This is a genomic window from Tabrizicola sp. (genome assembly GCF_030373185.1).
Classification (GTDB): domain Bacteria; phylum Pseudomonadota; class Alphaproteobacteria; order Rhodobacterales; family Rhodobacteraceae; genus Tabrizicola.
On record NZ_JAUCZH010000008.1, the window covers coordinates 1 to 111,875 of the forward strand.

The 111,875-nt window shown below is 63.7% G+C and carries 106 protein-coding genes and 1 other RNA gene (1 of these 107 running past the window's edge); 47 read left to right on the forward strand and 60 right to left on the reverse strand.

Translation table 11 applies throughout. The features are described from left to right. Positions 1 to 213: 213 nt before the first annotated feature. Positions 214 to 909 carry a nitroreductase family protein gene (locus tag QUV21_RS15165; protein WP_300856088.1) on the reverse strand — a complete coding sequence of 232 codons (696 nt, stop codon included), beginning with the start codon at positions 907 to 909 and terminating at the stop codon, positions 214 to 216. Continuing rightward, positions 909 to 1,886, reverse strand: a complete 978-nt coding sequence (mbfA, locus tag QUV21_RS15170) for an iron exporter MbfA (protein ID WP_300856089.1) — start codon at positions 1,884 to 1,886, stop codon at positions 909 to 911. The genes QUV21_RS15165 and mbfA overlap by 1 nt, the downstream gene beginning before the upstream one ends. 155 nt (positions 1,887 to 2,041) lie before the next feature. Here mbfA and QUV21_RS15175 point away from each other — a divergent pair, with 155 nt between their 5' ends. Further along, positions 2,042 to 2,218 (forward strand): hypothetical protein, encoded by a 177-nt coding sequence (locus tag QUV21_RS15175; RefSeq protein ID WP_300856090.1) that lies wholly within the window; start codon positions 2,042 to 2,044, stop codon positions 2,216 to 2,218. Between the two features lie 65 nt (positions 2,219 to 2,283). Then, on the forward strand, positions 2,284 to 2,910 hold the full coding sequence (locus tag QUV21_RS15180; protein WP_300856091.1) for a TetR/AcrR family transcriptional regulator: 627 nt from the start codon (positions 2,284 to 2,286) through the stop codon (positions 2,908 to 2,910). Here QUV21_RS15180 and QUV21_RS15185 read toward each other — a convergent pair. The 7 genes from QUV21_RS15185 to ffs all read right to left on the reverse strand — a co-directional run bounded on the left by QUV21_RS15185 (position 2,907) and on the right by ffs (position 8,766). Then, a complete protein-coding gene (locus QUV21_RS15185; protein ID WP_300856387.1) occupies positions 2,907 to 4,145 on the reverse strand; it encodes a folylpolyglutamate synthase/dihydrofolate synthase family protein in 1,239 nt (412 codons plus the stop codon). The two genes, QUV21_RS15180 and QUV21_RS15185, sit on opposite strands and share 4 nt — an antisense overlap. 29 nt (positions 4,146 to 4,174) lie before the next feature. Then, complete coding sequence (accD, locus tag QUV21_RS15190) at positions 4,175 to 5,095, reverse strand: acetyl-CoA carboxylase, carboxyltransferase subunit beta (protein ID WP_300856092.1); 921 nt, start codon at positions 5,093 to 5,095, stop codon at positions 4,175 to 4,177. 269 nt (positions 5,096 to 5,364) lie between these two features. After that, the gene (recR, locus tag QUV21_RS15195; RefSeq protein ID WP_300856093.1) at positions 5,365 to 5,961 is read right to left on the reverse strand and encodes a recombination mediator RecR; all 597 of its coding nucleotides are present in this window, start codon (positions 5,959 to 5,961) and stop codon (positions 5,365 to 5,367) included. Between the two features lie 12 nt (positions 5,962 to 5,973). Further along, a complete protein-coding gene (locus QUV21_RS15200) occupies positions 5,974 to 6,327 on the reverse strand; it encodes a YbaB/EbfC family nucleoid-associated protein (RefSeq protein WP_300856094.1) in 354 nt (117 codons plus the stop codon). Between the two features lie 54 nt (positions 6,328 to 6,381). Then, the gene (locus QUV21_RS15205) at positions 6,382 to 6,849 is read right to left on the reverse strand and encodes a GNAT family N-acetyltransferase (protein ID WP_300856095.1); all 468 of its coding nucleotides are present in this window, start codon (positions 6,847 to 6,849) and stop codon (positions 6,382 to 6,384) included. Beyond that, positions 6,846 to 8,606: a DNA polymerase III subunit gamma/tau gene (locus QUV21_RS15210; RefSeq protein WP_300856097.1), complete on the reverse strand. Its 1,761-nt coding sequence runs from the start codon at positions 8,604 to 8,606 to the stop codon at positions 6,846 to 6,848. Before QUV21_RS15210 ends, QUV21_RS15205 begins: the two co-directional genes overlap by 4 nt. 61 nt (positions 8,607 to 8,667) lie before the next feature. Next, positions 8,668 to 8,766, reverse strand: an RNA gene (ffs, locus tag QUV21_RS15215) — signal recognition particle sRNA small type. Between the two features lie 133 nt (positions 8,767 to 8,899). On the opposite strand from ffs, the gene QUV21_RS15220 reads away from it, so the two are divergent. Next, positions 8,900 to 10,267 (forward strand): hypothetical protein, encoded by a 1,368-nt coding sequence (locus QUV21_RS15220; RefSeq protein ID WP_300856098.1) that lies wholly within the window; start codon positions 8,900 to 8,902, stop codon positions 10,265 to 10,267. Here the strand turns inward: QUV21_RS15220 and QUV21_RS15225 are convergent. Next, on the reverse strand, positions 10,264 to 10,890 hold the full coding sequence (locus QUV21_RS15225; protein ID WP_300856099.1) for an HAD family phosphatase: 627 nt from the start codon (positions 10,888 to 10,890) through the stop codon (positions 10,264 to 10,266). The genes QUV21_RS15220 and QUV21_RS15225 overlap by 4 nt on opposite strands. A gap of 33 nt (positions 10,891 to 10,923) precedes the next feature. Beyond that, the gene (locus QUV21_RS15230) at positions 10,924 to 12,813 is read right to left on the reverse strand and encodes a bifunctional 2',3'-cyclic-nucleotide 2'-phosphodiesterase/3'-nucleotidase (protein ID WP_300856100.1); all 1,890 of its coding nucleotides are present in this window, start codon (positions 12,811 to 12,813) and stop codon (positions 10,924 to 10,926) included. 426 nt (positions 12,814 to 13,239) lie between these two features. Between QUV21_RS15230 and nudC the strand changes: the two genes are divergently transcribed. Then, positions 13,240 to 14,190: an NAD(+) diphosphatase gene (gene nudC, locus QUV21_RS15235; protein ID WP_300856101.1), complete on the forward strand. Its 951-nt coding sequence runs from the start codon at positions 13,240 to 13,242 to the stop codon at positions 14,188 to 14,190. A 63-nt stretch (positions 14,191 to 14,253) separates the two neighbouring features. Beyond that, positions 14,254 to 14,739, forward strand: coding sequence for an SRPBCC family protein (locus QUV21_RS15240; protein ID WP_300856102.1), 486 nt, complete (start codon positions 14,254 to 14,256; stop codon positions 14,737 to 14,739). 6 nt (positions 14,740 to 14,745) lie between these two features. On the opposite strand, the gene QUV21_RS15245 is transcribed toward QUV21_RS15240, so the two are convergent. Further along, positions 14,746 to 15,579 carry a prephenate dehydratase gene (locus QUV21_RS15245; protein ID WP_300856103.1) on the reverse strand — a complete coding sequence of 278 codons (834 nt, stop codon included), beginning with the start codon at positions 15,577 to 15,579 and terminating at the stop codon, positions 14,746 to 14,748. Between the two features lie 119 nt (positions 15,580 to 15,698). On the opposite strand from QUV21_RS15245, the gene QUV21_RS15250 reads away from it, so the two are divergent. The 6 genes from QUV21_RS15250 (at position 15,699) to QUV21_RS15275 (ending at position 23,413) form a co-directional block, all read left to right on the forward strand. Next, a complete protein-coding gene (locus QUV21_RS15250) occupies positions 15,699 to 16,223 on the forward strand; it encodes a cytochrome c family protein (protein ID WP_300856104.1) in 525 nt (174 codons plus the stop codon). A gap of 159 nt (positions 16,224 to 16,382) precedes the next feature. After that, a complete protein-coding gene (locus tag QUV21_RS15255; protein WP_300856105.1) occupies positions 16,383 to 18,332 on the forward strand; it encodes an extracellular solute-binding protein in 1,950 nt (649 codons plus the stop codon). Between the two features lie 21 nt (positions 18,333 to 18,353). Continuing rightward, the gene (locus QUV21_RS15260; RefSeq protein ID WP_300856106.1) at positions 18,354 to 19,499 is read left to right on the forward strand and encodes an ABC transporter permease subunit; all 1,146 of its coding nucleotides are present in this window, start codon (positions 18,354 to 18,356) and stop codon (positions 19,497 to 19,499) included. Then, positions 19,499 to 20,608 carry an ABC transporter permease gene (locus QUV21_RS15265; RefSeq protein ID WP_300856108.1) on the forward strand — a complete coding sequence of 370 codons (1,110 nt, stop codon included), beginning with the start codon at positions 19,499 to 19,501 and terminating at the stop codon, positions 20,606 to 20,608. Before QUV21_RS15260 ends, QUV21_RS15265 begins: the two co-directional genes overlap by 1 nt. Next, positions 20,605 to 22,188: an ABC transporter ATP-binding protein gene (locus QUV21_RS15270; RefSeq protein WP_300856109.1), complete on the forward strand. Its 1,584-nt coding sequence runs from the start codon at positions 20,605 to 20,607 to the stop codon at positions 22,186 to 22,188. The genes QUV21_RS15265 and QUV21_RS15270 overlap by 4 nt, the downstream gene beginning before the upstream one ends. A 1-nt stretch (position 22,189) precedes the next feature. Then, positions 22,190 to 23,413 carry a glycosyltransferase gene (locus QUV21_RS15275; RefSeq protein WP_300856110.1) on the forward strand — a complete coding sequence of 408 codons (1,224 nt, stop codon included), beginning with the start codon at positions 22,190 to 22,192 and terminating at the stop codon, positions 23,411 to 23,413. A gap of 40 nt (positions 23,414 to 23,453) precedes the next feature. Here QUV21_RS15275 and hemN read toward each other — a convergent pair whose 3' ends face one another. Further along, positions 23,454 to 24,809: an oxygen-independent coproporphyrinogen III oxidase gene (hemN, locus tag QUV21_RS15280; RefSeq protein ID WP_300856112.1), complete on the reverse strand. Its 1,356-nt coding sequence runs from the start codon at positions 24,807 to 24,809 to the stop codon at positions 23,454 to 23,456. Positions 24,810 to 24,872: 63 nt separating this feature from the next. Here hemN and fnrL point away from each other — a divergent pair, with 63 nt between their 5' ends. After that, on the forward strand, positions 24,873 to 25,610 hold the full coding sequence (gene fnrL / locus QUV21_RS15285; protein WP_300856113.1) for a transcriptional regulator FnrL: 738 nt from the start codon (positions 24,873 to 24,875) through the stop codon (positions 25,608 to 25,610). A 49-nt stretch (positions 25,611 to 25,659) separates the two neighbouring features. Here the strand turns inward: fnrL and QUV21_RS15290 are convergent, their stop codons facing one another. Further along, positions 25,660 to 26,505, reverse strand: a complete 846-nt coding sequence (locus QUV21_RS15290; protein WP_300856114.1) for a universal stress protein — start codon at positions 26,503 to 26,505, stop codon at positions 25,660 to 25,662. 205 nt (positions 26,506 to 26,710) lie between these two features. On the opposite strand from QUV21_RS15290, the gene ccoN reads away from it, so the two are divergent. The 8 genes from ccoN to ccoS all read left to right on the forward strand — a co-directional run bounded on the left by ccoN (position 26,711) and on the right by ccoS (position 34,473). Beyond that, the gene (ccoN, locus tag QUV21_RS15295; RefSeq protein WP_300856115.1) at positions 26,711 to 28,309 is read left to right on the forward strand and encodes a cytochrome-c oxidase, cbb3-type subunit I; all 1,599 of its coding nucleotides are present in this window, start codon (positions 26,711 to 26,713) and stop codon (positions 28,307 to 28,309) included. Between the two features lie 12 nt (positions 28,310 to 28,321). Continuing rightward, entirely contained in the window at positions 28,322 to 29,065 is a 744-nt protein-coding gene (ccoO, locus tag QUV21_RS15300) for a cytochrome-c oxidase, cbb3-type subunit II (RefSeq protein ID WP_300856116.1), read from the forward strand. A 10-nt stretch (positions 29,066 to 29,075) separates the two neighbouring features. Continuing rightward, positions 29,076 to 29,267 carry a cbb3-type cytochrome c oxidase subunit 3 gene (locus QUV21_RS15305; RefSeq protein WP_300856117.1) on the forward strand — a complete coding sequence of 64 codons (192 nt, stop codon included), beginning with the start codon at positions 29,076 to 29,078 and terminating at the stop codon, positions 29,265 to 29,267. Positions 29,268 to 29,270: 3 nt separating this feature from the next. After that, positions 29,271 to 30,149: a cytochrome-c oxidase, cbb3-type subunit III gene (ccoP, locus tag QUV21_RS15310; protein WP_300856118.1), complete on the forward strand. Its 879-nt coding sequence runs from the start codon at positions 29,271 to 29,273 to the stop codon at positions 30,147 to 30,149. A gap of 80 nt (positions 30,150 to 30,229) precedes the next feature. Next, positions 30,230 to 31,648 (forward strand): cytochrome c oxidase accessory protein CcoG, encoded by a 1,419-nt coding sequence (gene ccoG, locus QUV21_RS15315; protein WP_300856120.1) that lies wholly within the window; start codon positions 30,230 to 30,232, stop codon positions 31,646 to 31,648. Position 31,649: 1 nt separating this feature from the next. Then, complete coding sequence (locus tag QUV21_RS15320) at positions 31,650 to 32,102, forward strand: FixH family protein (RefSeq protein WP_300856122.1); 453 nt, start codon at positions 31,650 to 31,652, stop codon at positions 32,100 to 32,102. Positions 32,103 to 32,106: 4 nt separating this feature from the next. Continuing rightward, on the forward strand, positions 32,107 to 34,314 hold the full coding sequence (locus tag QUV21_RS15325) for a heavy metal translocating P-type ATPase (protein WP_300856123.1): 2,208 nt from the start codon (positions 32,107 to 32,109) through the stop codon (positions 34,312 to 34,314). Continuing rightward, positions 34,315 to 34,473, forward strand: coding sequence for a cbb3-type cytochrome oxidase assembly protein CcoS (gene ccoS, locus QUV21_RS15330; protein ID WP_300856124.1), 159 nt, complete (start codon positions 34,315 to 34,317; stop codon positions 34,471 to 34,473). Between the two features lie 119 nt (positions 34,474 to 34,592). On the opposite strand, the gene QUV21_RS15335 is transcribed toward ccoS, so the two are convergent. From QUV21_RS15335 to QUV21_RS15345, 3 genes are all read right to left on the reverse strand, one after another. After that, the gene (locus QUV21_RS15335; protein WP_300856125.1) at positions 34,593 to 35,270 is read right to left on the reverse strand and encodes a fumarylacetoacetate hydrolase family protein; all 678 of its coding nucleotides are present in this window, start codon (positions 35,268 to 35,270) and stop codon (positions 34,593 to 34,595) included. A 1-nt stretch (position 35,271) separates the two neighbouring features. Further along, positions 35,272 to 37,134 carry a serine hydrolase gene (locus QUV21_RS15340; RefSeq protein ID WP_366908229.1) on the reverse strand — a complete coding sequence of 621 codons (1,863 nt, stop codon included), beginning with the start codon at positions 37,132 to 37,134 and terminating at the stop codon, positions 35,272 to 35,274. Positions 37,135 to 37,438: 304 nt separating this feature from the next. Next, a complete protein-coding gene (locus tag QUV21_RS15345) occupies positions 37,439 to 38,146 on the reverse strand; it encodes an HAD family hydrolase (RefSeq protein WP_300856128.1) in 708 nt (235 codons plus the stop codon). Between the two features lie 153 nt (positions 38,147 to 38,299). On the opposite strand from QUV21_RS15345, the gene clpS reads away from it, so the two are divergent. The 3 genes from clpS to QUV21_RS15360 are packed head-to-tail and all read left to right on the forward strand — an operon-like array spanning position 38,300 to position 40,484. Continuing rightward, positions 38,300 to 38,620: an ATP-dependent Clp protease adapter ClpS gene (clpS, locus tag QUV21_RS15350; protein ID WP_300856388.1), complete on the forward strand. Its 321-nt coding sequence runs from the start codon at positions 38,300 to 38,302 to the stop codon at positions 38,618 to 38,620. Positions 38,621 to 38,668: 48 nt separating this feature from the next. Then, a complete protein-coding gene (locus tag QUV21_RS15355) occupies positions 38,669 to 39,652 on the forward strand; it encodes a class I SAM-dependent methyltransferase (protein WP_300856129.1) in 984 nt (327 codons plus the stop codon). Positions 39,653 to 39,671: 19 nt separating this feature from the next. Continuing rightward, positions 39,672 to 40,484, forward strand: a complete 813-nt coding sequence (locus tag QUV21_RS15360) for an SDR family oxidoreductase (protein ID WP_300856130.1) — start codon at positions 39,672 to 39,674, stop codon at positions 40,482 to 40,484. On the opposite strand, the gene QUV21_RS15365 is transcribed toward QUV21_RS15360, so the two are convergent. Beyond that, on the reverse strand, positions 40,485 to 40,877 hold the full coding sequence (locus QUV21_RS15365) for a hypothetical protein (protein ID WP_300856132.1): 393 nt from the start codon (positions 40,875 to 40,877) through the stop codon (positions 40,485 to 40,487). It abuts the gene before it with no gap. A 74-nt stretch (positions 40,878 to 40,951) separates the two neighbouring features. Here QUV21_RS15365 and hemF point away from each other — a divergent pair, with 74 nt between their 5' ends. The 9 genes from hemF to iolG all read left to right on the forward strand — a co-directional run bounded on the left by hemF (position 40,952) and on the right by iolG (position 50,154). After that, positions 40,952 to 41,812, forward strand: a complete 861-nt coding sequence (gene hemF, locus QUV21_RS15370) for an oxygen-dependent coproporphyrinogen oxidase (RefSeq protein ID WP_300856133.1) — start codon at positions 40,952 to 40,954, stop codon at positions 41,810 to 41,812. A 26-nt stretch (positions 41,813 to 41,838) separates the two neighbouring features. Then, entirely contained in the window at positions 41,839 to 42,192 is a 354-nt protein-coding gene (locus tag QUV21_RS15375) for a hypothetical protein (RefSeq protein WP_300856134.1), read from the forward strand. Between the two features lie 180 nt (positions 42,193 to 42,372). Then, positions 42,373 to 43,437, forward strand: coding sequence for an ABC transporter substrate-binding protein (locus QUV21_RS15380; protein ID WP_300856389.1), 1,065 nt, complete (start codon positions 42,373 to 42,375; stop codon positions 43,435 to 43,437). 83 nt (positions 43,438 to 43,520) lie between these two features. After that, a complete protein-coding gene (locus tag QUV21_RS15385; protein WP_300856135.1) occupies positions 43,521 to 44,396 on the forward strand; it encodes an ABC transporter permease subunit in 876 nt (291 codons plus the stop codon). Continuing rightward, positions 44,393 to 45,175 carry an ABC transporter permease gene (locus QUV21_RS15390; protein WP_300856136.1) on the forward strand — a complete coding sequence of 261 codons (783 nt, stop codon included), beginning with the start codon at positions 44,393 to 44,395 and terminating at the stop codon, positions 45,173 to 45,175. The genes QUV21_RS15385 and QUV21_RS15390 overlap by 4 nt, the downstream gene beginning before the upstream one ends. Further along, on the forward strand, positions 45,175 to 46,233 hold the full coding sequence (locus tag QUV21_RS15395) for an ABC transporter ATP-binding protein (protein ID WP_300856137.1): 1,059 nt from the start codon (positions 45,175 to 45,177) through the stop codon (positions 46,231 to 46,233). The genes QUV21_RS15390 and QUV21_RS15395 overlap by 1 nt, the downstream gene beginning before the upstream one ends. Before the next feature lie 104 nt (positions 46,234 to 46,337). Continuing rightward, the gene (locus QUV21_RS15400; RefSeq protein ID WP_300856138.1) at positions 46,338 to 47,744 is read left to right on the forward strand and encodes an FAD-binding oxidoreductase; all 1,407 of its coding nucleotides are present in this window, start codon (positions 46,338 to 46,340) and stop codon (positions 47,742 to 47,744) included. Positions 47,745 to 47,795: 51 nt separating this feature from the next. After that, complete coding sequence (locus QUV21_RS15405; protein WP_300856139.1) at positions 47,796 to 48,989, forward strand: MFS transporter; 1,194 nt, start codon at positions 47,796 to 47,798, stop codon at positions 48,987 to 48,989. 163 nt (positions 48,990 to 49,152) lie between these two features. Beyond that, entirely contained in the window at positions 49,153 to 50,154 is a 1,002-nt protein-coding gene (gene iolG, locus QUV21_RS15410) for an inositol 2-dehydrogenase (protein WP_300856140.1), read from the forward strand. A gap of 314 nt (positions 50,155 to 50,468) precedes the next feature. On the opposite strand, the gene QUV21_RS15415 is transcribed toward iolG, so the two are convergent. Then, positions 50,469 to 51,305 (reverse strand): hypothetical protein, encoded by an 837-nt coding sequence (locus tag QUV21_RS15415; RefSeq protein WP_300856141.1) that lies wholly within the window; start codon positions 51,303 to 51,305, stop codon positions 50,469 to 50,471. Positions 51,306 to 51,409: 104 nt separating this feature from the next. Then, on the reverse strand, positions 51,410 to 52,090 hold the full coding sequence (locus tag QUV21_RS15420; RefSeq protein WP_300856142.1) for a hypothetical protein: 681 nt from the start codon (positions 52,088 to 52,090) through the stop codon (positions 51,410 to 51,412). A gap of 103 nt (positions 52,091 to 52,193) precedes the next feature. On the opposite strand from QUV21_RS15420, the gene argE reads away from it, so the two are divergent. Beyond that, positions 52,194 to 53,354 carry an acetylornithine deacetylase gene (gene argE, locus QUV21_RS15425; RefSeq protein ID WP_300856144.1) on the forward strand — a complete coding sequence of 387 codons (1,161 nt, stop codon included), beginning with the start codon at positions 52,194 to 52,196 and terminating at the stop codon, positions 53,352 to 53,354. 50 nt (positions 53,355 to 53,404) lie between these two features. Here the strand turns inward: argE and QUV21_RS15430 are convergent, their stop codons facing one another. Continuing rightward, positions 53,405 to 54,010 (reverse strand): DUF1287 domain-containing protein, encoded by a 606-nt coding sequence (locus QUV21_RS15430; RefSeq protein WP_300856145.1) that lies wholly within the window; start codon positions 54,008 to 54,010, stop codon positions 53,405 to 53,407. Positions 54,011 to 54,110: 100 nt separating this feature from the next. On the opposite strand from QUV21_RS15430, the gene mnmH reads away from it, so the two are divergent. Further along, positions 54,111 to 55,166 (forward strand): tRNA 2-selenouridine(34) synthase MnmH, encoded by a 1,056-nt coding sequence (gene mnmH, locus QUV21_RS15435; protein WP_300856146.1) that lies wholly within the window; start codon positions 54,111 to 54,113, stop codon positions 55,164 to 55,166. Positions 55,167 to 55,236: 70 nt separating this feature from the next. Here mnmH and selD read toward each other — a convergent pair whose 3' ends face one another. From selD to dapD, 8 genes are all read right to left on the reverse strand, one after another. Further along, positions 55,237 to 57,429: a selenide, water dikinase SelD gene (gene selD, locus QUV21_RS15440; protein WP_300856147.1), complete on the reverse strand. Its 2,193-nt coding sequence runs from the start codon at positions 57,427 to 57,429 to the stop codon at positions 55,237 to 55,239. Positions 57,430 to 57,610: 181 nt separating this feature from the next. Beyond that, positions 57,611 to 60,469 carry an error-prone DNA polymerase gene (locus QUV21_RS15445; RefSeq protein WP_300856148.1) on the reverse strand — a complete coding sequence of 953 codons (2,859 nt, stop codon included), beginning with the start codon at positions 60,467 to 60,469 and terminating at the stop codon, positions 57,611 to 57,613. Positions 60,470 to 60,709: 240 nt separating this feature from the next. Then, positions 60,710 to 61,942, reverse strand: coding sequence for a lytic murein transglycosylase (locus tag QUV21_RS15450; protein ID WP_300856149.1), 1,233 nt, complete (start codon positions 61,940 to 61,942; stop codon positions 60,710 to 60,712). Positions 61,943 to 62,047: 105 nt separating this feature from the next. After that, the gene (rnr, locus tag QUV21_RS15455) at positions 62,048 to 64,279 is read right to left on the reverse strand and encodes a ribonuclease R (RefSeq protein ID WP_300856150.1); all 2,232 of its coding nucleotides are present in this window, start codon (positions 64,277 to 64,279) and stop codon (positions 62,048 to 62,050) included. A 154-nt stretch (positions 64,280 to 64,433) separates the two neighbouring features. Then, positions 64,434 to 64,853, reverse strand: a complete 420-nt coding sequence (locus QUV21_RS15460) for a GNAT family N-acetyltransferase (RefSeq protein ID WP_300856151.1) — start codon at positions 64,851 to 64,853, stop codon at positions 64,434 to 64,436. Further along, a complete protein-coding gene (gene dapE, locus QUV21_RS15465; protein ID WP_300856390.1) occupies positions 64,850 to 65,992 on the reverse strand; it encodes a succinyl-diaminopimelate desuccinylase in 1,143 nt (380 codons plus the stop codon). The genes QUV21_RS15460 and dapE overlap by 4 nt, the downstream gene beginning before the upstream one ends. A gap of 162 nt (positions 65,993 to 66,154) precedes the next feature. Continuing rightward, a complete protein-coding gene (locus QUV21_RS15470) occupies positions 66,155 to 66,505 on the reverse strand; it encodes a hypothetical protein (RefSeq protein ID WP_300856152.1) in 351 nt (116 codons plus the stop codon). Position 66,506: 1 nt separating this feature from the next. Continuing rightward, the gene (gene dapD, locus QUV21_RS15475; protein WP_300856153.1) at positions 66,507 to 67,343 is read right to left on the reverse strand and encodes a 2,3,4,5-tetrahydropyridine-2,6-dicarboxylate N-succinyltransferase; all 837 of its coding nucleotides are present in this window, start codon (positions 67,341 to 67,343) and stop codon (positions 66,507 to 66,509) included. Positions 67,344 to 67,423: 80 nt separating this feature from the next. On the opposite strand from dapD, the gene QUV21_RS15480 reads away from it, so the two are divergent. Next, the gene (locus tag QUV21_RS15480) at positions 67,424 to 68,245 is read left to right on the forward strand and encodes a TIGR00730 family Rossman fold protein (RefSeq protein ID WP_300856154.1); all 822 of its coding nucleotides are present in this window, start codon (positions 67,424 to 67,426) and stop codon (positions 68,243 to 68,245) included. Positions 68,246 to 68,283: 38 nt separating this feature from the next. Here the strand turns inward: QUV21_RS15480 and QUV21_RS15485 are convergent, their stop codons facing one another. Next, positions 68,284 to 69,489: a crosslink repair DNA glycosylase YcaQ family protein gene (locus tag QUV21_RS15485; RefSeq protein ID WP_300856155.1), complete on the reverse strand. Its 1,206-nt coding sequence runs from the start codon at positions 69,487 to 69,489 to the stop codon at positions 68,284 to 68,286. A gap of 181 nt (positions 69,490 to 69,670) precedes the next feature. On the opposite strand from QUV21_RS15485, the gene QUV21_RS15490 reads away from it, so the two are divergent. Further along, a complete protein-coding gene (locus tag QUV21_RS15490) occupies positions 69,671 to 70,987 on the forward strand; it encodes a cation:proton antiporter (protein ID WP_300856156.1) in 1,317 nt (438 codons plus the stop codon). Between the two features lie 3 nt (positions 70,988 to 70,990). On the opposite strand, the gene rlmN is transcribed toward QUV21_RS15490, so the two are convergent. Then, entirely contained in the window at positions 70,991 to 72,163 is a 1,173-nt protein-coding gene (gene rlmN, locus QUV21_RS15495) for a 23S rRNA (adenine(2503)-C(2))-methyltransferase RlmN (RefSeq protein ID WP_300856157.1), read from the reverse strand. Between the two features lie 124 nt (positions 72,164 to 72,287). Then, the gene (locus tag QUV21_RS15500; RefSeq protein ID WP_300856158.1) at positions 72,288 to 72,806 is read right to left on the reverse strand and encodes an invasion associated locus B family protein; all 519 of its coding nucleotides are present in this window, start codon (positions 72,804 to 72,806) and stop codon (positions 72,288 to 72,290) included. A 172-nt stretch (positions 72,807 to 72,978) separates the two neighbouring features. Here QUV21_RS15500 and QUV21_RS15505 point away from each other — a divergent pair, with 172 nt between their 5' ends. Together QUV21_RS15505 and QUV21_RS15510 are read left to right on the forward strand one after the other, a co-directional pair. Beyond that, positions 72,979 to 73,974, forward strand: a complete 996-nt coding sequence (locus QUV21_RS15505) for an asparaginase (protein WP_300856159.1) — start codon at positions 72,979 to 72,981, stop codon at positions 73,972 to 73,974. A gap of 56 nt (positions 73,975 to 74,030) precedes the next feature. Continuing rightward, complete coding sequence (locus tag QUV21_RS15510; protein WP_300856391.1) at positions 74,031 to 74,375, forward strand: DUF2794 domain-containing protein; 345 nt, start codon at positions 74,031 to 74,033, stop codon at positions 74,373 to 74,375. Positions 74,376 to 74,413: 38 nt separating this feature from the next. Here QUV21_RS15510 and QUV21_RS15515 read toward each other — a convergent pair whose 3' ends face one another. The 3 genes from QUV21_RS15515 to QUV21_RS15525 form a co-directional block, all read right to left on the reverse strand. Further along, positions 74,414 to 75,235, reverse strand: coding sequence for a C40 family peptidase (locus tag QUV21_RS15515; protein ID WP_366908170.1), 822 nt, complete (start codon positions 75,233 to 75,235; stop codon positions 74,414 to 74,416). Next, complete coding sequence (locus QUV21_RS15520) at positions 75,232 to 76,659, reverse strand: M17 family metallopeptidase (protein WP_300856160.1); 1,428 nt, start codon at positions 76,657 to 76,659, stop codon at positions 75,232 to 75,234. The genes QUV21_RS15515 and QUV21_RS15520 overlap by 4 nt, the downstream gene beginning before the upstream one ends. Before the next feature lie 253 nt (positions 76,660 to 76,912). Next, a complete protein-coding gene (locus QUV21_RS15525) occupies positions 76,913 to 77,293 on the reverse strand; it encodes a hypothetical protein (protein WP_300856161.1) in 381 nt (126 codons plus the stop codon). A gap of 153 nt (positions 77,294 to 77,446) precedes the next feature. Between QUV21_RS15525 and QUV21_RS15530 the strand changes: the two genes are divergently transcribed. The 3 genes from QUV21_RS15530 (at position 77,447) to QUV21_RS15540 (ending at position 80,654) form a co-directional block, all read left to right on the forward strand. Next, the gene (locus QUV21_RS15530; RefSeq protein WP_300856162.1) at positions 77,447 to 78,094 is read left to right on the forward strand and encodes a carbonic anhydrase; all 648 of its coding nucleotides are present in this window, start codon (positions 77,447 to 77,449) and stop codon (positions 78,092 to 78,094) included. A 278-nt stretch (positions 78,095 to 78,372) separates the two neighbouring features. Then, positions 78,373 to 79,542, forward strand: a complete 1,170-nt coding sequence (locus tag QUV21_RS15535) for an MFS transporter (RefSeq protein ID WP_300856163.1) — start codon at positions 78,373 to 78,375, stop codon at positions 79,540 to 79,542. Positions 79,543 to 79,631: 89 nt separating this feature from the next. Continuing rightward, entirely contained in the window at positions 79,632 to 80,654 is a 1,023-nt protein-coding gene (locus tag QUV21_RS15540) for an aspartate-semialdehyde dehydrogenase (protein WP_300856164.1), read from the forward strand. Positions 80,655 to 80,673: 19 nt separating this feature from the next. Here the strand turns inward: QUV21_RS15540 and QUV21_RS15545 are convergent, their stop codons facing one another. Then, complete coding sequence (locus tag QUV21_RS15545) at positions 80,674 to 81,912, reverse strand: MFS transporter (protein WP_300856165.1); 1,239 nt, start codon at positions 81,910 to 81,912, stop codon at positions 80,674 to 80,676. A 231-nt stretch (positions 81,913 to 82,143) separates the two neighbouring features. Between QUV21_RS15545 and QUV21_RS15550 the strand changes: the two genes are divergently transcribed. Continuing rightward, a complete protein-coding gene (locus QUV21_RS15550) occupies positions 82,144 to 83,751 on the forward strand; it encodes an alpha-amylase family glycosyl hydrolase (protein ID WP_300856166.1) in 1,608 nt (535 codons plus the stop codon). Between the two features lie 49 nt (positions 83,752 to 83,800). Here QUV21_RS15550 and QUV21_RS15555 read toward each other — a convergent pair whose 3' ends face one another. The 9 genes from QUV21_RS15555 to QUV21_RS15595 all read right to left on the reverse strand — a co-directional run bounded on the left by QUV21_RS15555 (position 83,801) and on the right by QUV21_RS15595 (position 94,027). Further along, on the reverse strand, positions 83,801 to 85,702 hold the full coding sequence (locus QUV21_RS15555) for a beta-galactosidase (RefSeq protein WP_300856167.1): 1,902 nt from the start codon (positions 85,700 to 85,702) through the stop codon (positions 83,801 to 83,803). Continuing rightward, the gene (locus QUV21_RS15560) at positions 85,699 to 86,550 is read right to left on the reverse strand and encodes an SMP-30/gluconolactonase/LRE family protein (protein ID WP_300856168.1); all 852 of its coding nucleotides are present in this window, start codon (positions 86,548 to 86,550) and stop codon (positions 85,699 to 85,701) included. Before QUV21_RS15560 ends, QUV21_RS15555 begins: the two co-directional genes overlap by 4 nt. After that, complete coding sequence (locus QUV21_RS15565) at positions 86,547 to 87,167, reverse strand: 2-dehydro-3-deoxy-6-phosphogalactonate aldolase (protein WP_300856169.1); 621 nt, start codon at positions 87,165 to 87,167, stop codon at positions 86,547 to 86,549. Before QUV21_RS15565 ends, QUV21_RS15560 begins: the two co-directional genes overlap by 4 nt. Then, a complete protein-coding gene (locus QUV21_RS15570) occupies positions 87,164 to 88,081 on the reverse strand; it encodes a 2-dehydro-3-deoxygalactonokinase (RefSeq protein WP_300856170.1) in 918 nt (305 codons plus the stop codon). The genes QUV21_RS15565 and QUV21_RS15570 overlap by 4 nt, the downstream gene beginning before the upstream one ends. Continuing rightward, the gene (locus tag QUV21_RS15575) at positions 88,078 to 88,842 is read right to left on the reverse strand and encodes an SDR family oxidoreductase (protein ID WP_300856171.1); all 765 of its coding nucleotides are present in this window, start codon (positions 88,840 to 88,842) and stop codon (positions 88,078 to 88,080) included. The genes QUV21_RS15570 and QUV21_RS15575 overlap by 4 nt, the downstream gene beginning before the upstream one ends. Beyond that, the gene (locus tag QUV21_RS15580) at positions 88,839 to 90,902 is read right to left on the reverse strand and encodes an alpha-galactosidase (protein ID WP_300856173.1); all 2,064 of its coding nucleotides are present in this window, start codon (positions 90,900 to 90,902) and stop codon (positions 88,839 to 88,841) included. The genes QUV21_RS15575 and QUV21_RS15580 overlap by 4 nt, the downstream gene beginning before the upstream one ends. 1 nt (position 90,903) lies before the next feature. Next, positions 90,904 to 91,749 carry a carbohydrate ABC transporter permease gene (locus QUV21_RS15585; RefSeq protein WP_300856174.1) on the reverse strand — a complete coding sequence of 282 codons (846 nt, stop codon included), beginning with the start codon at positions 91,747 to 91,749 and terminating at the stop codon, positions 90,904 to 90,906. A gap of 16 nt (positions 91,750 to 91,765) precedes the next feature. After that, the gene (locus QUV21_RS15590) at positions 91,766 to 92,665 is read right to left on the reverse strand and encodes a sugar ABC transporter permease (RefSeq protein ID WP_300856176.1); all 900 of its coding nucleotides are present in this window, start codon (positions 92,663 to 92,665) and stop codon (positions 91,766 to 91,768) included. A 114-nt stretch (positions 92,666 to 92,779) separates the two neighbouring features. After that, positions 92,780 to 94,027: an extracellular solute-binding protein gene (locus tag QUV21_RS15595; RefSeq protein WP_300856177.1), complete on the reverse strand. Its 1,248-nt coding sequence runs from the start codon at positions 94,025 to 94,027 to the stop codon at positions 92,780 to 92,782. 105 nt (positions 94,028 to 94,132) lie between these two features. On the opposite strand from QUV21_RS15595, the gene QUV21_RS15600 reads away from it, so the two are divergent. Together QUV21_RS15600 and ugpC are read left to right on the forward strand one after the other, a co-directional pair. After that, positions 94,133 to 94,918: an IclR family transcriptional regulator gene (locus QUV21_RS15600; RefSeq protein WP_300856178.1), complete on the forward strand. Its 786-nt coding sequence runs from the start codon at positions 94,133 to 94,135 to the stop codon at positions 94,916 to 94,918. 16 nt (positions 94,919 to 94,934) lie between these two features. Next, positions 94,935 to 95,993 carry a sn-glycerol-3-phosphate ABC transporter ATP-binding protein UgpC gene (ugpC, locus tag QUV21_RS15605; protein ID WP_300856179.1) on the forward strand — a complete coding sequence of 353 codons (1,059 nt, stop codon included), beginning with the start codon at positions 94,935 to 94,937 and terminating at the stop codon, positions 95,991 to 95,993. Positions 95,994 to 96,275: 282 nt separating this feature from the next. On the opposite strand, the gene trxB is transcribed toward ugpC, so the two are convergent. After that, positions 96,276 to 97,214 carry a thioredoxin-disulfide reductase gene (trxB, locus tag QUV21_RS15610; protein WP_300856180.1) on the reverse strand — a complete coding sequence of 313 codons (939 nt, stop codon included), beginning with the start codon at positions 97,212 to 97,214 and terminating at the stop codon, positions 96,276 to 96,278. Between the two features lie 178 nt (positions 97,215 to 97,392). On the opposite strand from trxB, the gene QUV21_RS15615 reads away from it, so the two are divergent. Then, positions 97,393 to 97,893, forward strand: a complete 501-nt coding sequence (locus QUV21_RS15615; protein WP_300856181.1) for an Lrp/AsnC family transcriptional regulator — start codon at positions 97,393 to 97,395, stop codon at positions 97,891 to 97,893. 6 nt (positions 97,894 to 97,899) lie between these two features. On the opposite strand, the gene QUV21_RS15620 is transcribed toward QUV21_RS15615, so the two are convergent. The 4 genes from QUV21_RS15620 to lgt form a co-directional block, all read right to left on the reverse strand. Next, positions 97,900 to 98,097, reverse strand: coding sequence for a hypothetical protein (locus QUV21_RS15620; protein ID WP_300856182.1), 198 nt, complete (start codon positions 98,095 to 98,097; stop codon positions 97,900 to 97,902). A gap of 113 nt (positions 98,098 to 98,210) precedes the next feature. Further along, complete coding sequence (pgeF, locus tag QUV21_RS15625) at positions 98,211 to 98,960, reverse strand: peptidoglycan editing factor PgeF (protein ID WP_300856394.1); 750 nt, start codon at positions 98,958 to 98,960, stop codon at positions 98,211 to 98,213. An 8-nt stretch (positions 98,961 to 98,968) separates the two neighbouring features. After that, positions 98,969 to 100,030: an SAM-dependent methyltransferase gene (locus tag QUV21_RS15630; RefSeq protein ID WP_300856183.1), complete on the reverse strand. Its 1,062-nt coding sequence runs from the start codon at positions 100,028 to 100,030 to the stop codon at positions 98,969 to 98,971. Positions 100,031 to 100,041: 11 nt separating this feature from the next. Beyond that, the gene (gene lgt, locus QUV21_RS15635) at positions 100,042 to 100,911 is read right to left on the reverse strand and encodes a prolipoprotein diacylglyceryl transferase (RefSeq protein ID WP_300856184.1); all 870 of its coding nucleotides are present in this window, start codon (positions 100,909 to 100,911) and stop codon (positions 100,042 to 100,044) included. Between the two features lie 139 nt (positions 100,912 to 101,050). On the opposite strand from lgt, the gene QUV21_RS15640 reads away from it, so the two are divergent. Then, positions 101,051 to 101,308 carry an accessory factor UbiK family protein gene (locus tag QUV21_RS15640; protein ID WP_300856186.1) on the forward strand — a complete coding sequence of 86 codons (258 nt, stop codon included), beginning with the start codon at positions 101,051 to 101,053 and terminating at the stop codon, positions 101,306 to 101,308. 43 nt (positions 101,309 to 101,351) lie between these two features. On the opposite strand, the gene QUV21_RS15645 is transcribed toward QUV21_RS15640, so the two are convergent. The 10 genes from QUV21_RS15645 to QUV21_RS15690 all read right to left on the reverse strand — a co-directional run bounded on the left by QUV21_RS15645 (position 101,352) and on the right by QUV21_RS15690 (position 110,640). After that, entirely contained in the window at positions 101,352 to 102,110 is a 759-nt protein-coding gene (locus QUV21_RS15645; RefSeq protein ID WP_300856396.1) for a TIGR02186 family protein, read from the reverse strand. After that, positions 102,110 to 103,030 carry a sulfite exporter TauE/SafE family protein gene (locus QUV21_RS15650; protein ID WP_300856187.1) on the reverse strand — a complete coding sequence of 307 codons (921 nt, stop codon included), beginning with the start codon at positions 103,028 to 103,030 and terminating at the stop codon, positions 102,110 to 102,112. Before QUV21_RS15650 ends, QUV21_RS15645 begins: the two co-directional genes overlap by 1 nt. An 84-nt stretch (positions 103,031 to 103,114) precedes the next feature. Next, on the reverse strand, positions 103,115 to 103,918 hold the full coding sequence (locus QUV21_RS15655) for a purine-nucleoside phosphorylase (RefSeq protein ID WP_300856189.1): 804 nt from the start codon (positions 103,916 to 103,918) through the stop codon (positions 103,115 to 103,117). A gap of 92 nt (positions 103,919 to 104,010) precedes the next feature. Next, a complete protein-coding gene (locus QUV21_RS15660) occupies positions 104,011 to 104,979 on the reverse strand; it encodes an ABC transporter permease (protein WP_300856190.1) in 969 nt (322 codons plus the stop codon). Next, entirely contained in the window at positions 104,979 to 106,079 is a 1,101-nt protein-coding gene (locus QUV21_RS15665; RefSeq protein WP_300856397.1) for an ABC transporter permease, read from the reverse strand. The genes QUV21_RS15660 and QUV21_RS15665 overlap by 1 nt, the downstream gene beginning before the upstream one ends. Next, on the reverse strand, positions 106,079 to 107,623 hold the full coding sequence (locus tag QUV21_RS15670) for an ABC transporter ATP-binding protein (RefSeq protein ID WP_300856191.1): 1,545 nt from the start codon (positions 107,621 to 107,623) through the stop codon (positions 106,079 to 106,081). Before QUV21_RS15670 ends, QUV21_RS15665 begins: the two co-directional genes overlap by 1 nt. A gap of 123 nt (positions 107,624 to 107,746) precedes the next feature. Then, positions 107,747 to 108,739: a BMP family ABC transporter substrate-binding protein gene (locus tag QUV21_RS15675; RefSeq protein WP_300856192.1), complete on the reverse strand. Its 993-nt coding sequence runs from the start codon at positions 108,737 to 108,739 to the stop codon at positions 107,747 to 107,749. Positions 108,740 to 108,905: 166 nt separating this feature from the next. After that, positions 108,906 to 109,346: a ribosomal protein S18-alanine N-acetyltransferase gene (gene rimI / locus QUV21_RS15680; protein WP_300856193.1), complete on the reverse strand. Its 441-nt coding sequence runs from the start codon at positions 109,344 to 109,346 to the stop codon at positions 108,906 to 108,908. A 101-nt stretch (positions 109,347 to 109,447) separates the two neighbouring features. Continuing rightward, entirely contained in the window at positions 109,448 to 110,059 is a 612-nt protein-coding gene (tsaB, locus tag QUV21_RS15685) for a tRNA (adenosine(37)-N6)-threonylcarbamoyltransferase complex dimerization subunit type 1 TsaB (RefSeq protein WP_300856195.1), read from the reverse strand. A gap of 17 nt (positions 110,060 to 110,076) precedes the next feature. After that, positions 110,077 to 110,640, reverse strand: a complete 564-nt coding sequence (locus QUV21_RS15690) for a NifU family protein (protein ID WP_300856196.1) — start codon at positions 110,638 to 110,640, stop codon at positions 110,077 to 110,079. A 172-nt stretch (positions 110,641 to 110,812) separates the two neighbouring features. On the opposite strand from QUV21_RS15690, the gene QUV21_RS15695 reads away from it, so the two are divergent. Next, on the forward strand, positions 110,813 to 111,875 hold the 5' portion of the coding sequence (locus QUV21_RS15695) for a hypothetical protein (protein WP_300856197.1). Its footprint extends 59 nt past the window's final position; the window shows 1,063 of its 1,122 coding nt (coding positions 1-1,063); the start codon lies at positions 110,813 to 110,815; its stop codon lies beyond the right edge, outside the window.

The window sequence follows — 111,875 nt, forward strand, 5'->3', positions numbered from 1 at the left end:
CGCAATGACCGTCACAAGACCCAGACGCTTGACGAGCGTCGTCACAGAGCCGATGGGCGTGGTGATCTTCCCGACCGCGGCGACGGTGCAAGACGCTGCCGGCTATGAGGCGGAAGAAGATGCAGGCGATCAGGCCGTCGTCGCCCCCCGTCGCATTGCGGCGTTGCGCTGACATCGCAAAGGGTGTGCCGCCTGAAGAAGGCGACCTGACTGTCAGCCGCGAAAGACGCTCATGATCTCGGCCAGCGGTTTCTTCCGCTTGGCCACCGCCGGAACCGTGGCCGTTTCGGCAGGATAGCCAACGGGCAGGATCATCACCGGCTTTTCGTGATCCGGCCTGCCGCAGAGCGGTCCAAGGAATTTCATCGGGTTCGGTGTGTGTTCAAGGCAGACCAGCCCTGCATGATGGATTGCGGTGATCAGAACACCTGTCGCGATGCCAACGCTTTCAGGGACGTAGTAATTCTTGTAGCGCGCTCCGTCCTTTGTCAGCCCGTAGCGTTGGGCGAAGACCACGATCAGCCATGGCGCATCGGTCAGATGGGGCTTGGAGACTCCGGTACCGATCGGCTCCAGCGCGGCCAGCCATTCATCGCCCGCACCGCCCTGGTAGAAGCTGCGCTCCTCCTCCTCGGCGCCGTCACGGATGCGGGCCTTCATCACAGGGTCGGAGATGGCGACAAAATGCCAAGGCTGGTGGTTCGCGCCTGAAGGGGCGGTGCCAGCGGCGGCAATGCAGGCGGCTATCACCGCTTCGGCCACCGGGCGGGGGGAATAGTCCCGCACGGAATGGCGCTTTTTCATGTAGGCCAGAAAGCGTTCCGCTTCGGCCAGGGATGCAGCTTCGTCCGGTTGGACCCGGTCTGGCAGGGGCAACGCCTGATAGCTGACCTCGCCTTTCGTGTACATTACCCGCCCCCGATCAATACCCCTGCGGCAAAGACCAAAGCACCGCCCAGCACAACCTGCAAGGCGGCACGCAGGAATGGCGTTTCCATGTAACGGTTCTGGATCCAGGCAATCGCCCAAAGCTCGACGAAGACCACGGCAATCGCAATGGTGGTCGCTGTCCAGAAATCAGGGATCAGGTAGGGCAGCGCATGGCCCATGCCCCCAACCGTGGTCATCACGCCCGAGGCGATGCCGCGCTTCAGGGGTGACCCGCGCCCGGACAGCACGCCATCGTCATGCGCGGCTTCGGTAAAGCCCATCGAGATGCCAGCCCCGACCGATGCCGCGCTGCCAACCAGAAAGGTCGTCCAGGTGTCTTGCGTGGCGAAGGCCACCGCAAAGATCGGCGCGAGGGTGGAGACGGACCCGTCCATCAGCCCGGCAAGACCCGGCTGCACCCATGTCAGGATGAACCTCCGCTTGGCGGTCTGATCTTCGGCCGCGCGGGCGTCGGGGGCAAGGTGGGTTTCGGAAAGGGCATCGGCGTGGCGTTCGTGGCTGGCTTCGGCTGCGGCCAGATCACCCAGCAGGCGCCGCGTTGCGGCGTCCTGCGTGCGCGCGGCGGCGCGGGTGTAGAAATCCTGAGCGGCCTGTTCCATCGCCCGGGCTTCGCCCCGGATGGTATCCAGCGACAGGGTCTTGGCCAGCCAGACCGGGCGGCGGGCATAGAAGCCCGCCACATGCTCCCGGCGGATCAGCGGGATCACCTCGCCAAAGCGGCTGCGATGCAGGTCAATCAGCCGCTGGCGATGGCGGTCTTCTTCCGCCGCCATCCCGTCAAACACGGCGGCAGATGCCGGATAGTCGGCCCGCAGCCGTTCACCGTAGCTGCGATATATCTGGGCATCGTCTTCTTCGGACGAAATGGCGAGAGCAAGGATTTCCTGTTCGGTCAGGTCGGCGAACCGACGGCGGGAAGCAAGGGAGGACAGCATCGGGACCACGTTATCTGGAATCATTCTAATCTACGGGCGATTTTGCCGAGTGCAATGCCATAAAGTGAACCAAAGAGTTCATTTTCGCTTGAAAATTTGAACCGAAAAGTTCAGAAATGATTCTGAACCGGAGAGTTCAAAAAATGGAGATCGGGATGAAACGCCTTGCCTTTGCCCTCGCCGCTATTGCCAGCTTTTCCACCCCTGCTGCGGCCCAGACCCTGACCGTTCTTCTGCCGGTGATCCGCTTTCCCGACACGGTAGTCGTGTCCCCCTCGACGAAAGGCTGCGCCCCTGCACCGGCAACAGCGGTCTGCAAATTGCACGAATGATGCCCCGCACCGGGCCGCTTGCCGCGCCAAAGGGCGATGGTCTATGGTTGCCCCGTGGGGGACAGATGACCATTGTTGCGGATCAGGTTGTCCGGCGCGGCCGGAAGTTCGACCAGGTGCTGGATGGTGCCAGCAAGATCTTCATGCGAGACGGGTTCGAGCGCGCCTCGGTTGACGACATCGCGCGTGAGGCGGCGGTGTCCAAGGCCACGATCTACGCCTATTTCCCCGACAAGCAGTTGCTGTTTCTGGAGGTTGCCCGCCGCGAATGTCACCGCCAGACCGAAGCGGCAGAGGCCTCGATTGATAACAATGTGCCAGTGCGGGTGGCGCTGACCATTGCGGCGGAACGGATCATCCGGTTCCTGATGTCCGATTTCGGCCAGCGGATGTTTCGCATCGTGGTGGGAGAAGGCGAACGGTTCCCGGGCCTCGGGCGCGACTTCTACGAATACGGCCCCGGCCTGATCCATGGGCGGCTGGTGCATCACCTTGGTTGCTTCGTCGAAAGCGGCGCGTTGGCGATCGAGGATCTGGATCTTGCCGCAAACCAGTTCGCGCAGCTTTGCAAGACAGAGGTCCATGAGAACCTGATCTTCAACCTTGGCCAGACGATCCCGCCAGACCGGGTGCAACGCATCGTTCAGGGCGCGGTTGACATGTTCATGGCCCGCTACGGGGTAACGGGCTAACCGTTTTCGCGAAGGACTGCACCGGCCAGATACAATGAGCCGCAGATCAACACCCGTGCGTCGGGTGAGGTCGTGGCAATGGCTGCCAGTGCTTCGGCAACAGAGGGTGCCGTTACCGCATTGATCCCGGCAGACCGGGCTGCGTCCCGGGTGGCCTCGGCGGGAAGCGTGTTCTTTTCGCCCGGGATCGAGACGGCATGCAACTGCGTCACATGGGGCGCCAGTGGGGTCATGTAACCCGTCACGTCCTTTGTGTTGAGCATGCCGCAGATCAAGTGGGTTTCGCGGGCGGGCATCCGGGCCAGCGTCGCGGCCACGGCTTCGCCGCCTGCGGGATTGTGGCCACCGTCCAGCCAAAGCTCTGCCTTCGGCGCGGCTTCGGTAAGCGGGCCATGCCGGAGGCGCTGCATCCTTGCGGGCCAGACCGCGCGGATAACGGAAGCCTCACAGGCTGATTCGCCTCGGCCAAGGGCGCGCAAGGCCGCGATGGCGGCACCGGCGTTCTGAATCTGGTGCGGGCCGGGAAGGTTGGGCAAGGGCAGGTCGAGCAGGCCATCCTCGTCTTGATAGACCAACCGTCCCCGGTCTTCAAAGGCATGCCAATGCTGGCCATGCACCAAAAGCGGCGCCCCCATCCGGGCGGCCTTTGCCTCGATGACGGCAAGCCCTTCATCGGTCTGGGGGCCGACGATCACCGGCACCCCACGCTTGATGATCCCGGCTTTTTCGCCAGCGATGGCAGTCACGGTGTCGCCAAGGAAGGCCTGATGGTCAAGGCTGACGGGCGTGATGATCGTCAGGCGAGGGTGGTCAACCACATTGGTCGCATCCAGACGCCCGCCAAGACCAACCTCCAGCAAGGTCCAGTCTGCCGGGCTACGGGCAAAGGCAAGGAAGGCGGCGCAGGTGGTGATCTCGAAAAACGTGATCTCATCCGGCCCGTTCGCGGTGACGCATTCATCCAGAAGCGCTGTCAGCGCCGGTTCGGAGATCAGCTCACCAGCCAGACGGATGCGTTCGTGAAACCGGGCAAGATGCGGCGAGGTATAGGCATGAACCTTGTCACCCCCCGCTTCCAGTCCGGCGCGGATCATGGCCTGGGTGCTGCCCTTGCCGTTGGTCCCGGCAAGATGGATCACGGGTGGAATGCTGCGTTCGGGGTTGCCCAGCACGGCCAGCAGGCGTTCGACGCGCGCCAGGGTCAGGTCGATGACCTTGGGATGCAGCGTCATCATCCGTTCAAGGATGACGTCGGATGTCGCGGTCACGCCTTTGCTTCCCCGGCTTCGCTGGATGCAGCTTCGACCGGTGCCGGCAGGTCGCCCTTGATCGCCGGAGGAAGCGCCATCAAGAGGCGGATCAGGGTGACAAGCTCATCCTTCATCGCCTTGCGATGCACCACGCGGTCCAGCATCCCGTGATCCAGCAGGTATTCGGCCCGCTGGAACCCTTCGGGCAGCTTTTCGCGGATCGTCTGTTCGATCACCCGCGCCCCGGCAAAGCCGATCTGCGCGTTCGGCTCGGCAATCTGGACATCGCCCAGCATGGCATAGCTTGCGGTCACGCCGCCGGTCGTGGGGTGGGTCAGAACCACGATATAGGGCAGCCCCGCCTCTTTCAGCATCTGCACCGCAACCGTCGATCGCGGCATCTGCATCAGGGACAGCATCCCCTCCTGCATCCGTGCGCCGCCGCTTGCGGAAAACAGCACCAGGGGCCGCTTGAGCTTTACCGCCCGTTCAGCGGCGGCAATGATCGCATTGCCGACATACATGCCCATCGACCCGGCCATGAAGGCAAAATCCTGCGCGGCAGCAACGATTGGCGTGCGGTTGATCTCGCCTTCCGCCACCAGCATCGCATCACGTTCGCCGCTGGCCTTCTGCGCCGCTTTCACCCGGTCGGGGTATTTCTTCTGATCGCGGAAATGCAGCGGGTCGATCACCGGGTCCGGCACCTTCACCTCGGTAAAGATCCCGCCATCAAACAAGGCCTCGAACCGTTCGCGCGGACTGATCGCCATATGGTGATCGCAGTTCGAACAGACGTTCAGGTTTCCTGACAATTCGCGGTGAAACAGCATGGTCCCGCATTCCGGGCATTTCGTCCACAGGTTCTCCGGCACCTCGCGGCGGGAAAACAGCGAGTTGATCTTGGGGCGGACGTAGTTGGTGATCCAGTTCATGCGGCGTTGGCCCTGCCTTTTCGGTCAGCCTCCGAGATAAGCCGACGGGGGGGGAAATGCAATCAGCGCGGTGTCGCTGGCAGCAGGGATGCGTTCAGCCCGGTCAAGCCGACATCCTGTCAGCCCGCTGGCCGTATCCGCGCCGCTTCGGCCACAATGGTGTTCCCCCGATCTTGCTCTTTTCAGAAATACTCCACGGGGGTGCGGGGGTGTGAAACCCCCGCTGCTTCGGCTTGGGTGCGGGGGTGTGAAACCCCCGATTGCAACAGCTACAGCTTGCGCCGCGCCCGCAAGGCGGCGCCGATGGTGCCATCGTCCAGATAGTCCAACTCGCCCCCGATCGGAACGCCTTGCGCCAGTGTGGTAATCTGCACCCCGGTGGGGGCAAGGGCGTCGGCGATGTAATGTGCGGTGGTCTGGCCATCGACGGTCGCATTCAGCGCAAGGATCACCTCCCGCGTGGCTTCGTCTGCGACGCGGGCCACCAGCCGGGGGATGCCAAGCTCATCCGGCCCCACCGCGTCCAGCGCCGACAGGGTGCCGCCCAGTACATGATAGCGCCCCTTGAAGACCTGCCCCCGTTCCATGGCCCAAAGGTCGGCCACATCTTCAACCACGCAGATCTCGCCCGTGGCGCGGCGCGGGTCGGCACAGATCGCGCAGATGTCAGAGGTGCCGATATTGCCGCAGGTCTGGCAGTCCTTGGCGGTCAGGGCCACCTCGGCCAATGCCTGCGCCAAGGGTGCCATCAGTTGCCCGCGCTTTTTCAGCAGCACCAGGACCGCGCGGCGCGCAGATCTTGGCCCAAGGCCGGGCAGCCGGGCCATCAGGTCGATCAGCCCTTCGATGCCGGTGTCATCAGCCATGAAGACGCGCCATCAGAACGGGAGCTTCATGCCAGCCGGGACACCCATGGCTTCGGCGAGCCGGGTCATTTCCTGATCGCTGCGCGCCCGCGCCTTCAACTGCGCATCATTGATCGCGGCAAGGATCAGATCCTCGACCACTTCCTTTTCCGACGCGACCAGGATTGACGGGTCGATGTCCAGGCCCGTCACCTCGCCCTTGGCAGTTGCCCGTGCCTTGACCAGCCCGGCGCCCGCCTCGCCGACGACGACGGTGCGCGCCAGTTCTTCCTGCAATTCGGCGATCTTGCCCTGCATTTCGGTCGCGGCCTTCATCATCTTGGCCATATCGCCAAGCCCGCCCAATCCGCCCAAACCCTTCAGCATGTCGCTCTCCATCCGTTTTCGTTGAGATACGGGGCCAAGTGGCCTCGCGCAAGGTCAGGGCGTTCCGCGAAACAGCATTCGGCGCATGGCAAAGCCCTCGGCGCGAAAGAAAGCGTGGGCGTCGTGGTTGGCTTCCCATGTGTCCAGCAGGATTTCGTCAACCTTCAGCTCACGCGCCAAGTCGCGCGCCGCCTGCAAGAGCGCCCGACCATGGCCCTGACGCCGCGCCTCGGGGGCAATGGCGATATGGTCAACCAGCAGACGGCGGATGGCCGGAGAAAAGACCGAGGCTTCGCGGGCCTGCACCATGCAAAGCGCATAGCCAAAAGGCGGATCACCGGTCAGGAAGGCCGTGCAATCGGGGTCGGCAAGCCGGTCAGTGAAATAGGCGACAAGCGCGTCCGGGTCGGGGCGGGGATGGAAGGTGTCGGGGTAGTGCGCGGCGTGCCAGCCCTGCACATGGGCGTTCAGCCGGGCAAGACTGGCCGCATCTTCAACCGTGGCGCGGCGCAGCGGTGTCATTCCTCGAACGGGTTCCAGTCCTCATCCGCCTCGGGTTCGGCCACGGGCAGTGCGGCTTCGGCGGCTTGGGCGACCAAAGCCTCGGGGTTGCGGACCTCGGTGATGCGGGCCTTGGGAAAGGCCGTCAGAATCGCCTGAACCAGCGGGTTTTCCGCCGCTTCGGCGTGGAGTTCGGCCAGTTCGGCCGTCCTTTGCTCGGAAATCGTGGCACCGCCACCAGACGAGACAACCGAGACCCCCCAGCGTGCGCCCGTCCAGCCCTGCAACCGCTGGCCAAGCCGCGAGGCAAGGTCGGCCCGAGCGCCCGGTGCTGGTTCAAACTCGATCCGCCCGGGCGCATAGCGGACAAGGCGAAGGTCGGTCTCCACCTCGTTCAAGAGCAGCATGTCGCGCTTTTGCCGGATCAGGTCCACGACCGATGCGAAGCTGGCGTAAACCTGCAACTGGCCTTCGGCCAATGCCGGGGCAGCGGCGGTCATCGTTGGCCCGCGCATCGGCGCGGCTGGCGCGCGCAAGGCGGCGTGAGTGGTGCCATGCAGGGGCGCCCCACCTGCCGGCGCCCCGCCAGGAACCCTGCCGCCGCCGGCAGGCGGGCGCGGGCTGTCGGACAGTTTGCGGACCAGCGTTTCCGGGTCTGGCAGATCCGCGACATGGGTCAGGCGGATCACCGCCATTTCGGCGGCCATCATTGCGTTCGGGGCCAAAGCCACCTCTTCCACGGCCTTTAGCAGCATCTGCCACATCCGCGTCATGGCCCGCATCGGCAACCGGCTGGCCATATCAAGCCCCCGGGTCTGTTCGTCGGGCGGTGTGGTCGGGTCTTCCGCCGCGGCCGGGTTGATCTTGATGACGGAAATCCAATGCGTAATTTCCGCCAGATCGCGCAGAACGGCCATCGGGTCGGCACCGTCAGCATATTGCGACGAAAGCTCCGAAAGGGCGGTGGCGGCGTCGCCCTTCATGATCAGATCGAACAGATCCAGCGTCCGGCCCCGGTCGGCCAGCCCCAGCATGGCGCGGACCTGTTCGCCCGTCGTCTCGCCAGCGCCATGGGCGATGGCCTGATCCATCAGGCTCATCGCGTCGCGGACCGACCCTTCGGCGGCGCGCGTGATCAGCGCCAATGCGTCTTGAGCAAGCGTGGCCCCTTCCAGCCCGGCCACCCGGTCAAGGTGGGCCATCATCACCTCGGGTTCGATCCGTTTCAGGTCGAACCGCTGGCAACGGCTAAGGACAGTGACCGGAACCTTGCGAATCTCGGTGGTGGCAAAGATGAACTTCACATGCGCGGGCGGTTCTTCCAGCGTCTTCAACAGCGCGTTGAAAGCGGCGGTAGACAGCATGTGGACTTCGTCGATGATATAGACCTTGAACCGCGCGCTTGCCGCCCGATAGTGAACGGAATCAATGATTTCACGGATGTCGCCCACGCCGGTCCGGCTGGCTGCGTCCATTTCCAGCACATCGACATGGCGACCTTCGGCAATGGCGATGCATGGCTCACACACCCCGCAAGGTTCGGTTGTCGGCCCGCTGCTGCCGTCCGGGCCGACACAGTTCAACCCCTTGGCGATGATCCGCGCCGTGGTGGTCTTGCCCACCCCGCGCACCCCGGTCATCACGAAGGCATGGGCAATCCGGTCCGCCGCGAAGGCGTTCTTCAAAGTGCGCACCATCGCCTCTTGCCCGATCAGATCGGCAAAGGTCTGGGGGCGGTATTTGCGGGCGAGAACCTGATAGGCGGGCTGATCGGACATGCTGCTCCCCTGTTGGGGCAACCTTAGACCGCAGTGCAAATGGGGACAAGAGAAGCGTAAAAGGTGAGAGGCTGGACAACGACCCAAGCGGGGCTCGTTACGGCTGCTTCCTTCCGGACCTGACCGGGTTGGCGAGGCGCCTGCCCGCGCCAACCTCTCATCCGTGGATATAGGCGAAAGGGTTGGTGCCTGCAAGTCTTGGCGCGGCTGCGTCAATGCGGCAAGGCGGATGCGCGAAACCCTTGGTCTGGCAGGCCTTTGTGGATTACGCTACCGCAAAAGGGGAGGGGGGCATGTCACGACTCATCCGTATCGACTGGCCGGACCACGGCACGCCGGACCTGCCGCCAGCCTTGAGCCTGACAGAATGTGAAACGCGGCTGCGCGCCTTGCGCGGCGTGGCGGCCGCGCAGGGCTACGACGTGATTGTCGTCTATGGGGATCGGGAACATGCCGCCAACCTGCATTGGCTGACCGGGTTCGATCCCCGCTTTGAAGAGGCCGTGCTGGTGGTGACGCCGGGCGACGCCTTGCTTCTGGCCGGGAACGAATGCCTGGCCTACACCGCCGTGTCGCCCTTGGTGCAGGCGGGGGTGGTGCGGGTGGGCCATTGTGCCAGCCTTTCGCTGCCAAGCCAGCCGCGCGGCGGGCGGCGGTTGTCGGAATGGCTTGCAGACATGCTGGCGCTGGATGACCGGGTGGGGACCATCGGCTGGAAATGGTTCGAGGCCGATGAGGTGGACGACCCGGCCACCGCGCTCGATATCCCGGTTTTCCTTGCCGATCCCCTGCGCAAGCTGGCGGCACGGGTGGAAAACGCGACCGATCTGATGATGCATCCCGCCCATGGCCTGCGGTCCCGGGTCGACGCGGCCGAGATCGCGCGGCTGGAGTTTGCCAACCACATGGCGGCGGCGGCGCTGAAACGGATGCTGTTTGGCCTGCGCGAAGGGATCACGGATTTTCAGGCCTATGAGGCCGCGCGGGTGGGGGGCTTGCCGCTGGGGTGCCACCCGACCTTTGCCATTGGTGCTGCTCCGGGCCTGTGCGGGCCGTCGGGGCGGCATCTGGCGCTGGGCCACCCTGCGGGCTTCAACATCTGCCATTGGGGCGCGAATACCTGCCGGGCCGGGTGGCTGGCGCGGTCGGCGGCCGATCTGCCGATTGCCGCGCGCGACTATGTCGAGGCTTTCGTCGAACCCTATGTGACCGCGATGTCCGAATGGTGTTCGATGATGCGGCCCGGCGTGGCTGGCGGCTATGTCTGGCGGCACATGATGACGGCGCTGCCAGCGGATACCTTCGGCGTGACGCTGAACCCGGGGCATCTGGTCGGGCTGGATGAGTGGGTCTCATCCCCGATCCGCGAGGGGTCGACCGATGCGCTGGCCAGCGGCATGGCGATGCAGATGGACGTGATTCCGGCGCATCCGGTTTATGGGTCCACCCGGATGGAAGACGGCTATGTCATCGCCGACGAAACCTTACGTGCGGCTTTGGCGCGGGAATTTCCAAATGTCGCCCGCCGCTGCGAGGCCCGCGCGCATTTCATGCGCGAGGTGATCGGCATGGACCTTCCGGACAGCCTGCTGCCCTTGGCCGATACCTGCGGGATCGTGGCACCGTTCCTGTTCGATCCGGCGCAAGTCGTGGTCTGCTAGATCAGCCCCGCCATCCGCGCCCCGGTCAAAAGATCGGGGGCCAGATGATGCGCCCAACGGCCCTGGCTTGGCACCACGTCCGGCACCTGCACCACGGTGCAACCAGCGCGATGCGCCGCCTCGGCCCCGGTTTCGCTGTCTTCGAACACAAGGCAGCGTTCGGGCGCAAAGCCGAAAAGTGAGGCGGCAAGCAGATAGGGGTCGGGCGCAGGCTTCGGCGCGGTCACGTCGTCCAGCGTGACGACATGGGTGAATGCCTCGGCGATCCCGGCGATGGCCAGCTTGCGATGCGCGCCAACCCGGCCTGTCGAAGTCACGATGGCGAGCGGTTGGCGCAGGGCGGCCAGCAGGTCCGCCGCACCGGGCTTCAGGTCCAGCCCGCGGTCGACCCCGGCGGCAAAGCCTTCGCGCCAGTGGCGGTGAACGCCGTCAAGGTCGGCATCGGGCAGGGCGGCGCGGATCAGTCGGCCCGCAGTCGGTTCGTCCTTGCCGACAAGGCCATGCATGAACGCCTCGTCCACCGGATGCCCATGCGCGGCAAAGGCCGCCATGCCGGTGGCCAGCGCGATGGTTTCCGTGTCGATCAGGGTTCCGTCAAGATCGAAGAATAGGGCGTCGTACATCCGGGCCTCCACTTGCTGGGGCGATATAGCCCATCACAGGTGTAGCCGGTAGTGGGAGAAGCCGTCCCCGCCCTCGGCAAGGAGGGTCGGGCGAAGCGGGGCGATATCGGCCAGATGCGCGGCAGAACCGCTGCCAGCCGCAATACGCACCGATGTGCCGGGCATCGGCAGGAAGTGCCAGTGCCGCCGTGGGGGGCAGCCAACAACGCGCCGGCTCTTGATGTGTTCGGCAACAACGGTCTGGATCCGGGCTCCGTCGGAAAGGACGATCCGGGGCGCCGGCCCCGCGACACCGGCGCAGGCTCGGCTGGCGCGATGATTGTTCGACACCAGCAACAGCGTTTGCCCCGGGTCAAGCGGTTGTCCATCAAGTCGAAGCCCCACAATCCGGTGGGCATTGGGATTTGCCAGCCGGCCATCCGGGCTGAACCGCGCCGGCTGACTGAGGTCGATGGCATAGGACAGGCGCGGAATGACGTCGAAAGTAAATGATGGAACCGACAGATCATGCAGGATGGCATCCGTCTCTCCGGGCATGATCTGCCGGAACAGGGCAGCGGATTGTTCCAGCCAGTCGGCAAGGTCTGCCCCGGTCAGGGCCAGGGTGACCAGCGTGTTCGGGAAGACGTAGATATCCGACAGGTTGCGCATCCGGACCGGTCCGGCTGGGATATCGGTAAAGTTCGACGGCCCGCCCCGTCCACCCGCCTTGAACGGCGCAGCCGAGGCCAGAAGCGGCAGATCGGCCCATTCTGATCCCCTCAGCGCTTGCCGGGCGTATTCAGCCTTTGCCTCAGCGACAAGGGCGATGGCGGCGCTGGGCGCAGAGGTTGCGAAATGGGTGGTCAGGGGAACCCTGCTTTCCCCCAGCACCTGCCGTGACCATGCCAGCGCCGCGCGGTGATCCGAGGCGATGACGTGACGCAGCGCACGCGCCGTCGCAAGTCCTGCGACGGCCTGCGTGCCAAGCCGGGCTTCGCCTGCGGCAACCGTCCAGCGGCGCTTTCCATGCAGCGTCCGCACGAGGCGCAGGTCGATGATTCCGATATGGCTGCCTGAATGGCCCGGCATTACCGCGGGCTTGCCAGCCAGTAGCCCATTCACCGGATCGACGCCGGGCCGGGCTTCGATACCCGGGCCGGGAAAGGCCAAATGGCAGTGACCGGCAATCACCGCGTCAATCTCGGGCAAGGCGGCAAGTGCGGTGGCCGCATTTTCCATCCCGTCTTCGGCTTCTGCCGCGCCGATTCCGGAATGCGCCAGCGCCACGATCACGTCAGCCCCCCGGGCGCGCAGCCGGGGCAGCCATGCCTTTGCCGCGTCGATGATGTCACGCATGCGGATCTGGCCGTCCAGGTGGTCACGGTCCCAGACCTCGATCTGGGGCGGGGCAAAGCCGATAACACCGATACGCAACACATGGCTGCGCCCGTCCCTGTCAAGAACCGTGCGTTTCAGAACGGCAAACGGAGGGACAAAGGTCTTGTCGCGAGAGGGGCTTTTGCCAAGTCGGGTAGCAATATTTGCCGACACGACCGGAAAGCGTGCTTGCGACAGGGCGGTGGTCAGAAACTTGAGCCCGTAATTGAATTCGTGGTTTCCAAGGGTGACTGCATCATAGCCAAGTGTATTGAATGCGGTAATGACCGGATGCGCCCGACGGCGCCGATTTGCACTTGCAACATAATCCGCAAGAGGATTTCCTTGGAGGAAATCGCCATTGTCGAACAGAAGGCTGTTCGGCACTTCGGCACGCGCTTGGGCTATCTGGCATGATATGTCGCTGAGGCTGCGGCCGGAAACCGGCCGGTTCGCGCAATAGTCATATGGCAACAGGCAGGCATGCAGATCACTGGTCGCAATAAGCCGCAGACGAATTTCCGGCGCGGCGGCACGTTCTGGCGAATTGTCTGCAGGCGGCACTGAAATGGATTCCCGGGCTACCTCCAAAGAGGACAAGGGCAAGCCATATGCGGCGGACTGAACTGACACTTCCTACACGGGCCTTTCCAACGACCGGACTTAAGTTGATTGACCGGTCGCCAACAAAAAACGGATCAATGAAGTAACAAGGCAATGACAATGGGAATATACCGCATAAGTTGTGTCAACGTTAGGGCAAATTGAAGAAATTCAAGCCATGGTTGCGTGAATGTCCCATTCGGGCAACGACAGGTCTGGTAGATTTCGGATCATTTTCTTCAGCCATGGGAAATACTTGTTGCGCCATCAGGACTGGCATTGCGCAGTCGGAAATGGCATGCGCAGTCAGGGTGGCGCAGTCAGGCTGGCGCAGTCAGGCTGGCGCAGTCAGGCTGGCACGACTCAAGCGGGAGAAGGGGCGCGCGAATGCGGATCGCCGAAACGGTAACTTTTGGCGGATCGGGCATGGATCGGGGGGCCGGTCTTCGCAAGGATCCCGTGGCGCTGCAAGCGGCCCTTCGCGATGGCCTGGTGCTGCCGGTCTGGCGGGGCAAGCCGTTGGTGACCGGGGATCGACCGGGCTGGCTTGTGTCGGGCCATCCGGCCTTGGCCCATGCCACGGCCCCGGTCTTTCTGGGCCTCGATGACGGACAACCCCGCTTTGCGGCCGATATCTCGGACTGGGCGCCGGAAGCCGGGGCCGAGGCGGTTCAGGCAGGGTTCCTTGATCCCTCGGTGCAGCACCATCCCGCTCTGGGCGATTCCTACAGCTTTGTCGAACTGCGCGGGGTCATGACAGCGCTTACGCCGAGAGACGCCGAACTGGTGGCGACGGCCAAGGCGCTTTTGCAATGGCACCGTAGCCATCGGTTCTGTGCGGCGTGCGGTGCGGCCTCTGACATGGTGCAAGGCGGCTGGCAACGCAGTTGCCCGGCTTGTGGAGCGCAGCATTTCCCTCGCACGGACCCGGTTGTCATCATGTTGGTGACGTATGGCAATTCGGTGCTGCTTGGCCGGAGCCCCGGCTGGCCCGAAGGCATGTTTTCGTTGCTGGCGGGGTTTGTCGAGCCGGGCGAGTCGATGGAAGCCGCGGTGCGCCGCGAGGTTCAGGAAGAAACCGGCGTGCGCTGCGGGCCGGTCAGCTATCTGGCAAGCCAACCCTGGCCGTTTCCGGCCTCGCTGATGATCGGCGCGCGGACCGAGGCACTGGGGACAGCGCTGACCATCGACCCTGAAGAAATCGAACAGGCGCGCTGGGTGACCCGGGAAGAACTGATTTCGGCCTTCGCCGGGTTGCATCCTGAAATCAAGCCTGCCCGGAACGGGGCAATTGCACATTTCATCTTGCGAAACTGGCTTGCCGACCGGCTTGATTGACACGAACTTGGATTTCCCTGACGGCCTACCCCCTGAACCCGAACGCAACCCTACGGAGCAGCGATGAAACTGACGGCAAAGACCGATGTCGAGGCACCACTGGGGTTTGTCTACGCCAGCCTGACCGACCATCCCGCATGGGAACGTGAGGCCGTGCAGCGCGGGGCGGTAATCGAGCGCCCGTCAGACATGCCGCTCTCCGGAGTCGGAGCAGGCTGGCGCGTCCAGATGCCGTTTCGGGGAAAGGTCCGCAAGTTCCTTGTTCGGATCGACGATGTGGCCCCTGATCAACGGATCGTCTTCGGGCTTCAGGGGCAGGCAGTCGATGGCAGCTCGTTGCTTGAGGTGTCGGCGCTGTCACCGCGCCGCACCCGATTGCGCATTGTGCTGGAGATCAAGCCCAAAACACTTGCAGCGCGACTGTTCCTGAACACCCTGCGGCTGGCCCGGGGGCGGGTGCAGGCGCGGTTTGATCTGCGCGCGGGCCAGTTGGGCGCGCGTCTTCAGGACAGCTATCAGCGCAGCAAGGCCCAGTCGGCGCCCGCCTGATGGGGCTCAGCCACGTTCGCGGTCCGCCGGATAGACGCCAAGGATGCGCACTTCCGAGGTGAAGTAGCGCAGTTCTTCCAGCGCCAGGGCGACGTTCGCGTCTTCCGGGTGGCCCTCGATATCAGCATAGAACTCGGTCGCGGTGAAGGATCCGCCCACCATGTAGCTTTCCAGCTTGGTCATGTTGACGCTGTTGGTGGCAAACCCGCCCATCGCCTTGTAAAGCGCCGCCGGAATGTTGCGGACCCGGAAGGTGAAGGTGGTGATCATCTTGCCGGTTCCACGGCGGCTATGATCCGGGGTGCGCGACATCACCAGAAAGCGGGTCGTGTTGTTGGCGTGATCCTCGATGTGCCGTGCCAGCACTTCCAGCCCGTAGATCGATGCCGCAAGCTCGCTGGCCAGCGCTGCCCTGGTCCTGTCGCCAGCTTCCGCCACCTCTCGCGCGGCGCGGGCATTGTCGGATGACACCTTGCCACGAATCCCGTGCGCTTTCAGGAAGCCGGCGCATTGCGGCAGGATCACCACATGGCCATGGGCTTCCTTGACATCGCCAACGGTTGCGCCCGGGACGCCCAGAAGGTTGACATGCACGCGCACGAAAGCCTCGTCCACGATGTGCAGCCCGGATTTCGGCAACAGCGAATGCACGTCGGCCACCCGGCCATAGGTGGAGTTTTCCACCGCCAGCATGCCAAGATCGACCTCGCCGCGCGCCACCTTGTCCACGACTTCCTCGAAAGTCGTGCTGGGAACGGCTTCCATTTCGGGGCGCGACTGTTGGCAAGCCTGATGCGAATAGGCCCCGAGTTCCCCTTGAAAAGCGATGCGTCCGGTCATTTCTGGCGTCTCCATCCCGAAAACCCGCAATGAGGGGCGTTTCGTCGCGCGTCTACACCTTGAAACCGGATGGTGGAAGCGGATACATACCGCGCGGAACCTGACGGCGGGAGTGGACCATGTTCGACACGATGACGATGACCAAGGCAGTAGGCGCGGTATGCGGTTCGCTGCTGGTGTTCCTGCTGGCGGGGTGGGCTGCAAGCTCGCTCTACACGGTCGGCCATGGTGGCCACGGTGGCGAAGAGCTGGCGCAGGCCTACACGATTGACACTGGTGAGGCTGAAGGCGCGACCGAGGTGGCCGAGGAAGGCCCGGACTTCGCAACGCTTCTGGCATCTGCCGATGCATCAGCCGGCGAAGGCGTTTTCCGCAAGTGCAGCGCTTGTCACAAGATGGATGGCACCGATGGCGTCGGGCCGCACCTGAACGGCATTGTTGACCGCGCCAAGGCATCGGTTGCGGGTTACAGCTACTCGGAAGTGCTGGCGGGCATGGCTTCGGACGCCTGGACGGCCGAGAACATCGCTGCATTCGTCGAAAACCCGAAGAAATACGCGCCGGGAACCAAGATGGCCTTTGCCGGCCTGCCCAAGGCAGAAGACCGCGCGAACCTTGTGGCCTATCTGGCCTCGGTTCCCTGAGCCTGCCCATACGGGATGTTTGCAAAGCCGCCCATTCGGGCGGCTTTGTCATTTCAGCGGCATTCACGGAAATGCGCAGGCCAATCGCAGCTTGTTGCCTCGACAAAGCGTGATTTAGCATAAATGTATGTAGGAACGTGATGTCAGGGAGGTCTGTCGATGCGGATGGAACAGCGCGGCTTGTCGGGCAAAGCGGTGGATGCTGGCAAAGCGGTGGTATCGGGCAAAGCGGTCGCAAGGCGCATTGGTCTTGGCCCGGCCCTTGCAACCGGAACGCTGATCCTGGCGCTGGCCGCGCAAACCCTTGCCGTCCGGGCCGAGACGGTCATCGTCTCGCACGGGATATCTACCTTCGGTGATCTTCAGCTTCCGGCCGACTTTGCACATCTGCCCTATGTGAACCCGGAGGCCCCCAAGGGCGGCGAACTAAGCCAGTGGGCCGGCGGCACCTTTGATTCGCTGAACCCTTTTTCCGCCAAGGGGCTGGCGGCCACCGGGGCCAGCATCATGCTGGAATCGATCCTGACCGGGACGGCGGATGAAATCGGGGCTAGTTACTGCCTTTTGTGTTCCTCGATGGAATATCCCGAAGATCGGTCCTGGGTGATCTTCAATCTGCGGCCTGAAGTGACGTTTTCAGACGGCACCCCCCTGACGGCGGAAGATGTGCTGTTTTCCTTCGACACCTTCCGCACCAAGGGTTTGACCGACTTCCGCACCGTCTTCAACGAACAGATCGAAGATGCCGAAGTGCTGGACCCGCACCGCATCAGGTTCACCTTCAAGCCCGGCGTGCCGACGCGCGACCTGCCCGACAGCGTCGGCGGCCTGCCGATCTTCTCGAAAGCCCATTACGAGGCGAACAATCTGGACATGGAGGAAACCTCGACCATCCCCTACCTCGGGTCGGGCCCCTACAAGTTCGACCGGATGGATATCGGCCGCAGCATCGTCTACCGCCGCAATCCTGACTATTGGGGGGCGAACCTGCCGATCAACATCGGACAGAACAACTTCGACACGTTGCGGTTTGAATATTTCGCCGATGGCAACGCCGCGTTTGAAGGTTTCAAGGCCGGAGTTTACCGCTTTCGGATCGAGAATTCCTCGAAATCCTGGGCCGAGCAATATACCTTCCCTTCAGTTGCAGCCGGGCATGTTGTGAAGAAATCCCTGCCCAGCGGTGCAAAGGCCAGCGGTCAGGGGTTTGTCTTCAACCTGCGGCGACCGAACTGGCAGGATCCAAGGGTGCGGCAGGCGATCGGCCTGATGTTCAACTATGAATGGTCGAACCAGACGCTGTTTTACGGGCTTTATGCCCGGATCAACTCGGTCTGGGAAAACACTTGGATGGCGGCGGAAGGCGTGCCTTCGCCGGAAGAAGTGGCGATCCTGCAACCGGTCGTCGATGCTGGTCTGCTGCCTGCCGAACTTCTGACCGAACCCGCCGTGATGGCCCCCACCAGCGGCGAGCGCCAGCTTGACCGTGCCAACCTGCGCAAGGCAAGCGCCCTGTTGGACGAGGCCGGCTGGGAGGTCGGCAGCGATGGCAAACGCCGCAATGCCGCCGGCCAGCTTCTGACGCTGGAGTTTCTGAACGCCAACCCGCAGTTTGACCGGATCATCACGCCCTTCGTGGAAAACCTGATCGCGCTGGGCATTGACGCCAAGCTGGAAAACATCGATCCCGCGCAATACGAGGCCCGGACCCGCAACCCGCAGTATGATTTCGACATCGTGACCGACGGCTTGAGTTCGACCTATTTCTCAGGGTCCGAGTTGAAGCAGTATTACGGGTCCGCCACGGCGGATGTGTCGGTGTTCAACGTGGCGGGGCTGAAGAACCAGGGCGTGGACAAGCTGATCGAGGTGGTGATGGCCGCCACCACGAAGGACGAGCTGACCGTTGCCACCAAGGCGCTGGACCGTGCCTTGCGGGCAGAAGGCTTCTGGATTCCGCAGTGGTTCAAGGATGAACATTGGGTGGCCTACTATGACCTATATGAACACCCCGAAACCATCCCGCCCTATACGCTTGGCCAGACTTCGCTCTGGTGGTACAACGCCGACAAGGCCGAGGCTCTGCGGGCCGCTGGCGTCCTGAAATAACAAGAAAATCGGGCAGGAACCTTGGGCGCCTATATCCTCCGCCGGCTGCTACTGGTGATCCCCACGCTGTTCGGCGTGATGCTGATCAACTTTGCGCTGACCCAGTTCGTGCCAGGCGGACCGATCGACCAGATTCAGGCCCGGCTGGAAGGCGAGGGTGACGCGATTCAGGCGCTGGGCGGCACTGGCGATGCCGTCACCGGTGGCCAGCAGGATCAGGGCTATGTCGGCGCGCGCGGTCTGCCGCCGGAATTTCTGGCCAAGCTGGAAGTGCAGTTCGGCTTTTCCCGCTTTGTCTGCGAAGACGGCTTTACCGGCACCCCGTCGCTTGACGCCCCCGAATGCGTGAAAGAGCCGATCCCGGCCACGGAACGCTTCCTGATCATGATGGGCAACTACCTGACCCTGGACTTCGGAGAGAGCTATTTCCGGTCGATCTCGGTCGTTGATCTGGTGCTGGAAAAGATGCCGGTGTCGATCACGCTGGGCCTGTGGTCGACGGTGATCGCCTATCTCATCTCGATCCCCCTGGGCATCCGCAAGGCAGTGCGCGACGGGTCGGGGTTTGACACCTGGACCAGCGGCATCATCATCGCGGCCTATGCCATTCCGGGGTTTCTGTTTGCCATCCTGTTGATGGTGGTCTTTGCCGGCGGCAGCTATTTCCAGTGGTTCCCCTTGCGCGGACTGACCAGCGAGGGGTGGGAAAACTTCCCCTGGTATCAGAAGATCACCGACTACCTTTGGCACATCGTGTTGCCGGTCACGGCGCAGCTGATTTCCGCCTTTGCCACCCTGACGCTGCTGACCAAGAACAGCTTTCTCGACGAGATCAAGAAGCAGTATGTCATGACCGCGCGGGCCAAGGGTCTGTCAGAGGCGCGGGTTCTTTATGGCCATGTCTTCCGCAACGCGATGCTTATCGTGATCGCGGGCTTTCCGGGGCTGTTTCTGGGCGTCTTCTTCGGGTCAAGCCTGATCATCGAATTCATCTTCTCGCTCGACGGGCTTGGCCAGCTTGGCTACCGGTCTGCGGTGGAACGCGATTATCCGGTGATCTTCGGCACGCTTTTCGCCTTTGGCCTGATCGGGCTGATCGTCGGCATCCTGTCGGACATGATGTATGTGCTGGTTGACCCGCGCATCGATTTCGAAAGGCGCGGCTGATGGCGCTTTCGCCCCTGAACCAGCGCCGCTGGCGGAACTTCAAGGCGAACCGGCGGGCCTATTGGTCCTTGTGGATCTTCATCGTCCTTTACGGCCTGTCGCTTTGCGCCGAGTTCATTGCCAATGACCGGCCGGTGCTTGTGCGGCACAACGGCGAATACTTCACCCCCGTCTTCAGTTTCTATCCCGAGATCGCCTTTGGCGGCGACCTGCGGACCGAGGCGAACTATTCCACGGTCGAGGTGCAATGCCTGATCGTGGCCGCAGGGTCGGAAGCCTGCTGGGATGATCCCGAAGGCATCCTGGTCGAAGCGACGGCGACAGGAACGGTCGTGGGTCAGCCGGTCGAGGCGGGTTGGATCCTCTGGCCGCCGATCCGCTACAGCTACAATACCATCGTTAACACTGGCGGCGTGGCCCCCGGCAAACCTTCGGCGCAGAACTGGCTTGGCACCGATGATACGTCACGCGATGTGGCGGCGCGGGTGATCTACGGGTTCCGCCTTTCAATCACCTTTGCGCTGATCGTCACGGTGGCAACTTCGATCATCGGCATCATCGCCGGGGCAATTCAGGGGTATTTCGGCGGGCTGACCGACCTGATCTTCCAGCGCGTGATCGAGCTTTGGACATCTGTCCCGACGCTCTATGTCATCATCATCGTCACAGCGGTCTGGTCGAAAAGTTTCTGGCTGATGGTCAGCCTGATGGTTCTATTCGGCTGGACCGGGCTTGTCGGCGTGGTCAGGGCCGAATTCCTGCGGGCGCGGAATTTTGAATATGTCCGGGCGGCGCGGGCCTTGGGCGTTCCGGACTGGCAGATCATGTTCCGCCATGTGCTGCCGAACGCGATGGTCGCCACGCTGACCATGCTGCCCTTCATCATCACTGGCACCATCGGCGCGCTGGCCACGCTGGATTACCTTGGCTTCGGTCTGCCGTCCTCGGCGCCGTCGCTTGGCCAGTTGTCGCGGCAGGCGCAGCAGAACCTTCAGGCCCCGTGGCTTGGCTTCACCGCCTTCTTCACCTTTGCCGTCATGTTAAGCCTTCTGGTCTTCATCTTCGAAGGCGTGCGCGATGCCTTTGACCCCAGAAAGACCTTCCGATGAGCGTGTTGGAGGTCAAGGATCTGAAGGTCAGCTTCCGGCAGGACGGGCGGCTGATCGAGGCGGTCAGGGGCGTGTCGTTCAGTGTCTCGAAGGGTGAAACGGTCGCCCTGGTCGGCGAAAGCGGGTCGGGGAAATCGGTGACGGCGCTGTCCACCGTAGGCCTTCTGGGCGACACGGCCGAGGTTTCGGGGTCGGTCACCTATGCCGGACGGCAGATGGTCGGCGTATCGGAACGCGAATTGCGCCGCGTGCGCGGCAACGACATCAGTTTCATCTTTCAGGAACCGATGACCAGTCTGAACCCCCTGCACACCATCGAAAAGCAGATGGCGGAAAGTCTGGCGCTGCATCAGGCGCTGACCGGGGCGGCGGCGCGGGCGCGGGTGCTGGAACTGTTGAACAAGGTCGGCATCCGTGACGCCGAAAGCCGCCTTGGCGCTTATCCGCATCAGCTTTCGGGCGGGCAGCGCCAGCGGGTGATGATCGCGATGGCCCTTGCGAACGGACCGGAACTTCTGGTGGCGGATGAACCGACCACCGCGCTGGATGTCACGATCCAGGCACAGATCCTTGACCTTCTGGCCGATCTGAAACGGTCCGAGGGGCTGAGCCTTTTGTTCATCACCCATGACCTTGGTATCGTGCGGCGGATCGCTGACCGGGTCTGTGTGATGCAGGGCGGCGAGATCGTCGAACAGGGGCCGACCGCCGAAATCTTTGCCAACCCGCGCCACCCCTACACCCAAAAGCTGCTGGCGGCGGAACAGAAGGGCGGCCCGGACCCGGTTCCCGCCAGCGCGCCTGAAATCGTGCGGACGGAAAACCTGCGGATCTGGTTTCCGATCCAGAAGGGGTTTCTGCGCAAGACCGTGGGCCATGTGAAAGCGGTCAATGACGCGAACCTGACGGTCCGGGCGGGTGAGACGCTGGGTATCGTGGGCGAAAGCGGGTCCGGCAAGACAACGCTGGCGCTGGCGATCCTGCGTCTGATCCCCAGCACCGGGACGGTCGCCTTTCTGGGCCGCGATGTCCGGGGTGGCAACGGTGCCGCCTTGCGCGGCCTGCGGCGCGAAATGCAGGTGGTGTTTCAAGACCCCTACGGCAGCCTGTCGCCACGCCTGACCGTTGAACAGATCATCGCCGAAGGGCTGGGCGTCCACGGTGTAGACCCCGGGCGCAACCGGGCCGACATGGTGGCCGAGATCATGCGCGAGGTCGGGCTGGACCCCGCGATGATGGGCCGCTATCCGCACGAATTCTCGGGGGGCCAGCGCCAGCGTATCGCGATTGCCCGCGCCATGATCCTGCGGCCGAAACTTGTGGTTCTGGATGAGCCGACCAGTGCGCTCGACATGACCGTGCAGGTCCAGATCGTGGAACTGCTGCGCGACCTTCAGCGCAAATCGGGGCTGGCTTATATCTTCATCAGCCACGATCTGCGGGTGATCCGCGCCATGGCTCACAAGGTCATGGTGATGCAGGCCGGCGAAGTCGTTGAATCCGGCGATTGCGCCGCGGTGTTTACCAACCCTCAATCCGACTATACCAAGGCCCTGATGGCGGCGGCCTTCGGACCTTGATGTGAAACTTCTATTCGTCCACCAGAACTTTCCCGGCCAGTTCCTGCACCTCGCGCCCGAGATGCAGCGCCTTGGCCATGATGTTCGCGCCATTACCGATGCGGCGAACAAGCACGAAAGCCCGGTCCCGACGCTGCGCTACAGCTTCAAGGCCGAACCGGTGGATCCCAAGGCCACCCGTCTGGGCCGCAACTATACAACGACAAGTGACCGTGGGGTGGTCGTTGCCCGTTTTGCCCAGAGAATGCGGGCTGCCGGCTATGTGCCGGATGTGATCGTCGGCCATTCCGGCTGGGGTGAGACGTTGTTTCTCAAAGAGGTATGGCCGGAAGCGAAACTTCTGGTCTACGCCGAGTTCTACTATCGCGGCACCGGCGCAGACGCGGGCTTTGACGCCGAGTTTCAGGCGTCGGGTCTTGATCAGGTGATGATTGCCCAAGGGCGGGCGGCCTTCATGGCTCAGGCGCTGGCGCACGCGGACCGGGGTATTTCGCCAACCGAATGGCAGGCCAGCACGCACCCGCCGGCCTTGCGCAAACAGATCGAGGTGATCTTTGACGGGGTGAACTGCGACCGGCTGGCCCCGAACCCTGCCGCGCGCTTTGCCTTGCCGAATGGCCGGGTGCTGGCCGTGGGCGATGAGGTTCTGACCTTCGTCAACCGCAATCTGGAGCCCTATCGCGGCTATCACATCTTCATGCGCGCCCTGCCGCAGGTGCTTGCGGAGCGACCCGATGCACAGGTGGTAATCGTTGGTGGCAACGAGGTCAGCTATGGCCGCGCCCCCGCACAGGGCGGTAGCTGGAAAGACCTTGTCCTGGATGAGGTAAAGGACCGGCTGGATCTGTCACGCGTCCATTTCCTTGGCAGGATACCCTATGACGATCTGGTCAACCTGATCCATGTCAGCCGGGTGCATGCCTATCTGACCTATCCCTTTGTCCTGAGTTGGTCGATGGTTGAAACCCTTGCCGCAGGCACTTTGGTCGTGGGGTCGCGCACGGCGCCCGTTGCCGAGGTGATCCAAGATGGCATTACCGGGCGGCTGGTGGATTTCTTCGATGTCCCGGGCTGGTCGGCTGCACTGACCGACGCGCTTGCCCGGCCCGAGGTCTATCTGGGCATGCGCAAGGCCGCGCGCGAAATGGTGCGGGCGCGCTACGATCTGCGATCAGTGTGCCTGCCAAGGCAGATCGACCTGTTGACCCGTCTGGCGCGGAACTGACCGGAACGGGTCAGGCACGGGTTCCCGCAAGAATTCGCTCTCACACCGCCGAGGAGTGTCGCGCCTGTGCGCTGTCATGGGCATCAAAGGCCCGCGCGATCATCCGCGTCAGGGGCCGGGCGCGTTCCGGGATGAACAGGCCCTCGCTTGTCCCCTTCAACATGTCGCCAAATTCGGCCACGGCTTTTTGAAACAACGCCTCGACGCGCTGCGGGCTGGCGTCGAAACTGGCCAGAAGTTCGGCCCGCGATACGGCAAAATCACACATCAGCGCCTCGATTATCCGGGCGCGCAGGGTATCTTCGCCCGTGAACCGATGGCCGCGGTGGGTAGAGAAACGCCCCGCCCGGATCGCCTTGGCATGGTCTGCGGTGCCGGACACGTTTTGCGCATATCCTTGCGGAAAGCGCGAGATCGAAGACGCGCCCAGCCCGATCAGCACGGGCGAGGTGTCATCGGTATATCCCTGAAAATTCCGTTTCAACCGACCTTCGCGGCGGGCGCGGGCAAGGCCGTCTTCGGGCTTGGCGAAGTGGTCGATCCCGATATCCTCATACCCGTCCCAGATGAAGAGTTGCCGGGCGGTTTCAAACAGCCCCAGCCGTTCCTCGGGCGTGGGCATGGCGTCTGACGGGATCATCTGCTGGCGGCGGCTCATCCACGGGACATGCGCGTAGCCGTAAAGCGCCACCCGGTCAGGCGACAGGGTCAGAAGCTTCTGCACCGAATCCGCGATGCGCGGCCCGGTCTGATGCGGCAAGCCGTAAAGGATGTCGGCGTTCAGGCTGGCCACTCCGCGCGCGCGGATGCGTTCGGCGACATCGCGCGTCAGGGCATAGCTTTGTTCTCGGCCTATGGTCTTCTGGATCAGCGGGTCAAAGTCCTGCACCCCGATAGAGGCCCGGTTCATACCAATACTTGCCAATGCGTCAAGCCGGGGGTCGTCAATCTCGTTCGGGTCGATCTCGACCGAAAATTCGCCGTTCCTGGCCATCGGGGCGACATCGAAGACAGCCTGTGCCAGGGCAAGCATCTGGTCGGGGGACAAGAGTGTCGGCGTCCCGCCACCCCAATGCAGCCGACCAAGGCGCACCCCCCGGGGGAGGTGATCCTTCAGGATCGCAAGTTCCGCCTTCAGCGTCTCGACATAGGCGATGACAGGCGCGTCAGAGGTGGTGCCTTGCGTACGGCAGGCACAGAACCAGCACAGCCTGCGGCAGAACGGCACATGCAGGTAAAGCGAGATCTCGCTGCTTTCCGGAATCTCGGTGATCCAGTGGGCAAAATGCCTGACGCCAACGTCCGTGCCGAAGTGCGGCGCGGTCGGGTAGGATGTGTACCGTGGTACACGCGCGTCAAATAGCCCAAGCCGGGCGAGTTGCGGGTCATGTGTCATGCAGGTAAGCTATGGTGACGGAGCGGGTTGCTCTTTGACCCAGATCAAGCGCGGGGCCATGGTATGCAGGATCATTCAGTCCACGTCCAATGTTCGGAATGCCCGATCCGTCATCGTGCAGTATGCGCGCGCTGCGAGACTGACGAATTGTCGCAGTTGGAGCAGATCAAGTATTATCGCAGCTTTCAGGCTGGTCAGACCGTCATCTGGTCGGGCGACCGGATGGAGTTCGTCGGATCGGTGGTCAGCGGCATTGCGACGCTTACACAGACGATGGAAGATGGACGGCGGCAGATGGTGGGGCTCTTGCTGCCATCGGATTTCGTTGGTCGCCCCGGCCGCCCGGTCGCAGCGTTTGACGTTACGGCGACCACTGATCTGGTCATGTGCTGCTTTCGCAAGAAGCCGTTTGAAGACCTGATGACATCCACACCCCATATCGCGCAGCGGCTTCTGGAAATGACGCTGGACGAGTTGGACGCGGCGCGAGAGTGGATGCTTTTGCTGGGTCGCAAGACGGCACGGGAAAAGATCGCCTCGCTGATCTCCATCATCGCGCGCCGTGAGGCTTCTCTGCACATGAAGCGGGCCAAGGATATGCTGTCGGTGGACCTGCCCCTGACGCGTGAGGAAATGGCTGACTATCTGGGGCTGACGCTGGAAACCGTCAGCCGCCAGATTTCAGCGCTGAAGAAGGATGGCGTGATCTCGCTGGAAGGGAACCGCCATGTCAGCATACCCGACATCGACCGGTTGCTTGAAGAAGCCGGGGATGACAGCGACGGCGGGATGCTGGTGTGAAGCGGGCCGCGTATCAAGTCGTAGCGGGCTTGATACGCGGCGCCTTTGGTCAATGCGCCAGGAACACCGGCACTTCGGCCTTTTCGAGCATGTCGCGGGTTGCCCCGCCCAGAATGGCCTCGCGGAAGCGGGAATGGCCGTAGGCACCCATCACCAGAAGGTCCGCATTCACCTCGCGCAGGTGGCGCACCAGCACGTCAGAAACGCGCGGCAGGGTGCGGGCCAGAACCGTGACCTCGGCGTGAATGCCGTGGCGGACAAGAAGCTGGCACAAAAGCCCGCCCGGGTCAGACCGTTCCGGCCCATGGGTCGGCGGGTCGATCACAAGGATCGTCACGTTTTCGGCGCGCTTCAGGAACGACATCGCCCGGCGGGCAGCCACCAGCGCCTCGCGGCTTTGGTTCCACGCCACCACGACGCGGCGGGGGTCGGCAGAGGCCATGCCCTTTTCCGGCACCACAAGGACCGGGGCCATGCCCTCAAACAGGGCGGCCTCGATCACGGCCTCGTCTTCGACGCCGCGATTGTCGCCATAAGGCAGCGGCAGAACCACCAGATCTGCATAGCGCGCGCGACCTGCCACCACATCGGTCAAGGCACCAAGCTGGGTCACGGCCGAATCTGTGGCCACACGCAGGCCGGGGGGCTGGGCGGCAAGCGCTGCGTTCATCGCCTTGTCCACAGCGCGAGCATCTTCCTCGGCGCGTTCGAGGGCCGCTGCGATCATCACCGCGCCCGATCCGACATAGGAATAGCCGATCTGCGTCCGGTCAACTCCAAGCGACAGGGCATCCAGATGCGCATCAGATGCGGTGGCAATCTGGGCGGCGGCGGACACCGCCGGCATGAGCCCTTGGGATGAAGTTGCAACCGTCAGAAGGGATTTGTAGGCCATGGTGGTCTCCCATTTTCAATGACATCACACTGAGACGGAAGCAAACGCTTCGCCTTGACCAAGGTCAACCCGTTGGCAGAATGCGATTGACCCAGATCAAGGCGCCAAGATGCGCTGCACTACAGAAGTCAAACAGTCAAAGCGCCCGGAACTGCCTTGAGTAATTTTCAGGCAAAGCCGGCCAGACAGGACGAAGGGACGCAATATGTGGGATTACCTCAAACTGATAGGGCTAGGCCTTGTCGCGGTCTTGGCCGCGATAGCGGCGAACTATGCTCATGACCTGGCCTATCAGGTCAACGCACTCACGGTGATGCTGGCCGCTGGCATCGCTTTTCTGTGGGTGTTGCGGTCGGCGGGCGATCCCCGACCGAACCTGCAACATGAATATTTTGACAGTGTGATCCGGGCGGGGGCAATTGCGACCGCCTTCTGGGGCGCTGTCGGATTTCTGGTCGGCGTGGTCATTGCCTCGCAGCTGGCCTTCCCGCAGCTCAACTTCGAATGGGCGCAGGGCTACCTGAACTTTGGCCGGTTGCGCCCACTGCACACCAGCGCGGTGATCTTCGCCTTTGGCGGCAACGCGCTGATCATGTCGTCGTTCTACATCGTGCAGCGCACCAGCGCGGCGCGCCTGTTTGGCGGCTCGCTTGGCTGGTTCGTCTTCTGGGGCTGGCAACTGGTGATCGTGCTGGCCGCGACCGGCTATGTGCTGGGCGCGACGCAGGGCAAGGAATATGCCGAACCCGTCTGGTACGTCGACATCCTGATCACGGTGGTCTGGGTCGCGTTCCTGATCGTGTTCATGGGGACGCTCTTCAAGCGGAAAGAGCCCCACATCTATGTGGCCAACTGGTTCCTTCTGTCGATGATCCTGACCGTGGCGATGCTGCATCTGGTGAACAACGCCGCGATACCGGTATCGATCTTCGGGTCGGCGCAGGTTCAGCTTTATGCCGGTGTGCAGGACGCGATGGTGCAGTGGTGGTATGGCCACAACGCCGTCGGCTTCTTCCTGACTGCGGGCTTCCTGGGCATGATGTACTACTTCGTCCCCAAGCAGGCTGAACGCCCGGTCTACAGCTACAAGCTGTCGATCATCCACTTCTGGGCGCTGATCTTCCTGTATATCTGGGCCGGTCCGCACCACCTGCACTATACCGCGCTGCCTGACTGGGCCTCGACTCTCGGGATGGTGTTCTCGGTGATCCTGTGGATGCCCTCCTGGGGTGGTATGATCAACGGTCTGATGACGCTGTCGGGTGCCTGGGACAAGCTGCGCACCGATCCGATCATCCGGATGATGGTGGTGTCGATCGGCTTCTATGGCATGTCGACCTTTGAAGGCCCGATGATGTCGATCAAGGCCGTCAACAGTCTGTCGCACTACACCGACTGGACCATCGGTCACGTCCATTCCGGCGCCTTGGGCTGGAACGGGATGATCACCTTCGGCGTGCTTTACTACCTCGTGCCGCGGCTGTGGAACCGTGAGCGGCTTTACAGCCTGTCGCTGGTTTCCTGGCACTTCTGGCTCGCGACGATCGGGATCGTTCTTTACGCCTCGTCGATGTGGGTCACGGGCATCATGGAAGGTCTGATGTGGCGTGAAGTGGATGCGAACGGGTTCCTCGTGAACGCCTTCGCCGACACGGTGAAAGCAAAGTTCCCGATGTATGTGGTGCGGGCGTTGGGCGGGGGTCTGTTCCTGATTGGCGCGCTTGTCATGTGCTACAACTTGTGGATGACGGTGCGTGCGCAGCCCCAGCGGGCAACGCAGCACTCGGCAGTCCCGGCTGAATAAGGAGACGGGACCATGGGTATCCTAGACAAACACAAGGTCATCGAGACCAACGCGACACTTCTGATGATCCTCAGCCTTCTGGTTGTGACCATCGGGGGGATCGTGCAGATCGTGCCGCTCTTCTATCTGGAGAACACGATTGAAAAGGTGGAAGGGGTTCGCCCCTACACCCCCCTCGAACTGGCGGGCCGCGACATCTACATTCGTGAGGGTTGCTATGGCTGCCACAGCCAGATGATCCGCCCGATGCGCGATGAGGTGGAACGTTATGGTCATTACTCACTGGCGGCGGAATCGATGTATGATCGGCCGTTCCAGTGGGGGTCCAAGCGCACCGGGCCGGATCTGGCCCGCGTCGGTGGCCGCTATTCCGACGAATGGCATCAGGACCACTTCTACGACGCCAAGTCGGTTGTGCCGGAATCGGTGATGCCGCCCTATGGGTTCCTTGCGGGCAACGTGATCGACGGTCGCTATATTCAGGACGTGGTCGCAACCAACCGGATGGCAGGTGTTCCCTACACCGACGAGATGGTGGAAAGCGCGCTTGCCGACTTCAAGGCGCAGGTTGACCCTCTGGGTGACTTTGACGGCCTTGAAGAGCGTTACGGCGAGGCGGCCTTTGGCACCCCGGTCAATGTGCGCAACTTCGATGGGCGGCCAGAACTGACCGAGATGGACGCGCTGATCGCCTACATGCAGGTGCTTGGCACGATGGTCGACTTCTCGACCTACACGCCCGTTGCGAACCGGTAAGGAGCGAAAAATGGAAACCTATTCCTTTCTGCGCGCCATGGCTGACAGCTGGTTCCTTCTGGCCATGACGGTGGGCTTTCTTGCCCTTTGCGTCTGGGCCTTCCGGCCCGGCAGCCGCGCCATGCATCAAGATGTCGCAAACTCGATCTTCCGCAACGATGACCGTCCTGCGGATCCCAACCCTGCCAAGAAGGAGGCCTAGGCCATGTGCGCCAAGCCAGTGAAGAAAGAGCCGCGGCAGGTAGAGACGACCGGCCACCAGTGGGACGGCATCGAAGAGTTGAACAACCCCCTGCCGCGCTGGTGGGTCTGGGTGTTCTACGCGACGATTGTCTGGGGCATCGGCTATTCCGTGGCCTACCCGGCATGGCCGCTGATCAAGGAGGCGACGCCAGGCCTTCTGGGCGCTTCGACCCGGGCCGATGTCGCGGCGGAAATCGCCCGCGTCGATGCGGCCAATGCCGGGATCAAGGCAAAGCTGATCGCTGCCGATCTGAACGCTATCAGCACCGACCCCGAACTTGCGGCTTATGCCGAACGCGCCGGGGCCGCAGTGTTCCTCACCAACTGCACGACCTGCCACGGGTCGGGCGCTGCCGGCTTTGAGGGCAAGGGTTACCCCAACCTTCTGGACGATGACTGGCTGTGGGGCGGGACGATGGAGGATATCCATTACACCGTCGCCCACGGCATCCGAAACACCACCGATCCAGATGCCCACTATTCTGAAATGCCCAAGTTCGGCGTGGATGAACTTCTGGACGAAACCCAGATCGGTCAGGTCGTGGAATATGTCCTGGCCCTGTCGGGCCAAGAGCATGACGCGGCGCTGGCTGCGCAAGGCACAGAGCTTTATGTCGACAACTGCTCGGGTTGTCACATGGAAGACGGGTCGGGCGATCGGTCGCAGGGCGCTCCGAACCTTTCGGATGCAATCTGGCTTTATGGCGGAACGCGCGAGGCGGTCACCCATTCGGTCTTCTATGCCCGCTATGGCGTGATGCCGAACTGGAGCCCGCGCCTGACCGAGGACGAGATCCGGGCTGTGGCCTTCTATGTCCATGGACGCGGCGGCGGCGAATAAGCGGCGCTGACAGCGCAAAGCCATTGCGCCGGGCGGCTATCCTGCCGCCCGGCGCAACCGCAAGACCCCGGAGCCCAGTCGTGAGCCAGCAAGACGCCGATCCCCCCAGCCTTTACGCCGCCCGCGAGCCGATCTTTCCGCGCCGGGTGAAAGGCACGTTCCGCACGCTGAAGTGGTGGCTTCTGGCGGTGATGCTGGGCATCTACTACATCACACCGTGGATTCGCTGGGATCGGGGGCCATCGCTGCCGGATCAGGCCGTGCTGCTGGATCTTGGCAACCGGCGCTTCTTCTTCTTCATGATCGAGATATGGCCGCACGAATTCTATTTCGTCGCGGGGCTGCTGATCATGGCCGGGCTGGGGCTTTTCCTGTTTACCAGCGCCGCCGGCCGGGTCTGGTGCGGCTATGCCTGCCCGCAGACTGTCTGGACGGACCTGTTCATTCTGGTCGAACGCTGGATCGAGGGTGACCGCAACGCGCGTATCCGCCTGCACCGGCAGAAATGGGACGGCGAAAAGGTCCGCAAGCGGGCGGTCAAATGGACCGTCTGGTTCCTGATCGGGCTGGCCACGGGCGGGGCCTGGGTCTTTTACTTCACCGACGCGCCGACCCTGATGCGCGATCTGGTCACCGGGCAGGCGCATCCGGTTGCCTATCTGACCATGCTGATCCTGACGCTGACGACCTTTGCCTTCGGCGGTTTCGCGCGGGAACAGATCTGCATCTACGCCTGCCCATGGCCGCGGATTCAGGCCGCGATGATGGATGAAGACACCATCACCATCGGCTATCGTGATTGGCGGGGTGAACCGCGCGGCAAGCAGACCGTCGAAGGCAATGGCGACTGCATTGATTGCATGGCCTGCGTCAACGTCTGCCCGATGGGGATCGACATCCGCGATGGCCAGCAACTTGCCTGCATCACTTGCGGCCTCTGTATCGACGCCTGCAACGACGTGATGGACAAGATCGGCAAGCCGCGTGACCTGATCGGCTATCTGGCCTTGACCGATGAAGTTCGGGAACGCGCGGGCCAGCCGCCGAAAAGCGTCCGGGCGCATGTGTTTCGGGTGCGGACCGTGCTTTACACGGTGCTTTGGGCCGGGGTTGGTGTCGCTCTTGTCGTCGCGCTGTTCCTGCGCTCGCCGATTGACGTCAACGTGACGCCGGTCAGGAACCCGACCTTCGTGACGCTGTCGGATGGCAGCATCCGCAACGCCTATGACCTGCGCCTGCGCAACATGCATGGCGAAGACGCACGGTTCACCATTGCGGTCACATCGGATGTCTTCGTGGTCCTGTCGCTGGAAGGGGCCGAGGGCCTGACCGTGATGGTTCCTGCCAATGAAACGATGTCGCAGCGTGTCTATCTGACGGCGGCACCCGGTACGCGGGCAGCGGTGGAAGACCGGACCGACGTGCGGATCTGGGTCGAGGAACAAGGCACGACGAACCGGATCCATCATGATACGATCTTCAACGGAAAGGGTAGCTGACATGGCCGAACTGACGGGAAAACACGTCCTCGCTATCACGGTCAGCGCCTTCACGGTGATCATTGCGGTCAACCTGTTGCTTGCGTTCAAGGCCGTCAGCACCTTCCCGGGGCTGGAGGTGCAGAATTCCTACGTTGCAAGTCAGGGCTTCAACGACCGCAAGGCCGCGCAAGAGGCCTTGGGCTGGCAACTGGCTCCCAGCTACGCGGGGGGACGGATCGACCTTGCCTTCACCGACCGCGCCGGTGTTCCGGTGCGGGTCACCGAACTTGAGGTGCTGATCGGGCGTACCACCTCCACGATGGATGATGCCCGGCCGGTCTTTGTGGCGATGGGCGATGTCTATTCCGCCGAACTTGGCCTTGCGCGTGGCAAGTGGATGGTCAAGGTCACCGCCCGTTCCATCGATGGCACGCTGTTTGAACAGCGTTCCGAACTGTTCGTTCAGGGCTGACGCGATGACCGTGGTCGAGGATTTCGGGCGCGCGCCGGTCTCGGCCTGTCCAGCCTGCGCGGTGGTGCCGTCGGCTGAACGCATTGCCGCGCTGCGGGCCGAACGTGACGGCCAACGGGATGGGCGGATCATGCTGTCCTTGCCGCTGGCCCATTGCGCGGCCTGCATCTCGACCGTGGAAGGGGCGCTGGCGGCGGTGCCAGGGGTGCGCTCTGCGCGGGTCAACCTGACGCTGAAGCGGGTCAGCATCGATGCCGCCCATGACGTCACTGCCGCAAACCTGATCGCCGTGCTGGCGCGCGAGGGTCAGGAAGCGCATGAGCTTGACCCCGGCCTTCTGTCCTCGACCGAGACGGACCGTCAGGGCCGCGACCTTCTCATGCGGCTGGGGGTTGCGTTCTTTTCGATGATGAACGTGATGCTTTTGTCCGTGGCCGTCTGGTCCGGTGCAGAAGACGCGACGCGCGACCTGTTCCACTGGATTTCCGGTGCCATCGCCCTGCCAACGGTGATCTTCGCCGGGCAGCCGTTCTTCAAATCCGCCTGGGCCAGCTTGCGGGTCGGCCGGTTGGGGATGGATGTGCCGATCTCGCTGGCGCTGATCCTTGCCTCGTCGATCTCGGTCTATGAAACGTGGATGTCGGGACACCACGCCTATTTCGATGCGGCTGTCATGCTGGCCTTCTTCCTGCTGCTTGGCCGCTATCTGGACCACCGCACCCGCGCCGTGGCCCGATCAGCGGCGGAAGAGTTGGCCGCGCTGGAAGTGCCGCGCGCCATCGTGCTGGAAGACGGCGTTGAAGTGGAACGCGCGATTTCGGCCATCAAGGCGGGCGATATCGTGCTGGTGCGCCCCGGCGCGCGGATGCCGGTGGACGGTGTGGTCATTCATGGCGCGTCGGAAGTGGACCGCAGCCTCTTGACCGGGGAAAGCCTGCCAGTTGCGGCGGGCGAAGGCACGCTTGTCAGCGCGGGCGAGGTCAACCTGACCGGCCCCCTGACCCTGCGGGTGACAGCGGCGGGCAAGGACAGCTCGCTTCACCGGATGGCTGATCTGGTGGCCGTGGCCGAAGGGGCCAAGACCCGCTACACCAGCCTTGCCGACCGGGCAGCCGGGGCCTATTCGCCGCTGGTGCATCTGTTGTCCTTCAGCGCCTTTGGCTACTGGATGTGGGCCACGGGCGGCGATCTGCGTTACGCGATCAACATCTCTGCCGCGGTGCTGATCATCACCTGCCCCTGTGCGCTGGGTCTTGCGGTGCCGGCGGTGATCACATCGGCCAGCGGCAAGCTCTTTCGCAAGGGGCTTCTGATCAAGGACGGCACCGCCCTTGAACGGCTGGCCGAGGTTGACGCGGTGATCTTTGACAAGACCGGCACGCTGACCTTGGGGATGCCGGAACCCGTGGCCCTGACCGACCATCCGGCCGAGGTGCTGGCGGTTGCCGCGGCACTGGCGGCAGGGTCGTCGCATCCCCTGGCCCGCGCTCTTGCGGCGGGTGCTTTGGCAGATGGTGTGGTTCCGGCTTTGGTGCAGGATATCCGCGAAGTGCCGGGGCATGGCATCGAAGGCGTCTGGAACGGCGCGCCCGTCCGGCTGGGCCGGGCCGATTGGTGCGGGGCCGAGGCCGTGCCGCAGACCGCCACTTATCTGCGCCTTGAAGGCAGCACCCATGCCTTCGCCTTCACCGATCGCCCGCGCCCCGGTGCCGCCGAGGCAGTGGCCGCCCTTCAGGCCGCCGGGATGCGGGTGGAACTCTTGTCCGGCGACAGCGAAGCCCCGGTGCGGGAACTGGCCGCACGGCTTGGCATTGCCCACTGGCAAGCTGGCGTGTTGCCCGAGCAAAAAGCCGCCCGCGTCGCCGCCTTGTCGGCCGAGGGCCGACATGTGCTGATGGTCGGCGACGGGCTGAATGATACCGCGGCGCTGGCGGCGGCGCATGTGTCGATCTCACCCGCCACGGCGCTGGATGCGGCGCGGGTGGCGTCTGACATCGTGCTTTTGGGGCAGGATATGGCGCCGATTGCCGATGCTGTGCGCATTGGTCGCCAATCAACCAAGCGGATGGTGGAAAACTTCTTGATCTCGGGCGGTTACAACGTGGTGGCCGTGCCGTTGGCGCTGGTTGGCATGGCCACGCCACTCGCGGCGGCCTTGGCGATGTCGCTGTCTTCGATTACCGTATCCCTGAACGCGATGCGGTTGAGGTAGATGGAAATTCTGGCAATCCTGATTCCGGTCTCGCTGCTTTTGGGCGGGATCGGGCTTGCGGCCTTCTTCTGGGCGATGAAGACCAAGCAGTTCGATGATCCGGACGGCGATGCGCAGCGGATTCTGACGAAGGACTGGGACGACAGGCCGAAGCCCTGACCCGAGGGTTTTCTGATGGGGCCGCCTGCAAGGCGCAGGCGGCACGAGAAAGGTCGCCTGCGCAGCCCGGGGGCTGCTTGGCTCCGGATTTTTTTGAGTATTTGGGAAAAGGGCAAGCCTCAGGCGATGGTCACGGTTGCCGATTGCAGCCCGTCGATTTCAACCTTGCAGGTATCACCGCGTTTGAGGGGGCCGACCCCGGCCGGGGTGCCGGTAAAGATCAGATCCCCCGGAGACAGGCTGACAAGTTGCGACAGCGCCGCGATGATCGCGGCGGGGGACCAGATCATGTCGGACAGCCGCGCTTCCTGACGAAGCGCACCGTTCACCGTGCAACGCAAACTGGCGTCCGGCATCGGGCCGGGGCGGATGGCCCCCAGCACGGCGGATTTGTCAAAGCCCTTGGCCATGTCCCACGGCCGGCGCGCGGCCTTTGCCTCGGCCTGAAGGTCGCGGCGGGTCAGGTCATTGCCTGCCGCATGGCCCCAGATCATCGCCGGGGCGTCGGCCTCGGTCACCATTGCGCCGGACTTGCCGATGGCAATCACCAGTTCGGCCTCGTGGTGCAGGTTGGCGGTTGCGGTCGGATAGGGGATGCGGCTGCCGCTTTCCACCACCGCGTCGGCGGGTTTGGTGAAGAAGAACGGCGGCTCGGTCCCCGGTTCGCCGCCCATTTCGCGGGTGTGTTCGTCATAGTTGCGGCCAACGCAGAAGATCCTGCGGACCGGGAAGCGCTCGGGCCTGCCGGTCACGGGCAGGGTGACGGTCGGGAAGGCCGGAAAGACCAGAGCAACCATCTTAGCCCCCCACGGTTTCGCAGGTGACAGCGCGGGCGCGCAGACGGCGGCAGGCAAGTTCGGCCTGATCTTCAGTCAGCCCCATGAAGCTGGCCCGCCACTTGCCGCCTGACTGGCTGGTCTTGCGCAGGCCTTCGTTCAGCGTCGCGCTTTCGGCAAGCGCGGTCTTCAGAAGCGCCCGCTCGGCGTCATAGCGCGAGGTGTATTCCCCGACATTGACCCCGAAATGCCGCCCGCCAGAGGTGGACATGACCACCACGACTTCCTGACCGGTACCGGCTTCAGCCCCGGCATCGGCGGTTTCGATGCTGTCGAAGATCGGGGCTTTTCGCGAGGGCTGCGGGGCGACGACGGTGGCGGCTGCGAATCCGGTATCCGGGGGCAGGATCGCGGTGGCACCTGCAACCGTTTCCACGGCCGTGATGTCGCCAAGGAGGCTCGCCGTCGTCAAGGTGTCTTCGGTCGAGGCGCTGATGCCGGGGTCGGTGACCACAAGTTCCGCTGTGGCAACGACGATTTCTTCCGCTGCGGCTTCCGGGTCGATCTGCGGTGAAGCGTCAAGCACCGGAGCGGCCGCCGCGACTGCCAGCGACGTTTCCGGCAGCACTTCTCCGACCAGCGTTTCCGGGCGCGGCTTCGGTTTCATGCCGACAAGGGCAGGATCGACCGTGGCAACCACCAAGGTTTCGGACGCCGGAGCCTCTGGTTGCACGGCTGCGGCTGCCAGCGCGATGGCCTGACCGTCAAGCGATCCGTCGGCCGCAGGGGCCGGGTCCGGCTGATCGACCACCGGGGCCGCTGCGGCAACAAGCGTTTCGACCGGCACTTCGATCTGTGGCACCTCTGTCGGCGCCTCACCGGCAGCAATTGCCTCGGCCTGAAAGTCAAGCGTGCCTTGCGGTGCCGGTTTTGCCGTGACTTCCGCCAGGGCGCCTGCAATGCCTTCGGCCATTGCGATGGCGACTGTATCCGGTACCTCGGGCAGAACGGGGCGCGCTCTTGGGCGCGGCGAGGATTTCACTTCGCCCGAAACGCGCACTGTCTTGGCAGCACCGCCTTCGACATCCAGCTCGTCGATATCGGGCTTGGCCGAAGCGATCAGCGCGTCATTGGGCAGGGCGGCCGGTGCTTTGGGCGGCTGTTCCTTGACGCGGTTCTTGGCCGCGCCGAAGCCGATATCCATCAGCTCGCGCATCTTGGCATTGCGCTGTACCGTCGATGTGCCGCCAAAGACCGTTGCGATGATCCGCTTCTTGCCGCGCACTGCCGATGCGGTCAGGTTGAACCCGGCGGCAGAAGTGTAGCCAGTCTTGATCCCGTCCGCGCCTTCATAGGCATCAAGGAAGCGAGAGTTCGTATTGGTCACCGTCGCCACCCCCGCATCCGCCGTGCGGCGGGAGAAGATGTTGTAATACTGGGGGAAATCGTAAAACAGATGGCGGCCCAGAATGTTCATGTCGCGCGCGGTGGACAGATGGCCGTCCGCTGTCAGCCCATGGGCGTTGCGAAACGTGGTGCTGCTCATGCCAAGCTGTTTCGCCGTCCGGGTCATCCGCTTGGCAAAGGCCAAATGGTCGCCGCTGATCTGGTCGCCAATGGCCGCCGCCGCGTCATTGGCCGACTTTACCGCTGCCGCGCGGATCAGATAGCGCAGCGCTATCTTTTGCCCTTGCTTCAACCCCAGGCGTGATGGTGGTTGCGAGGCTGCATACTTCGACACGGTCACCCTGCTATCGAGTGAAAGACGCCCGGCCTCGATTTCCTGAAAGGCGATGTAAAGCGTCATCATCTTGGTCAGGGACGCCGGATGCAAACGCGCATTGGCGTTGTGTTCAAACAGGATTTCGCCCGTTCGCGCGTCCATCACGATGGCCGCATAGGGTGCTGCATGTGCCGGGCTGGTCACCACAAGGGTGAGAGCCACGAATATCATGAAAATTGTGCGAATAATGCGCCCGATAAGCGATGCCACGTCGCCTGTCCCTTTTGCCTGTGCGGCCCGAATTTCCGGTGCCAAGTTCTGCCTCGACCGGAAGGCTAGCACAGAGTGTTCAATCCGAAAACCGAAAAAATCCAATGGCTTTGGGCAAGTAATTCATGTTGCCAGAAGAAAGCCGCGGTAATCGAAGGCGGGCAGCCATATCTTGCGCAAGCCGGGCTATGCGCTGCTATCTGTGGGGGGCGGGCTTCAAACGTGCCACAAGGTCCGGCAAGGCGCCAAGACTGTTCAGCGCGTGAAACCTGGTGTGATGCGTCGGAGGGTCGGCGGCTTCCAGCGCCCAAGTCAGCCCGTGAGGCACATGCACGCCCCATGACCCTGCCTCGATCGCCGGGATCACGTCGGATTTCAGCGAGTTGCCCACCATCATCGCCTGATCCGGTCCGGTGCCGTGCCGGGCAAAGATCGTGCGATAGGCGGCAGGGGTCTTGTCAGACACGATTTCCACCGCGTCGAACAGGTCACCAAGGCCCGACTGCGCCAGTTTGCGTTCCTGATCCAGAAGGTCGCCCTTGGTGATCAGGACCACGCGATAGTCCGCCGCCAGCGCGGTGACGGTGGCCCGCGCCTGCGGCAGAAGATCGATCGGATGTTCCAGCATCTCGCGACCCGCTGCGATAAGTTCGCTGATGACACTGGCGGGGACACGCCCGCCCGTCACCTCGATTGCGGTTTCGATCATCGACAGGGTGAAGCCCTTCACGCCAAAGCCGTAATGCCCCAGATTGCGTCGCTCGGCTGCCTCAAGCCGTTCGGCCAGATGGTCCGCCCCAGCATGGTCTGCCAGAAGCCGTATGAAACGGTCCTGTGTAAGGCGAAAGAAGGCCTCGTTCTGCCAAAGGGTGTCGTCAGCATCGAAGCCGATGGTCGTCAGCATGTTCCGTCCCTTGATCGTCGCCAAAGCGCCCACCGGAAAGCCTTGTGAACGCCGCCCCTTTTCGCCAGCCTAGAAAAGGCTATAATTTGACTGTCCGGTGCAACCCCCGAATCCGTCTGGAGCTGATCTGTCGTGTCTTCACGCCCGCTGACCATGTCTGACAAGACCGATGGCCCGGGCCAGGATACATCGATTCTGACCAAGACCAAGGCCAAGACCCAGCGTCCGCCGCTCTACAAGGTCATGCTGCTGAACGATGACTACACCCCGATGGAATTCGTCGTGCATGTGCTGGAACGGTTCTTCGGGCTGAACCATGCCCAGGCTTTCGACATCATGTTGACGGTCCACAAGAAGGGGCTGGCCGTTGTCGGCGTCTTTTCCTTTGAGGTGGCCGAAACGAAAGTGGCGCAAGTGATGGATTTCGCGCGCCGCCACCAGCATCCGCTGCAATGCACGATGGAAAAGGAATGACCTTCCATTGCCCAGCGGAAAGGGCATAGGGGGCTGCGGCCCCCGCCCATGCGATCCGCTCGCCTCACCCTTGCGCTGGACACTGGCGCACTGACCCTTCCGCCAGAGGGGCGCATTGCTGTCTATCGCCCGCGTATCGGCGATGACCTGTCTGTCTTGCCGCGTGACCGGGTGACGGTGATCACCGGCTTCAAGCCGGATCATGACCATTTCGCCGGGGTTTACGCCGTCACGCCAGCCCCGCCTTATGCGGTGGCCATCGTCTGCCTGCCCCGTGCGCGTGAAGCGGCGCGGGCGTTGATTGCCCAGGCCGCAGCCGAGGTTGCGCCAGGTGGCGTCATCGTGGTCGACGGGCAGAAGACCGACGGGATCGACACCGCGCTGAAGGATCTGCGCGGTCGGGTGGATCTGTCGGAAAGCCTGTCAAAGGCGCATGGCAAGCTGGCAAGTTTCGCCGCCGGGCTGGACCTGTCGGATTGGGCGGCCCGGCCCCGCCAGATCGAGGGCGGGTTCCAAACCCTGCCCGGCGTCTTTTCGGCCGATGGGCCAGACCGTGGGTCGGTCTTGCTGGCGGCAGCGTTGCCGGCCAAGTTCGGCGGCAAGGTTGCCGATCTGGGGGCGGGCTGGGGCTATCTGGCCCGGGCAATCCTGACCCATGCAGGCGTCAAGCGGCTGGATCTGGTCGAGGCAGAGGCGGATGCCCTTGCCTGCGCGCGGGTCAATATCACCGACGAACGGGCGCGGTTCCACTGGGCCGATGCCACGACCTTCCGCCCCGAGACGCTTCTGGATGCCGTGGTGATGAACCCGCCCTTCCATTTCGGGCGCGCGGCTGATCCGGGCCTGGGGGCTGCCTTCATCCAGTCCGCCCGGCGAATGCTGGCACCAAGCGGATCGCTGTGGCTGGTTGCAAACCGTCATCTGCCCTATGACGCCGCGCTTTCGGCGGCCTTTCTGGAACACCGCGAGGTTGCCGGTGACAGCGCCTTTCGGGTGATCCATGCCATCAAGCCCATCCGGGCCAAACCCTGACAGACGACGGAGCCGCCCAATGTCCTTTTCCGTTTCCGGCAAGACTGCCATCGTTACAGGTGCCGCCGCTGGCATCGGTCTGGCCATCGCCCGGCATCTTGTGGACAAGGGCGCGAACGTGATGTTCGCCGACATAGACGAAACCCGTCTGGAGGCGGAGGTGGGCGAAGAAGCGCGCGCCGAAGGGCCGGTCCGCATGTTTGGCGGCGACCTGACCGAAAAGCTGACGATTGCCAACCTGATCTCGGCCACCATCGACGCTTTTGACCGGGTCGACATTCTGGTCAACGCCAACCGCCGGATGGTGACCTCTGACCTTCTGTCCCCCGAGGCTGACGGGGTCGAGGAGCTTTGGCGGCAGAATGTGCTGACGGCCCTGCGCATGTCGCAGATCACGGCCAAGCGGATGATCCAGCATGCCGCGCGCAGCGAGACCGAGGCTGGGACGACAGTTGGCACCATCATCAACATCTCGTCAATCACTGCACAGACCACCCGGCCGGAACTGCTGGCCTATTCGATGGCAGCGGCGGCGATGGATCAGATGACCCGGTCGCTTGCTGTCGGTCTGGCGTCCAAGGGCATCCGGGTCAACGCCATTGCCTTCGGTTCGGTGATGAGCGCAAGCCTTCAGGCCGCGTTGAAGGAAAACCCCGGCTTTCGCGACGAAATCGCCGATGCCACACCCCTGAACCGCATTGCCGCGCCCGCCGAAATGGCCGAAACGGTGCAATTTCTGGCGTCGGACGCATCGGGCTTCATCACCGGGCAGGTGCTGACCGTGGACGGCGGCCGCAGCATCCTTGATGCGGTGCCAGCGCCAGCCCATTGATCATTCGGGATATTGTGCCTTGCACTGGGCGATGACAGCTTCGGCCTTGCGGGCAAGTTCCTTGCGCTTGATCTTCAGGCTGTCCAGTTTGCGCGCTTCGGCGGCAAGGTCGATTGCCTTCGGTCGATCCACGATCACAGCCCGCTCTTTCAGGCACAGCCGCGGCTTGACCGGTGGCGCATCGGGCAATTGCGGTTGTGGGCAATACCCCCAATAGTCTTCGTAAATCGTTGTCTTTTCAAACGCATAGCCGCGTTCAAGATTGCCCTCGACCTCAACGATCAACCGGTCAACGACACGCAGGTCGCGGGTATTGTAGGAAATGCACTGTTCCTGCGGCGTGCCACAGGCCGCCAGCAGGGCAAGCGCGGTAATGGTAAGGCGTTTCATCATGCGATCCTCAGGCTCTTGGAAAGCGGCGCCAAGGGGTGCTAGGCATGGCGCTGTCAGCAGATGGAGACAACAGGATGACCGATCCCTTTGACAGTCGCAAGGCACGCGCGGCGGCGTGGTTCCATACCTTGCGCGACCGGATCGTTGCGGCTTTCGAGGATCTGGAGGATCGGTTCGCTGACGGCCAGCCCGGCCGATTCGAGGTGACTCCCACGACTCGTGCAGATGGTGGCGGCGGCATCATGAGCGTGATGCGCGGCGGCAAGGTGTTCGAAAAGGTCGGTGTCAACTGGTCGGAAGTTCACGGCAGCCTTGGCGAAAAGGCGCAGCGCGCGATGGCCGCGCGCGGGGTTCCCGGCATGGCCGAAGACCCCCGGTTCTGGGCCAGCGGGATTTCCCTTGTCGCCCATATGGTCAACCCGCATGCCCCGGCGGTGCATATGAACACCCGGATGTTCTGGACCCCGGGCGCGTCATGGTTCGGTGGCGGGTCCGACCTGAACCCTGCGATCGAATATGCCGAGGATACCGCGGATTTCCATGCCGAGATGCAGCGCGCCTGTGACGCGCATGCGCCGGACTACTACCCGCGTTTCAAGGCTTGGGCCGATGAATACTTCTTCGTACCGCACCGGGGCCGGGCGCGTGGGGTTGGCGGCATCTTCTTTGATGACCTCAATACCGGCGACTGGGAAGCTGACTTCGCCTTTACCAAGGCCGTGGGCGAAGCGTTCCTGCCCGCCTTCCTGCCGGTGACCGAACGCCGCCTTGCCACCCCCTGGTCCGAGGCCGACAAGGACGTGCAACTGATCCACCGCGGACTCTATGCCGAGTATAATCTGGTTTATGACCGCGGCACCAAGTTCGGGCTGGAAACCGGGCATGACGCGAACGCGGTGCTGATGAGCCTGCCTCCGGTGGCCAAGTGGACCTGAACCGCGCGTCAGAAGGGAATGGCAAGATGGCCGACATCACCGTGAAGGCCGCCTATGGGTCGGTCGTCGAGGACGAGGGCTTTCTTTTCATCGGCTTTGCCGAGGGCGAGGAAGAAGAAGAAGGCTATATCCTCTTTCGTCAGCCCATCGGGGGTGGTCCGGTCTGGTTTGAGGTCAATGACGAAACCTTTGCGGCTGAAGAAGCAGTCCTAATGGCCAGGAAAGGACCAAAAGGCCTTGAAATCACCCTTCGGCCGGAACTTGCTGCGACCTTCGGCTTTGCGACCAGTATTGCGGTGAAGATCGGGCCGGGCTGCGAAGACGCCGACGAGGCGCTTGCGGCACTTGCTGCGATGCTTGGTCCACGCTGGACTGAGTGACGCCTGCTGGCGATTGCGCCTTGTCATAAGTTTCGTGTCACTGTTACCTGACTGTTACACAACGTCACCAAGAAGAAGGCCGCGAGAGCCTTTGGGGCGACGACTTTCTGCGCCATTGATCCACCTGGGAGAATTCCAATGCTGAAAAGAAACATCCTCTGCTTGACCACAAGCCTGACCATGATCGTGTCGGCCGGTGCCGCCTTCGCCGAAGGCCACATGGCCGAGCTTGAAGCCGCGGCGAAGGCGGAAGGCATGCTGTCCACCATCGCCCTGCCGCATGACTGGTGCGGCTATGGCGAAGTGATCGCTGGCTTCAAGGCCAAGTATCCGGAAATCTCGGTCAATGAACTGAACCCCGACGCGGGTTCGGCTGACGAGATCGAGGCCGTGAAGGCCAACAAGGACAACAAGGGTCCACAAGCGCCTGACGTGCTGGACGTGGGCCTGGCCTTTGGTCCGCAAGCCAAGGCCGAAGGTCTGACGCAACCCTACAAGGTTGCGACCTGGGACGAGATTCCGGACGGGATCAAGGATGCCGATGGCCATTGGTATGGCGACTATTACGGCGTGATGTCTTTCATCGTGAACAAGGACATGGTCGACAATGTGCCGCAGGACTGGGCTGACCTGCTGAAGCCGGAATACGCGGGCATGGTGGCACTTGCGGGTGATCCGCGCGCGTCGAACCAGGCGATCCTGGGTGTTCTGGCGGCTGGCATGTCGACCGGCGCCGCCCCCGGTGAAGCTGCCGGCAAGGCCGGGCTGGAGTTCTTCAAGGCCCTTAACGATGCGGGCAACTTCGTGCCGGTCATCGGCAAGGCCGGCACGCTGGCGCAAGGTACGACCCCCATCATGATCATGTGGGACTACAACGCCCTTGCCGCCCGCGACACGCTGGCCGGCAACCCGCCGGTTGAGGTCGTGGTGCCGAAGTCGGGCGTTCTGGCCGGTGTCTATGTCCAGGCGATCAGCGCCTATGCGCCGCAGCCGAACGCCGCGAAGCTGTGGATGGAATACCTTTACAGCGACGAAGGTCAGCTCGGCTGGCTGAAGGGCTACTGCCACCCCGCGCGCTTCAATGCGATGGCCGCTGCTGGCAAGATCCCGGCCGACCTTCTGGAAGCTCTGCCCCCGGCAGAATCCTATGAGGCCGCCTACTTCCCGACGCTTGAAGAAGTGGACGCGAACAAGGCCGCTGTGACCGCTGGCTGGGATGCCGTTGTCGGCGCCAACGTCGAGTGATCTGAACGCCTGCTCCGGACACGATCCCGGGGCAGGCAAACCATTCAGGCGGCCGTCAGAGCCGCCAATCTTCCGGGGGATGCATGGCGAAGGATACTGTCCGGCGCGCAAGGCGAAGGCTGCCGCTTGAGTGGCTTGGCATTCTGCCATTCGCGATCTTTGCCGTCCTGTTCCTGATCTTGCCGACAATGCGCATCGTGATCGGTGCATTCCAGACCGCCGATGGCAGTTTCACCTTCCAGAACATGCTGGATCTGAACACGCCCTCGATCGTGAACGCCTACTGGACCTCGATCAAGCTTAGCCTGATAACCGCAGGGTTGGGGTGTGCCATCGGATTTGCCATGGCAGCGGCGGTGGTGTTTGGCGGGTTGCCCAAGGGTGTCCGGTCGCCGCTCCTGACCTTCTCGGGCGTGGCGTCGAACTTTGCGGGTGTGCCGCTGGCCTTTGCCTTCATTGCCACGCTTGGTCCGGCCGGGTTGATCACCATCTGGCTGCGGACAGAGTTTGGCATCAACCTTCGGGGCATGGGGTTCAACCTTCTGTCCTTCTGGGGGCTGGTGATCACCTATCTCTTTTTCCAGATCCCCTTGATGATTCTGATCATCATTCCGGCCCTTGACGGGCTGAAGCGCGAATGGCGCGAGGCGGCGGCGGTCCTGGGGGCCACGGGCGCGCAATACTGGCGGATGGTGGCGCTGCCGATCCTGTTTCCATCGCTGCTCGGCACCTTCGCGCTTTTGTTCGCCAACGCCTTCGGGGCGGTGGCCACAGCCTTTGCCCTGACCGGACCTCAGTTGAACATCGTGCCGATCAAGCTCTTTGCGCAGATCCGGGGTGATGTGCTGGGCAACCCGAACCTTGGCTTTGCGCTTGCCTTCGGGATGATCGTGATCACCGTCATCGCCAACACGATCTACATCGTCTTGCGCGTCCGGTCGGAGAGGTGGCTGAAATGACCCGCTTCTTCGCATGGTTCGCGCTGATCTTCGGCTGCCTCTACTTCCTTTTGCCGCTGGTCGGGATGACCGAGTTCAGCCTCAAGATGCGGCGTGGCGAATATTCCTTCGATGCCTACCGCCGCGTGTTCGAGGATCAGCGGTTCTGGGATACCTTCGGCTATTCCCTTGCCCTGTCCGCCGCGACAATTGTCGTCGGCGTGCTTTTGGTGGTGCCGACGGCCTATTGGGTGCGGCTGAAGCTGCCGCAGGCCCGTCCCTTCGTGGAATTTGTCACGCTCTTGCCTCTGGTCATTCCGGCCATCGTTCTCGTCTTCGGCTATATCCGGCTTTACAACACCTCCAGTGTGCTGCCGCTGACCGGGTCGGCCTTCGGGACCGATTTCCTGCTGACCATGGGCTATACCACGTTGGCGCTGCCCTATATGTATCGCAGCGTTGATACGGGCCTGCGCACCATTGACGTGGCCACCCTGACCGAGGCGGCGCAATCGCTGGGCGCAGGGTGGATCACCATCCTTGCCCGGATCATCCTGCCCAATGTCATGGTTGCCGTGCTGTCAGGGGCCTTCCTGACGCTGGCGATCGTGCTGGGCGAATTCACCATGGCTGCGCTGTTGAACCGCCCGGCTTTCGGCCCCTTCATGCAGCTTCTGGGCGCCAACCGCGCCTACGAGCCGCCCGCCCTTGCGGTCATTGCCTTTGCGATCACATGGGGCTGCATGGGCCTGATGCAGCTGGTCACCCGGCTGTCGAAACACGAAAGGGCCAAGGCCTGATGAGCTTCCTTACGATCTCGCATCTGGAAAAGGCCTTCGGGTCCAATCTGGTGGTAAAGGACTTCAATCTGGAGGTCGCGAAAGGTGAGTTCATCTCGCTGCTCGGGCCGTCCGGCTGCGGCAAGACCACGGTCCTGCGCATGGTGGCAGGGTTCGAGACGCCGACCTCGGGCAGTATCACGATTGGCGGGCAAGAGGTGACGGGCCTGAAGGCCAACGCCCGCAACATCGGGATGATGTTTCAGGCCTATGCGCTGTTTCCGAACCTGACGGTGGCCGACAACGTGGCCTTCGGTCTGAAGGTGAAGGGCGTGCCGCGCGCAGAACGTGAGTCTCGGGTTTCCGAGATGCTGAACCTGATCGGCCTGGCCGAAATGGCCGGGCGCTTTCCGTTCCAGCTTTCCGGCGGGCAGCAACAGCGGGTGGCTCTGGCGCGCGCCTTGGCCCCTAGCCCGCGGGTTCTCTTGCTGGATGAACCGCTGTCGGCGCTGGATGCCAAGGTTCGGGTGTCCTTGCGCAATGAAATTCGGGAAATCCAGCAACGGCTGGGCATCACGACGATTTTCGTGACCCACGATCAGGAAGAAGCGATGAGCATCTCTGACCGGATCGTGGTGATGAATGCCGGGATCGCCGATCAGGTCGGATCACCGTTCGAGATCTACAACCGGCCGACCACCCGCTTTGTCGCGAACTTCGTCGGCACGCTGAACACCTTTGCCGTGAAAGTTGAAGATTCGGCTGCCGGCAAGGTCCGTCTGGGTGGCGCGCTTCTCACGCTGCCGCCGGGCCTTTCGGCCGGTATGGGCGCCGAAATGGCCATCGCGCTGCGGCCCGAGGCTTTGCGGCTTGGCCGCGAGCCGGGCTATGAGACAGTGATCAAGGGCTGGATTGAAGAGGTTCATTTCATGGGCTCCATCATCCGGCTGCGCGCGCGGGTGGCCGGAGAGCTTGTGGTGATGGATACGTTCAACCGCGCCGACCAGCCGCCCCCGGTACCAGGAACAGAAGTGGAGATCAGCCTTTCCGGCAAGGATGCCATTATCCTGAACGGATGACGCGGGGCCAAGATCCTTTAAAGGATTTTGCAAATCCTTTCGAAAAGATTTGAACCTTTCCCTCTGGCGTAGTTCTTGCTGAGCTGCGTGAAATGGGGGCTGCAATGGCATTGACTGACGATCTGGTGGCGGTTGTGGGGGCCGCTCATGTGCTGGCCGGGGCAGACAGTGCCGGCTATGCGCGCGACTGGATGGGCAAGTATCACGGCGCGCCGCTGGCGGTGGTGCGCCCTGCGTCCACGGCCGAAGTGTCCGCCTGCGTCAAGGTGGCGGCAGCGCATGGGGTGCCGGTGGTGCCGATCTCCGGCAATACCGGGCTGGTCGGCGGGACGATGACGACGGGCGGCGTGATGGTCAGCCTTGAACGCATGAACCGGATCCGCGCGGTGAAACGTGACGCGCGGCTGGTGGTGGCTGATGCCGGGGTGGTCCTGACCCGCCTTCATGACGCGGCCGAGGCCGAGGGGCTTTACTTCCCGCTGTGGTTCGGCGCGCGGGGGTCGGCGATGCTGGGGGGGGTCTTGTCCACCAACGCCGGCGGGTCGAACGTGCTGCGCTATGGCTCAACCCGCGCCTTGTGTCTGGGGCTGGAGGTGGTGCTGGCCGATGGTCGGGTGCTGGACCTGATGAGCGAGTTGCACAAGGACAACTCGGGCTATGATCTGAAAAACCTTTTCATCGGGGCGGAGGGGACTCTGGGAATCATCACGGCGGCTGTGATGAAGCTGGTGCCAGCGCCTCGCGCCCATGCCACGGCGACGGTGGCGGCGCGGTCCTTGCCGGATGCGCTGGTCTTGCTGAACCGCATGCAAGAGGCGACCGGGGGTCGGGTGGAAGCGTTCGAGTTCATGCCCCGCACCTATTCGGAGCGGCTTAAGACAGCCCGGCCCGATCTGGGGCTGCCCTTTGACGAAATCCCCGAGGTCACCATCCTGATCGAAGCCGCAACCACCGTCCCGAACGAAGCCACCCCCGATGCGGCGGGCGAGGTGCCTTTGGTCGGCCTGCTGGAATCCGTGCTGGCCGAGATGCTGGAGGCGGGGCTGATCACCGACGCCGTCCTTGCGCGCAGCGAACAGCAGCGCCGCGCCATGTGGGCGCGGCGTGAGGCTGCGGCCGAAATCACCCTTGGCCTGACGCCTGCCGTGGATACCGATGTTTGCCTGCCGCTGGACAAGGTTGAAGGCTTCCTGGCCGAAACCCTACGTCGGCTGGACGCTGTGGACCCGGGGCTCAAAAGCCTGACGGTGGCGCATCTGGGCGACGGCAATCTGCATTTTACCGCGTTTCCCACGCGCGACGATGCCGACTTGAAAGACAAGGTGATGGAGACAGTCGAGGATGTTGTCCAGGATCTTGGCGGCAGCTTTTCGGCGGAACATGGGGTGGGGCTTTCCAAGCTGAACTCCATGGCGCGGCGCAAGAACCCGGTGGCTCTGGATGTCATGCGCGCGATCAAGGCGGCGCTTGACCCGGCCGGGCGGATGAACCCGGGCAAGGTCATTCCCTGACCCTGCCGGGCCAGCTTGCGCCTGACGAGACGGCAGGATAGCCATCTGCCCATGCTGTCGATCCGCCTTGTCCTGAGCGATCCTGCCTTGCGTGCTGCGGGGCTGGTCATTGTCCTGCAAGGCGCCATCGTTTGCAGCTTTGGCCCCTATTTCTCGACCCTTGCGGTCAATGCCTTCGGCTTTGGGGACCGGGGTTTTGCGGTCTTGCTCGCGCTGTCATCGCTGGTGTCGGTGACGGCTTCGGTGGCGGGCGGTATTCGCGCGGACCAGACGGCGAACCGCCGACAGGTGACGCTGGCGGCGGTAGTGGCGCTGGCCGTCGGGATGGGGCTGATGACGCTGGTGCCGGGGCCATGGATCTTTGCCATTGCGGCGGCGCTCTTGTTTCCGATGGGGTCCGTCACATTCGGGCAGGTCTTTGCGCTGGCCCGGATGGCAGCAACCCGTCATCCCGTGGCGGAACGTGATGGCATCATGGCCGTGATCCGGGCGCTGTTCGGGCTGCCGTTCGTGGTGGTGCTGCCGCTTTGGGCCGTGGTCTTTGCGAAAGGGGCCGAGGTCACTTGGATCTTCCCGGTCGGGCTTGTCATGGCCGGGGGCATGTTGCTGGTGGTGCTGCGCCACTGGCCGAAAGATGGCGCGACCGCTTGGGAGGACAGGCCGAGCGGGCTGAGCTTTCGGGCCGCGCTGGCCGAAATGGGCCGTCCACGGCTTGCAGGGCGGGTGCTGGCACTGGGTGCGGTGAACGCTGCGGCCACAGTCTATATTGCCATTGTCGCTTTGGTCATGGTGGCCGATGTCGGGCGCGGCACGGCTGATGTGGCGCTTTATGTCGGGCTGGTGGCCGGGCTGGAGGTGCCGTTCATGCTGATGTTGCCAACGCTGACGCGTGGCATGGACCGGACGCTTCTGATCCTTGCCGGTGCGAGCCTTTACGCGGTGCATGTGGCGCTGTTGCCGGTGCTGGCGGGAAGCTGGGCGGTCTGGCTGCTTGTCTGGCCGGCGGCAATCGGCGGGGCGGTAACGCTTACCGTGCCAATCGCCTATCTTCAGGATCTTCTGGCGGATCGGCCCGGTGCCGGGTCCAGCCTGATGGCGGTGCAGCGGCTGGCGGGCGATGTGATTGCCGCGCTTTGCTTCGCGCTTGGCACCTTGCTTGCGGGCTATGGCCTGGTGGCCGCGTTCGGGGTTGGAGTTTCCCTCGTCGGGGCGGTGGCGCTATGGTCAGCAGATCGCCAGCGATAATGGAATTATCCTGTTGAAGATTGCCTTGTATGGAATATTAGTTCCACAACGACGCTGAGTCTTTCGGCCTGAAGTCAGACCCGGAAGACCCAGGCGCAGAACAGAACGGCCACTGGCCAAGACCATTGAACACGCGGGGATCAAGCCCGAGCTAAGGAGAAAGATGACAATCCGTTTTGGACTTCTGGGCGCAGGGCGCATCGGAAAGGTGCATGCGAAAGCGGTCACGGGCAATCCGGCCGCCGTGTTGGTGGCGGTGTCCGATGCAATGCCCGCCGCCGCGCAGGCGATTGCGGATCAATACGGCTGCGAAGTGCGCACGATCGACGCCATCGCCGCCGCCAAGGACATCGACGCGGTGGTGATCTGCACGCCGACCGACACCCATGCCGACCTGATCGAACAGTTCGTGAAGGCCGGAAAGGCCGTTTTCTGCGAAAAGCCGATCGATCTTTCTCTGGCACGGGTGAAATCCTGCCTTGAGGTCGTCAGGGCGCACAAAGGCACATTGATGGTCGGCTTCAACCGGCGCTTTGACCCGCATTTTGCCGCCGTGAGGGCCGAGATCGACAAGGGGACCGTTGGCGCGGTGGAGATGGTGGTGATCACCAGCCGTGATCCCGGCGCGCCGCCGGTGGATTACATCGCGCGGTCGGGCGGTATCTTCCGCGACATGACGATCCATGATTTTGACATGGCCCGCTTCCTGCTGGGTGAGGAAGTGGCCGAAGTTTCGGCCATGGCCGCCGTGTTGGTCGATCCGGCAATCGGCAAGGCTGGCGACAGCGACAGCGTCCAGGTGATGCTCAAGACGGCAACCGGCAAGATGGCAGTCATCTCGAACTCGCGCCGGGCGACCTATGGTTATGACCAGCGGATCGAGGTGCATGGCTCCAAAGGGGCCGTCAGCGCTGAAAACCAGCGCGCTGTCAGCATCGAAGTGGCGACAGGGGCAGGGTATACCCGGCCGCCGCTGCATGATTTCTTCATGACGCGCTACACGGAAGCCTATGCAGCCGAAATCGCGGCATTCATCGATGCGATGGACGGAAAGGCCACGGCAAGCCCATCGGGCGAAGATGGCCTGCTGGCGCTTGCGCTTGCCGAAGCGGCACTGAAATCGGTCGCAGAAGGCCGTACGGTGAAAGTCAGCGAAATCCTGTAAGGGGCATCTGCAGTCCGCCGGCGGGTGTGACGAATCGAGAATGCTGCGCAGCGAAGCCCAACGGATTGCTGCGCAGCATTATTGATTCTTGCGGCCATGCTGCGCAGAAATCCTGAGCCGGGACGATGCAAAAAGCCTGAAAATATTGGCGGCCTTCTCAGGTCTGAGGCTGCCGAGTATCAGGATTGCTGCAAGAAATTCTGCGCAGCAAAGTATATAAAACAATAGCTTGAAGGTTCGTCCGTGGTGCTTGGCCGCAGCGCCGGATCCGAACCTGCTGGGGCTGCTTCTTCAGGGTCACCGTCAGGGCAGGCTCAATTCGTCAAGAGTTGGTAGCTAGTGCTTTCCCGCCCGGCGTTCCGGACCGTGACGTAGAAATGGCCATCGCGCACGGGCGTCCAGTGGCAATGAAACCTGTCTGACCGGCCGATATCAAGGCAGACAAGGGTGCCGTTTGCGTCAGATACGGCCAGATCAAGGGTTTCGTCGCCACCGCCAATGACGGCGATCTCGGCATCGAGGCTTCCTTGGAACGGAATCTCCCAAAGATCGGTACCTCCGGCTGGCAGTCGCGAAAGCCATGACGCCGCGGTGCCGATCCGCGCGCCGGGGCCTTCCGCCATCGCCTCCTCGATCAGTCCAAGCAGGATCTCGTCATCGCCGGCAAGGTTGGAGGCCGTGCCAAACATCGCCTCGACCGAAGCGGGAGGGCTTCCGTCATCTTTGGATGACTCGCCAAAAAGCATCACCTTTGCTGCGGGTCGTGGCGCGCCCGTTGCGAGGGGGGGCGGGGCCTTGGGATCTGTCGGGACAGGCAACTTGCTTCCGGCCAGAAATCCCTGCCCAAGGCCATCAAGCGTCAGCGTCGCGGGGTCAAGAGCGGCAGGTTCCTGCACCACGACCTCAACAGAGGCGGCAAGTCTCGCTGCGGCAAGGACCGTCAGCGCGTCACCTTCCCGGATGCCAAGAGTGTGAAGATCCCGGGCAAGGACAATGGTCGCGGCACCACCCGGCGCGGCATTTCCGGCAGGAGAACCGCTATTGCTGTAGGATTGGTCCTCGGCGAAGGCAGGAAGGCAAAGGGCAGCAAAGGTGGTGGCCGCAAGGGCGCGGGAAAGGGATTGGGCGCAGGACATGGATTGCGGTTTCATGACTTGGTCCAATGGCCTCGCCCCGGGCGAGGCGTGTTCAGATTTACCGCATTTCGGCACAGTCTGGAAAATGAAAGCGCGGCACGACACATTCCGACGCCCCCTCAATTTCCGAACAGGCGATAGTCAGCGGCGGCCTGTCCGTCATTCTTCAGACGGAGGGCAAAAAAGCCGTTGCGGGCCGGCGTCAGGCGACACAATGCCGGCCTTGACGAAGGTGGCACGGCGCAAAGGATATTGTCGGCATCATCTGTCAGGGTCAGGCTCAACTTGCTGCGACCATCGCTGATCAGCGCCAGTTCTGTACCGACTTCGCCAAAAAGAGCGATACGCCAGGTCGCGGACTGCCCGGGTGCCAGATTGCCCGAGGTGGTGACCGCAGTTTCAAGCCTTGCGCGCGGCAATTGCGCGTCAAGATCGTAGACCAGATCTTGAAGCAAGGGATCATCGGCCGCAAGGTTCCGGGCAATGGCAAGGGCCACGTCACTTGCCGGGTCGGGGAAGTCGGCCGGAAGTTGCGGGTTCATCGGGTCCGGGTCGGCCCGTTCCCAGGCATTTGCAGGACGCAAGGTCACGCTGCGGGCAAGGCGAATTGCGACGACCAGCGCCAGAACCTCTCCATTTTCAAGAGCATGCAGGTAGGCCCGCTGGGCGGTAGCAAGCCGTGACGCGGCGCCGAAGGTGTTGGCCGGATTGGCAGACAGGTTCGGCTCCTCGGCCCGGACGGGTGAGAAGTTCAGGGCAACGGACAGCGCAAGGCTCAGGGCGGTGGCAAGGCGGTGCATGGGGGTCCGATACCTCGATTGCACCAACTGTGACAAAGGCTACCGGCCGGGACAAGTGAGGAAACCTTCCCGCGGTGGCCGTTTCGCGTTAGCACGGGCGCAAATGGAGTCGGTGATGCGCGAGATCCTTGGTCGTCTGGTGAGTTTTGACACGGTAAGCTCGAAGCCGAACATCGACCTTATGGTCCATGTGAAAGGGATGCTGGAAGCAGCCGGGATCGCGGTCCAGCTGATCCCCGATGCCAGCGGCGGCAAGGCCAATCTTTACGCCACCACCGGGCCGTCGGGGGTTGGGGGTGTCATGCTGTCCGGCCATACCGATGTGGTCCCGGTCGAGGGGCAGGCGTGGTCTCGTCCCCCGTTCCAGTTGACCGAAGGTGAGGGGCGGCTTTACGGGCGCGGCACCACGGACATGAAAGGCTTTGTTGCCTGTGCGGTCGCGGCGATGCTGGATGCCGCGCGGCGGCCCTTGCGCGTGCCGCTGCATCTGGCGCTGTCATATGACGAAGAGATCGGCTGCATGGGGGTGCGCAGTCTGATCGACATGCTGAAGGCGGCCCCGGTGCGGCCCCGTTTCTGCATTGTGGGGGAACCCACGGGGATGCAGGTGGCAACCGGACACAAGGGCAAGGTCGCGCTTCGTGCCACCTGCACGGGCCGCGAGGGGCATTCGGCACTGGCACCCCTTGCCCTGAACGCGCTGCATCTGGCGGCGGATTTCCTGGGTGCCGTGCGCGGGTTGCAGGCCGAACTCGCGGTGACGGGACTGCGCGATGGTGATTATGACGTGCCGTATACCACGCTGCATGTCGGCAAGATGTCGGGCGGGGTGCAGGTCAATATCGTTCCAAATCGAGCGGTTCTGGATTTCGAGATCCGCTCGCTTGCGGGCGAGGATGTGCCTTCCCTGATCTGGCGGCTGGAAGCGGCGGCCGAAGCGATCGTCGCCCCCCTGCGGGCCGAATTTCCCGAAGCCGCGATTAGCGTGGAACGGCTGTGGGATTACCCCGGCCTCGGCACGCCTTCGGATGCCGGGGTGGTCAATTTCGTCAAGGGGCTGACCGGGGCGAACGGGACGATCAAGGTCGCTTTCGGCACGGAAGGGGGCCTCTTTGATCAGCGGCTGGGGATTCCCACGGTGATCTGTGGCCCGGGATCGATGGCGCAGGGCCACAAGCCCGACGAGTTCGTGACGATTGAACAGCTGGAGCGGTGCGAGGCGATGCTGGTGGCTTTGATCGGGCGGTTGGAGGTGGGGTTCTAGGCTGGCGTTTGCCTTTGGTGGGGCGGGGGACAGTCGGGGCAGGCCCCGACCTACCGGGTCAGCGATTTCAGGCGGTCAGCCTCATCCGCGCCGATGCGGTAATGGCCGGTCATCGGGTAGGCGAACAGGATGTCTTCCTCGTGCGCGCCGACACCGATGTTGTGCAGCACAAGCGGGATGCCGTCTTCGGTCCGGCGATCGGACAGGATGCCGATATGGGACAGGTTGCCGGGCAGGGTCCAGGTGATGATGTCACCCGGCAGATAGGGCGTGGGGCCGTCGGTCAGCGGCAGGTCGGCGCCGATGCGGGTCAGAAGGGTCCGAAGGTTCGGCACGCGGCGGTGGTCGATGTTGCGGTCGGGCCGGGTCAGGCCCCAAAGCGGCGGATAGGCGGCGAAATGCCCGGCCATGTCGCGGTGGACCGCAAGTTGCAGGTCGATCCCCCATGCATCACGCAGCGCCCGGATCACCACATCGGTGCAGACGCCCCGATCACGCGGCAGGTCGCCACCGGGGAAGGCAAGGGCTGCGTAGGCCGGGTCATAGGTGACGGTGACGCCGATCTGGGTGCGGGCAGCCTCGGTCAGGCGTGACGGCTCCACCCCGGAAATCGCCGGGCCGGCCAGAAGCACCACAAGAAGGGCAAGGCTGCGCATGTCGAAAAGGATGCGCCTTTCGCAGCAGTCTGGCGAGGGGGGAATTCCGGCCCCTTGTCCGGGGTGGCACCTTTCCGCCGGGGTTGGTAATAGCTTCGTGATGGCGATCACCCTTACCTCACTGGCCGACCTTGCGGCGCATGGCTTCGATGACATCATCGACGTGCGCGCCCCTGCGGAATATGCCGAGGACCATTTGCCGGGGGCGATTTCCCTGCCGGTCCTGAATGACGAAGAACGTGCGCGGGTCGGGACGATCTACAAACAGGTGTCCCCCTTCACGGCCCGCAAGCTGGGTGCTGCGCTGGTGTCGCGCAATGCGGCGGCGCATCTGGAAGGCGTGCTGGCAGACCGGCCGGGGGGCTGGCGTCCCTTGGTCTATTGCTGGCGGGGTGGGCAACGGTCGGGCTCGTTCGCGACGATCCTTGGCCAGATCGGCTGGCGCGTGGAAACGCTGGTGGGCGGTTACAAGGCTTGGCGCGGGTTGGTCGTGGAGGCGGTCTACAACACGCCGGTCAAGGCACCTGTCGTGGTGCTGGATGGCAATACCGGGTCTGCCAAGACCGAGATCCTGAACCTGCTGCCGGGCTTTGGTGTGCAGGTGATCGATCTTGAAGGTCTGGCGCGACATCGCGGGTCACTGTTCGGGTCGGTGGGTGCGCAGCCGTCGCAAAAGGCGTTCGAGGGTGCGCTGGCGCAGGCTCTGGCTGGGCTCGACCCATCACGTCCGGTGGTGGTGGAAGCGGAAAGCTCCAAGATCGGTGAGCGGCGGTTGCCGCCGGAAATCTGGAAGGCGATGATCGCAGCCCCCCGGGTGGCGATTGCCGCCCCCCGCGCCGCGCGGGCCGAGTATCTGGCGCGTGCCTATGGCGATCTGACGGCGGATGCCGGGCGGTTGGTTGCCACTGTGGACATGTTGCGCCCCATGCACCCGGCCGAGGTGATTGCCGAATGGCAGGCGCTGGCCGGGGCGGGGGCGTTTGTTGCGCTGGCCGACAGCCTGATGGAACGGCATTACGACCCGCGCTATGGCAAGCACCGGGCGCGGATGGCGGTGAAGGTCGCCGAGGTGCAGGCCGACGATCTGGCACCCGACGCGCTGCCGGGGATCGCGGCGCGCGTGGCCGAAGCGGTGCGCGGGCTGGCTGGATTATAGCCGGAATATTACGGAAATTCCGGGACGATTCCTGAGCAGAAACAGCGGACCTGTCGTCAGAGCTGGGCGGTCAGGTCGTGACGGTCAGATGCGGTGCGCCCGTTGTGACCGTACCGATGATGGCGGCATCGTGGCCCGCAGCCTGAAGCTGCGTCAAAAGGTGCGTGGCCTTGTCGGCTGGCACCGCGGCAAGCAAACCGCCTGCCGTCTGCGGATCGGCAAGCAGCAGACAGCGCGGGTCTTGCGGCGCGGTCATCCGCCAACTGATTGCCGCAAGGTTCGCCGGGTGCAAGGACGATCCGTGGCCCGCCTTGGCCAGATCCAGCGCGCCCCGCATCAGGGGAATATCGTCCAGCCGGATCGTGGCTGCGGTGGCCGAGGCGTCCAGCATTTCCAGCAGGTGTCCGGCAAGGCCGAACCCGGTGACATCGGTCATGGCATGGGCCTCGGCGGCAAGGATTGCAGCGGCGCTGCCTTGGGCGCGGGTCATCTGCGCGATGCATTCGGTCCAGACCTCGCCCAGCATCAAGGACGGAAGTCGGGCCATGGCCATTTCAGCGGCAAGAATGGTGCCGGACCCGATGCGTTTGGTCAGGATCAGCGCGTCCCCCGGCCTTGCGCCGCCCTTCGCAATCGGACGCGCGGCGGTTCCGGTGACGGTAAAGCCAATCGTCAGTTCGGCCCCTTCGGTGGAATGGCCACCGACGATATCCGCCCCCGCCGCGCGGAAGGTGGCGGCAGCGGTTTGCATGATCTCGGCCAGCATCCGGGCCTGAAGGTCGGGTCCAAGCCGGGGCAGCGTGACCTGCGCCAGCGCCACCTGTGGGGCAGCCCCCATCGCCCAGACATCGCCAAGTGCGTGCAGGGCTGCAATGCGGGCCATCAGGCGCGGATCATGGGTAAAGGTGCGCAGGTGGTCGGTCGTCAGCACCTGCACGCCGTCGGGGGTGGACAGGATCGCGGCATCGTCACCGGGGCCAGAGCGGACCTCGACCCGCATCGGTACGGGCAAGGTCGCAAGCGCGGTGGCCAGCACCCCCGGCCCAAGTTTCGCACCACATCCACCGCAAAGCGGGCGCTGGTCAACGAAGGCGGCAAGGCCCTCGGTGACGGGGGTCGGCAGGTTTGGTGTGGGCATTGCGGGATAGTCGGTGAAACGGTCCATGAAGGCGCGGTCGATCCGGTCCTTCAGCCGCCACAGGCGCGGGCCGGTGAAGGACAGCCGCCATTTCTCGGCCGTGGCAGATTTCCCGCCCAGCGAGATCAGCTTCAGATAGTCGGTTTGCGGGCGGAAGGCGCGCAGCGGCTGGCCTGCAAGGGTGGCGCGCAGGTTGTGCAAAAGCACCGGTGCGGCGCGGACGGCGAAGACCCCGGCCTTTGGGCGCGGATCGCCGGTGATGGTGGCACAGTCGCCGCTGGCGAAGATCCGGGGGTCAGAACTGCGCAACGTGGCATCTGTGGTCAGAAAGCCCTGATCCAGCACAAGCCCCGTATCGGCCAGCCAAGGCTGCGGGCGCGCACCGGTGGCAGTCAGGGTGAAGTCGGAACCGATTGCCTCGCCCGTGGAAAGGGTCACGCTGTCCGCGCCCACTTCGGTGACCTCTGCGCCCGGGCGCAGCGTGACGCCAAGGCTGGCAAGCTGCCGCAGAACAGTGCGGCGGGCGGCTGCCGAAAGCGCGGGCAAGGGGCTGTCCCCCCGGTCAATCAATGTGACTTGCGCCTTGCTGCCCTGGGCCTGCAACCGGTGCGCGGTCGCCAGCGCCAGCTCCACCCCGCCAAGACCTGCGCCAAGGATCGTGACGCGGGGATAGGCCAGCCGACGGGCCACAAACGCCTCCCAGGCGGCGGCATAGGCCCCCAGTGGCTTTGCGGCAACGGCATGGTCTGCTGCGCCGGGCAAGCCGGGCAGGTCCGAGGTGATGCCGATGTCGATGGCAGCAAGATCATAGGGCAGGGGCGGCTGGCCGGAAAGCCGGATGAGTCGCGCTTCGCGGTCGATGCCGGTGGCACGGTCAAGGATCAGCCGCGCGCCGGCAAAGCGGGCAAGGCGGACAAGGTCGATCATCAACTCGTCGCGCCGGTAATGTCCGGCGATCAGGCCGGGCAGCATGCCGGTATAGGGTGCCACGGGATCGGGGTTGATGAGCGTGACGCGGGTGCCGGGCAACGGGTCCATCGCCCACATGCGAAGGACCAGAGCATGGGAATGGCCACCCCCCAGAAGGACAAGGTCGCGGATCGGGGGCTGGGTTGCCGGGGTCATCTTTGGGGCTTTTCCTGAAACGGCCATGCCGCCGCTTTTGGGGCGGTTCCGCTGTGACCGCAAGAGAAGGGTTCGGGCCGTGGCGCTATCGTGATGATGCGGCGCCGCGTTCCGCGGCAATCCTTTCGGGTCGCCTGCGCGGGCAAAGCCCGCTTGGTTCCGCGGTACTTGTGGTGAGGGTTCAGGCCGCATCCAGCACGGGGCGGAGAAGGTGCATCGGATGGGCGCGCAGCGTGAGGCGCAGGGCGAGGTAATCCTCGACCACCGCTTCGCCCAGCGTCATTTCGCGGAAGATGACTTCAGGCTCGCGGATCGCTTCGCCCTCCATGTCGGTTGCGAACAGCGGCAGGGCGGGACCAGGGGCAAGGCCCTCGGCAGCCCAGAGCGCGTCGCGGCGGGAAAGGCCAAGGGCGGCGAAGGCGTCTGCTTCGGCAAGGCGGGCCAGCACTTCGGGGCCGACCCCGGCGCGGCGCCACACGTCTTCGACCGTGTGATACCCGTTGCCGCGGGCGGTGGTGATCCAGCGTGCCTCATCTTCGGCCATGCCCTTGATCTGGCGAAAGCCAAGGCGGAGCGTCAGTTCGGGCGGGGCTTTCGGGTCGGCGTCGCCTTGGCTGTGCCATTCCATCCGGTTGTCCCAATCACTGTTCTGGATGCAGGGCGGCAGCACGGTGACGCCATGTTCGCGCGCATCCCGCACGATCTGGGCCGGGGCGTAAAAGCCCATGGGCTGCGCGTTCAGCAGGGCGCAGGCGAAGATGCCGGGGTGGTGGCGCTTGATCCATGCGCTGGCGTAGACGAGGAGTGCGAAACTGGCGGCGTGGCTTTCGGGAAAGCCGTAGCTGCCGAAGCCTTCGATCTGGGCAAAGCAGCGCTTGGCAAAGTCGACATCATAGCCGCGCGCCAGCATGCCCCCGATGAAGCGGTCATGAAATTCGCTGACCGACCCGTGCTTCTTGAAGGTGGCCAGCGAGCGGCGCAACCGGTCTGCCTCTTCGGGGGTGAACCCCGCGCCGACGATGGCGATCTGCATCGCCTGTTCCTGAAACAGCGGTACGCCAAGGGTTTTCGACAGCACCTTGCCCAGCGCGTCAGACGGGAAGCTGACCTGCTCCTGCCCGTTTCGGCGGCGCAGGAACGGATGCACCATGTCCCCCTGAATCGGTCCCGGGCGAATGATCGCGACCTGAATCACGAGGTCATAAAAGCAGCGCGGGCGCATCCGGGGCAGGAAGTTCATCTGGGCGCGGCTTTCCACCTGAAACACTCCCAGACTGTCGGCCCGGCAGAGCATCCGGTAGGTCTCGGGGTCTTCCGGCGGCAGGGTGGCCAGCGTGAAGTGCTGCTGGTGGTGCTGGGCCAGAAGGTTGAAGGCCTTGCGGATGCACGACAGCATCCCCAGCGCCAGAATGTCGATCTTGAGGATCTTCAGCGTGTCGATGTCATCCTTGTCCCATGGGATGACGGTGCGGTCTTCCATCGTGGCGTTTTCCACGGGGCAAAGTTCGTCCAACCGGCCTTCGGTGATGATGAAGCCGCCGACGTGTTGCGACAGGTGGCGGGGGAAGCCCTGAATCTCGTCGATCAGCCGCAGGGTCTGGCGCAGGCGGCGGTCTTTCGGGTCAAGCCCGATTTCGGCCAGCCTTGCATCCGTCACCGCGCCCGGTCCGCCCCAGCCCCAGATCTGGCTGGACATGGCGGCAAGCGTGTCTTCCGACAGGCCCATCGCGCGGCCAACCTCGCGCACGGCACGCTTGCCACGGTAGTGGATCACGGTCGCGCACAGCCCCGCGCGGTGGCGGCCGTATTTTTCGTAGATGTGCTGGATCACCTCTTCGCGCCGTTCGTGTTCGAAATCGACGTCGATGTCGGGCGGTTCGTTGCGCGCCTCGGAGATGAAGCGTTCAAAGACCATGGTGCCGATTTCGGGAGAAACCGAGGTCACCCCCAGCGCGTAGCAGACCACCGAATTCGCCGCCGAGCCGCGCCCCTGACACAGGATCCCGCGCGACCGGGCAAAGGCCACGATGTCGTGGACGGTCAGGAAATAGGGCTCGTAGCGCAGCTTGGCGATCAGGCCAAGCTCATGCGCCATCTGGGTGCGCACCTTTTCAGGTGGGCCTTCCGGATATCGCCAGTTCAGCCCTGCCTCGGCCAGCCGGGCAAGGCGCTGGCTGGCCGTTTCGCCATCGGCGTTCTCGGACGGGTAGTCATAGCTGAGCTCGTCCAGCGAAAAGGCGGCGCGGGTGGCGATTTCCCCGGCGCGGGCGACGGCGGGTTCGAAGCCTGCGAAGATCCGCAGCATTTCCGCCCCCGACCGCAGGCGGCCTTCGTTGTTTGGCAAGGCCCTGCGGCCCAGCTTGTCGACCGGCACGCCAAGCCGGATTGAGGTCAGCACATCGGCAAGGCGGCGGCGCGATCCGTGGTGCAGGAAGGGCAGGCCGGTGGCGACAGGGGGCAGGCCCAGCCGCGCGGCCAGACGGGCAAGGCGCTGGAAGCGGTCATGGTCCTGCCCGTCATAGTGCGGGGCCATGGCAAGGCTGACCTGCCCGGGAAAGCGGCGGGCAAGGGCGCGGGCATGGGCCTGCCAGTGGATCATGTCGATCATCGGGCCGGGCGGGGCTTCGGCCAGTGTCAGGCGCTGGTCGGGGGGCAGGACCAGCATCTCCAGTCCTTCGCCCCAGTCCAGAAGGTCGGGCAGGGTCAGCCTGCAATCGCCCTTGGCGGCGCGCAGGCGGCCAAGGCTGAGCAGACGGCACAGCCGCCCCCAGGCTGCCCGGTCGCGTGGCAGGCAGGTGATGGCGAAGCCATCCTCCAGCACGATGCGCGTGGCCGGAATCAGCCGGATGCACGGCCCACCGTCGCGCGCCAGTTCCCGCGCGCGGGTATGCGCCCGCACGATCCCCGCGACCGAGTTCACATCCGCCACGGCCAGCGCGGTCATCCCCATCCGGGCGGCGCGTTCGATCATCTCCTCGGGGTGCGACGCCCCGGTGAGGAAGGTGAAATTCGTCAGCGCAGAGAGTTCGACGAAAGACATGCGGGCAGCGACTCAGGGATTCGGAACAAAGGTAGAACATATTGCCACGCCAGCGCCCGCCCGGCCAGCGGCATCGCGGGTTGAAGCGGCTGTCTGATCGAGCGAGTTCCGCGCGCATCCTTGTCTCGCCTTCTGCGCGCCAAAGGCGCGCAACCGGCTCGGTCAATGCCTCCGGCGGGGATATTTGGACAGAGAGGAAGACCAAAGGCCGCGCTGGATGGGCGGGCAAGGTGGCCGCGGTCAGCGCAGCAGCACCAGCACCTCAAGGCTGGGGTAGCCGTCGGGGATCAGTCCGCGCGCCTTCTGGAACGCCTTGACGGCGGCGATGGTCTTTGGCCCCATCCGGCCGTCGACGCCCCCGGGGTCAAAGCCTGCGCGGCCCAGACGGTCTTGCAGTTCCTTGCGTTCGTCCAGTGTCAGCGCGCGCAAGTCGCGTGGCCAGGTGGCAGCGATGGGTGGGCCACCTTTCAGCAGGTCGGCAAGGTGGCCGATGGCAATGACATAGGCATCGGCGGTGTTGTAGCGTTCGATCACCTGAAAATTCGGGAAGATCAGGAAGGCGGCGCCCCGGTGGCCACCGGGCAGCAGGATAGAGCCGGGGCCATGGTCGGGCAGGTTGCCTCCCGTGGCGGTGCGGATGCCCATCGCCTGCCAGTCGGCGATGGGCTTCACCACCCGTTCGGTCGTCTGGTCATGGTCAAAGCCATCCGGCAGGCGCACCTCCAGCCCCCAGGGCATGCCGGTCTGCCAGCCCCAGTGCCGCAGGTAGTTGGCCGTCGAGGCCAGCGCATCCGCCGGGTCGTCACCCCAAAGATTGCGCCTGCCGTCGCCATCGAAATCGACAGCGAAGCTTTCCCATGATGACGGCATGAATTGCGTATGCCCGCTGGCCCCGGCCCAAGAGCCGGTGAAACGGTCCACATGACCGCCCCCCACGATCTTCAACGCGGCAATCAGTTCCGCCTCGAAGAACGCCGCGCGCCTGCCCTCATAGGCCAGTGTCGCCAGTGACCCCAGCACCGGCAGATCGCCGCGAAAGGTGCCATAGGCGCTTTCAAGGCCCCAGACAGCGGCGAGAATTTCAGCTTCCACCCCGAATTCAGCTTCGATCCGGCTTAAAAGATCGCGGTGGCGCGCCATGGCCTTGATGCCAAGCGCCACCCGGTCTTCTGACACGGCGGTATCAAGGTAATCCCAGATCGTCTTGGTGAATTCGTTCTGGTTGCGGTCGCGTTCCACGACCTTCGGGTTGAATTCCACCCCCCGAAGGGCAGCGTCGAAGGTCGCCGCAGGCACACCCGCCACCAGCGCCCGCGGGCGGAAATCCTGAACCCAAGCCTCAAGCCCCGCTTGCGTTCCCATCTTGGCCTCCGTCGTGACTGCCGCATCGGGCAGGATGGTCTGAGCCGCGGCCGGCTCGTTGATCAGAACCGCCGCGACACAACAAAGAAAGCCCAGCACCCGTTCGCCCAACTCCGCCCATCCTGAAAGACCAATACAAATCAATTCAAACTTGCGCTTGCTCTTTTCGCAAATACTCCACCGGAGGTCCGGAGGGTATGAAACCCTCCGGTCCCGTCATTTCCGCCGCCGCACCACCCGCCGTTTTGCGGCCGCCTGGGCGGGCTTGCGTGGCTGATACTTGCCCGATTTCCGCCCGGCAGGCTTCAACGTGGCACCTTCCACCGACAAAAGCTCCAGGATCAGCCCGCCGGTCACCGGCACCGCTTCGGCCAGCCGCACCATGACCTTCTGGCCGATCCCCAGCGTCAGGCCGGTTTCAGAGCCCGTCAGGGTCTGGCTGCCCTCGTCATAGTGAAAGAACTCGCGGCCCAAGGCCCGGATCGGGATCAGACCATCGGCTCCGGTCTCATCCAGCCGGACGAACAACCCGAACCGCTGCACACCGGAAATCCGTCCGGCAAACTCGGCCCCCACGCGCTCGGCCAGATAGGCCGCCAGATAGCGGTCCGTCGTGTCGCGCTCGGCGGCCATGCTGCGCCGCTCGGCCTCGGAAATCAGCTTGGCGGTTTCTTCCAGGTTCTCGACATCCCAAGCGGAAAGACCATCCGCCCCCCAGCCATGCCCGGCGATCAGCGCCCGGTGGACGATCAGGTCGGAATAGCGCCGGATGGGCGAGGTGAAATGCGCATAGTTCCGCAAGGCCAGCCCGAAATGCCCGAAGTTCTCGGGGTGGTAATAGGCTTGGGTCATCGACCGCAGGGTGGAGAGGTTGATCAATTCGTCAAACTCGGTCCCCTCCGCCTGTGACAGGAGCCGGTTCAGGTGTTGCGTCTTCAGAACCTGTCCCTTGGCAAGGGTCATCCCCGCGCCTTCGGCCACTTCCCGCAAGGCGTCCAGCTTCAGGGGCGAGGGTTCCTCATGCACCCGAAACAAGAGCGGGCGCTTCAGGCGGATCAGTTCCTCGGCAGCGGCCACATTGGCCAGCACCATGAATTCCTCGATCAGCTTGTGGGCGTCCAGCCGGTCCTTGAACGCGACCGACGCGACTTTTCCGGTGTCATCCAGCACGATCTGGCGTTCGGGCAAGTCAAGGTCCAGCGGTTGCCGCGCCTGTCGCGCCCGGGTCAGGGCGGCATAGGCGGCATATAGCGGGCGCAGGACGGGTTCCAGCAGCGGTCCGGTCACGTCATCGGGCGCGCCGTCGATGGCGGCTTGCACCTGCGCATAATGCAAGGACGCGGCAGAGCGCATCAGCCCGCGCACAAACCGGTGGCTGCGCTTGTGGCCTTCGGCATCAATCACCATCCGCACGGCCAGACAGGCCCGGTCCACGCCCTCATGCAAGCTGCACAGATCGCCCGAAAGGATATCGGGCAGCATCGGCACCACACGGTCGGGGAAATAGGTAGAGTTGCCGCGCCGCCGCGCTTCGCGGTCAAGCGCGGAACCGGGTGTGACGTAATGCGCCACATCGGCAATCGCGACCCAAAGGATGAAGCCGCCGGGGTTGCCGGGATCAGGGTCGAGCTCGGCCAGCACGGCGTCATCGCGGTCACGCGCGTCGATGGGGTCGATGGTCAGCAGGGGCAGCCCGCGCAGATCCTCACGCCCCTTCAGGCCGACGGGTTCGGCCCGGTCGGCTTCAAGGATCACGGCGTCGGGGAACTGGTCGGGGATGCCGTGCTGGTGGATGGCGATCAGGCTGGCGGCGCGCGGGCCGGACGGGTCACCCAGCCGGGCCAGCACGCGGGCCTGAGGCAGACCCATCCGGCGGGTGCCTACAGCCTCGGCCTCGACCAGTTCACCCTCCTTGGCCCCCATCGTCATGTCGGACGACACGCGCCATTCCTTGTCGGAACCCTTCTCGATCGGCTGGATGCGCCCACCTTCGGCGTTCACCCGAAAGACGCCCAGCACCTTGGCCGGGTTCGATCCCAGCTTGCGGATCAGCCGTGCCTCATAAACGTAATCGTCCAGATCGACCTTCGCCAGCCGGGCAAGAATACGGTCGCCCGCCCCAAGGGCCGGATCACCCTTCTTGGGAATGATCAGGATACGCGGCGCGTCCTCGATCCCTTCTTCCAAGGGCTTGGCATAAAGATCACCGCCACTGTCGGGCGGCAGAACCTGCAAGATCGACACCGGCGGCAGCGTTCCCGCCTCGCGGAACCGGCGCATGGTCTTTTCGACCACACCCTCGCCCTCAAGCTCGCGCAGAAGCCGCTTCAGCTCGATGCGGCCATCGCCCTTGATGCCAAAAGCCTTGGCAATGTCGCGCTTGGCCGAGAGGCCGGGGTTATCGGTGATCCATTGGCGGATCTGGTCCTTGGAAGGCAGGGTTTTCATGGGCTACGACGTAGCACGACCGGCGCTGCATGACTACCCGACAGCTATTTGCTCTTTTCCCAAATACTCATCTTCGTTCGAGCCGGTTGCGCGCTTGCGCGCAAAAGGCGAGACAAGGGCGTGCGCGAAACGCGCTCGATCTGGCGACCGCTGGTCAGAGGGCGCGGCGCATGTGCCGGTGGGGGATGCCGGCATCCATGAACTCGTCGCCTTCAATCGCGAAGCCCAGCTTTTCATAGAACCCCGTCGCGTGGGATTGCGACCCCAGATAGGCATTGGTCAGCCCCGGCTGGCGGCACAATTCGTCCAGCGCAGCGCGGATCAGGGCGGCCCCAAGGCCGGTGCCACGCTTTTCTGCCAGCACGCAGACCCTGCCGATCTTGCCAGTCGTGCCTTTGACCAGCAGTCGCGCCGTGCCAACCGGGCGGTCGCCGTCACGGGCCACAAGATGAATGGCGGTCTCGTCCAAGCCGTCCACCTCATCCGCCTCGCTGACGCCCTGTTCGTCGATGAACACGGTCCGGCGCAGGCCTTGGCAGGCGGCGATGTCGCGGGTCACTTCGATTCTGGTCATGCGAAATAGTCCCGCAGGATGCGGCCATAGATGGCCTTCAGCGTGTGGATATGCGCAACCTCCACCCGTTCATCGACCTGATGCATGGTCTTGCCGACCAGCCCGAATTCCACCACCGGACAATGATCCTTCACAAAACGTGCGTCCGACGTGCCGCCCGAGGTCGAGGCGACCGGCTTTCGCCCGGTTTCGGCCTGCACAGCGTTTGCCACCAGCGTTGAAAGCTCACCCGGCGGTGTCAGGAAGCTTTCACCCGAGATGCTGATCTTCAGCCCGATGTCTACCCCTGTTGCCTCAGCCACCGCCGCCGCCTCACCACGCAGCCAGTCTGACAGGGTTGCCCCGGAATGCATGTCGTTGAAGCGGATGTTGACCGTCGCCGTCGCCCGTGCCGGGATGACGTTGTTCGCCGGGTTGCCGCAGTCGATCGTGGTGATCGCAAGGGTGGAGGGGTCGAAATGCGGGGTTCCGCGGTCCAGCGCCTCGGCGTCCAGCCGGGCCAGCAGCTTTACCATGGCCGAAAGCGGGTTCTTTGCCCGGTGCGGATAGGCCGAATGGCCCTGCACCCCGGTGGCGGTGATATGGGCGGTCATCGACCCGCGTCGGCCGATCTTCATCATCTCGCCCATCTCGTTCGGGCAGGTCGGCTCTCCAACCAGACAATGCGTCATGCGTTCACCGTTGAAGGCCATCCAGTCAAGGATCGCCACGGTGCCGTCCTTGCCCTCACCTTCCTCATCACCGGTTATGGTGATGATCACCGCACCATCTGGCGGTGCGTCCTGCACGAAATCCACCGCCGCCGCGACAAAGGCCGCAACGCCGGATTTCATGTCGCAGGCGCCCCGGCCAAACATCACGCCATCTTCAACTTCGGCACCGAAAGGGTCGTGCTGCCACGCGGCAACATCCCCGACCGGGACCACATCGGTATGACCATTGAACCCGAAGGCCCGGTTCGCGCCCTGTTGGCCCCACCGTGCATAGAGATTGGCGATGCCATCCCTGTCCACCCGGATACAGTTGAAACCGGCCTCGGTCAGTACTTCGGCCAAAAGGGCGATTGCCCCACCCTCGGCCGGGGTGACAGAGGGGCAGCGGATCAGCCGGGCGGTCAGATCGGCGGGGTCAAGCGGGATCGTGGGCATCAATTGTCCTGGCAGGTCTGCAAACGTCCCCCTTGACCTAGCCGCTTGGGCCAAGGTCTGCAACCGCAAGGGGATGTGCTGGCCGGGCCATCGGTCCGGCGGCGTGGCCCCGAAACGGGGGCCGTATGGCCTGATCGGCAAGTGGTGGCCGGATCAGTCGAAGAACGGCGTCATCTCGGCCACGATGACCGAATTTTCCGCCAGCGCGCGCATCATCAGCGCCTGTTCTTCCGGGTCGATCTCGTCGCCGGCCTTCAGCCGGTCCTCCAATGTGCCGTGGCCCGTCACCTCCAATGGTGCAAGGTCGGCCTCTTTCAGGATCGCCACGGTTTCGCGCACCGCTTCGGCCTCATCAACGCCACTGGCATAGATCACCAGCCCGGCACCGGTGGCCTTGTCCGGCAGGCCGTCGCCGGCCTTGCGGCCAACCTCGACCACAAGGGTATAGACCTTTTGCGTCCGCTTGGGTTTTTCGGGCGCCGTGGTGGGCGGGGTCTCTTCCATGTCAGTCCCGCAGAAGGTCGTTGATGCTGGTCTTCGACCGGGTCTGCGCATCGACCTTCTTCACGATCACCGCGCAGTAAAGGTTGATCCCGCCCTTGGACGGCATCGACCCGGCGACGACGACCGACCCGGCAGGCACTTCGCCATACATGACCTCACCCGTCTCGCGGTCGACGATCTTGGTCGATTTGCCGATGAAGACCCCCATCCCAAGGACCGAGCCTTCGCGGATGATGCAGCCTTCAACCACTTCAGACCGCGCGCCGATGAAGCAATCATCCTCGATGATCGTCGGGCCAGCCTGCATCGGCTCCAAGACGCCGCCAATGCCGACGCCACCTGACAGATGCACGTTCTTGCCGATCTGCGCGCAGGAACCGACGGTGGCCCAGCCATCGACCATCGAGCCTTCATCGACGAAGGCGCCGATGTTCACGAAGGACGGCATCAGGACCACGTTCTTGCCGATGAAGGCCGAGCGGCGGACGATGGAACCGGGGACGGCGCGAAAGCCTGCGGCCTTCCAGTCAGCCGCTGTCCAGCCCTGCCACTTGGACGGCACCTTGTCCCACCAGTTCGACCCGCCGTTGCTGCCGGAAATCTCATACATGTCGGTCAGGCGGAACGATAGAAGCACCGCCTTCTTCGCCCACTGGTTGACATGCCAGTCCGTGCCGCGCTTTTCAGCCACCCGCAGGCTGCCACTGTCCAGCGCCGTCAATGTGGCTTCGATGGCATCGCGCACCTCACCCTTGGTGGCGGGGCTGATGCCGTCGCGGGCCTCCCACGCTGCTTCGATGGCGGCTTCCAGGGCGGCATGGGTGGCGGATGCGGACATGGGGTTTTCCCTTTTCGGTTGGTCACGGCGGCCCCGACCCTATAAGGCTTGGGGCAGACCCATGCAATCCGAGTGACTTGATGAAAGAAGAACTCCGCAGCCACCCGTTCCGCGATTCAATCGAGGATATCGCGGCGGCCAAGCGTATCCCCGATACGCCCCAGACCCGGGCGCCCGCCTACCGGATTGCCTTTACCGACCGCGATTTCATGCTGCGCGAGGAACTGCGCCCGGTGCGGTTGCAGCTTGAACTGCTGAAACCGCAACTGATCATGGATGAACGCGGCATTGAATCCACCGTGGTCATGTTCGGCGGGGCGCGGATCCCGGCCCCGGAACAGCGTGACACAGCAAAGACGCAAGTGCTGGCCGACCTGTCGCATTATTACGAGGAAGCCCGCCGCTTTGCCCGCCTGATCACCGAGCGCAGCCTTGCGACCTATGGCCGGGAAGACGTTGTCGTCACCGGCGGCGGCCCCGGCGTGATGGAGGCCGGCAACCGCGGCGCGCATGAGGCCGGGGGCCAGTCGATCGGGCTGAACATCGTCTTGCCGCATGAGCAGGCACCGAACACCTATGTCACGCCGGACCTGTCGTTCAACTTCCACTACTTTGCCATCCGCAAGATGCATTTCCTGATGCGGGCCAAGGCGATCTGCGTCTTTCCGGGCGGCTTTGGCACAATGGACGAGCTCTTTGAAAGCCTGACACTGATCCAGACCCAGCGGATGAAGCGGGTTCCCTTCCTGCTGTTTGGCCGCGACTGGTGGGAGAAGGTGGTGAACTGGTCGATGCTGGCCGAAGCCGGGGTCATTTCGCCCGAGGATCTGGAGCTTTTCACCATTGTCGAGACGGCGGAAGAAGCGATTGCCGTGATCGACAACTGGAAAGACCCCTGCTGAGGCCTTGCGGCCCGAACGGCAGGCAGATCGGTTTTCGGTCAGGGCTGAAGCCGGGTCTCCTGTTCCCAGCCGGGCAGGAATTCCACCCTGTCACAGCCTGAAAAGCGGGCCAGCCGGTCCAGTTCCGCCTCCAGCCGGGTTTGCCGCTGTCTGGTCAGCCGGACCCCCGGTTCGGGCCAGAACCCCTTGACCCGCAGCGCGCCCGCATCGCGGAAGGCCTTCACGTCGATCCGGCCAATCAGGCGGGCGCCTTCCAGAACCGGAAAGACATAATAACCAAAGATGCGCTTTGGTTCCGGCACGAAAACCTCGATCCGGTAGCGAAAGCCAAACAGGTGTTCTGCCCGGTCGCGGTCGCGCAGGGCGGGGTCGAAGGGCGACAGGATACGCAGGCGGGCGGGAGGTTCCGGCAGGGGCTCAGACAGCGTTTCGGGCCGGGCAAAGGCGCGGCGGGGCTGACCGTTGGCGCCTTCCACCTCAACCTCGATGATCTCGCCTTGGGCAAGGGCGGTGTGGCACCAGTCCCTTGCGGCTTGCGGTTTGATGGCATTCCAATAGGCGGCGATGTCCTTGGCGCTGCCAAAGCCAAGACGGTCAAGGGCTGTCCGGCAGGCCCAGTCGGCAACGTCTTCCGCCGGGATCGGCGCGCGATGGGCGGCGGGGATCACCCGTTCGGTCAGGTCATAGATCTTGGCAAAGCCGTCGCGCCGGGTGACGGCAAGCTGCCCGGTCCGCCACAGCCATTCCAGCGCGGCTTTCGACGGGTGCCAGTCCCACCAGCCGCCCTTGCCCCGCAGCTCTCCCTCGCCGACATCGGCGGTGCCGACAGGGCCATCCTTGGCGATGCGGTCAAGTAGGGTGTCAAACTGCGCCTCATACCCGGCGCGAAACCATTTGCGCCAATTGTCGCGCAGCCGGTCGGCATCCCGGTCAAAGCGGTGCTGCCAGACCCCGTGCAGCCCAATTGGCAGGATTGAGGCGTCATGCGTCCAGTGTTCCCAAAGCATGCGGTCCTTTTCCAGAAGCCGCTTCAGCGCCGCGGGGCGAAACGACTGCCGCCGTGACCACAGGATCATGTCATGCGCCCGGGCGACGGTGTTGATGCTGTCCACCTGCACAAAGCCGATCCGGTCGATCAGGTCATGCAAGGACTGACCGGTGGCGGGGCCGGTCGGGGGCTCGGCCAAGGCGTGACGATGCAGAAACAGGCGACGCGCGCGGGCGTTGGGGATCAGGTCGGGCATCCGAAAGGCGTAGCACCGCTTGTGCTATCGGCAAATGCCGGAAATGCGGCGGGTCGCGTCGGCAAGGCGTTGGAAAAGGCACCGCGACCCCGTAACATCAACACATCATCGGACAAAGTTCCCTGCCTTGCCCGTTGGCTGGCTGCCCGTGTCGGGCGAAGGCCGGAAAGGACCGTATCGATTGCCCCATGAGACGCCACTGATCACCACCCTTGTCATGGGCTTTGGCCTTGCCTTTCTGCTTGGCCTTCTGGCGCAGCGGCTGAAGCTGCCCTTGATCGCCGGATACCTTCTGGCTGGCGTGGTGGTAGGCCCCTTCACCCCGGGCTATGTGGCCGACATGGGCCTTGCTACCGAGCTGGCCGAACTTGGGGTGATCCTGTTGATGTTCGGGGTGGGCCTGCACTTTTCGCCGCGTGATCTGATGGCGGTGAAGGCAATCGCGGTGCCGGGGGCGTTGGGTCAGATCGCGGTAGCCACCGCTTTCGGCACCACGATGGGTTGGCTGATGGGATGGAGCCTTGGGGCCGGGCTGATCTTCGGGCTGGCATTGTCGGTTGCTTCGACCGTGGTCCTGTTGCGCGCACTTCAGGAACGCGAACTGGTGCAGACCGAAAAGGGCCGCGTTGCCGTGGGCTGGCTGATTGTCGAGGATCTGGTGATGGTGCTGGCGCTGGTGCTGGTGCCACCCTTGGCGGGGCTGCTGGGCGGCATCGCCATGCCTGTCGGCGACGAGGCCGAGATCGTGGCCGAGGTTGGCAGCGGCATCGGCATTGGTCCCATCGCGGCGACGGTGCTGGTCACGCTGGTCAAGGCAGCGGCTTTCGTTGCGCTGATGCTGGTGGTGGGGCGGAGGGTGATCCCTTGGGTGCTGCATTTCGTGGCGCACACGAAATCGCGTGAGTTGTTCCGGCTGTCCGTCCTCGCCATCGCGCTGGGGGTTGCTTATGGCGCCACGCACTTCTTCGGCGTGTCCTTCGCGCTTGGGGCGTTTTTCGCCGGGATGGTCATGTCGACATCCACCCTGTCATCGCAGGCCATGCGCGAGACCCTGCCTCTGCGCGATGCCTTTGCCGTTCTGTTCTTCGTGTCGGTCGGGATGCTGTTCAACCCGGCGATCATCTGGACCTCGCCGCTGGCGCTGATCGGGACGGTCCTGATCATCGTCGTGGTGAAATCGGCGGTGGCCTATCAGATCATCAAGGCATTCGGGCATGACCATGAGAAGGGCCTCACCATTGCGGCCAGTCTGGCGCAGATTGGCGAGTTTTCGTTCATCATGATCACGATGGGGGTCAAGCTGGCCATCGTCCCGACCGAGGCGCGTGATCTGGTGGTGGCAGGGGCGATGATCTCGATCTTGCTCAATCCGCTGTTGTTTCATCTGCTGGACAGGCGGGCAGCCCGAAAGGCCGCAGCCGCCGTCCCGCAGCCAGAGCCCGCCGCCGCCATGAAGCCAGCGATCCCGAACACCCCGGAGACGGCGCAAACGGGATAGTGGTCAGGTCTCCAGTTCTGCCGCGATCTGGGCCTTTGACTTCCGCGCCCGTTCCGTCGCGGATTTCAACTGCCCGCAAGCCGCCATGATATCTTCGCCGCGCGGGGTGCGGATCGGGCTGGCGTATCCAGCCTTGTAGATGATGTCGGCAAAGGCATGGATGCGGTTGCCCGAAGACCGCTTGTAGGGCGCGCCGGGCCATTCGTTGAACGGGATCAGGTTCACCTTGGCCGGGATGCCGCGCAGCAGTTCCACCAGCCGGTAAGCGTCTTCCTTGGTGTCGTTCACGCCGTCCAGCATGACATATTCAAAGGTGATCCGCTCACTGTTCGACAAGCCCGGATAGGCCTTCAGTGCCTCCAACAAGGTCGCGATGTTCCAGCGCTTGTTGATCGGAACCAGCTGGTCGCGCACCTCGTCGGTGGTGGCGTGGAAGCTGACTGCCAGCAGGCAGCCGATCTCGGTCGCGGTGCGGGCAATTTCCGGCACCACGCCACTGGTGGAAAGGGTGATCCGGCGCCGCCCAAGGGCGATGCCTTCGTTATCCATCACCACTTTCATCGCGTCACGGACGTTGTCGAAATTGTAAAGCGGCTCGCCCATCCCCATCAGAACGATGTTGGAGATCAGGCGGGTTTCATCCTTCGGCGCCCCCTGCACCGGCCATTCGCCCAGATCGTCGCGGGCCAGCATCACCTGACCGACGATTTCCCCCGCAGTCAGGTTGCGGACCAGTTTCTGCGTGCCGGTGTGGCAGAAGGAACAGGTCAGCGTGCAGCCGACCTGGCTGGAAATGCACAGCGTCCCCCGGTCAGTTTCGGGGATATAGACCACCTCGACCTCATGCCCGCCGGCGATCCGCACCAGGTATTTGCGGGTGCCATCCTCAGAGATTTGCCGGGTGACCACCTCGGGCTGCTCGATCGTGAAGTGATCGGCCAGAAGGGCGCGATAGTCCTTGGCAAGGTTGGTCATCAGCGCGAAATCCCGCACGCCCCAGTGATAGACCCACTGCCAAAGCTGGCCGAGCCGCATCTTGGCCTGCTTTTCCGGCGTTCCTGCCGCGATCAGCGCCGCGCGCAACTGGTCGCGCGTCAGGCCGACGATGTTGGTCCTGGCCGTTTCCGGCAGTTTGCGCGGCAGGGTCAGCACGTCTTGCGTGATCGGAGCAGACATCGGTCAGATCTTTCGGTTCAGGCCTTGCGACAGGCGATCTGGAGGGATGCGAGGCATATAGGTGATTCCCCGGAAAAACAAAAGCGCCCCGCAACGGGGGCGCCTTGGCGGGATGTCGGCAGGTTTACTGGCAGCGCTTTTCGGCGTCTTCCATGGCGGCGGTAAACCCGCGCAGACTGAAGGTGTCCTGCGTCTGGGTGCCACGCCCGGACCGCGCGGTCATCACCGCCGTCGTGCCGCGCTTCATCGCCGCCAGAAGGGCGGCATCATCGGCAGCGCTGCCAGGCCAGGCCCATTCACCATCGGTGAACAGCTGGTAGGGCTGGCCGTCAATGGTCACATCGACCGTCGATCCGCTGGCAAAAGGATAGCCGCCGGTAAAGCTGATCTCGCCAGGGTTGCCGGGGCGGAAGGTGACAAACAACAACACGTCGCCACGCCGGACCGAGACGGGCTGGCCATCGCGGGTGTTCACCATTTCCTTCGGCTTCGAGACGCCCCAGCATTCCTTGGGGCTTTCCTCGGTGAAAACGTTCCAGTCCGTCATCGTGGCGACGCGATTGGTGGATTCCTGTGCAAAGGCCGTGGTGGTGGCGAAGCTGATCGCGACAACCGCAAGCGTGCGACCGAAAAGGGAAGTCATGTCTGACGCAGCCTCCAAGCTGTCTTGTGCCTCTGTGCCGGTTGCCGGGGGCCTTTTCAACCCTTTTGACTGGCGCGGCTCAATTCTACCCGATATCCCACCCTTAGACAAAAACGCCAATCCGCGAAAGCCCTCTGGGCGACAATTCGCGCATATGTGACGGGGACCCCTGATGCCGAACCCTTCTCCCATGGTCGAACTTTGGCGCGGTGGGCTTTTGGAAAGCAGCCACGCGGGCCATGCGGTTATCTGGGGTTCGGGCGGTATGGTCGAGGCATGGGGCGACCCTGCCACGGTGATCTTCCCCCGGTCGTCCTGCAAGATGATTCAGGCGCTGCCGCTGGTAGAGACCGGCGCCGCCGATGCCGTGGGCCTGACCGAGGCGCATCTGGCCCTTGCCTGCGCCAGCCATCAGGGCGAGGCGCGGCACGTGAAAATGGCCGGCGACTGGCTGTCAACAATCGGTCTTGCCGAACCAGACCTGCGCTGCGGCGCGCATGAACCCTATGACAAGACGGAACGCAACCGCCTGATCAAGACGGACGAAAGCCCCTGCCAGTTGCACAACAACTGTTCCGGCAAGCATTGCGGTTTCCTGACTGTGACGCAGCACCTGAAGGCAGGGCCGGAGTATGTGGAGATCGACCACCCGTTGCAGCGCATGATCCGCGACGCGACCGAGGAGGCGACGGGCGAAACCGTTGCCGGCTACGGGATCGACGGCTGTTCTGCCCCGAATTTCGCAGTCAGCCTGTCGGGCCTTGCCCGTGCAATGGCGGCCTTTGCATCGGCCAGCGAAAGCGGCGATGCTCGGTCGCGCGCGATGCATCGGCTGACCCGGGCGATGATGGCCTACCCGGAACTGGTGGCGGGTGAAGGGGAAACCTGCACTGACCTCATGCGCGCGATGGGCGGGCGGGTCGCAATCAAATACGGGGCCGAGTCGGTTTACACGGCCATTCTGCCAGACCAAGGACTTGGCATGGCGATCAAGATCACCGACGGCGGCAAGCGGGCGGTGCTTACAGCCATCACAAGCCTCTTGGTGCGGGCAGGTGTGCTGGACCCCGCTCATCCCGCTGCTCAGGCGCGCCTTCCTGCGGTACAGATTAACTGCCGCGGCCTTGCCGTCGCCGAACTGCACACGTCTCCCGGATTTCCAGACTGATCTGGCCTCTTGATTTGTCCGGTTGATTTGAAGGGCGAAGCGGGTAGACTTCCGTGATGAACGTCGAGGCGCCGATCCCCTTTCCCCAAGTCAGCCGCACCCCGGAAGCGGTCATGTTCGACCGCAGGGAACTGGGGCTGATCCTGCGGGTCTATGGCCAGATGGTCGCCGCAGGGGAATGGCGCGACTATGCCATTTCCAGCCTGCGGGACGTGGCGGTGTTCAGCGTGTTCCGCCGCACCGCCGAACACCCGCTTTACCGGATCGAGAAACGCCCGAAACTTCGGTCGCGGCAGGGTCTTTATGCTGTCGTCGGGATGGATGGCCGCGTCCTGCGCCGGGGGCAGGATCTGGATCAGGTCTTGAAGGTGCTTGAACGGCGGTTGATTGGCCCAGTTTGATTGGCCCGTGCTGGCCTTGGCGGCTGTTCCAACGCGCCCTATTCCACCCGCTGCCGCGCCAGCACAAGCCCGCCGCCGCCCGCTGAAATCCGGCTGATCGCTTCCCGGATACCCTCATAGGCGACAGACATCGTGTGACCGTTGGCGTGGATCAGCACATCGTCATTGACCACCATGGCGACATGGCCCTTCCAGAAGATCAGATCGCCCCGCTTCAGCCCTTGACCCGGGGCCAGCCCGCGCCCCATCGACATCTGCATGTCACTGTCGCCCGGACACTCGCGCCCGGTCGCGTGCAAGGCCACCTGCACCAAGCCCGAACAATCCATCCCGAAACGGGAATTTCCGCCCCAAAGATAGGGCGTGCCAAGCAGGCTTTCAGCCACCGTCACCGGGTCGGGGGCGTGTTGATCAAGGGGCCGCAGGTGGCACAGTGGCACATAACCGTAGGGTGTGTTCGCCCATGCGCCCCATGAGCCGGTTACGGCAAGGCGCGACCCAATGCTGATCCCCGCCGTCTCTTTTGCCTGCACAGATGGATCAGAGTAGAAATGCGTCGAGGGGGCAACCACCCAATGCGTCGGCTCTGGCCCCGGGCCGACCGCATCTTCCGCCAGCCAGCCGCAATAGCCGTCGCGGTCAGACCGCAGGAAGACGTGGCCCTTGTCGCGGTCGATCAGAGTGACCGCCGCGCCAAGCAAGAGTTGCCGGTCGCGCGCGCCGCCCGGTTTGTCCAGGAGATCGGCAATGGGTCGCACGACCTGCGCGGCCTCGCCCTTTGTCAGAGGTGCCGACACTTCGCCTTGCAGGCTGATATGGGCGATGCGGCCGGAAAACGGGGTGGTCCTGCGGTCCATCATTTGCCCCCCATGCCCAGCATTGCGGGAAGCGCGCCCAGAACCGCCCGCGCGCCCTGGCCCGCGCCGCCTTTCGGGCGGGCGGGCTGGTCGCTGGGGGTATGGCCGTAGATGTCGAAATGGATATAGCGCGGGCCATCGACAAAGCGCCGCAAGAACAGCGCCGCCGTGATAGACCCGGCAAAACCAAAGCCCGGCGCGTTGTCCAGATCAGCGATGCCCGGCTCGATCACGGTTTCATAGGCATCGTGGAACGGCATCCGCCAGACCGGATCAAAGCCCGCGGCAGCCCCCGCTTCCAGCGCCCCCGCCAGGCTTGGGTCATCGGTGTAGAAGGGCGCAAGATCCGGGCCAACGGCCACGCGCGCAGCACCGGTCAGCGTGGCCATCGAGATGACCAGATCGCTGTCTTCCTCACAGGCAAGGGCAAGGGCATCGGCCAGCACAAGGCGGCCTTCGGCGTCGGTGTCGTTCACCTCGACCGTCAGACCCTTGCGGCTGGTCAGGATGTCTTTCGGCTTCAAGGCATTGCCGGAAACCACGTTCTCCACCGCCGGAATCAGGACGCGCAGCCGCAACGGCACGTTCAGCGCCATGATCATCTGCGCAAGGCCAAGGACCGTCGCCGCCCCGCCCATGTCCTTTTTCATCAGGTTCATCCCGGAAGACGGCTTCAGGTTCAGCCCCCCGGTATCGAAACAGACCCCCTTGCCGACCAGCGTCAGCGCCGGACCATCCATTCCCCAGCGCAGGTCCAAAAGCCGGGGCGCGCGGGGCGAGGCGCGGCCAACGGCGTGGATCATCGGAAAGTTCTGCTGTACCAGATCGTCGCCCCGGATCGCGCGGGCCTTGGCGCCGAAACGCGCGGCCAGAGTCATGAAGGTGGTCTCCATCTCGTCTGGACCCATGTCTTGCGCGGGGGTGTTGATCAGATCACGGGTCAGAGCCTCGCCTTCCGCCATGGCGATCAACCGGGCCGGGTCGAGGCCTTCCGGGCAGACCAGCCGCGGGGTCCGGGCCGGTTTGCGCGCCGGGCGATAGCGGTCAAAGCGGTAGCCCGCCAAAAGCCAGCCCAAGGCGGCCTCGGTCAGTTCCGCTTCGGTCAGCGTGCCGTTCAACGCCCAGTCACCCGCAGGCAGGCCAGCCACCGCCTTGGCCAAGCCAAAGCGAAGACGTCGGCGGGCCTGATCGGTGCCGTAACCCACGACGGCTGCCCCGATCCCGCCACCCGTGCCGGGCAAAAGTCGCATCTCACCCAGACCAGCCTCGAATCCGGTGTCGGTCAGCCACCCGGCCCAAGGTGCGCCGGGGCCGGCAAGGAAGCTGGAAAGGTCTTCGGTCCGGACAACATGCAGCTGTCTGGTCTGGGCAGAGGACATGGCGAAGGCGAAGCGCGGGACACTGGTCATGGAGAAACGGTCACTCATGTTACGGGCGGTTCAGTCTTGCCTATTGGATGCGAAATTGCGAAGCGCGCAAGCTTGGCTTGTCCGGGCGCAACGGTTTGTTCAACAAAATCCCGGCATTGCGACCATTGGCAGCCACACCCGTCCTTGCACCGCAGCCAAGGGCCACAGGTGGCAGGCGTGACGGCTGCCCCGGGCGCAGGCTGAAACGGCGCGTTCCTCTGATTCGGCCCATGTTTTCGCTGGTCCAGGTTCGGCCCAAAGTCGGCAAGCCTCAACCCGACAGGTCGGCCACCCCCTGATCCGGCGACAAGGACCGTTCCGCGACCCGCAAAAGCCGGGACCAGACGGCTGAAAAGGCGGTCCCGTCGGCCCGTTCCAGGCAAGCGCGCGCATCGCCTGCGACAGTTGCCAGACTGACCAGCCCGATATCTGCTGCCATCCGCCGCAGGTGGCCAAGCTGTCGCGCAAGATCGCGCAAGTCCTGCGCCCTGACCTTTTCGGCAAGGCCAGCCATTGTCAGCGCCAGTTCCCCCAGCGCCCGTGTCACCATCTGTTCCGCCACCGGAGCGCCAAGGTTGCGATATATCTCTGTAATCGCCTCCACGTCCTGACGCACCACTTCTCGCGGCTTGAGAGCCGTCACTTCAGCCATCAGATCACCCGATCATCCAACACATTCCCGACCTCATGCTGAAGCGTCATGCTGAAGAATTGGTTGCCGGATGCCAGCCGGGCCGAGAAATTGCCTCTCGAATTTTCCACGAATGCCGCATAGGCAGGGGAGGAATGACCCGGGATCATGCCAATGGCCGACATACGCCCCTTGCCCACCTACCTGATCCAGCGCTTCCACGGCTGGCACGCCACCACTTATCAGGACAATCGCGCCTGGTATCGTCGGCTGGCAGAAAGCGGTCAGCACCCCCGCGCGATGGTGATTTCCTGCTGTGACAGCCGGGTGCATGTCACCTCGATCTTCGGCGCGGATGAAGGGGAATTCTTCATTCACCGCAACATCGCCAACCTGGTGCCGCCCTATAACCCGGATGGCGAATATCACGGCACCTCGGCGGCGGTGGAATATGCGGTGGCCTCGCTTGGGGTGGCGCATATCGTGGTGCTGGGCCATTCGAACTGCGGCGGGGTCAAGGGTTGCCACGACATGTGCCGGGGCCATGCTCCTGAACTGGAAGAAAAATCCAGCTTCGTCGGGCGGTGGATGGATATCCTGCGGCCGGGCTATCAGAAGGTTTCCAGCCTGCCGGAAGGTGAAATCCTGCGCGCGCTGGAAAAGCAGGCAGTTCTGACCAGTCTTGAAAACCTGCTGACCTTCCCCTTTGTCCGCGCCGCCGTCGAAGATGACCGCCTGACCTTGCACGGCCTTTGGACCGACACCGGAGAGGGCGGGCTGGAGCAATATGATCCCGCGCGTGAGGGGTTCGTGGCAGTCTGATCCCGTCGCCGCAAAGTGACACGAGGTTGCCCGGCCGGAAAGGTCCGGGTCCAGAGATAGCGCGGGATGCCTGCCCACCGCGGGAAAGCACAAATGTCCCGCGTGCAGAGCGACATTCACCCGGTCGCCGGTCAGCGAAAGGGGCGACCTGGCTCCGCAAGACCTGCTCTGGCACAGGACTAGCCGCCAAGTGACGACTTGCCCGGGCCGGCTGAAAGTGTGGTGTTGCGCTTGCTCGACCACGCTGCGACAACGCCCTTCGTCCTTGGGAGGCGATCATGCGCATCGGCATCGCGGCACTTGTTTCCGGCTATCTGCTCAGCCAGTTCTACCGCGCCTTTCTCGCGGTTCTCGCGCCGGTTCTGCAAACCGACCTTGGCGCCACGGCGGCCGAGCTTGCCGCGGCTTCGGGGTGGTGGTTTCTGGCTTTTGCAGCAATGCAGCTGCCGATCGGCGCCGCGCTTGACCGGCACGGGCCGCGCCGGACGGCTGGCGTTCTTATGGCGGTCGGTGCGGGGGGGGCGGTGCTGTTCGCGCTTGCCTCGGCGCCTTGGCATCTGAATGTGGCGATGGCGTTGATCGGCGTTGGCTGCGCGCCGGTTCTGATGGCGGGATACTTCATCTTTGCGCGCAGCTTTCCACCGGCGTCGTTCGGCCTTCTTGCCGGGATGATGATCGGGGTGGGTGCGCTGGGTAATGTTGCGTCCTCGCTGCCCCTGTCGGCGGCGGTCGAGGCGTTTGGCTGGCGCGCCGCGGTGGCCGGACTGGCCGGGTTCTCCGCGCTGGTGGCCTTGGCCATTCTGGTTCTGGTGCGCGATCCGCCAAGTCTTGCGCATCAGGAGAAGGGGTCGCTGCTGGATCTGTTGCGGATGCCTGCGATCTGGCCGATCCTGGCGATGATGGCGGTCTGCTACACACCGATTGCCGGGCTGCGCGGTTTGTGGGTCGGCCCCTATTTCAACGATGTGCATGGCTATGATCCGTTGCAGATCGGCGAGGTCGGGTTGTGGATCGGGCTGGCGATGGTGGCGGGCAATTTTGCCTATGGCCCGCTGGACCGATTGGTAGGCAGCCGGAAATGGGTGATCTTTGTCGGCAACGCGCTGACCGTGGCCTGTCTGGCCGGGCTTTGGGTCTTTGCCGATGCACCGCCCGTGGTGGCTGCGGGGCTGCTTGTGGCGGCGGGGCTGTTCGGTGCCAGCTTTCCGATGGTCATGGCGCATGGCCGCGCCCTGATCCCGGCGCATCTGATGGGACGGGGCGTCACGCTTCTGAATCTTTTCGGGATCGCACCGATTGGGCTGGCGCAGATCGCCACGGGGCGCATCCATGCGGCCGCCCCGACAGACCCGGCCAGCGCGCCCTATGAAGCGGTTTTCCTGTTCTTCGCCGTCACCACGGCCATCGGGCTGTTGATCTACCTGTGGTCGCGCGACCGCACCGACTGACCGCGTTTTCGAATCCGCTTCCCCCCGACCCCGCCATGCGCTAACAGCCCCCCGTCCCCGCGTGGGGGACACATCAAGGAGAGACCCCGATGGGCTACAAGGTCGTCGTCGCGGGTGCCACGGGTAACGTGGGCCGCGAAATGCTGAACATCCTCGCCGAGCGCGAGTTCCCGGTCGATGAAATCACTGCGCTGGCATCGCGCAAATCGCTGGGAACCGAAGTCAGCTTTGGCGACAAGACCTTGAAATGCAAGGATCTGGACACGTTCGACTTTACCGGCTGGGATATTGCCCTGTTCGCTATCGGCTCGGACGCGACCAAGATCTATGCTCCCCGCGCCGCTGTGGCGGGTTGCGTGGTCATCGATAACTCATCGCTTTACCGCTATGACTCCGACGTGCCGCTGATCGTGCCGGAAGTGAACGCCGACGCCATCTTTGGCTATGCCAAGAAGAACATCATCGCGAACCCGAACTGTTCCACCGCGCAGATGGTCGTGGCGCTGAAGCCGCTGCATGACCGCGCGACGATCAAGCGGGTGGTCGTCTCCACCTACCAGTCGGTTTCCGGTGCCGGCAAGGAAGGGATGGACGAGCTTTGGGACCAGACCAAGGCCGTCTACAACCCGGTGCAGGAAGTGCCGCCGAAGAAATTCCAAAAGCAGATCGCCTTCAACGTGATCCCGCAGATCGACGTTTTCCTGGATAGTGGCGAGACCAAGGAAGAATGGAAGATGGTGGCGGAAACGAAAAAGATCCTTGATCCGAAGATCAAGGTCACGGCCACCTGCGTGCGGGTGCCGGTCTTCGTTGGCCATTCCGAAGCCATCAACATCGAGTTTGAAGACTTCCTTGACTGGCAGGAAGCCCAGGACATCCTGCGCGAAGCGCCGGGGATCATGCTGATCGACAAGCGCGAGCCGGGTGGCTACATCACGCCGATCGAATGCGTGGGCGAGTATGCGACCTATGTCAGCCGCGTGCGGCAGGACAGCACCATCGACAACGGTCTGACGCTTTGGTGCGTGTCGGATAACCTTCGCAAAGGTGCCGCGCTGAACGCGGTGCAGATTGCCGAACTTCTGGGCTCCAGGGTCTTGAAAAAGGGTTGAGGCCTCAGCAGGCGGCGAATCACGCCGCCTGCGCAGCCATCGGACGTTCGCGAATCGGCAGGTGAACGATCGCCGAGAATGCCCCGACGCCGACGCCGATCCACCAGACCAGCGTATAGTCACCGTTCAGGTCATAGAACTTGCCTCCCAGCCAGACGCCCAGAAAGCTTCCGATCTGGTGACTGAGGAAGACAAAGCCGTAGAGCGTTCCCATGTAGCGCACCCCGTAAATCTGCGCGACAAGACCACTGGTCAGCGGGACGGTGGCCAGCCACATCGCCCCCATCGCGGCGGAATAGACCAGAACGGTCGTTGGCGTCATCGGCATCAGGATAAAGATGGCCGAGGCGACAGTGCGCCCGGTGTAGATCGCGGCCAGAAGATACTTCTTCGGGAAATGCCCGCCCAGCCAGCCAGACAGGACCGAGCCGCCGATATTGGCGATGCCGATGACGGCGATGGCCGCCGCCCCAAGGGCGGAGGTGGTGCCAATGCCCATGCCTGCAAGCATGCCTCCGGGGTCTATCGGGCCGCACACCTCGGTTATGAAGGCGGGGAAGTGGGCGGTGATGAAGCCAAGCTGATAGCCGCACGAAAAGAAGCCAATGAAGATCAACGCATAGGTCGGGTCGCGGAAGGCGCGGGACACAACGGTCAACATCGGCTCGTCTGGCACAGCACCCGCGCGCGGCTTTTCCGGGGCGCGCAGGACGGGCAGCACCAAGAGGGTGCAAAGGATGACGGCGGCGAAGATCACGAAGACGGTCTGCCAGCTGTAGATTTGCAGCAACGCTTCGGCTGCGGGCGGGCCGAAGACCTGCCCAGCCGATCCAATGGCAGACCCTATCCCAAGCGTCAGGCTGCGCTTTTCAGGGCTGGCAGCGCGGCCGATCAGAGGCAGGATCACGCCGAACCCGGTGCCAGCGATGCCAAAGCCGACAAGGATTGCCAGCGCCTGATGCTGGCCGGGGGTAATGGCATAGGCCGACAGAACCAGACCCAGCGCGTAGAGCATGGCGCCGATGATGATCGTCTTGCGGTCACCGAAGCGTTCACCGAAGGCCGAGAACATTGGCTGGCCGATGCCCCAGGCCAGGTTCTGAATTGCGATGGCCATGGAAAAATCGGCGCGGGGCCAGCCGAATTCCGTCGCGACCGGGATCTGGAAGACGCCATAGCTGGCGCGGATCGCGAAAGAGAGCATCAGGATGGTGCAGCCGGCAATCAAGACCGGGGTGAAGATCGGGGTCTTGGTCATGGCATGCCCTTTTGGTCAGGCGCGGAAATTGCGCCGGGGGACGGGCGACGTCAAATGGAGAATTGTGATGGATACAGGGCGCGTGCAGTTGCCCAGATTCCGGGCGCTCCGTGGCGGAAGTGCCGCAAATGCCCGGATTATGGGCGACCCAAAGGGGGGATATGCGCTGTGGCCCTGTTGTGAAGGGGAAAGGGCGGATATGCGCGGCTGACGGTGGAGTTGGAGGGCGTGATGCAGGACTGGTGGCGCGGTGCGGTGACGTATCAGGTCTATCCCCGGTCGTTTCAGGACGATAGTGGCGATGGCATTGGCGATCTGCCGGGGATCACCCGGCGGCTCCCGTATCTGGCCGACCTTGGGGTCGAGGCGGTCTGGCTTTCGCCCTTCTTTCGCAGCCCGATGAAGGACATGGGCTATGACGTCAGCGATTATTGCGACGTGGACCCGGTGTTTGGCACGTTGGACGATTTCGATGCAGTTGTGGCGCGGGCGCATGGGCTGGGGTTGAAGGTGATCATCGATCAGGTGCTCAGCCATACGTCCGACCAGCATCCAGCGTTTGCCGAAAGCCGCGCCAGCCGGGATAACCCCAAGGCGGACTGGTATGTCTGGGCGGACCCAAGACCTGACGGCTCGCCCCCGTCGAACTGGCTTTCGGTGTTTGGCGGGTCTGCATGGGCGTGGGACGCGCGCAGGAAGCAGTATTACCTGCACAACTTCCTGACCAGCCAGCCCGACCTGAACTACCACAACCCCGAAGTGCAGGACTGGGCGCTGGGCAACCTGCGCTTCTGGCTTGACCGGGGGGTGGACGGGTTCCGCTTTGATACCGTCAACTACTTCTTCCACGACCTCCAGTTCCGCGACAACCCCGCCGACTACCGCGTGAAGACCGAAGCCGAGGGCAACCCCTACGGCATGCAGTATCACCTCTTTGACAAGAACCAGCCCGAAAACCTTGACTGGATGGAGCGTATCCGGGTGGTTCTGGATGAATACGGCGCGGCTTCGGTGGGCGAAATGGGCGAAAGCCACCATGCGATCCGGATGATGGGGGAATACACCGCGCCGGGGCGGCTGCATCAATGCTATTCGTTCGAGCTGATGGGCTATGACTATTCAGCCGAGTTCTTCCGCAGCCGGGTGGAGGGGTTCTTTTCCGGCGCGCCGGATGGTTGGCCGATGTGGGCGTTTTCCAATCATGACGTCGTGCGCCATGTATCGCGCTGGGCAAAGAACGGCGCGTCGCAAGAGGATCTGGCCAAGCAGGCGGGGTCGCTACTGCTGGCCTTTGAGGGATCGATCTGCCTTTGGCAGGGCGAGGAACTGGGCCAGACCGATACCGAACTGGCCTTCGAGGACCTGACCGATCCGCAAGGCATCGCCTTCTGGCCAGAGCCCGTGGGGCGCGACAACACGCGGACGCCGATGGTCTGGGACGGGTCGGATTTCGCGGGCTTCTCGACGGCGCGGCCATGGCTGCCGGTCAAGCCTGAACAGGCCGCGCGGCATGTCGAAGGGCAGGCGGGGGCGCAAGGATCGGTGCTGGAGCACTACCGGGCGATGCTGGCATTTCGGAAATCAGGCGTGCTGCGAACCGGCCGGACGCGGTTTCTTGATCTGGGCGAGCCTGTTCTGGCCTTTCAGCGCGGCGAAGGGGACGGGGCGCTGCTGTGCCTGTTCAATCTGTCACCGATCGCCCGGGTTCTGACGCTGGACGGCGTGGGGCCGCCTGTCGGCCCGTCACAACATGCGGTGCTGGAGGATGGCCGGCTGCGGCTTGGCCCGAACGCGGTGGCCTTCCTGCCGGTTACCGGCGCGTTGCGCGTGACCGACTGACCGGGCAACCCCCAAGATTTTTCGGCGAAAAACCCTGGGGCTGCCTTTGTCAGAGGTCTGCCCAATGGACCCCGGCCGCCGGGATGCTGACCCCAGCCCATTCCACCGGCACCGCGTTGTAGTTGAACATGAAGCGACGCGTTGCAGTATCGCGGCGGCGCAGGCCTTCGGGCAGCGCCTCGGTCTCGATCCCCTCATCGGCGCAGGCGCGCGCAAGGATGCGGGCCAAGGCAGCGTCATCCGGCCAGCCCGCCAGATAGTGCAGCTTGCCCGATGACATCAGCGCCGGCCAACCATCCTCGGCCACTTCCGTCACAGTCGCCGTGCCTTCCAGCTTTTCGCGCCAGTTGACCAGCGCCCCACCTTGCACCAGTGGCACCGGCACATCCGGCGGCAGGCTTTCCACGCGGATCACGCGGGCATCAAGGCCGGGCAGGTTGGGCGGCAGCGGCACCGGGATCGAGAAATCGGCCGTCTTGGAATTGGTGCGCGGGCCAAGGATCGCCGTCCCCTTATGCGCGGCAAGTGCAGCTTTCAGCGGGTCGGACAGGGTGAACAGCCCCGGCGCAAGCACAAGCTTGTAGCCCGAAAGGTCGGCGGTGTCGGGCGGCAGGATATCGACATTCAGGCCCAGACGGCGCAGGCCCTTGTAGAAATGGAACACCAGCCAGAAATAGCTGAAGCTGCGGCCCTGTGGCTGAATTTCCCATGCCCAGTCAGAGGCATAGTCGAAGACCAGCGCCAACTTGGCCGGGGCGGTTTCCACGTCCGGCATCTCGGCCAGCTCTTCGGCAACCTGCCCGGCCTCACCAAAGGCCTGAGCCGGGGCAGAGTCGGGGCGCAACAGCCCTGCGTGCATCTGTTCCTGGGCGAAAGGGGCTTGCCTCCAGCGGAAATAGCACACCGCCTCGGCACCATGGGCAAAGGCCTCCCACGCCCAGAGCCGGGCCATGCCGGGCAAGGGGTCGGGGTTGTAGGGCGCCCAGTTCACCGGGCCGGGCTGCTGTTCCATGATCCACCAGCGCCCGCGCCCCACAGCGCGGTAAAGGTCATGGTGAAAGGCCTGAAAGTCCGGGTCACCCTGCCGGACAAAACGGCGCTTGTGTTCGGCATCCGCTGGGATGCGGTCCGACAGGAAGCCCAGAGGATAACTGTCCCAAGACGCGATATCAAGGTCGGTGCCGGTGGCGAAATGGTCAAATTCCGTGACCGCACCCATGTAATTATGCGCGATGGGGGCGGGGGAATGGCGGCGGATGATCTCGGTTTGCAGGCGGTTGAAACTGACCACTTCGTCGCTTGCGAAACGGCGAAAATCCATTACATGCGATGGGTTCGGTTCGGTCACGGTCAGGTTCGGCAGGCCGATGTCATCAAAATCCGTATATTCCATCGACCAGAACACATTGCCCCAAGCCCGGTTCAGCGCGTCGGGCGATTGGTAACGTTGCGCCAGCCAGTCGCGGAAGGCCTCGGTCGCGGCCTTGGAATAGGAAAGAGTGGTGGCGTGGCAGGCGTATTCGTTGTCGGTCTGCCATGCTGCGACATGGGGGCTCTTGCCGTAACGCTCGGCCATAGTGGAAACAATCTTGGCACACTCCCCACGATAGCCACGATGAGAGAAACAGTAGTGCCGACGTGACCCAAAGCCGCGGGGTTTGCCGTCCTTGTCCAGTGCCAGCATGTCGGGGTGGCGGTCCAGCATCCAGCGCGGCGGTGTCGCTGTTGGGGTACCCAGGACAACTTTCAGCCCATGGTCGCCCAGCGTGGCAATCGCGCGGTCAAGCCAGGCCCAGTCATAGGTGCCGGGGGTGGGTTCCATCCGGCTCCACGCAAATTCGCCGATGCGGACCCATGTCAGGCCTAGCGCGGCCATGCGGGCGGCGTCTTCGGCCCATTGCGCCTCGGGCCAGTGTTCCGGGTAATAGCAAACCCCAAGCGTGCGCTTCATAGGATGACCTGATGTTCTTTCTGACCGGTCGCGATGCCCCGGGCCATGAATGTCTTGCCCGCATCGGGATAGGTGGCGCGGGCGGCGGGATCCATGCCTTGCAGGGCGGTGGTGCAGTAAAGCGTATCACCGCCAAAGGCCGGGCAGGTGGTATGTGGCGCGTCAAAGCTGACAGCGCGCAGGAACTGGCCGTCAGGCGCATAGGCCGCCACGCGTGCAGCACCCCATTGGGCCAGCCACATCACGCCCGACGCATCAATCACCGCGCCATCGGGGTTGAGGCCTTGCTCCGAAAGATCAAGGTAAACCTCGGGCTGCCCTTTCGGCCAACCGTCTGCGTCAAGCGCCACACGCATCACCTTCTGGGTCACGGTATCGGTGAAGCAGGCGGTTTTGCCATCAGGCGCAAAAGCGATCGCGTTTGAAATGGCGATGGGGGAAAAAAGCCTGCGAACCTCGCCCCGGTAGAACCGATAGATCGCGCCCTTGGCTGGTAGCCCCCCGCCATGCGCCTTGCCCAACGTGCCGATCCAGAAGCCCCCCTGCGGATCGGCGCGGCCATCGTTTGACCGGGTGTCGGGGTTGTCCGCCTCAAGCCCGGCCACAAGCAAGCGCGCACCAGATTCAAGGTCAAAGCGGTAAAGCCCGGTTTCCGACGCGATCAACAGCTCATCCAGGCTGATCCAGCCAGCGGCTGACACCATTTCATCAAATGCCCATTCCCTCGGGCCTGCGTCGCTGCGCGCCAACATGCGGCGACCGGTGATGTCGAACCAGATCAGGTGCTGGCGCAAGGGGTGCCAAAGCGGGCCTTCGCCCAGCGGACAAGGGCGGTCATCAAAGATCATGAGAAGGCTGCATCATGTGCCGCAACGATTGTCGTAGCGCGGGCAGTGATTTCGGCCGGGGTGGTGCCAGGGGTGTAAAGGGCTGTGCCGATGCCAAAGCCCGAAGCCCCGGCGCGGACCCATTCGGCAAAGTTCGACGCTCCAGCTCCGCCGACAGCGTAGACGGGCAGGGTTTTCGGCAAGACTGCACGGATCGCCTTCAACCCGTCGGGACCAATCAGCGAGGCGGGAAAGATCTTCAGCCCGGTCGCGCCGGCATGGATGGCGGCGAAACATTCGGTCGGTGTCATCACGCCCGGCCAACTTGCCATGCCGCGCGCCCGGGTGGCGGCGATGACGGCAGGGTCGCAGTTGGGCGAGACGATCAGCGTTCCGCCCGAGGCCTGCACCTGCGCCACGTCCTCCACCGTCAGCACGGTTCCGGCACCAATCTCGGCCGCCGGGCCAAGGGCTGCGGCCATTGCGGCGATCGACCGGAACGGATCGGGCGAGTTCAGCGGCACCTCGATCCGGGTGATCCCGGCGGCGACAAGGGCCTTTGCCACAGGCACCGCCTCATCCGGGGTGATGCCGCGCAGGATGGCGATCAGGTTTCGGTGGGCGGTGTTCGGGGTCATCTGGCGGCCTCGGTTTGCAGGGCAAGACTGGACAGCCCGGCAAGGGTGCAATCGGTTACAGAAAGGTGCTGGGCGTCAATCCCCTGGGCTTTCAACGCGCGGGCATAGGCGGCAGAAAGCTTCGCCGCGCCAACAAGCGTGACCCGTTGGCCCAGCCAGTAGGGCCGGGCGGCCGCCAGTTCTGTGCCGATCAGAAGGCCCGAAAGCCGCGCGCGGGCAGCAGGGGGGGCAAGGCCCGCGATCAACCCTTCAGCCCGCAGCGCAAAGAGCCGCGCGCCAAGGCGTTCGGGGCGGGAAAGCGCGTCTGACACGGCGACAACAAAAGCGGTGTCGTCCCATCCGTCGCCTTGCAACCCGTGGCGCAGCACGGAAGCCTCGGACAAAAGCGCGAACATCTCGCCGGTCATGAAGGTCTGGAAACTGACGACCTCGCCCGCAGAAATCTGCGCCCATTTGGAATGGGTGCCGGGCAGGCACAGGATGCCGTCATAGCCCGGCATCAGGGACAAGGCCCCGGCGATCTGGGTTTCCTCGCCGCGCATAACGTCAGCGGGTTGGGTCTGTTTCAGGCCGGGGGCGATGTGGACCGACAGGCGCGGGTCGTTGGTCGGCGCGGTAACCTGAGCGGCGGGGTCAAGCGGAGTGCAGGGAACGCTGCGATAGGGCGCCTCGCACCAGCCCTGACGGCTGCCGACCATGCCACAGGCGAAGACGGGCGCGGGGCCATTTTCCAGCCACGGCCCGATCAGCCGCAAGAGCGCCGGCTCAAACCCGTCACGCGCCAGTTTTCCCATGCCCTCTTGCGATGTCGCCTCGGCCAGTACCTTGCCGCTTGCATCCATGGCCCATGCCCGCAGGTTCGATGTCCCCCAATCCACCGCGATCCAGTCAGGGGTGATCTGCGCTTTGGTCATGACGCGATGAAACCCCCGTCCAGAACCAGCGTCTGCGAGGTCATCATCCGTGATGCGCCCGAAGCGAGGTAAAGCACCGCGCCCGAAACGTCGGTGGGTTCGATCGGGTCTGGCAGGCATTGCTTGGCCAGATGGTTGGCAAGGCTTTCCGGCGTCACCCAAAGTTCCCGCTGCCGGTCGGTCAGAACCCAACCGGGGGCAATGGCGTTGACGCGGATGCGGTCGGGGCCAAATTCGCGCGCAAGGGTGCGGGTCAGGCCGACGATCCCGGCGTTGGCGGTGATATAGGCGGCATAGCCCACATCTGCCATCATGAAGCTGATCGAGGAAAAGTTGATGATGCTGCCGCCACCTGCTGCCTGCATGCCGGGAATGACCGACTGGCAGGCAAAGAAGTAGGAGCGCAGGTTTACCGCCATCGACCAATCCCAGAAGGCCTGATCGGTCTCAAGCGTCTTGTGCCGGGTGTCATTGGCGGCGTTGTTCACCAGGACGGTGATCGGCCCATGCGCCTTTGCCGCTGTCGAAAGCGTTTGCCGCAATTGATCCGTGTCGGCGATGTCGCAAGGCAGGAAAAGCGGGCGTTGGCCGGTGGCGGCTTCCATCGCGTCGCAGAACGGTGTGGCGTCGGAACGCTGGCAGAAGGCGACCTGCGCACCCTGACGCAGCAAAGATTCCGTCAGCGCCGCCCCGATGCCGGACCCACCGCCGGTGATGAAGACGGATTTGCCCTTCAGGTCGGGAAAAGTGGGGTCAGTCATAGTTTCCTTCCTTCGACCACCCACATGGTCGCGGGCCAGACCACCGGCAACAATATGCCGCGCGTCATGAGCGCGCGCCCGGTCAGCGTCAAGGGTCCAGCCTTCAGCGTGTTTGGCCCGCGCGACTGGCGCGGCGCATCCTCGGGGTTGATCAGCGTGACAGAGTAGCGCGCCTCGGGGTCAAGCCCGGTCAGTCGCAGCGGGCGCGGCAGGATCTGGCGGCTGGTTTCGGCCTGGCCCGCAAAGACCACAAAGCGGCTACCGTCGGCGGCAAGCTGAAGTTCGGTCGTTACTGCCGGATCATCGGCATCAAGCCGCAGGATCGTGCCGGAAAGCATCCAGCCGCGATTGTCTTTCCACCAGCGGGTGATGCGGGCAAGGGTCAGGGCCTCGTCCTCGGTCAGCTCGCGCAGGTCCATCTCAAAGCCCATATGGCGCTGGGCGGCGACCCATGCGCGGAACGCCATCGGCAGGACGCGGCCCGAAGTGTGGCAATGGCGCGGGCCGACATGGCTGCCGGTGACAGCGGCGGGCAGGAACAGCGCGGCGTCATGCTGCATCCGCAGACGTTCCAGCGCGTCATTGGAATCCGACAGCCAGACGCGGTGGGTATGGGCAAGGATGCCCGCGTCGATCCGCCCGCCGCCGCTGGCACAGGTCTCGATCTCGACCGATGGATGTGCGGCGCGGAGTCGGGAAAGCAGGTCGTAGATTCCGTGGGTCTGGGCGGTATCGACGACCGGCAACAGGCGGTTGTGGTCCCATTTCACATAGTCGATGGGGTATTCGGTCAGGATGGCTGAAACCTGCTGAAAAAGGTTCTCACGCACCTCGGGCAGGGCGAGGTTCAGCACCATCTGGAAGCGCCCGGTTGTCTGATCGGCCGGCCCCAGCATCCAGTCAGGGTGGGCGCGGTAAAGGTCGCTGTCGGGGTTGACCATTTCCGGCTCGAACCACAGCCCGAAGGTCATTCCAACCGAGTGGATATGGGCGATGAGGGGGTGCAGCCCGTCCGGCCATTTGGCGCGGTCGATGGTCCAGTCGCCAAGGCTGGTGGTGTCATCGTCACGCTTGCCGAACCAGCCGTCATCAAGGACAAAGCGTTCCGCACCCAAGGCTGCGGCGCGGGTGGCGATTTCGGCCAGGGTTTCAAGCTTGTGGTCGAAATAGACCGCTTCCCAGCAGTTGTAATGCACCGGGCGCGGGCGGGCAGGTTCGGGCCACTGCACCACCCGGTCGCGGATATCGGTCTGGAAGGCTGCACCAATGCCGTTCAGCCCGGTGGTGGAACAAACGGCCAGCAGCTCTGCCGTCTCGAACCGGGTGGCGGGGGTGGTCTCGGCGCCAATGGGCGCACCGAACTGCACCTGACGGCGACCATCGGGCAATTCCTCGGCCACCATGCGATGCCCGCCGGACCACGCGTAATGCAGCGCCAGAGCCTGACCTTGGGTGTTGGTGCAACCGTCCCCGGCAAGGATCAGATAGGGCGGGTGTTCATGGCCGGACCTGCCGGTCCGCGCCTCTCGCAGACGGATGCCGGGGGTCCAGGGGGTGCGGATCAGGTGAAATTCACCGATCCATTTGCCATGGACGTCAATCATGTCGCCCGATTGCGGGGCAGGTAGAACCGGGGCGGCAAGCCAATGGACGCGGACCTTGCGATCAGCGTCCAGCGTGGTCTTGAGCCTGATGGTGCCATTGGCCTCGGCGGCAAGGTGGTGGGAAAGCGTCAGGCCATCGGCGCGGCTGATCAGCGTCAGGCGGCCGGGCGTCACCTCGGCCCGGTCAAAGCTGAAGGCGGGGTTCAGCGGTGTGCCGTCCGCCTCGGCCAGAAGATGCCCCGGCTGGCCCTGAAACGCCCGCCCCGGTTCAGGCGACAGCGACAGCGCGGGCAAACGGTCAAGCATCCCGCCAGTCAGATCGTTCGACTGCGCGGCGGCAAGCTGGGCCAGATCTTCCGTTTCGGGCAGGCGAGGCCCCCACCAGATCACCTCGGGAATACCGCCAGAGGTGGCAAGCGCTACGGTCTGGTCGCCTGCATCAATGCGCCATTGCATGCTATTTCACTGCCCCAAGGGTCAGCCCCGCGATGAAATGCTTCTGCATCAGGAAGAACATCAGGACCGGAGGCAGGGCCGCAAGGATCGACCCGGCGCTGACCAGATGCCACGCCGCCACCCATTGGCCGTTCAGCGACGACAGGCCTGCGGTGATCGGCTGGGTTTCCGGGCTGGTGGTCAGCACGGTGGCCCAGAAGAAATCGTTCCAGATGAACGTGAAGATCAGCACCGACAGCGCCGCAATGGCCGGGCGCATCAGCGGCAGCACGATGAACCAGAAGATCCGCCATTCGGCCACACCTTCCACCCGCGCCGCCTCGATCAGTTCGAACGGCAGCGCCTTGATGAAATTGCGCATGAAGAGGGTGCAGAAGCCGGTCTGGAAGGCGATGTGAAACAGTGCCAGCCCATACCATGTGTTATACATCCCAAGGTTCAGCGTCATGTCGCGGACCGGAACCATCAGGATCTGGAACGGCACGAAGTTGCCCGCGACAAACAGGAAGAACAGCAGCAGGTTGGCCTTGAACTTGTAGACCGCCAGCGCAAAGCCGGTCATCAGCGACAGCGAGACCGCCCCGATCACCGTGGGGATCGTCACGATGAAGCTGTTCAGGATGTATTGGCCCATCGGCGTATTGCGAAATACGTTCGAATAGTTCTCGAAGGCAAGGTAGGATGGGATCCCGAAATAGTTGCCCTGTGCAAGGTCACTTGCCGGCCGGACCGAGGTGATCGCCACTCCGATCAGCGGGAACAGCCAGAGGATCAGGGCCAGCGGGAGCGCCAGCTTATAAAGCCATTGCGCAGCGGGCGAGGATTGCTGGATCGGTCTTGGGAACATCGCGCAGCGCCCCTCCTTAACGTTCAGTTTCGTCGCGCCACATCTTCCAGATGAAGCCCGAGATGAAGATCATCATGATCGCGAACAGCACAACGGCGATGGCCGCGCCATAGCCCATCCGGTAGCCGTATTCCGACAGCGCCTGCTCATACATGTAATAAGACAGCACGCGGGAAGACCCGAACGGGCCGCCGTTGGTCATGATCGACACAAGGTCAAAGCTGCGCAACGCACCGATTACGGTGACCACGACGGCGATGAAGGTGGCCGGGCGCAGCTGTGGCAGGATGACATAGTAAAGCATCTTCCAGCCCTTCGCCCCGTCCAGACGCGCCGCCTCGACCTGATCGGGGGCAACGTTGTTCAGGCCGGTCAGATACAGGATCATCACATAGGCAATCTGCGGCCACAGTCCGGCAGCGATGATGCCATAGGTCACAAGATCAGGGTCAGCCAGAACGGCCACGCCCTTGCCGGTGAAAAACTCGATGACCTTGTAAAGCAGACCGAAATTCGGTGCGTAAAACCACGAGAAGATCAGGCCGACGACGACCTGAGAGATCACGAAGGGGAAGAAGAACAGGGATTTGTAAAGGCGGATGCCGCCGACGGTCTGGTTCAGGAAAATGGCGATCAACAGGCCCGCAGGCACGGCCAGAAGGTAAAGCACCAGCCAGATCACGTTGTTCCAGAACGATTTGACCATGTTCGGGTCAGACGACATTTCGGCATAATTTGCGGTGCCGATCCATGTCGCTTCGCCCAGGCCGTCCCAGTCGTAAAAACTGATCCACATCGACTGAAAGATCGGGATGATCACATAGACCGCGAACATCAAAAGCCCCGGGGCAAGGAACAGCCAAGGGGCAAGACGGCGCTGGTTCGCTTTCCAGTAGCTTGGCGCTTTTGCAGACATGGGAGGCCTCTCGGATAGGGCGCTTGCGGGAGAGGAGGCCCCGAAGCGGCCCATGGGCCGACTTCGGGGCGCAGTCTGACGGGCGCCCCGGTGAAGGGCGCCCGACGGGAGAGCTTACTTGTAGACCTGACCGCGAACCTGTTCGAGCCGGGCAAGGATGTTGTCCAGCTGCTCGGGCTGCACCAGGAACTGCTGGATGCCTTCCATGCCGGCCTTTGCCATTTCCGCTGGGGCGTCACGGTCGAAGAACTGCGCCAGCGCATAGGCGCTCGACAGCATTTCAAAGCCCGCCGAAATGAACGGATCGTCGGCGGCAACGGACGAGTTCTTGTTGGTCGGCAGCTGGCCGATAGCCGCATTCAGCTTGGTCTGCGCGTCTGCACTGGCGACGAAAGCCAGGAACTTCTTCGCATCCTCGACGTTCTTTGCGCCAGCCGGAATGTGGATCGTATCGGTCGGAGCATCTTCGGCACGCGGAATTCCGGGGGTGATTTCCGGGAACGCCATGAAGCCGAGGTTGTCGTTCGTCATGCCGCCTTCCTTGAAGACGCCCACGGCAAAGTTGCCCATGACATAGTTGGCAGCCTTGCCCTGCACCAAGAGCGCGGCGGCATCCTGCCAGTCGATCGCCGCGTGGTTCGCGGTGACGTAGGGCTGGATCTTGCCAAGCTCGACAAAGACCTGACGGGTCTTGTCGTCGGTCCATGCAACCTTGCCGTTGGCAAGATCCATGTGCCACTCATAGCCGTTGGTGCGCAGGCTCATGTAGTCGAAGATGCCAGCCCCGGGCCACAGCGCCTTGGTGCCGGTGGTCAGGCAGTCGATGCCGGCTGCACTGAACTTTTCGCAGTTCGAGATGAAGGTCGCCCAATCAACGCCTTCCGGTCCGGGAACATCGACACCAGCGGCAGCGTAGGCGTCCTTGTTGAAATAGATGCCCCACTGGTAATAGGTGTAGGGGATGCCCCATTTCTTGCCGTCGATGGTCATCGACGCGGCGGCAGAGCCAAGGGCGTCATTCAGCCCGTTCTCTTCCCAGACATCGGTCACGTCCATGAACTGACCGGCGTTGACGAAGGGGGCCATCCGGTTTCCGGCATACCAGTTGGCCAGATCCGGCGCATCGGTCGTCAGGAAGTTGCGGATCGCAGTCTTGTAGCCTTCGTGGTCGAAGTTGTTCAGCTGCACATCGATATCGGGGTTAGCGGCCTCGAAGTCAGCGATCAGAGCTTCCATCGCCGCAAGGGGAATGGGGTCATAGTCGGCATTATACTTCAGGACGCGCTTGTCCTGCGCGAAAGCCGACGTGGACATGAGCAGCGCCGCCACAAGGGCCAGCGCGCCTGCTTGCTTATGGACCATGGTTTCCTCCCGTTTGGTTCCATTATTTGAAACTTAGTCTTGAATATTGAAAACTATGTCGGCTATCGTTATCCCTGTCAACAACCACGTTGCAGGAGGGGGGCCATGGGCGCCGAGGGACATGCGGATGGCACGGTCGGCAAGGCGCTGGATGTGCTGGACATGGTGGCACGCCATGGCCGCCCGGTGCGCTTTTCCGATCTTCTGGCACAGGCCGATTATCCCAAGGCCACGCTCTACCGGCTTTTGCAGACGCTGACGCATCAGGGCATGCTGACGCTGGACCCCGATCAAGGCACCTACGCGCTGGGTGTGCGGCTGGTCCGGCTGGCACATGCGGCTTGGGCGCAGTCTTCACTTGCCCCGATCGCGCGGCCCTATCTTGATGAATTGGCTGAAAAAACCGGCGAGACGATCCACCTTGCCCAGATGGACCTTGGCCAGGTGCTTTACGTCGACAAACGCAATGCCGCGAAGCCGGTCGAGATGTTCGCCCAGGCCGGCAAGGTGGGCCCGGCCTATTGCACCGGGGTCGGCAAGGCCATGATGGCGTGGCTGTCGCCCGAGGCTCTTGAACAGGTCATCGCCCGGCAGAGTTTCCTGCGTCACACCGATCAGACCCTCGACACGCCCGAAAAGCTGGTGGCCGAGCTTCAGGCGATTCGCGCCCGGGGGCATGCCTTCGACCGCGAAGAGCATGAACAGGGAATCATCTGCTGTGCGGTGCCGATCCTTTCCCGGTCAGGCCGGGTACTGGGCGCGTTGTCTGTGACCTCGACCACAGCGCGCACGACGCTGGAGGCGCTGGAGGGGCAGGCCGGACTGATCAAGGACATCGCGGCGAAGATCGCCGCCGAAGCGGAAAGCTGGCGCTTTCCGGAACAGAATTAGGGGGAGGAAACCGACAATGACAGGCGTGACGCTGGACAAGGTGACAAAAAGATACGGCGACGTGCAGGTGATCCACGGGGTCGATCTGCGCGTCGAGGATGGCGAGTTCTGCGTCTTCGTCGGGCCATCAGGCTGCGGGAAATCCACGCTTCTGCGCATGGTCGCGGGGCTGGAAGAAACGTCCGGCGGCAAGATCCAGATCGGCAGCCGCGATGTGACCAAGGCTGACCCCAGCGAACGCGGGGTGGCGATGGTGTTCCAGACTTACGCGCTTTATCCCCATATGACGGTAGCGGAAAACATGGGCTTTGGCCTGAAGATGACCGGCCACCCGAAGGCCGAGATCGCGTCCAAGGTCAAGGAAGCCAGCCGGATCCTGAAGCTGGACGACTATCTTGCGCGCAAACCCAAGGCCCTGTCCGGCGGGCAACGCCAGCGCGTCGCCATTGGCCGCGCCATCGTGCGCGGGCCGGAAGTGTTCTTGTTCGACGAACCACTGTCAAACCTCGATGCTGAACTGCGGGTGGAAATGCGGGTGGAAATCGCCCGCCTGCACCGCGAAATCGGCGCGACGATGATCTATGTGACCCACGATCAGGTCGAGGCGATGACCCTTGCCGACAAGATCGTGGTACTGCGTGCGGGAAGGGTCGAACAGGTGGGGCGGCCACTCGATCTTTACAATGACCCAGACAACAAGTTCGTCGCCGGCTTCATCGGCAGCCCGGCGATGAACTTTGTCTCTGGCACGGTCGAGGCCTCGGGCGTCGTGGTTGCGACGGGGCTGGGCCAACCCCTTGCCACCGAGGCCGCCTTGCCGGGCAAAGGGGCTGAAGTGTCCGTTGGCCTGCGGCCCCAGCATCTGAAGATCGAGCCTGCTGGCAGCACACACCGGGTCGAACTGACCGAGGCTCTGGGCGGGGTGTCCTACGTCCACCTGACCGCACCATCGGGGGAAAAGCTGATCGTGGAACGCCATGACCAGATCAGCCTTGAACCGGGCGCGATGGTGGGCCTTGGCTTTGACGGCAAGGACGCGATGGTCTTTGACCACACAGGCCAGCGGCTGCGCTGACCTCTGCGGCTCAGGAAAGGAGCGCTTGCGTGCAAGCCTCTTTCTCGTCCTCTGCGCGCGAAGGGCGCGCAACCGGCTCGCGCAGCGGGGGTTTCACACCCCCGCGCCCCGGTGGGATATTTGAGCAGAGAGGAAGCCAAGCAAGCGCAAGGGGCTTCCTCTCTGCTCAAGTATCCCGGGGAGTTCGAGGGGCGGCGCCCCTCGTCAGCCTTGTCCACGCGCCTTCTGGCGCGGGGGCAAGAGAACAGGGCTTCGCGCCGTAAGGCGCTCCGTTTTGTGGGGTCAGTGACCGGCCAGAAACTTTTCCGCGTCCAGTGCCGCCATGCAGCCCATTCCGGCGCTGGTGACAGCCTGGCGGTAGACATGATCGGTCAGATCGCCCGCGGCAAAGACGCCGGGAATCGCTGTGCGGGTCGTGCCAGGTTCCACCACAACATAGCCCCCATTGTGCAGGGGAAGCTGATCCTTCACCAGCTCGCTTGCCGGGGCATGGCCGATTGCCACGAAGAAGCCGGCGCAGGGGATGTCGGTCGTCTCGCCGGTCAGGACATTGCGGGCGCGGACGGCGGTGACGCCAAGCGGGGTCTCGTCGCCCAGCACCTCGGTCACCTCATGGTTCCAGACCACTTCGATCTTTGGGTTCTTGAACAGCCGGTCCTGCATGATCTTTTCCGCCCGAAGGAAATCGCGGCGATGGATCAAGGTGACCTTGGTGGCGAAGTTGGTCAGAAACAGCGCCTCTTCCACCGCAGTATTGCCGCCGCCGATCACCACAACCTCTTTGCCGCGGTAAAAGAACCCGTCGCAGGTGGCGCAGGCGGAAACGCCAAATCCCTTGAATTTTTCCTCGCTCGGCAGCCCCAGCCACTTGGCCTGCGCGCCGGTGGCAAGGATCACCGCATCGGCCGTATAGGTTGTGCCGCTGTCGGCGGTGGCGGTGAAAGGGCGCTTGGAAAGGTCCAGACCCGTGATGTAGTCGCTGATGATCTCGGCACCCATGGCGCGCGCGTGGTCTTCCATCCGCACCATCAGGTCGGGGCCCTGGACGTGGCTGTCGCCGGGCCAGTTTTCCACCTCGGTCGTGATGGTCAGTTGGCCGCCGGGTTGCAAGCCCTGAACCAGAATGGGGTCAAGCATGGCGCGGGCGGAATAGACGGCGGCGGTATAACCCGCCGGGCCGGAACCGATGATCAGAACCCGAGTGTGCCGCGTGTCGCCCATTGTCGCCCCCATTGCTTCGGCCCTCGATATAGTCGGCTGTGGCCGGGGCGGAAAGCCCCCGCATGGCGGGCATGCAGCCGTGTCAACGCATGCTGAAATACGTTTTCTTGCGCGATGTTGAAATATTATTGCGCAAGCCTGCCGTGCAACGTAAGTAAGTCGGACAACGGAGGCAGGCATGGCCGGACATAAGCTCGACCCAATCGACCGTCAGATTCTGGCCGAACTTCAGGCCGATGGCCGCATGACCAATGTGGAGCTTGCCAGCCGGGTCGGCATTTCCGCGCCCCCTTGCCTGCGCCGGGTGCGCGGGCTGGAGGAGGCGGGCTTCATTCGTGGCTATCACGCTGACATTGATGCCCGTGAACTGGGCTTCGAGGTACAGGTCTTTGCGATGGTGCGGCTGAACAGTCAGGCCGAAGCCGATCTTTCGACCTTCGAGGCGCGTTGCCGGGCGTGGCCTCTGGTCCGGGAATGTCACATGCTGAACGGCGAGATCGACTTTATCCTGAAATGCGTGGCGCCGGATCTGTCCAGCTTCCAAAGCTTCCTGACCGAGCAGTTGCTCAAGGCCGATCATGTGGCGAATGTGAAGACCAGCCTTGTCATCCGTTGCGCCAAGGATGAACCCGGCCTGCCGTTTGATGTGCTGGAAGCGCGGCTGGCTAGAAACGCCTAGGCCGGATCAGCGCGCGGCGTCTGCAAGCGGGCGGGTCGCAGCCTTCAGTCGCATCGCAAAGCCCTTCTGGCCCGGCGTCATCTGGCTGCGGCCGACGGAGTGGCGAAGAGTGGCACGAACGTCAACCTGCGTATCAGCCGATTCGGCAACCGCGTCCAGCACGGAAACGATCCAGCGGCGCTTGGTTCTCAGCTCGATGATCATTGGCTTCCCCGTCCATGACTACATCCCTTGGTTGAAGGGTGCAGGTCGATTGCGGCGGTGGTGGGGAGAATCTGTGCCGCAAACGGTGCATTTTCATGCCCAATTTGGCCGCATTATAACCTTATTGTCGAAATGAGCCGCCCATAGTCCACCTCGCCGACATGCGTGGTGCGGCGAAAGGAATAGAACCGCGCGGCATCGCGGTAGGTGCAATGGCCGGTCCATTCCGCGTGGCCTATACCGGCGGTGCGAAGGCGATAAAGCCCGTAGCCTGGCAGGTCGAACAGCATCCTGTCGCCGGTGCCGTTGGCGAAAAACCTAGGGCTGTCAGGGTCTTCATCCCGGAAGCGGTCCAGAAATTCCGGCCCGACCTCATAGGCGGCCTGACTGATGGTCGGCCCGATCACGGCCACGGTGTCGTGACGACGGGCGCCCAGTGCCTCCATCGCGTCAAGCGTCGCCTCCAGCACGCCGTCCACCGCACCGCGCCAGCCGGCATGGGCAGCACCGATCACCCGGGCTTTGGGGTCGTGAAACAGGACCGGCTGGCAATCGGCCGTCAGCACCGACAGAAGCAGGCCAGGGGTCGCCGTCACAATTGCATCGGCCTCGGGGCGGTGGGTCAACTGGCCGGACACGGGAATCGCTTTGGCGGAGTGAACCTGATGCACCGTGACCAGAGCCTCTGGTGCCACGCCCATGGCTTCTGCCACGCGGGCGCGGTTGATCGCCACGATCTCGGCCTGATCCGAAGATCCGGTGCCGCAGTTGAGCCCGGTAAAGATGCCGGAAGAGGCCCCCCCCTTGCGGGTGAAGAACCCGTGGCGGCAGGTGATGGCGTCCGAGGTGATGATCTCCAGCAGCGCGTGCATCAGGCTTCAAATCCCGGTGGCAGGGGTGCTGCGGCGCGGGTCAGCGCCAGCACTTTGAACAACGAACCCATTTCTTCGGGGTGGGTCAAGCGGCGATGCGCGGCAAGGTGGCTTTCCAGCGCATCGCCTGTCATGCTGCGCGCCAGTTGTTCCGCCCGTGCCGCAATCCCCAGCCGTTCCAGAACCGCGCCCTGGGCGTCAAAGACATATGCGGGGGCAAGGGCGGCGAGCGGTTCGAAATCGACATGGGCGGTCAGGTCCGCCTCGCCTGGATGGGCAAGGGGGTTGTCAAAGGCATGGTCGTGCAGGGCTTGCAGCGTGTCACCTTGCGACCGCCAGCCGCCATAGTCGATCAAGAGGCCAAGGCCACCATGCCGGGCAATCCGCGCGGCAATCGCGGCAACCGCATGGCGTGCGGGCGCGCAGTCTTCGACCACGCTGCCTGTCGGGGCGGTCTGAAAGGCGGGGGTGTCCGGCACCTTGGCCAAGGGGTCCGAGAGGCCAAAGGCCAGCCGCCCTTCGGCCAGTCCGACCAGCCGTTCGCGCCAGCCATCGGGGCCGAGTTGAAACTGGCGGATCGGCAGCGCGTCCAGAAACTCGTTGGCGATCAGGAACAGCGGCGCCTCGGGCAGGTCTTCCACGCGGTCCAGCCAAAGGGGCGTCACGCCGCTTGGCGCAAGGGCGCGGGCCTGCAAGGCGCGCAACCGGGGTGAGGCTTCAACCAGCACCACCCGTGCCACCGCCTGAAACCCCGGCACGGCCCGCGTGGCCCGCAGGATATCGGCCATCAGCGTGCCACGGCCCGGCCCGGCCTCGGCCAAGGTGAACGCCCCGGGCGCCCCCTGATCGATCCAGGCTTGGGCAAGGGCCAGACCGAACAGTTCCCCGAACATCTGGCTGATTTCCGGCGCGGTGATGAAATCCCCGGCCGCTCCGAAGGGCTCGCGTGTGGTGTAATAGCCATGGACGGGATGCAGCAGGCATTCGGCCATGTAATCGGCAATGCTGATCGGCCCCCCGTCGCGGATACGCTGCATCAAAAGGCGCGCCAGCGGGGTCATCCTGCCCCCGATCAGCGCGCCCGGGCGCGAAGAGCAAACCACAGCCCCGCCGCGATCATCGGCAGGGATAGAAGTTGCCCCATCGTCAGCCCGTATCCGCCAAGCTGAAGCGCGAACCCGACAGGGTTGCCCGCGCTGACAAACTGCGCGTCGGGTTGGCGGACAAACTCCACGACGAAGCGCGCCACGCCATAACCCAGCAGGAACACCCCCATCAGCGCGCCGGGCCGCTTGAACCAGCCCTGCCGGAAAGCCAGCCACAGAAGTACCGCAGCCAGCAGGAACCCTTCAAGCGCGGCCTGATAAAGCTGGCTTGGATGGCGGGCGCAAAGGCCGACGACACCTTCACAGGTCTGCGCTGCCTCTCCCGGGAAGATCACGCCCCATGGCAGGGTGGTCGGGCGGCCCCAAAGCTCGGCGTTGATGAAGTTGGCCAGACGGCCCAGCATCAGCGCGGGCGGAACCGCCACCGCCATCAGGTCACCCACCGACAGCATCGGGATCTTTTCCCGCCGGCAGAACCAGACGCCTGCAACGACGACTCCGGTAAACCCGCCATGAAAGGCCATGCCGCCTTCCCAGACCTGCGGGATCTTCCACGGCTCGGCCAGATAGGTGCCAGGATCGTAGAAGACCACATAGCCAAGCCGCCCGCCAAGGATCACGCCAAAGACGACCCAGGTCAGCAGCCGTTCAACTTGCTCGGTGGTCATCGGCGCGGGTCCGGACCACAGGCCCGGCGTCCGCACCGCCCTTGAAACCAAACCCCAGCCGATCAGGATACCCGCGATATAGGCCAGCGCATACCAACGCAGCGCCAGCGTCAGGCCGAATATCTCCACCTCGAAGATCGTGGGGGACAGGTTTGGGAAGGGGATCATGACAGGCTTTCCACTGGGATGCCCGCTTGTCGCGGCGCGGTTGGGTGATGTCAACCGGCGGCGATCCGTCGCCGTTTCACACGCTTGTGTCGGGCGCGGTGCGGACCATATATGGGGAACACCGCTGAAGGAGAGGCCCATGCAGTCCCGCAACAAGTTCCTTGATGACATGAGCCAGCTCATGACCAACGCGATGGGCGTGGCACAAGGCGCCAAGACCGAGGCGGAAACCGCCTTCCGCAGCATGGTTGACCGCTGGATGGCCGACCGTGATTTTGTCACGCGTGAGGAATTCGACGCTGCGCGAGCCATGGCGCAAAAGGCGCGCGAAGAAAACGCGGCCCTGGAAGCGCGGATCGTCGCACTGGAGGCGGCGCTGGCCAAGAAGAAGGGCTAAGCTTGGGCGGCTTTGCGAAGCGTTCCTGTTCTGGGGCAAACCGTCAGGCCCGGACCAGCCGGAACGCAGCCGAAGCGCCCCAGCCCGCCAAGGCCGCCAGAACCAGCGAGATCAGCCCGTAGATCAGCGGCCGTTCATGCGCGAGGTTGAAGATGAATCTCTCCAACCCCTCTTTGCGCACGCCAATCAGCCGTTCCTGATGCGCCACCACCTGTTTGCCGCGCAACAGGAACAGCCGCACCTTGTATTCGCCCTCGGTCAGGTTCGCGGGCAGCACCACATCGGTGCGAAAGAGCGTGTCTTCCGTCAGTTCGACCTTGCCTTCCAGAACCCGGTAGCGGTCCTCATCGGTGCGGACGCGCAGCAAGGCGCGGACGAAATCTTCGGAATTCTCGGCCTCGGCGGTGATTCCGATCGCACGGATCACCCGTTCAATGGTGATCCCATGGCGCAGGTTTTCGGTATCGGACAGAATATGGCCCAGCGGGCCGGTCGTGGCCACGGCATAGAAACTGGGGGCGGAATCGACCAAGACCGCGGCATTGTTGACCCAGATACCCGCGACGCGCGCCTTGCGGCGCACCGTGACCGGAGTGGACGGACCTTCGACCGTGATGATCACCTCCAGCCGCCCGCCTCCGGGTGGCGGGGTGTCGCGTTTCACCGCCCCATAGATCAGGATCTCTGACCCGTCGAAATCGGCGGTGATCGACACCCGGTTCTGGCTAAGCCCCGAGACGATGGTCTCTTGCGCCAGGGCGGGGGCAGTCAGGGTGAACAACAGGGCCAGCGCGCGGAAGATCATGGCATCACCCCCGGCGCGACCGAGTAAAGCTCGCCAGGTCGCACCAGCAGGTCTACCGCGATCCGTACCGCCACGGCCAGCACCAGCAAGGATAGAAGGATGCGCAGCTGTTCTGCCTTTAGCCTGACGCCGACCCGGGTGCCGATCTGCGCACCGACCACGCCGCCAAGGATCAGGATCAGCGCCAGCATCATGTCGACGGTCTGGCTGGTGACGGCATGCATGACGGTGGTGAAGGCGGTGACGAAGATGATCTGGAACAGCGAGGTGCCGATCACGACCTTGGTCGGCATCCCGAGGAGGTAGATCATCGCAGGAACCATGATGAACCCGCCGCCCACGCCCATGATGGCCGCCAGAAAGCCCACCAGCGCGCCGACCAGAATCGGGGGGATGACGCTGATGTAAAGCCCGCTGGCTCGGAACTTCATCTTCAGCGGCAAGCCATGCACCCAGGAATGGACATGCGCCCGCCGGATCGGCGCGCCGGGCTTGCGCGCGCGCAGGAGGCTGCGCAGGCTTTCCTGCAACATCATCGCGCCGATCAGGCCAAGGAACAGGACATAGGACAACTGGACAAACAGATCGACTTGCCCGGCATTGGTCATCAGCCGGAACACCCAGACCCCGATGGCAGACCCGACAATGCCCCCGGCCAGAAGGACCCCCCCCATGTGGAAATCCACCCCCTTGCGCTTCAGCTGCGCCAGAACGCCGGAAATCGAGGAGGCCACAACCTGATTGGCCCCGGTGGCCACGGCAACGGCAGGCGGTACGCCGATGAAGAACAGCAAGGGCGTGATCAGAAAGCCGCCACCCACACCGAACATGCCGGACAGGAACCCCACTATCCCACCCAACCCCAGAACGAGGAAGGCATTGACCGAAATCTCGGCGATGGGGAGGTAAAGCTGCATCGAAACGGCCCAATCGGGGGCGAAAGCGGCGGGTTCATCAAAGGCTTGCGCGCCTTTGACGGTGAAGTCAAACCCCGATGCGCCTTATCGGAGGCTGCGCAGGAATTCCCTCAGGATGCGTTCCAGTTTTGCCGCACCCAAGGGGGCCATGGCCTTGGTATGTTCGTGGCTGATCTTCTCGTCCGACATTCCGGCGGCCATGTTGGTGATGGTTGAAATGGCGGCGACCTTCAGGCCAAGGAAGCGGGCAAGGATGACTTCCGGCACGGTGGACATGCCCACCGCATCGCCGCCAAGGGTCTTGAGCATGCGAATCTCGGCAGGTGTCTCGAAGGAGGGGCCGGAATACCAGCAGTAGACCCCTTCGGGCAAAGGCAGGCCCTCCCGCGTGGCGGCAGCCTTCAATGCTGCGCGCAAGGCGGGGTCATGGGCGTCGGTCATCGGCACGAAACGCGCGTCGGTCTTTTCGCCGATCAAAGGGTTCAGGCCACTGTAATTGATGTGATCGCCAAGCAGCATCAGATCGCCGGGCCGGATGTCCGGGCGCAGCGACCCGGCGGCGTTGGTCAGGACAAGATCGGTTGCCCCCAGCGCCTTCAGCACCTGCAAGGGCAGGAGCATCGCCCGCGGGTTGCCGTTTTCGTAGTAATGTTCCCGTGCGCCTAGGACTGCGACACGCACGCCCTCCAGCAGGCCGATGTGCAGCTGCGGATTATGGCCCGACACGCCGATATGCGGAAAGCCGGGCAGATCGGCATAAGGGATCGCCTCGCCCTGGACCTGATGCGCGATATGGCCAAGGCCGGAGCCAAGGATAAGGCCAAGGCGCACCGGGGCATCGCCCGCACGGGCGCGGATCAGGGTGGCAAGGGTTGCGGCATCGGTCATGAGGATCTCGGTCTGGCTGTGGAAAGAGCGGGGGTTTCACACCCCCGCACCCCCGTGGGATATTTTTGCAGAGAGGAAGCTGCAAGTGAAGGTCAGCGTTCCTTCACATAGGGTTCACCCCCGGCGCGGGGCGGGATTGCCTTGCCGACAAAGCCTGCCAGCACCAGCACGGTAAGCAAGTAGGGCAGGGCGTCAAGGAAGGGGACCGGCACCTTGACCTGGATCACCGCCGTCACCACGTCCGGTCGCAGCGCCAGCGCCTGAAAGAAGCCGAACAGCAGGCAGGCCCAAAGCGCCGCCACCGGGCGCCATTTGGCAAAGATCAGGGCGGCCAGCGCGATATAGCCGCGCCCGGCCGTCATGTCCTTGCCAAAGCCTGCTTGCAGCGCCGTGGCCATATAGGCCCCGGCCAGCCCGCACAGGACGCCGGTGATCGCCACGGCAGCAAAGCGCAGGCCGACAACCGACACGCCTGCCGTATCGACTGCCGCCGGGTTTTCGCCCACCGCGCGCAGCCGCAGGCCAAAGCGGGTGCGGTTCAAGACCCACCATGACAGCGGCACCAGCGCCACGGCGGCATAGACCAGAAGGGAGTGGCCCGAGATCACCTCGTAATAAAGCGGGCCGATGATCGGCACATCGCGTAAGCTTTCGGCGAAAGGCAGGGTGACCGGGTTGAACCGCGCATCGCCCGACAGGGGCGGGGTGCGTCCGCCTTGGCCAAACAGACGCTGCGCCACCAGCACCGTCATCCCCGCCGCAAGGAAATTCAGCGCCACGCCGGAGATCAGCTGGTTGCCCCGGAAGGTGATCGAGGCAAGTCCGTGGATCCCGGCAAAGATCAGCGACGCGCCGATCCCGGCCAAGAGGCCAAGCCAGACCGATCCCGACAGGAACGCAACCGCGCCCGAGGCCATTGCGGCGGCAAGCATCTTGCCCTCAAGCCCGATGTCAAAGATGCCGGACCGTTCGGAAAACAGCCCCGCAAGGCAGGCCAGCAAAAGCGGCGTTGCCAGCCGCAGCGTCGAATCGAGGATTTGCAGAAGCGTGTTGTAATCCATCACGCAGCCCCCAGCTTCTGGCTGCGAAACAGACCGAAGGCTCGCGTCAACAGCATCCGCACCATCATGTCCAACGCCCCCGTGAACAAGATCACCAGACCCTGCACCACAATCCGCATTTCAATCGGGATCGAGGTCCAGAGGCCAAGTTCAGCCCCGCCCTGATAGAGAAACCCGAACAGAAGCGCCGCCAGCACCACCCCGATCGGGTGGTTCCGGCCCATGAGCGCCACCGCGATGCCGATGAACCCCGCCCCTTCCGACGAGTTTTGCAGCAAGCGTTCGGCTTCGCCCATCACGTTGTTGATGCTCATCATTCCCGCAAGCCCGCCAGAGATCAGCATGGCGATCATGATGATGAAAACCGGATTGATCCCCGCATAGCGGGCTGCGGGTTCGGATTTGCCGAAGGCGCGGATCTGGTAGCCAAGCCTTGTGCGCCACAGGATCGCCCAGACGACGACAGCCATGGCCAGTGCGATGAACAGCGTTACATTGGCCGGCACCGCTTTCTGGAAGATCAGGTTGATCAGCGGAATCTCGTTCAGCGACGGCAGCTTGGCACCGACCGGAAAGCGGGCGGAGGCCGGGTCCATTTGCCCGGCGGGGCGCAGCACGTCGACCAGAAGATAGACCAGAAGGGCCGCCGCAATGTAGTTGAACATGATCGTGGTGATCACGATATGGCTGCCGCGCTTGGCCTGAAGATAGGCCGGAATCGCCGCCCAGGCTGCGCCGAAGACGGCGGCGCCCATCGTGGCGGCAGCCAGCGCCAAGGTCCAGTGCGGCCAGTCCAGCGACAGGCAGACCAGCGCCACGCCAAGCGCGCCCAACTGCGCCTGCCCCTCGCCGCCGATGTTGAACAGGCCCGCATGAAAGGCCACCGTCACCGCAAGCCCGGTGAAGATGAAACTGGTGGTATAATAAAGCGTGTAGCCCCAGCCGTAGGCAGACCCAAGCGCGCCATCGACCATCACATTGAACGCTTCAGTCGGGCTTTGTCCGATGGCCATCAAGACCAGCGCTGCAATGATCCCGGCCAGTAGCAGCGACACCAGTGGAACAAGGGCCACATCGGCCCAGCGGGGAAGTCGGTCCATCATGCGGCCTCGTCCTTGGCGGCCATCCCGGCCATCATCATCCCCAATTCCCGCTCATCGGTCTTTTCGGGGTCGCGGAAACCCATCAGCTTGCCGTCGAACATGACCGCGATACGGTCGGAAAGGCTCATGATTTCATCCAGTTCGACCGAGACCAGCAGGATCGCCTTGCCCGCGTCGCGCAAGGCCACGATCTGCTTGTGGATAAACTCGATCGCGCCAATGTCGACGCCCCGGGTTGGCTGGCCGATCAGGAGAAGTTCCGGGTTCTGCTCCATCTCGCGGGCAACGACGATCTTCTGCTGGTTGCCGCCCGAGAAGCTTTTCGCCGGAAGCCAGCAATCAGGCGGCCGAACGTCGTATTTCTCCATCTTCTTGCGGGTGTCATCGCGCAAGGCGTCGTTGTCCATGAACAGGCTGTTCTTCTGGTATTCCGGTTCGTTGAAATAGCCAAAGGCCACGTTTTCCCAGGCAGAGAAATCAAGGATCAGGCCGTGGTGGTGCCGGTCTTCCGGCACATGGGCGATACCTGCCGACCGTCGGCTTTGCCCATCGGCACCCTTGCCGGACAGGGGCAGGTCCGCCCCGTTCAGAGTGATCTTCCCCGTGGCGCGGATCATGCCGCCCAAGGCCTCCAGCAGTTGGGTCTGGCCGTTGCCGGACACCCCTGCGATGCCCAGGATTTCGCCCGCGCGGATCTCGAAGCTGACGCCTTTCAGCCGTTCGACCTTGTGCTCGTCGCGGACCCGCAGGTCTTCGACCTTCAGGACAACGGCACCTGGGTTTGCCGGGCCTTTCTCGACCTCCAGCAGAACCTTGCGGCCGACCATCAGTTCGGCCAGTTGTTCGGGGCTGGTCTCGCTGGTCTTCACCGTGGCCACCATGGTGCCGCGCCGCATGACGCTTACGTTATCCGTCGCCTCCATGATCTCGCGCAGCTTGTGGGTGATCAGGATGATCGTCTTGCCCTGATCCTTCAGCCCGCGAAGGATGCGGAACAGATGGTCCGCCTCGGCTGGGGTTAGCACACCGGTGGGCTCATCAAGGATCAGGATATCGGCCTGGCGGTAAAGCGCCTTCAGGATTTCGACCCGCTGCTGGTGGCCAACTGAAAGATCTTCGATCAGGGCGTCGGGGTCCACGTCCAGTTCATAGTCGCGGCTGAGGCCTTCAAGCACTTTGCGCGCTTTGGCCAATGAGGTGTTCAAAAGGGGTCCGTCCTCGGCCCCAAGGATCACGTTTTCCAGCACAGTGAAATTCTGCACCAGCTTGAAATGCTGGAACACCATGCCGATCCCGGCGCGGATCGCACTTTGGCTGTCGGGGATCGCGGTCAGCTTGCCGCCGACGAAGATCTGCCCGGCGTCGGCTTTGTAAAAGCCATAGAGGATCGACATCAGGGTCGATTTGCCCGCGCCGTTTTCGCCGATGATCCCGTGGATCGTGCCGCGCGGCACGGCGATGTTGATATCCTTGTTCGCCTGCACCGGACCGAAGGCCTTGGAAATGCCCTTCAGTTCGATGGCGAGTGTGCTGTCCGCCATGTCGCCCCCCTGACGCCCCACCGCTGTACCCTGACCGCCGCGTGTTCCCGCAGCCTGTGGCCCGCCTGCAAATATGCCGCGCCAAGGGATTGGCGCGGCACCTTTTCGTTACGCGTCAGCGGCTCAGAATTCGGCCGCCGGGCAGGTGTTGTCGGACATGTAGTCATGCACGACCAACTCACCCGACTTGATTTTTTCGGCGGCAGCATCGACAGCGGCCTGCATTTCGGCAGTCACCAGCGCGGCGTTGTTTTCATCCATCGCGTAGCCCACGCCTTCGGACTTCAGGTCCAGCACGTTGAAACCGGTGGACATTTCGGTGCCTTCCGAGAATGCGTTGTAGACGGCCACGTCCACCCGCTTCAGCATCGAGGTCAGAACCTTGCCGGGGTGCATGCCGTTCTGGTTGCTGTCGACGCCGATCGACAGGATGCCCTCATCCGCCGCCGCTTGCAGCACGCCCACGCCGGTGCCGCCCGCCGCTGCGTAGATCACGTCCGCGCCTTGCGCCTTCTGGCCTTTGGCCAGTTCTGCCCCCTTGACCGGGTCGTTCCACGCCGCCGGCGTGGTGCCGGTCATGTTCAGAACGACCTTGGCATCCGGGTTTGCTGCAACGACGCCTTGCGCATAGCCGCAGCCGAAGCGGCGGATCAGCGGGATGTCCATGCCGCCGATGAAGCCGACGGTACCGGTCTTCGAGGCAAGCCCGGCCATCATGCCGACAAGGTAGGAGCCTTCATGCTCGGTGAACACGATCGATTTCACGTTCGGCTGATCGACGACCATGTCGATGATCGCGAACTTGGTATCCGGGAAATCCGGGGCGACGGTGTTCAGCACGTCACCGAAGGCAAAGCCGGTCATGACAACCGGGTTCGCGCCGGATTCAGCCAGACGGCGGAGCGCCTGCTCGCGCTGGGCTTCCGACTGCATCTCCAGTTCCTTGTAGGTGCCGCCGGTTTCCTTGGCCCATTTCTCGGCGCCGTTGAAGGCGGCCTCGTTGAAGGATTTGTCGAACTTGCCACCCAGATCGAAGATGATCGCAGGCTCCGCCAGCGCAGCGCCAGCGGTCAGGGCCATGGCAGTGGCGCCCATAAGGGATTTCATGAAGGTCATCGGATGCTCCCGGTCGGTTGTTGTTATCCGTCATGCCAGCTTGCACCGCGAAGCGCCCCGGACAGGGGCGAGAGTCGGCACTGGCACTCAAATTGAAGTTGGGGGCAGTCCTTCCGGGCGGTCAAGGGATATTCGCCGCAGAAGCCACGAAATTCTGACCGTCCGGTCAGGTTGAGGGCGGTGCTGCCCCATCCGCCAGCACCCGCCGCATCACCAGAGCATCGATCGGATGTCCCCCGGGCGACCGGTAATAGCCGCGCCTGCGCCCGGATTCCGTGAAACCTGCCTTGGAATAGACCGCACGGGCAGGGGCATTGTCTTCCGCCACTTCCAGAAACGCGACTTCCGCCCCGCGCAGCCGCGCCTGATAAAGAAAGCGTGACACAAGCCGCTGTCCCAGCCCGCGCCCGCGCGCTTCGGGCGCAACGGCAACCGTCAGCAACTCGGCTTCACCCGCGACCGCCCGGCCAAGGAGGAAGCCCGCGTCGCCTTCGAGCAGCAGGAAGGCCAAGGGATCGACCAGCCAGCCTGAAAACTCCTCGGCGCTCCACGGGCGGGGCGTGGTGAAGGCGCGGGCATGCAGGGCGGCGAGTGCCTCAGGCGTCACAGCCAGCCCCCGGATTTCTCTTCTCCAAATATCCCGGGGGAGGCGCACGGAACGGGCGACGGGGGCAGCGCCCCGTCTGGCGCAGCGGGTATCCCGAGGCATCAGGCATCCAGAATCACCGGTGGCGGATCGGAGGGCGGCGCCGCGTCGGCCCCGCGCAGGTAGAACGGGGCGGGTTGCGGTTGGGGCTGGCTGGCCCGAGTTGCCCCGATCCGGGCAATCGCCTCGGCCAGAGGCATTGCGGGCGGCATGGCAGCCGGCCCCGCAGCCGATCCGGTAACTTGACCCACCAGCGCCACCTCGGCCAGTGGCAAAAGCCGGGCCGGACCAGCGCCTTTGTCGGTGAACGCCTGTACATAGGCCTCACCCCGGCGGGCATCTTCGACAACCGTTACAGGGCGAGGCAGCCCGTGGGCCAGCGCCTCCAGCCGGGTCACGCCGACCGCAGGGAGGCCAAGGCCAAGCGCCAGCCCTCGGGCGGCGGCCACCGCGATCCGCACGCCGGTGAAATTTCCCGGCCCGGTCCCCACGGCCAAGGCCTTCAGGTCTGCCCAGCCAATCCCGCCTTCGGCCAGCACGTCTTCCAAGAGGGGCATCAACCGTTCGGCCTGACCCTTGTCCATTGCTTCGTGGCGCAGGATCACCCGGTCCGGCAACAGCAAAGCGGCCGCGCAATGCGCGGCCGATGTGTCAAAAGCCAGAAGCGGCAGCATGGCCTCAGTCCGCCCTGTCAGGCCGCAACCGGACGCACTTCCAGCACTTCCGGGATGTAATGCCGCAGAAGGTTCTCGATCCCCATCTTCAGCGTCAGGGTCGAGGACGGGCAACCCGCGCAGGCGCCCTGCATGTGCAGGTAGACGACGCCGCGGTCAAAGCCGTGGAAGGTAATGTCGCCGCCATCCTGAGCCACTGCCGGGCGGACGCGGGTATCCAGCAATTCCTTGATCTGGCGCACGATATCGCCATCCTCGCCGGTATGCTCGGCATGGCCACCGCCTGCCGTCGCATCGCCTTCCATCACCGCCGCGCCGGACTGGTAGTGTTCCATGATCGCGCCAAGGATGGTCGGCTTGATGTGCTGCCACTCCACCGCTTCGGCCTTGGTGACGGTCACGAAATCGGTGCCGAAGAATACACCCGTCACACCGTCAGCAGCAAAGATCCGCCGCGCCAGCGGGGATTTTGCCGCCGCGTCCGCATTCGGGAAATCGGCGGTGCCAAGTTCCAGCACCGTCTGGCCGGGAAGGAACTTCAGCGTGGCCGGGTTCGGGGTGGATTCGGTCTGGATGAACATGAGCTATCTCCGACTGTTCCTATCGGATATGCGCCTGCACCTGGCGTGTGTCAAGATGTGCAACCCCTGCTGTCGGTAGCAGGCTGGGCGGCTCACCACTTGCGCAGGGCGCTTTTGGTTGAACCACCCCCCGGTGCCACCCATGTCAGAAAGGCAATGAATGAGGTGAAAAATGCTTTACGTCGATATTCCCACCGCGCCGGAGTTTCAGAGACTTGTCGCCGCACGGGGCGAGGCTTCGGTTTCGTTCTACCTGCGCACCACGCCCGAAACCCAGAATATCGGCACCGCCAGAATCGAGCTTGGCAACCTTCTGAAGCAGGCCGTCGCCCAGCTTGAGGCGGTCGGAACCGAAAAGCGCACCATCTGGCCGATCGAGGAACAGGTGGGCGATCTTCTGGACGACGATGATTTCTGGAAATTTCAGGCCAATTCGTTGGCCGTTTTCGTCACCCCTGATGCCTTGCGGTCTTTCCGGCTGCCCAACCACCTGACCGACATGGTGCAGGTTTCCGACCGTTTCCACATCAAGCCGCTGTTGCGTGCCGTTTCGGTGCAGCAGCACGCTTTCGTGCTGGCGTTGGCGGAAAACGAGGTGCGTCTGATCGAGGTTTTCGCAGACCTTCCCGCGCAAGAGGTGAAGGTGGCGGACATGCCGAAGGATGCGGCCTCGGCCGCTGGTACCGCCAATGTGAACTCGCGCAGCTATGCCCAGCGCAAGGGTGGTGCCGAAGGGCAGAACGTCCTTCTCCGCGCCTTTTGCCGAAAGGTGGACGCGGCGCTGCGACCGGTTCTATCGGGCCGGTCCGAGCCGCTGATCCTTGCCGCAGCTGACCCGCTGTTGGGGATGTTCCGGTCGGTGTCCAGTCATGACCATCTTGCCGCCAAAGGCATCAAGACCAGCCCGGTGCGCAAATCCGCCGCCGATCTGGCGCAAGATGCCCGTCCGATCCTTGATGCGCTGCATGGCCAGACCCTCGCCCAGTTCCACGACCTTTTCGCCGCCCGCGAAAGCGAAGGCCGCGCGTCCACCCAAGTGGCCCGCGCCGCTCGCGCCGCCACTTTCGGCGCGGTGGACACCCTTCTGGTCGATATTGATCAGGTCGTCCCCGGCAGGGTGGATGAGACCACCGGCGTAGCGACCTTCGACAAGGAAGAAAGCGCCGTCAGCTACGGTGTGGTTGACGAAATCGCCGGGCGGGTGCTGGCCTCGGGTGGCCGGGTTCTGGCCGTCC

Bases quoted from the DNA above. Each gene is read 5' to 3' on its own strand.
- QUV21_RS15165 (WP_300856088.1), bottom strand. From the start codon at position 909: ATGTACACGAAAGGCGAGGTCAGCTATCAGGCGTTGCCCCTGCCAGAC.
- mbfA (WP_300856089.1), bottom strand. From the start codon at position 1,886: ATGCTGTCCTCCCTTGCTTCCCGCCGTCGGTTCGCCGACCTGACCGAA.
- QUV21_RS15175 (WP_300856090.1), top strand. From the start codon at position 2,042: ATGAAACGCCTTGCCTTTGCCCTCGCCGCTATTGCCAGCTTTTCCACC.
- QUV21_RS15180 (WP_300856091.1), top strand. From the start codon at position 2,284: ATGACCATTGTTGCGGATCAGGTTGTCCGGCGCGGCCGGAAGTTCGAC.
- QUV21_RS15185 (WP_300856387.1), bottom strand. From the start codon at position 4,145: ATGATGACGCTGCATCCCAAGGTCATCGACCTGACCCTGGCGCGCGTC.
- accD (WP_300856092.1), bottom strand. From the start codon at position 5,095: ATGAACTGGATCACCAACTACGTCCGCCCCAAGATCAACTCGCTGTTT.
- recR (WP_300856093.1), bottom strand. From the start codon at position 5,961: ATGGCTGATGACACCGGCATCGAAGGGCTGATCGACCTGATGGCCCGG.
- QUV21_RS15200 (WP_300856094.1), bottom strand. From the start codon at position 6,327: ATGCTGAAGGGTTTGGGCGGATTGGGCGGGCTTGGCGATATGGCCAAG.
- QUV21_RS15205 (WP_300856095.1), bottom strand. From the start codon at position 6,849: ATGACACCGCTGCGCCGCGCCACGGTTGAAGATGCGGCCAGTCTTGCC.
- QUV21_RS15210 (WP_300856097.1), bottom strand. From the start codon at position 8,606: ATGTCCGATCAGCCCGCCTATCAGGTTCTCGCCCGCAAATACCGCCCC.
- QUV21_RS15220 (WP_300856098.1), top strand. From the start codon at position 8,900: ATGTCACGACTCATCCGTATCGACTGGCCGGACCACGGCACGCCGGAC.
- QUV21_RS15225 (WP_300856099.1), bottom strand. From the start codon at position 10,890: ATGTACGACGCCCTATTCTTCGATCTTGACGGAACCCTGATCGACACG.
- nudC (WP_300856101.1), top strand. From the start codon at position 13,240: ATGCGGATCGCCGAAACGGTAACTTTTGGCGGATCGGGCATGGATCGG.
- QUV21_RS15240 (WP_300856102.1), top strand. From the start codon at position 14,254: ATGAAACTGACGGCAAAGACCGATGTCGAGGCACCACTGGGGTTTGTC.
- QUV21_RS15245 (WP_300856103.1), bottom strand. From the start codon at position 15,579: ATGACCGGACGCATCGCTTTTCAAGGGGAACTCGGGGCCTATTCGCAT.
- QUV21_RS15250 (WP_300856104.1), top strand. From the start codon at position 15,699: ATGTTCGACACGATGACGATGACCAAGGCAGTAGGCGCGGTATGCGGT.
- QUV21_RS15255 (WP_300856105.1), top strand. From the start codon at position 16,383: ATGCGGATGGAACAGCGCGGCTTGTCGGGCAAAGCGGTGGATGCTGGC.
- QUV21_RS15265 (WP_300856108.1), top strand. From the start codon at position 19,499: ATGGCGCTTTCGCCCCTGAACCAGCGCCGCTGGCGGAACTTCAAGGCG.
- QUV21_RS15270 (WP_300856109.1), top strand. From the start codon at position 20,605: ATGAGCGTGTTGGAGGTCAAGGATCTGAAGGTCAGCTTCCGGCAGGAC.
- hemN (WP_300856112.1), bottom strand. From the start codon at position 24,809: ATGACACATGACCCGCAACTCGCCCGGCTTGGGCTATTTGACGCGCGT.
- fnrL (WP_300856113.1), top strand. From the start codon at position 24,873: ATGCAGGATCATTCAGTCCACGTCCAATGTTCGGAATGCCCGATCCGT.
- QUV21_RS15290 (WP_300856114.1), bottom strand. From the start codon at position 26,505: ATGGCCTACAAATCCCTTCTGACGGTTGCAACTTCATCCCAAGGGCTC.
- ccoN (WP_300856115.1), top strand. From the start codon at position 26,711: ATGTGGGATTACCTCAAACTGATAGGGCTAGGCCTTGTCGCGGTCTTG.
- ccoO (WP_300856116.1), top strand. From the start codon at position 28,322: ATGGGTATCCTAGACAAACACAAGGTCATCGAGACCAACGCGACACTT.
- QUV21_RS15305 (WP_300856117.1), top strand. From the start codon at position 29,076: ATGGAAACCTATTCCTTTCTGCGCGCCATGGCTGACAGCTGGTTCCTT.
- ccoP (WP_300856118.1), top strand. From the start codon at position 29,271: ATGTGCGCCAAGCCAGTGAAGAAAGAGCCGCGGCAGGTAGAGACGACC.
- QUV21_RS15320 (WP_300856122.1), top strand. From the start codon at position 31,650: ATGGCCGAACTGACGGGAAAACACGTCCTCGCTATCACGGTCAGCGCC.
- QUV21_RS15325 (WP_300856123.1), top strand. From the start codon at position 32,107: ATGACCGTGGTCGAGGATTTCGGGCGCGCGCCGGTCTCGGCCTGTCCA.
- ccoS (WP_300856124.1), top strand. From the start codon at position 34,315: ATGGAAATTCTGGCAATCCTGATTCCGGTCTCGCTGCTTTTGGGCGGG.
- QUV21_RS15335 (WP_300856125.1), bottom strand. From the start codon at position 35,270: ATGGTTGCTCTGGTCTTTCCGGCCTTCCCGACCGTCACCCTGCCCGTG.
- QUV21_RS15340 (WP_366908229.1), bottom strand. From the start codon at position 37,134: ATGGACGCGCGAACGGGCGAAATCCTGTTTGAACACAACGCCAATGCG.
- QUV21_RS15345 (WP_300856128.1), bottom strand. From the start codon at position 38,146: ATGCTGACGACCATCGGCTTCGATGCTGACGACACCCTTTGGCAGAAC.
- clpS (WP_300856388.1), top strand. From the start codon at position 38,300: ATGTCTGACAAGACCGATGGCCCGGGCCAGGATACATCGATTCTGACC.
- QUV21_RS15355 (WP_300856129.1), top strand. From the start codon at position 38,669: ATGCGATCCGCTCGCCTCACCCTTGCGCTGGACACTGGCGCACTGACC.
- QUV21_RS15360 (WP_300856130.1), top strand. From the start codon at position 39,672: ATGTCCTTTTCCGTTTCCGGCAAGACTGCCATCGTTACAGGTGCCGCC.
- QUV21_RS15365 (WP_300856132.1), bottom strand. From the start codon at position 40,877: ATGATGAAACGCCTTACCATTACCGCGCTTGCCCTGCTGGCGGCCTGT.
- hemF (WP_300856133.1), top strand. From the start codon at position 40,952: ATGACCGATCCCTTTGACAGTCGCAAGGCACGCGCGGCGGCGTGGTTC.
- QUV21_RS15375 (WP_300856134.1), top strand. From the start codon at position 41,839: ATGGCCGACATCACCGTGAAGGCCGCCTATGGGTCGGTCGTCGAGGAC.
- QUV21_RS15380 (WP_300856389.1), top strand. From the start codon at position 42,373: ATGATCGTGTCGGCCGGTGCCGCCTTCGCCGAAGGCCACATGGCCGAG.
- QUV21_RS15385 (WP_300856135.1), top strand. From the start codon at position 43,521: ATGGCGAAGGATACTGTCCGGCGCGCAAGGCGAAGGCTGCCGCTTGAG.
- QUV21_RS15390 (WP_300856136.1), top strand. From the start codon at position 44,393: ATGACCCGCTTCTTCGCATGGTTCGCGCTGATCTTCGGCTGCCTCTAC.
- QUV21_RS15395 (WP_300856137.1), top strand. From the start codon at position 45,175: ATGAGCTTCCTTACGATCTCGCATCTGGAAAAGGCCTTCGGGTCCAAT.
- QUV21_RS15400 (WP_300856138.1), top strand. From the start codon at position 46,338: ATGGCATTGACTGACGATCTGGTGGCGGTTGTGGGGGCCGCTCATGTG.
- QUV21_RS15405 (WP_300856139.1), top strand. From the start codon at position 47,796: ATGCTGTCGATCCGCCTTGTCCTGAGCGATCCTGCCTTGCGTGCTGCG.
- iolG (WP_300856140.1), top strand. From the start codon at position 49,153: ATGACAATCCGTTTTGGACTTCTGGGCGCAGGGCGCATCGGAAAGGTG.
- QUV21_RS15415 (WP_300856141.1), bottom strand. From the start codon at position 51,305: ATGAAACCGCAATCCATGTCCTGCGCCCAATCCCTTTCCCGCGCCCTT.
- QUV21_RS15420 (WP_300856142.1), bottom strand. From the start codon at position 52,090: ATGCACCGCCTTGCCACCGCCCTGAGCCTTGCGCTGTCCGTTGCCCTG.
- argE (WP_300856144.1), top strand. From the start codon at position 52,194: ATGGAGTCGGTGATGCGCGAGATCCTTGGTCGTCTGGTGAGTTTTGAC.
- QUV21_RS15430 (WP_300856145.1), bottom strand. From the start codon at position 54,010: ATGCGCAGCCTTGCCCTTCTTGTGGTGCTTCTGGCCGGCCCGGCGATT.
- mnmH (WP_300856146.1), top strand. From the start codon at position 54,111: ATGGCGATCACCCTTACCTCACTGGCCGACCTTGCGGCGCATGGCTTC.
- selD (WP_300856147.1), bottom strand. From the start codon at position 57,429: ATGACCCCGGCAACCCAGCCCCCGATCCGCGACCTTGTCCTTCTGGGG.
- QUV21_RS15445 (WP_300856148.1), bottom strand. From the start codon at position 60,469: ATGTCTTTCGTCGAACTCTCTGCGCTGACGAATTTCACCTTCCTCACC.
- rnr (WP_300856150.1), bottom strand. From the start codon at position 64,279: ATGAAAACCCTGCCTTCCAAGGACCAGATCCGCCAATGGATCACCGAT.
- QUV21_RS15460 (WP_300856151.1), bottom strand. From the start codon at position 64,853: ATGACCAGAATCGAAGTGACCCGCGACATCGCCGCCTGCCAAGGCCTG.
- QUV21_RS15470 (WP_300856152.1), bottom strand. From the start codon at position 66,505: ATGGAAGAGACCCCGCCCACCACGGCGCCCGAAAAACCCAAGCGGACG.
- dapD (WP_300856153.1), bottom strand. From the start codon at position 67,343: ATGTCCGCATCCGCCACCCATGCCGCCCTGGAAGCCGCCATCGAAGCA.
- QUV21_RS15480 (WP_300856154.1), top strand. From the start codon at position 67,424: ATGAAAGAAGAACTCCGCAGCCACCCGTTCCGCGATTCAATCGAGGAT.
- QUV21_RS15485 (WP_300856155.1), bottom strand. From the start codon at position 69,489: ATGCCCGACCTGATCCCCAACGCCCGCGCGCGTCGCCTGTTTCTGCAT.
- rlmN (WP_300856157.1), bottom strand. From the start codon at position 72,163: ATGTCTGCTCCGATCACGCAAGACGTGCTGACCCTGCCGCGCAAACTG.
- QUV21_RS15500 (WP_300856158.1), bottom strand. From the start codon at position 72,806: ATGACTTCCCTTTTCGGTCGCACGCTTGCGGTTGTCGCGATCAGCTTC.
- QUV21_RS15505 (WP_300856159.1), top strand. From the start codon at position 72,979: ATGCCGAACCCTTCTCCCATGGTCGAACTTTGGCGCGGTGGGCTTTTG.
- QUV21_RS15510 (WP_300856391.1), top strand. From the start codon at position 74,031: ATGAACGTCGAGGCGCCGATCCCCTTTCCCCAAGTCAGCCGCACCCCG.
- QUV21_RS15515 (WP_366908170.1), bottom strand. From the start codon at position 75,235: ATGATGGACCGCAGGACCACCCCGTTTTCCGGCCGCATCGCCCATATC.
- QUV21_RS15520 (WP_300856160.1), bottom strand. From the start codon at position 76,659: ATGAGTGACCGTTTCTCCATGACCAGTGTCCCGCGCTTCGCCTTCGCC.
- QUV21_RS15525 (WP_300856161.1), bottom strand. From the start codon at position 77,293: ATGGCTGAAGTGACGGCTCTCAAGCCGCGAGAAGTGGTGCGTCAGGAC.
- QUV21_RS15530 (WP_300856162.1), top strand. From the start codon at position 77,447: ATGGCCGACATACGCCCCTTGCCCACCTACCTGATCCAGCGCTTCCAC.
- QUV21_RS15535 (WP_300856163.1), top strand. From the start codon at position 78,373: ATGCGCATCGGCATCGCGGCACTTGTTTCCGGCTATCTGCTCAGCCAG.
- QUV21_RS15540 (WP_300856164.1), top strand. From the start codon at position 79,632: ATGGGCTACAAGGTCGTCGTCGCGGGTGCCACGGGTAACGTGGGCCGC.
- QUV21_RS15545 (WP_300856165.1), bottom strand. From the start codon at position 81,912: ATGACCAAGACCCCGATCTTCACCCCGGTCTTGATTGCCGGCTGCACC.
- QUV21_RS15550 (WP_300856166.1), top strand. From the start codon at position 82,144: ATGCAGGACTGGTGGCGCGGTGCGGTGACGTATCAGGTCTATCCCCGG.
- QUV21_RS15555 (WP_300856167.1), bottom strand. From the start codon at position 85,702: ATGAAGCGCACGCTTGGGGTTTGCTATTACCCGGAACACTGGCCCGAG.
- QUV21_RS15560 (WP_300856168.1), bottom strand. From the start codon at position 86,550: ATGATCTTTGATGACCGCCCTTGTCCGCTGGGCGAAGGCCCGCTTTGG.
- QUV21_RS15565 (WP_300856169.1), bottom strand. From the start codon at position 87,167: ATGACCCCGAACACCGCCCACCGAAACCTGATCGCCATCCTGCGCGGC.
- QUV21_RS15570 (WP_300856170.1), bottom strand. From the start codon at position 88,081: ATGACCAAAGCGCAGATCACCCCTGACTGGATCGCGGTGGATTGGGGG.
- QUV21_RS15575 (WP_300856171.1), bottom strand. From the start codon at position 88,842: ATGACTGACCCCACTTTTCCCGACCTGAAGGGCAAATCCGTCTTCATC.
- QUV21_RS15580 (WP_300856173.1), bottom strand. From the start codon at position 90,902: ATGCAATGGCGCATTGATGCAGGCGACCAGACCGTAGCGCTTGCCACC.
- QUV21_RS15585 (WP_300856174.1), bottom strand. From the start codon at position 91,749: ATGTTCCCAAGACCGATCCAGCAATCCTCGCCCGCTGCGCAATGGCTT.
- QUV21_RS15590 (WP_300856176.1), bottom strand. From the start codon at position 92,665: ATGTCTGCAAAAGCGCCAAGCTACTGGAAAGCGAACCAGCGCCGTCTT.
- QUV21_RS15595 (WP_300856177.1), bottom strand. From the start codon at position 94,027: ATGGTCCATAAGCAAGCAGGCGCGCTGGCCCTTGTGGCGGCGCTGCTC.
- QUV21_RS15600 (WP_300856178.1), top strand. From the start codon at position 94,133: ATGGGCGCCGAGGGACATGCGGATGGCACGGTCGGCAAGGCGCTGGAT.
- ugpC (WP_300856179.1), top strand. From the start codon at position 94,935: ATGACAGGCGTGACGCTGGACAAGGTGACAAAAAGATACGGCGACGTG.
- trxB (WP_300856180.1), bottom strand. From the start codon at position 97,214: ATGGGCGACACGCGGCACACTCGGGTTCTGATCATCGGTTCCGGCCCG.
- QUV21_RS15615 (WP_300856181.1), top strand. From the start codon at position 97,393: ATGGCCGGACATAAGCTCGACCCAATCGACCGTCAGATTCTGGCCGAA.
- QUV21_RS15620 (WP_300856182.1), bottom strand. From the start codon at position 98,097: ATGATCATCGAGCTGAGAACCAAGCGCCGCTGGATCGTTTCCGTGCTG.
- QUV21_RS15630 (WP_300856183.1), bottom strand. From the start codon at position 100,030: ATGACCCCGCTGGCGCGCCTTTTGATGCAGCGTATCCGCGACGGGGGG.
- lgt (WP_300856184.1), bottom strand. From the start codon at position 100,911: ATGATCCCCTTCCCAAACCTGTCCCCCACGATCTTCGAGGTGGAGATA.
- QUV21_RS15640 (WP_300856186.1), top strand. From the start codon at position 101,051: ATGCAGTCCCGCAACAAGTTCCTTGATGACATGAGCCAGCTCATGACC.
- QUV21_RS15650 (WP_300856187.1), bottom strand. From the start codon at position 103,030: ATGCAGCTTTACCTCCCCATCGCCGAGATTTCGGTCAATGCCTTCCTC.
- QUV21_RS15655 (WP_300856189.1), bottom strand. From the start codon at position 103,918: ATGACCGATGCCGCAACCCTTGCCACCCTGATCCGCGCCCGTGCGGGC.
- QUV21_RS15660 (WP_300856190.1), bottom strand. From the start codon at position 104,979: ATGGATTACAACACGCTTCTGCAAATCCTCGATTCGACGCTGCGGCTG.
- QUV21_RS15665 (WP_300856397.1), bottom strand. From the start codon at position 106,079: ATGGACCGACTTCCCCGCTGGGCCGATGTGGCCCTTGTTCCACTGGTG.
- QUV21_RS15670 (WP_300856191.1), bottom strand. From the start codon at position 107,623: ATGGCGGACAGCACACTCGCCATCGAACTGAAGGGCATTTCCAAGGCC.
- QUV21_RS15675 (WP_300856192.1), bottom strand. From the start codon at position 108,739: ATGACCTTCATGAAATCCCTTATGGGCGCCACTGCCATGGCCCTGACC.
- tsaB (WP_300856195.1), bottom strand. From the start codon at position 110,059: ATGCTGCCGCTTCTGGCTTTTGACACATCGGCCGCGCATTGCGCGGCC.
- QUV21_RS15690 (WP_300856196.1), bottom strand. From the start codon at position 110,640: ATGTTCATCCAGACCGAATCCACCCCGAACCCGGCCACGCTGAAGTTC.